This is a genomic window from Cuneatibacter caecimuris (assembly GCF_004216775.1).
Classification (GTDB): domain Bacteria; phylum Bacillota; class Clostridia; order Lachnospirales; family Lachnospiraceae; genus Cuneatibacter; species Cuneatibacter caecimuris.
In genome coordinates this window covers 57,672-173,014 of sequence record NZ_SGXF01000002.1, presented here as the reverse complement: position 1 = coordinate 173,014, position 115,343 = coordinate 57,672, and the positions used below count along the sequence as shown (strand labels likewise).

Sequence of the window (115,343 nt, the reverse complement as noted above, 5' to 3'; positions counted from 1 at the left end):
GGGAAAAGAGCCGGGTAAGCTTCCCGGGTATCCCGGGCATGAAGTTGCGGAAATGGCCCTGGTCAAGCTGTATGCCATGACAGGAGAGAAGAAATATCTTCGGCTGGCATCTTATTTTATTGACCAGCGGGGACAGCAGCCTCTTTTCTTTGAACAGGAGGACAGGGAACAGGGCAGAACCTGTTATTGGAGGGATGATCTGGGATACCGCTACTATCAGGCGGCGGAACCGGTGCGCGGACAGCAGGAGGCGGAAGGGCACGCGGTGCGGGCAGTCTATCTCTACAGCGGCATGGCGGATGTGGCGCGGGAGACAGAAGATGAAGAGCTGTTTGCGGCCTGCAAACGGATCTGGAAGAATATTGTGGAAAAGAAGCTGTACCTCACAGGTGCTGTGGGCGCCAGCGCTCACGGTGAATCCTTCAGCTATAATTATAACCTGCCCAATGATCTGATCTACGGAGAAACCTGCGCCGCCGTGGGCCTGGTGTTTCTGGCAAAGCGGATGTTTGAAATGACCGGAGACAGCTCCTATCTGGATGTGATGGAGCGGGCGCTGTACAATGGCGTGATCAGCGGCATGTCCCTGGACGGAAAATCTTTCTTTTATGTGAACCCTCTGGAAGTGACGCCGCAGGCCTGTCATGAGGATCATAATTTCGCCCACGTCAAGCCGGTGCGCCAGAAATGGTTCGGCTGCGCCTGCTGTCCTCCCAATCTGGCAAGGCTGCTGTCCTCTGTAGCGAATTACGCGTTTACCACGGATAAAGATGGGATTTATCTCAACCTTTTTATGGGAGGCAGGGTCTCCTTTGAAACAGAGAACTGCCGCGGAGAACTGGAAGTTTCTACGGATTATCCCTGGGACGGCCGGATTTCTGTGCGGGTGGTGAGAGTGGAAGGAGCCCCTTTCACGATGAGAATGCGCGTGCCCGGCTGGTGCAGGGATTTTGCAGTATTCAGAAACGGCGGCAGGACGGAACCGGTAAGGTCCGAAGGATTCGCTGCGCTGCAGGAGATGAGGCAGGGAGAAGAGGCTGTGCTGGAGCTTTCTATGCCGGTGGAACTGATAGCCGCTCATCCCAATGTGCGGGCTGATATGGGAAAGGCTGCGGTGATGCGGGGGCCATTGGTATACTGCCTGGAGGAGGCGGACAATGGAAGCGGCCTTCACAGGCTTTCTCTGCCCGCCGGCGCTGTTTTTGCAGCAGAATACAGAGATATGCTGGGCGGAGTGACCGCGCTGACCTGCAGCGGCCTGAGAAAGACCGATGAAGGCTGGGAGGAGGGTGATTTGTATCAGGTCTGGCGCAGCCCTGCCGAGGAGCCTGTCACCCTCACCTGGATTCCTTACTATGCCTGGGCGAACCGGGGAGAAGGTGAAATGAGCGTTTGGATCAGGATAAAAGAATAATTAAAAACAGGAAAGTCCGGATGAATCCTCAGGCAGCTGCCTGGTTTCATCCGGGCTTAAAAATTTATGTGGGAAATGAAAAAAACACTCTCATTTTTACCTGGAATATGCTATAGTGATAGGTAGGAAAATTTGGGCTTAACGCCGAAAATAAAAGGAGGGTTTTATGCTGTACAAGCATAATCAGACAGAAAATTTAGAAGACAGTTTATTTCAGAATCCCTCATCAGAATACCGGGGAGCCCCGTTCTGGGCCTGGAACTGCGTGCTGGATGAGGAACAGCTGATGCGCCAGATCGGATACCTTCAGGAAATGGGGTTTGGAGGCTTCAACATGCACTGCCGGACCGGGATGGCTACGGAATACCTGAGCCAGGAATTTTTCCAGCTGGTGCGGGATTGCACCAGAGAGGCGCAGAAGCGCGGGATGCTGGCCTGGACCTACGACGAGGACCGCTGGCCTTCCGGCGCGGCGGGAGGCCTGGTGACAAAAGAGAAGAAGTTCCGGGCAAGACATCTGCTGTTCACCCCTTTTCTGAAAGAGACCAATGAAAACAGGAAGCTGCTGGGAGCGTATAACGTTGTATTGGACGGGGAAGGATATCTGGCCCGCTATGCCCGGGTGGCCGGAGAGGACGCCGCGGCTGTAAAGCCGCGTAAAGTGGTGTTTGCAGCAGAAAATGTTACAGCGGGTTATGAGACAAAAGAGAGATGGTACGCTTATCTGGAGCTGTCGGAGGAGACGCCCTGGCACAACAACCAGACTTATGTGGATACGCTGAATAAGAAAGCCATTGAACAATTCTGCCGGATCACCCATGAGCAGTATTATGAAGCCGTGGGAGATCATTTTGGCAGAACAGTGCCCGCTATTTTTACGGACGAACCACAGTTTACCAGTAAGAAAACGCTGGCTTATGCCAAAGAAAAGGCGGACGTATCCCTGCCCTGGACGGATGATCTGGAAGAGACTTTCCGGGAAGCATATGGAGAGGATCTGATGGGCGGCGTGCCGGAGCTGTTCTGGGACAGGGCGGACGGAAAGCCTTCTGTGCTGCGCTACCATTACCATGCTCATATTTCCGACAGATTTGCGGAAAGTTTTGCCCATACCCTGGGGCAATGGTGCGAAGGGCACGGCCTGATGCTGACAGGACATATGATGGAAGAGCCCACGCTGAAGAGCCAGACGGCAGCGCTGGGAGAAGTAATGCGTTCCCTCAGCTATTTCCAGCTGCCGGGCATCGACATGCTCTGTGACAGACGGGAATATACCACTGCCAAACAGGCGCAGTCGGTTTCCCACCAGTACGGCAGAGAAGGGGTTCTCAGCGAATTATACGGCGTGACCGGCTGGGATTTTGACTTCCGCGGCCACAAGCTGCAGGGTGACTGGCAGGCCGCCCTGGGAGTGACCGTGAGGACGCCCCATCTGTCCTGGGTATCCATGAACGGAGAGGCAAAACGGGATTATCCTGCTTCCATCAATTATCAGGCTCCCTGGTACAAGAGATACAGCCTGATTGAAGACCATTTTGCCAGGGTGAACACAGCCATGACCAGAGGAAAATGCCGTACCAGGATCGCCGTGCTGCATCCTGTGGAAAGCTACTGGCTGCATTGGGGCGTGGCCCAGCAGACTGCGGGAGTGCGCAGGCAGCTGGATGAAAATTTTGAGAAAATCACCAGGTGGCTGCTGTTCGGACAGCTGGATTTTGATTACCTTTCAGAAGGACTGCTGAAGGAACAGTGTGGCAACCCTTCGGCCCCCCTGGAAGTGGGCCCCATGCAATATGAAGCGGTAGTGGTGCCGGGCTGTGAAACCATCCGGGAGAGTACATATGAAGTCCTGAAAGCATTTGGTGAGGCCGGAGGACGGCTGATCTTCATGGGAGAATATCCAAAGTATATTGAGGCAAGAAAAGACAGCAGGCTGGATATATTCCGCAGGTATCCTCTGGCGGCATTCAGCCAGCCGGAGATTCTGGAGCTTCTGGAGGAAGAACGGGACCTGTCCATATTTGACGGAATGGGAGAACCGGCTGACGGGCTGCTGTATCAGCTGAGGGAGGACGGAGAGAACAGGTACCTGTTCATCGCTCATGGCAGAGCCCCCAGAGCCAGCGAGGACGACGGGGTGAACAGCGCCAGGGATATGGTTCCCCGGGAGAAAATCAGGATCTATATAAAAGGGGAGTGGCGTCCAACTGTGATGGACACCATGACAGGCGGGCAGAAGCCCATCGCCCGTTCTTATGAAAACGGCAGCACAGTGGTGGAATACAGCTGGTACGGGCATGACAGCCTGCTTCTGAAACTGGAGCCGGGCCGGGCGGAAAGCGAAGGGGCAGTGCTGGCGGAACCCTTTGAGCCGCTGCGCATCGGCCGGAAAGCGGCATTCCGGGAAGATTTTCCGGGAACCTTTTATGAAGAGGCAGAGTACCGTCTGGAAGAGCCGAATGTCTGCGTGCTGGATATGCCTGAATACGCTTTGGACGGCGGGGATTGGGAAGGCAGGGAAGAAGTGCTGAGGGTGGATAACCTGATCAGAAAGCGTCTGGGACTGCCGCCGAGGCAGGACGCAGTGGCGCAGCCCTGGGTGACCGGCACGGAGAAGCCCGCTCATACAGTACGCCTGCGCTATAGGGTGCGCAGCAGCGTCAGCCGGAAAGATGTCTGGCTGGCCCTGGAAGAGCTGGAGCATACCAGGATTACCTGGAACGGAAAAGCAGTGGGCGGGAACAGCTGCGGTTACTATGTAGATGAGTGTATTCAGAAGGTTTGCCTGGGCGGACTGCAGGAGGGAGAGAACACCCTGGAGCTGGAAATCGCATTTGGCAAACAGACCAATCTGGAGAACTGTTTCCTGCTGGGATATTTCGGCGTGAAAGTACAGGGGGCCAGAGTATTTCTGGAAGATCTTCCGGAAAAGCTGACTTTTGGCAGCCTGGTTACTCAGGGGCTGCCTTTTTATGGCGGGAATATTATCTATGAGCTGAAAGCGCGCACCAGCCGGGGGAAGAAGCTGAAGGTCCATGTGCCCATGTACCGGGGCGCTCTGATTGATGTGGAGGTGGACGGAGGGCCGGCAGGCTCTGTAGTATTTGCACCCTATACAGTTACCGTGGATAAACTGCCCTCAGGCCCTCACAGGGTGAGCCTGAAACTGTATGGAAGCAGGGTGAACACCTTCGGCGCTCTGCATAACTGCAATGAACACTGGTGGTGGCACGGCCCCGATGACTGGAGAACTTATGGGGATGAATGGAGCTATGAATATCAGCTGAAGGATACCGGCATTTTGAAAAGTCCGGATATATATGAGGAGGATTAAATAATGGAATTAAAAAGATATTTCGAGGACCCGGCGGCTCTGCATATCGGCACAGAGGAAAACAGGTGCTATTATGTGCCGGAAGACACCCGGGGATACAAGCGCCGGAAGATGCTGTCCGGCGATGATTGGAAGTTCAGATATTATGGCAGCTGGCAGCTGGTTCCCGAAGAATTTTGGGAGCAGGAAGCAGGGATGGAGCGGATTTCAGTGCCTTCCTGCTGGCAGATGATGGGGGTTGACGGACACCAGTACACCAATGTAAAATATCCTTTTCCCTATGATCCGCCTTATGTGCCGGACCAAAATCCGGCGGGGGCATATGTAAAACGGTTTTCCCTTACTGCGGAGGATCTGCTTTTTCGCCAGTACCTGAATTTTGAGGGCGTAGACTCCTGCTTTTATGTGTGGGTGAACGGAAAAACCGTTGGGTACAGCCAGGTTTCCCATTCCACCAGTGAATTTGAAATCACAGAATACCTGCGTGAAGGAGAAAATGCACTGGCGGTTCTGGTGCTGAAATGGTGCGACGGCAGTTATCTGGAAGACCAGGATAAGCTGAGAATGTCCGGGATTTTCCGGGATGTGTACCTGCTGGCGCGGCCTCAGAGTTTTGTAAGGGATTATATGGTGACTGCGGTTCCGGAAGAAGGGAAAGGCCGAATCAGCTTGCAGGCAGAATGGGAAGGAGAACCGGTTCCCGTTACCTGCCGGCTGCTGGATGAAGCGGACCGCTGCCTTGCGGAAGCGGCTTTGCCCGCAGATGGAACGGTCTCCTTCACCGTAGAGAACCCCGTGCTGTGGAATGCAGAGAATCCCTATCTGTACCGTCTGGAGATCGAGAGTGAAGAGGAACGGATTATCCAGACCGTGGGAATCCGTGAAATCCATACCGCAGACGGCGTGATGTATATCAATGACAGGCCTGTTAAATTAAAAGGCGTAAACCGCCATGATTCCAGCCCTTATACCGGATATGTGATTTCCAGGGAGGATGCGCTGAAGGATCTGCAGCTGATGAAGGAGCATAATGTGAATGCAATCCGCACCAGCCATTATCCCAACGCCCCCTGGTTTATGGAACTCTGTGACGAATACGGATTTTATGTAATAGGAGAGGCGGACATAGAGATTCACGGGACCACCACCACCTACCAGGGCTCTCAGGCCACAACTTTTGGCTGGCTGGCTCAGGATCCCAGATTTGAAGAGGCGATTCTGGACAGGGTGCAGCGGGATGTGATCCGGGATAAGAACAGGGCCTGCGTGCTGATCTGGTCTCTTGGCAATGAATCCGGCTACGGCAGGAATTTTGAGGAGGCCGGGCGTTGGGTGAAAAAATATGATCCCTCCAGGCTGCTGCATTATGAAGGCAGCGTATGGGTGACTGATAACTACCCCAATGATGCTTCCATGCTGGATTTAATGAGCACCATGTACGCCACCCCCAAATGGATTGACGAATATTTTACCGGAGGCGGAGAAATCAGCCCCTACCATGAACAGCTGATCGAGGCCCTGACTGACCCGAAAGATAAGCTTCCTTATGTGAATTTCCTGAAGGACCACTTGAATTCCGAGAAGAAACCATACATCCAGTGTGAATTCTGCCACGCAATGGGCAACGGCCCGGGGGATCTGGAAGAATATTATGAGCAGATCTACCGCTATGACGGCTTTGCAGGCGGTTTTGTATGGGAATGGTGCGATCATGCGGTATACCAGGGGAAAGCAGAGGACGGCAGGAAGAGGTTTGGCTATGGAGGCGATTTTGGAGAATACCCTCATGACGGGAATTTCTGCATGGACGGGCTGGTCTATCCTGACACGCGCCCTCACACAGGATTGTTTGAGCTGAAGCAGGTGGCCCGTCCAGTGCGCGCCTATGCCAAAGACCTGAAGAAAGGATTGCTCACACTGGAAAACCGCTTTGATTTTACAGACCTGGCAGATCTGGTGGGAATCCGCTATGAAGTGAAGCAGAACGGGGAAACGCTGGCATCCGGGGAATTGGAGGTTCCCTCCGTCAGGCCCGGGGAACAGGCGGAAATACAGCTGGATTACACAGTGCCCAGGTCAGGAAACTGCTATCTGCGGCTGATTTACCTTCAGAAAAAGGATCTGATGCTGACCCGGGAAGGCCATGAACTGGGATTTGACCAGTTTGTGCTGCAGGAGGATTTTGGAATGCCGCTTTCTGTGGGCAGCGGAAAACATGTGCATTTTGAAGAGAATGAACGGGAATATGTGCTGACAGGAGAAGGCTTCACCTATGTGTTCAGCAGGATAACAGGCACGTTTTCTTCTCTGAAAAAAGAAGGACGCCCTGAAATAAGGGAAATGGCCTACAATGTATTCCGGGCTCCGGTGGACAATGACCGGAACATTATGGAAGAGTGGGAAAAGGCAGGCTATCCTCACAGCAGGACCAAGGTTTATGAAACCGGGCTGGAGGCAGAGAGAGGACAAGTGACGATTCGAACTGTATTGAGCATTGCCGCGCCCGGCATACAGCCGTATCTGAGACTTACCGCCAGCTGGACGGTAGACGGGGAGGGAAAAATCCTTCTGAACCTGGAAGGAGCCAAAGAAATGAATTTCCCCTTCCTTCCCAGATTCGGCCTTCGCATGAAGATGGAGAAAGACTGGGATGCAGTGAAGTATTTTGGCTTCGGTCCCTATGAGAGCTATTGCGATAAGCACGAAGCCAGCTGGATGGATGTGTTTGAGACCAGCGTGGACGCGCTCCATGAAGACTATGTAAAACCTCAGGAAAACGGCAGCCATTTCCACTGCCGCTATCTGGAGCTGGCCGGTGAGAATGGCTGGTATGTGACGGGCAGAGATCCCTTCAGCTTTAATGTATCAAAATATACCATTGAAGAGCTGGCGTCAAAAAAGCATAACTATGAGCTGGAAGAAGCGGATCATATCGCAGTGTGCCTGGACTGCGGACAGAGCGGTATGGGCTCCAACGCCTGCGGGCCTAAGCTGGCGGAGCGCTGGCAGTTTAACGAGCAGCGTTTTTCCTGGGAGATGCTGCTTCAGTAAAAAGGGCTTCGAGATAGCTTTGAAGAAGAGCAGAGTCGGTTTTTTCGATTCCTTCCCAAAGAGAGAAGGCAGTTTTAGAGCGGTGTTCCTGCCGGAAAACAGGGGAGAACACCGGCTCTTTGCCGGGCTGGGGAAGAAAGATACCGGCTCTGCGCGTATAGCAGGTGGAAGCGGAGGCTTTTTTCCGCCGGCTTTTATCCACAAATTCTGCTACGGACTGATGTACCGCCATGTCTTCTTCCGGCAGATAATAATATTCTTTATAGTTGGGATAAAATAATTTCAGCTCTCCTTCATACAGAGGGACAGAGCAGTGGAGGCTGCTGCCTTCCAGAGCGAGAACTGCTTCCGGGAATCCCTGGGGGGCTCCCGGGAAATCAACAGTGCGCCGGATGGGGACAGGCAGGCAGGCGCTCAGTTCTGCAGAAATCAGAAGAGTCCGGCTTCCGGTGTCCCCGGAAGCCGTAAGGAGCTTTGGAGGGCTGCAGAGACAGTCGGCATAATGGAGCATGGACATCAGAGGGAACATGCCTTTGATATCCTCTTCATTGTGAAGCAGAAGGGCGCGCAGCAGGCGGAAATCCCGGCTCTGCAGGTATTCCTCATATACCGCGATGAGCTGGCCGCCGTTGAAAGGGTCCTTCCGGCGCAGGCCCAGAAATGCTTCGCAGGCCTTCAGACGGATGCTGGAGAGCCCCAGAAGCTGCCTGCAGGGGCGGACGAGTTTGTACAGATCCACGCTTTCCAGCGCGGAGAGCCCCCAGTCCATCTGGTACTGTCGGCAGCAATTCTGAAGGTAGGGCAGGTCGAAGCCGTCGCCGTTAAAGTGTACCAGGCAGCGAAAACGGGAAGCAAAGCGGAAAAAAGCCCGGAGGATTTCGCATTCATCCGAGAGGCTTTCCGCGAACCACTGGGTGAGCTTCCACGTACCCTGTTCCATAAACGCGCATCCAATGAGATACAGAGAAGAGGAGGAAGGCGTAAAGCCTGTGGTTTCAATATCAAAAAATAAAAGCTGTTCCGCCGGGCCCAGTTTTTCCAGATTATAAGAAAGCTCCGGAGAAAAGTTTATGGTATTCGTAATCATAACAGCACCTTCTTTCGTGTAAATACAGTATAACATATTTTGGAGTACGAGAAATGAAAAAATATCAGAAAACCATGATTTTCACTTCATTTATGATGATCATGATCGGATTGGGGGCCAGCGATGCGCTGCGGGGTGTTTTTGCGCCGATTTTTCAGTCTCATTTCAGGCTGAACACTGTGCAGCTGTCGATGATTATCACCATCAGCTATGTAGGCAACCTGCTGTTTCTGTCACTGGGCGGCATGGTGGTGGACCGGTACAAAAGAAAAAATGTAGCAATAGGCGTTATGGTTTTATGGATGGGAGCGCTGGTCCTCTATCTGGCAACGGATCATTATATCTGCCTGCTGGTCGGCATGCTGTTTGCCATGGGGGCGTCCACTTTGATGAATACGATTATCAACCTGACCACGCCTCTGGTATTTCTGGCTACCCCGGGCCTGGTGGTGAATACGCTGTTTTTTATTCAGGGAATCGGCACCAGCGGCAGCCAGAGTCTGGTGGGAAACTTTGCCGATGGGATCGGAAGCTGGAAAATAGCAAATGGCATTTTGCTGGCGTTGGGCGCTGTGGGAACCGTGCTGCTGTTTTTTTCAAAAGTACCGGAGAGAGAAGATGAATATACGGATCTGGACAAGGCCAGAGAGGCGGAGAAAAACAGAAAGAAACCTGGGTTGAAGGCAGTGTTTGGCAATCCTGCGTTCTATTATATCTCAGTGAGCTTCGGGCTGTATTTTGTGGCAGAACATGGAATCCTGAACTGGCTGGTGACCTATCTGCAGAATGCCCTGGGCATGGCGGCTTCCAGCGCTTCCAATTATCTGGCCATATTCTTTGGGGGAATGACGCTGGGCCGGCTGCTGCTGGCTCCGGTAGTGCAGAAGCTGGGCGCCGCGTCCAGCATCAAAGTATTTGGCACTGCAGGAATCGCCCTTTACGTGCTGGGCGCGGCCTTTGGAAGCAGGACAGTGATGCTGTTAAGTATTTCCGGGTTTTTGCTCTCCATTATCTATCCTACCATGGTGCTGCTGATCCGCAGATATTACAAAATTGAGGTCCTGGCTACGGCCACAGGAATGATCATCAGCGCGGCAACGCTGTTCGATATCGCTTTCAACGCAGTTTTTGGGTGGATTTCCGATATTTTGGGGCTGGGCAGGAGTTTTTTGATTTTGCCTGTGTGCGGCGTGCTGTTCCTGCTGTGTTATTATGTTTTCCTGAAAAAGGTGAAGCCTTTGCCGGGAGTTAATATTTAAAAAGAGAAGGAGAAGGGTATGGATCTGACAGCAAAACGGGTGAAAATGAATCTGGAGGAGCTGGGCCGGCAGCGGAATGCGGCTCAGAAAAATCTGGAACCGGTGCGGATGCGCCGACTGGAATACGGACAGCGGGATCTGGCGCTGGAGAATGCGGCGGATTGGGAGATTTTTCCGGGAGGAGTCTGGGGAGCTCCTGACGCGCATTACTGCTTTCAGGCGGATTTTACTGTTCCGGAAGAGATGAAGGGAGCAGAATTGAGGATGCGGCTGGAAACCGGCTGCACGAATGTGTGGGATACCAATAATCCTCAATTTATTGTCTATGTGGATGGGGCCATGCGCTGCGCCTATGATTCCAAGCATCAGGAGGTGGTGCTGGCGGAACAGGCGGAGGCGGGGAAAGAGTATGATCTGCGGCTCTATGGGTATTCCAATGCAGAATATCCCAGGCTGTTCCTGCACTGGACGGTGGTTGCCAGACGGCCTGAGGTGGAGAAGCTTTATTATGATCTGAAGGTGCCCTATGAGATTGCATGCCTGCTGCGGGAGGATGACCCCAAAAGAGCTGTGATCCTGAAAGCGCTGGACGGCTGTGTCCGCCTGCTGGATCTGCGGGAACCGGGAGGGCCGGAATTTTTACATTCTATTAAAACAGCCCAGGACTTTCTGGACGCCGCCTATGAACGGGAGCTGCATGAAGAAGGGAATCCGGTGGTGCACAGTATCGGGCACACCCATATTGACGTAGCCTGGAAGTGGCCTCTCCGGCAGACGAGGGAAAAGGCGCTGCGCAGTTTTCTGACCGTGCTGGAACTGATGAAGCGGTATCCGGAATACCGTTTTATGTCCAGCCAGCCCCAGCTCTACGAGTTTGTGAAGGAAGACAGTCCGGAGACCTATGAAAGAATCAAGGAAAGGATTGCGGAGGGAAGATGGGAGGCGGAAGGAGCCATGTGGCTGGAAGCCGACTGTAACCTGACTTCCGGAGAATCCCTGGTGCGCCAGCTCCTGTATGGGAAACAGTTTTTCCGGGAAGAATTTGGCATAGAAAATCAGGAGATCCTTTGGCTGCCGGATGTATTCGGCTACAGCGCGGCCCTGCCTCAGATTCTGAAAAAATCCGGGGTCAACTATTTTATGACCACAAAAATCAGCTGGAATGAATTCAATCAGATTCCCCATGATACAATGATGTGGCAGGGGATCGACGGCACGGAAATCCTGACCCATTTTATCACTACGCAGGATTATGTGACGATGCCGGAATACCATCCGGAAGCGGGATTTGAGACGACTTACAATGGATTCCAGACGCCTTCCCAGGTGATGGGGACCTGGCAGCGGTATCAGGATAAGGAGCTGAGCCGGGATGTGCTGACCAGCTACGGCTATGGGGACGGCGGCGGAGGCCCTACGGAACAGATGCTGGAAGAAAGCAGGAGGATGTCCCGGGGGCTTCCCGGATGCCCTCAGGTCTGCCAGACTAAGGCAAAGGAGTTTTTCCATCTTCTGGAGAAAAATCTGGAAGGAAAAGAAATTCCCCGCTGGGTGGGAGAGCTGTATCTGGAATTTCACCGGGGAACATATACCTCTATGGCCAGAAATAAAAAATCCAACAGGCAGTGCGAGCTGCTGGCGATGGAGGCGGAAGGCCTGGAAGTGATGGCGGAAACTGCCGGCTGCGGAGATCCTGGGTGGCAGGGACGGATGCATCAGGCCTGGAAGGTGATTTTGCTGAACCAGTTCCACGATATTCTGCCGGGGTCCAGTATCAGGGATGTTTATGAAGATTCCAAAGTACAGTATGAAAAGGTGCTGAAAGACCTGAGAGACCAGATCAGCGAAACCTCTCTGCGGCTGGCGGATGTTTTCGCGCCGGAAGCAGGGGACGGCCTGGTTGTCTGGAACCAGCTGGGGTTCGAACGTTCAGATTTGGTGGAGCTGGAAGAGAGGCCTGAGGGATTCTGCCAGAAAACAGCGGAAGGGACCTGGCTTGTTTTTGCAGAACAGGCGCCTTCCAAGGGCATGAAATATTATGGTCCGGCAAAGGCCGCGGAAATACCTTTTTCCGCAGATGAAGAGTCCCGCCTTCTGGAAACTCCTTTCTATTGTGTGGAGTGGAACAGAAACGGGGAACTGGTTTCAGTGTTTGACAAAGAAGAGGAGAGAGAGCTGGTCCGGGAAGGAGAAGCGCTGAACCGCCTTCTGGTATTTGAAGACCGTCCCGAACAGTATGACGCATGGAATATTGACGCGGATTACGAAGCCAAGTTTTGGGAATGGTCTGAACCGGACAGGATAGAGGTTGTGGAAATGGGGCCCTACAGAATGACCCTGCGGGTAAAAAGAAGGTTCCTGCAGTCAATGCTCTGTCAGGATATCCGGTTTTACCGTCACACCAGGAGGATTGATTTTGTTACACAGGCGGACTGGCGGGAGAGCCAGCTTCTGCTGAAAGCCGCGTTCCCTCTGGATATCCGCGCGGATGAGGCTACCTATGAAATTCAGTTTGGCAATGTGAAACGCCCTACTCACCGCAATACCAGCTGGGATCAGGCGAAATTTGAGGTTTGCAGCCACAAATGGCTGGATCTTTCAGAAACCGGTTACGGCGCCGCGCTGCTCAATGACAGTAAATACGGGAGCGACGCGCTGGGCTCTACTATCCGGCTGACACTGCTGAAATCAGGGATCTATCCCAACCCTGCGGCGGACCGGGAAGAGCACGATTTCACATATTCTCTGTTCCCCCATAGAGGGGATTTCCGGGAAGGCCGCGTGGTACAGGAGGCCTATGCGCTGAACTGCCCGCTGCGCGCCCTGCAGCACAGGGCTCCGGGAATAAAAGAAAAGGTTTCCATGGCGTCTGTAGACGCAGAAAACCTGATTCTGGAAACCATCAAAACTGCAGAAAACGGCGAAGGAACAGTGCTGCGGCTGTACGAGTGCTATGGCAAGCGTACAAGAACCTTTGTTGATCTGAATGGGCTGCAGCCTGAAAAAGTCTGGCTCTGCGACTGCATGGAGCAGAAACAGTCTGAATTAAGCTTGGAAAATGGGCGGGCTGAGATCCTGGCCAAGCCTTATGAAATCCTGACTCTGCTTGTGCACAAGTGATGTTTGATATTTTCTGATGCCGTGGAAAATATACTGCAAAAAGCCGGAAAAGCTTGCATGATGCTGGTAAATATGCTAGTATACAAGTATTAGTGGAGAAATGCCCGCAAGGGAGAAAGGTGGAGTGAAAACATGTTAGAGTTAAAGAGAAGCGCCCTGAAGGATAAGGGGGCATGGGAAAAAGCCGGTGTAAAAGTGCCGGGATTTGATGTAGATGCAATGATCGCAGAGACACAGCAGAATCCTGTATGGGTGCATTTCGGGATCGGAAATATTTTCAGAGGATTTATCGCAGGCCTTCAGCAGGTGATTCTGGAAAAGGGCGAGGCAAAGAGCGGCATCATCGCTGCCGATACATTTGATTTTGATATTGTGGACCAGATCGGAAAGGCATATGATAATCTGACACTGATGGTTTCCCTGAAGCCTGACGGCAGCACGGATAAAGAAATCGTGGCCAGCCTGGCAGGCATGGTCAAAGGGGACAGCTCCAATGCTGAGGAATTCGGCAAACTGAAAGCCATAGCCGCAAATCCTTCCCTGCAGATGTTCAGCTTTACCATTACAGAAAAAGGATATTCTCTGTATAATATGCAGGGAGAGCTGACGCCGCTGGCGAAGAATGATATGGCAAACGGGCCGGAGAAGCCGGTGCACGCCATGAGCGTTGTAGCAGCGCTGCTGTACCATCGTTTCCAGAACGGCGCGATGCCTGTGGCTGTGGTGAGCATGGACAACTGTTCCCACAACGGCGAGAAAGTGCAGAGCGCAGTGATGACGATTGCAAAGGCATGGATGGAAAATGGCTTTGTACCTGCAGAATTTATCAGCTATCTGGAAGATGCCTCCAAGGTGAGCTTCCCCTGGTCCATGATTGATAAGATCACGCCCAGGCCTTCCAAGATCGTGGAGGATCAGCTGGCAGAGGCAGGCATCGCCTCTATGGCTCCCATCGTGACGGCTAAGAATACCTTTATCGCTCCTTTTGTAAACGCAGAGATCCCTCAGTATCTGGTGGTCGAGGACCAGTTCCCCAACGGGCGTCCCGCTCTGGAAAAGGCCGGCGTATATTTCTGCGACAGAGATACCGTAAACCAGGTGGAGAAGATGAAGGTGACCACCTGCCTGAACCCGCTGCATACTGCGCTGGCGGTTTACGGCTGCCTTCTGGGCTATAATAAAATTGCGGATGAGATGAATGATCCCCAGCTGAAAGCTCTGGTGGAGCTGATCGGCTACAAGGAAGGCATCCCGGTTGTTGTGGACCCCAAGATCCTTTCCCCTATGGATTTCATCAGGGAAGTGATTGAAGAGCGCCTGCCCAATCCTTTTATTCCGGATATGCCTCAGCGGATTGCCACCGATACCTCCCAGAAAATTCCGGTGCGTTTCGGTGAAACCATCAAATCCTATCTGGGCAGAAGCGATCTGGATGTGAATTCTCTGGTAGGCGTGCCGCTGGCCCTGGCCGGCTGGCTGCGCTATCTGCTGGGCGTGAACGACGATCTGGAGCCTATGGAGGTCAGCAGTGATCCCATGCTGGCGACGCTCCAGGAGCAGCTTTCCGGCGTTCAGGCAGGAGATCCCTCCAGTTATCAGGGCCAGTTAAAGGACATCCTTTCCAATCCGGTTCTGTTCGCGGTGAACCTGTATGAAGCAGGAGACCTGGCCGCTAAGGTGGAAGCTCTGTTTGTGGAACTTCTGGCAGGCAAGGGCGCTGTGAGAAATACTTTAGTGAAATATCTGGGATAATCCCATTGCATCATCTGCGAGCATAGAAGCGCCGCTTCCTGACAGGAAATCAGACGATTTTCTGAGAGGGAGCGGCGCTTCTTTACGTTTTACTGTTTAAAATCAACAAATAATCAGGAAGGCAGGACAGGTCCAAAATATTAAGGATTTTGTACTTGTCTGAGCCCCCAGGATATAGTATAGTATAAAATGCTTTGATTTTTCGAATGGTAACAAAAAACAGAAAGCAGATCAGTTGGAGGAAATTATGTTTGGAAAGTATTTTTGGGTGTTTTTAATCTCAATGGTGCCTATTATTGAATTGCGCGGGGCAATTCCTGTGGCTGTGGGCATGGGGCTGCCTCTGGTGCCGTCTTATGTTGTCAGCATTATCGGCAATATGCTGCCGGTCCCCATTATTTACCTGTTTGCGAGAAAGGTCCTGATCTGGGGCTCGGACAAAAGGTATATCGGTAAATTTTTCAGCTGGTGCCTGGAAAAGGGCGAGCACGGAGGGCAGAAGCTGCAGGCAAAAGCGGGAAAAGGCCTGTTTATCGCGCTGATGCTGTTTGTGGGCATCCCGCTGCCCGGAACCGGGGCCTGGACCGGTACGCTGGCGGCCAGCCTGCTGGATATGGATTTCAAGTCCAGCATTCTGGCTGTGATGCTGGGCGTTTTGATCGCGGGCGTGATCATGGGCGTTGCCAGCACCGGTGTGTTCGGAGCGCTGGGATCAGTTTTGGGCGGGTGATGCGCCTGAAATGAAAGGACAGGAGGTGCCGGGATGGAGAAGATCAGGAAGGCGGCGCTGGTCGGCGCCGGTTCTCTGGGAATCATGTACGGGCAAAGGCTGACAGAGGTTTTCGGAAAAGAATCGGTTTGTTTTGCTGCTGACAGGGAGAGAATCCGGAGATATGAAGGCAAGGGGCTGTATTTTAATGGAAACCGCTGTGATTTCCGGTACATAGAATCCGGATACAGCCTGGAAAAAGCAGATTTGATCATCATTGCGGTGAAATACACGGGGCTGCCGGAGGCTTTGGAGGCAGTGGCCGGACTGGTGCATCCGGAAACAATTATTATTTCTCTGATTAACGGGATTACCAGCGAAAATATGATTGCACGGGCTTTTGGCAGCGAACACGTCCTTTACTGTATCGCCCAGGAGATGGATGCCACAAAGACCGGCAATCTGGTGGAAGCCTCCAGCCTGGGCTATCTGGTGTTCAATGATAAAACAGGTGCGGAAACAGAACAGGTCCGCCTGCTGAAAGAATATCTGGACCGGGCAGGGATCCCCTACAGAACGCCGGAGGATATTATTTATGCACAGTGGGATAAACTGGTGTTTAACGTAGGATTAAATCAGTCCTCCGCGGTATTTTCAGCGAATTACGGCGAAGTGCGAAAGCCGGGAAGGCCCCGGGAAGTCATGGAAGCCGCCATGCGGGAAGCCGTACGGGCGGCCAATGCGGAGGGGATACCTCTGACAGAGGATAATATCAGCCGCTGGATGGAGCGCCTGGAACGCCTGAGCCCTTCCGGAATGCCTTCCATGATGCAGGATACCAGGGACGGGCGTAAGACAGAGGTGGAGCTGTTTTCCGGTACAATCATAGAGCTTGGCCGCAGGCATGGATTTGAAACGCCGGTGAATGACTGGCTGTATCAGCAGATTCAGGAGATAGAAAAGGCGTACGGCAGATCTCAGGAGTCCTGAACAGGCAGAGAAAAATGATACTCACACACGCATTCCTGAGTGCAAAATCCGTAAGTGAGGTACAGATGATACGCCACCGGATTCCGGTCCGCCACCTGGACGCGGAGGGAGGAAATCTGTTCCGGCAGCAGGGCGCGCACAGCGTTCAGGGCATGGACTGCCAGGCCCTGCCGGCGGAAGTCGGGATGGATGGCAAAACCCATCAGATAGGCAGTATTTTCTGAGAGCAGCAGGTGAAAAAGGCCTGCCGCTCTTTTTTTGTACCAGACCACATAGGAGGACAGAGACGGTTCCTCAGACAGCATGGAGATATAGGCCGCGGCGGATTGAGGAGGGTAATCAAAGCAGGCTTCCTGGAGAGAGGCCAGCAGATTCAGATCTTTTGAAGCAGCGGCTTCAAATCCGGCGGGGAGTTCAAATGCTGTTTTCTTTTTCAGGTCCAGAGACAGCAGGAACTCCCTGGAGGCACAGTAAGCTCCCAGATGGTCCAGGACGGGTATGGCCTGGGAACAGGAACCATTGATATAGCAGGAAAAAGGCAATTTATGTTCTGAAAAGGTGTAATGTTTCTGCGCATAGGCGGCAGCCTTTTCCAAAAGGCGTCTGAAAATACCTTTGCCCCTGTAATCCGGGTCCACTGAAGCGGAGATCAGCAGGGCGGGCGCGGCTTCTTCATAAAGGCTTACAGACAGAGCGCCGGTCAGGACCTGATTTTCCCAGGAGAAAAAAAATACAGTATCTGTGTCATCGTCCGCCCAGACCGGGCTGCACTGCGGATCGGCCGCCAGACAGCGCGATGCCAGAGACTCAATGGCCTGCTTCAGAGCGGGAGTCAGAGCGGAAGACTGTGTGAATTTCATATGATTACCTCCATATAGGATATTTTCCCCTGTCAAATGGGGGCAGCTTTATTATACGGCGGCAGGGAGCCCCAGGGCAAGTATTTTGTAGACAAATTGCTCTGGATTTTGTACAAGCGATCCTGTTGATTTTCCCCGGGATCTGTGATAAATTTACACAGGATTAAATGAAATGGAGACAAATGATGATGAAAGAGAAGCTTTTTTCAGGTGTAATGGCAGGCGCTTACATCGCTCTGGGCGCAATGACTTATCTGAGCGTCCCTAACTCCACAGTAGGAGCGCTGTTTTTTGCGGCAGGAATTTTTCTGGTATTTAACTTCAGCAATATGCTTTTTACAAGGGTATGCCCTCTGTCCGCGGCTACAGGGGAATATGGCATGAAGGATATGGCTGCAGCTTGGATCGGCAATGGCCTGGGCGCAGGGATTGTGGCGACGGCGGCGCATTTTTGCAGGTTTGAAGGGAAAATTGCCGAAAAGCTGGCGCCTGTGGCAGAAGGAAAACTGGCGGACGGGCCGCTGAGCCTGTTTGTGATGGGGGTGTTCTGCGCCGTATTTGTGAGCTATGCGGTGCTGTTGGGTAAAAAACATAAGTCTGGTTCTTTTGCTCAGATATTTTATGTGTGGCTGCTGATCACTGCTTTTGTATTTGGCGGTTATGACCATATTGTGGCTAATATGTATTATCTGGCCGCATATTCCTGGGCCTTTGGGGCAGATTGGCTGATGATCTGCAAAGTGCTGTTTTTCGTTACCGCGGGAAATGTTGCCGGCGGCCTGCTGATCGGATTTCTGGAGAAGAAGTATATGGTCACAGAAAAACTGCCGGGCATGACGAAAATGTAAAAATTATATAAAGAATCAGCGGTTGTTTTAGGGAAAAAACATAAAAAAGACACGGACAAGGTTTGACATCAGAGGTGTTTTGAAATATAATAGAGATGTTATGAGAACAGATAGAAAAAACGTCATGTTGCTCTCGTACCACAGCTGATCATGCAATTTATTTTATAGGAGGAAAAAGAACATGGCAAGAAAAATGAAGACTATGGACGGCAATACCGCAGCGGCTCATGTATCCTATGCGTATACCGACGTAGCAGCCATCTATCCCATTACTCCGTCTTCTGTTATGGCAGAACTGGCGGACAAATGGGCTACGGACGGCCTGAAGAACATATTCGGGGAGACAGTGCAGGTAACAGAGATGCAGTCTGAAGCCGGCGCAGCCGGTACAGTGCACGGTTCTCTGTCCGCCGGCGCTCTTACCACCACATTTACAGCGTCCCAGGGCCTGCTGCTGATGATCCCGAATCTGTACAAAATCGCAGGCGAGCAGCTCCCCGGCGTTTTCAATGTCAGTGCCCGTGCGCTGGCCAGCCACGCGCTGTCAATCTTCGGCGATCATTCCGATGTGTATGCCTGCCGTCAGACCGGCGCGGCTATGCTGTGCTGCAGCAGCGTTCAGGAAGTAATGGATCTGACCCCTGTTTCCCATTGCACCGCAATCAAGGGAAAAGTTCCTTTCATCAACTTCTTTGACGGGTTCCGCACATCTCATGAGATCCAGAAGATCGAGATGTGGGATTATGAAGATCTGAAGGATCTGGTGGATCAGGATGCGATCGATGAGTTCCGCGCCCGCGCGCTGAATCCGAACCATCCCTGCCAGAGAGGTTCTGCTCAGAATCCTGATATCTTCTTCCAGGCAAGAGAAGCCTGCAACCCTTACTATGATGCGATTCCGGACCTGGCCCAGTCCTATATGGATAAGATCAACGCCAAGATCGGCACAGATTACAAGCTGTTCAACTATTACGGAGCGCCTGATGCGGAACATATTATTATCGCTATGGGTTCTGTCTGCGAGACCATTGACGAGACCATCGACTACCTGCTGAAGGCGGGAGAAAAGGTGGGCGTTGTGAAGGTTCGCCTGTACCGTCCTTTCAGCGCGAAGCATCTGTTGGATGCCATTCCGGATTCTGTGAAGCAGATTTCCGTTCTGGACCGCACCAAGGAGCCGGGTTCCATCGGCGAGCCGCTGTATCTGGACGTGCTGGCTGCACTGAAGGGAACCAAGTTTAATGATACTCCGGTATTCACAGGACGCTATGGCCTGGGTTCCAAGGATACGGACGCTTCCCAGATCGCAGCTGTGTTCCACAATACAGAGAAAGAGCGGTTTACCATCGGTATCGTGGATGATGTGACCGGCCTGTCCCTGCCTGTGGCAGAAAAGATCGACACCACTCCTGCTTCCACAATCCGCTGCAAGTTCTGGGGCCTGGGCGCAGACGGTACGGTAGGCGCCAATAAGAACTCCATCAAGATCATCGGCGATCATACCGATATGTATGCGCAGGCATATTTTGATTATGATTCCAAGAAGTCCGGCGGCGTTACGATTTCTCATCTGAGATTCGGGAAAGAGCCGATCCGTTCTACATACCTGATTTCCAAAGCTGATTTTGTGGCCTGCCACAATCCTTCTTATGTGCATAAATACAACATGGTGCAGGATCTGCGGGACGGCGGAAGCTTCCTGCTGAACTGCGGCTGGACGGATGAAGAACTGGATAAGCATCTGCCCGGACAGGTGAAGAAATTCATCGCGGATCATAAGATCAAGCTGTACACCATCGACGGCATCACCATCGGCAAGGAGATCGGACTGGGCAGCCGCATCAATACCATTCTGCAGGCAGCTTTCTTTAAGCTGGCGAATGTGATTCCGGTAGACGATGCAGTGAAGTATATGAAGGACGCCGCTACCAAGACATATGGCCGCAAGGGCGAGAAGATCGTGGCAATGAACCATGCAGCCATCGACCGCGGCATTCAGGACGTGATGGAGAGAACTGTTCCCGCATCCTGGTCTGAGGCTGTGGAAGAGGATCTGAACAAGACCGTTTCCGGCGGCAGAGCAGATGCAGATGCGTTTGTAAACAATATCCAGTCCGCCATCAACAGCCAGGAAGGCAACAAGCTTCCGGTATCCGCTTTCACGGATTACGTGGACGGCTCCACCCCTTCCGGCACTTCCGCATACGAGAAGAGGGGCATTGCGGTGGATGTTCCGGTTTGGAATCCTGCCAACTGTATCCAGTGTAATTTCTGTTCTTATGTATGTCCTCATGCGGTCATCCGTCCGGTTGTCCTGACGGAGGAAGAAGCTGCAAATGCTCCGGAAGGCATGAAGATGAAGCCTATGACCGGAATGCCCGGATTCCAGTTCGCCATGACCATTTCCGCCTTTGACTGTACCGGATGCGGTTCCTGCGCGAATGTATGCCCTGGCATGAAGGGCGAGAAGGCGCTGGTAATGCAGTCCTTCGAAGAAAATGTAGGCGAGCAGAAGATGTTCGACTATGGCCAGTCCCTGCCGAAGAAGCCGGAAGTTCTGGAGAAATTCAAGGAGACTACAGTAAAGGGCAGCCAGTTTAAGCAGCCTCTGCTGGAGTTCTCCGGCGCCTGCGCAGGCTGCGGCGAGACCCCTTATGCGAAGCTGATCACACAGCTGTTCGGAGACAGAATGTATATCGCAAATGCCACAGGATGCTCCTCCATTTGGGGCAACTCTTCCCCGTCCACACCTTATACCGTGAACGAAGCAGGCAGAGGACCCGCATGGTCCAATTCCCTGTTTGAAGATAATGCGGAATTCGGCTATGGCATGCTGCTGGCGCAGAACGCGCTGCGTTCCAGCCTGAAGAGCAAGGTGGAGAGAATCCTGGAAGGAACTTCTGATGAAGACGTGAAAGCGGCGTGCCAGAAATATCTGGATACCTTTGAAGTAGGCGCGACCAACGGCACAGCGGCGGACGCTCTGGTAGCTCTTCTGGATGAGAAGAAACCTGACTGCGACCTGTGCAGAGAAATTGTTAAGAATAAAGATTTCCTGGGCAAAAAGTCTCAGTGGGTATTCGGCGGCGACGGCTGGGCTTACGATATTGGTTACGGCGGCGTTGATCACGTGCTGGCTTCCGGTAAAGATATCAATATCATGGTATTCGATACCGAGGTTTACTCCAATACGGGCGGACAGTCTTCCAAGGCTACTCCGGTAGGCGCTGTGGCACAGTTCGCAGCAGGCGGCAAGGATGTGAAGAAGAAGGATCTGGCCGCTATGGCAATGAGCTATGGTTATATCTATGTGGCTCAGATCGCCATGGGCGCGGACTATAATCAGTGTGTAAAGGCTATCGCTGAGGCTGAGGCTTATCCGGGACCTTCCCTGATCATCGCTTACGCTCCTTGTATCAACCATGGTATCCGCGCAGGCATGGGCAAGTCACAGACTGAGGAGAAGAACGCTGTGGCAGCCGGTTACTGGCATCTGTTCCGTTTTGACCCCCGCAAGAAGGCGGAGGGCAAGAATCCGTTCACCCTGGATTCTAAGGCTCCTACAGCAAGCTATAAGGACTTCCTGAAGGGAGAGGTACGTTATACTTCCCTGGCTCTGAAGGATCCCGAGAGAGCGGAGATGTTGTTTGACGAAGCAGAAGAACTGGCGGCTGAGAAATATGAGCATCTGACCAGAATGGTTGATGTTTACAGCACAGAAGAATAAATATTTGTATTTTACCGGGGCGGGATTGTAAAATCCCGTCCCGGAAGCTTTGTTTCAGTGGAAAATTATACATATTTTTTGCCGGTTTGGCACAGACTACCTCTATCAATTTGAAAAGGGGTAGTTTTTTTATGGGACAGGAACGGAAATTGGACCGGATGAAGCTGGACGACATGAAAAAGGTCAGAGTGGAATCTTCTCTGGAACAGAATATGGCATTCATGAAAAAACAGCTTTGTCTGGATAAAAATTTTGACATTGTTTACCGGGTGGTACAGCTGGGAGACCGGAAAGGCGCGCTGTATTTTATTGACGGCTTTACAAAGGATGAGATTCTGGAAAAAATCATAGAGTTTATGATGAAACAGGGAGCAGAAGGCCTGCCGCCGGAACCTCATATGTTTTCTAAGGAATTAATGCCTTATGGAGAGATCGAGCTGGTGGACCAGATGGATCAGCTGGTGACAAAACTGCTTTCCGGAGTCAGCTGCCTGATTGTAGATGGTTATGACCGTGCGATTACCATTGACTGCCGCACCTACCCTTCCAGAAGCGTCCAGGAGCCGGAAAAGGATAAAGTGCTGCGGGGTTCCAGGGATGGATTTGTAGAAACTCTGGTATTCAATACAGCGCTGATCCGCCGGCGCATTCGCGACCCATATCTGACAATGGAGGTGCTGCAGGCGGGAGAACGGTCCAGAACTGATATCGCATTGTGCTATATTGAAGACCGGGTGGATACAAAACTGCTGGATGAAGTGAAGAAGAAGATCAATCATCTGAAAGTAGACGCCCTGACCATGAATCAGCAGTCTCTGGCGGAATGCCTGTATCCCTATAAATGGTACAATCCCTTTCCCAAATTCAAGTTTTCAGAGCGGCCGGATACGGCGGCCGCATCAATGCTGGAAGGAAATATAATTATTTTGGTGGACAATTCCCCTTCTGCCATGATTTTGCCCTCCTCTGCATTTGATATTATCGAGGAAGCGGACGACTATTATTTTCCGCCGATGACAGGAACCTACCTCCGTCTGAGCCGCTTTCTGATTACACTGGTGACGCTGCTGCTGACCCCCGTATTTCTGCTTTTGGTTCAAAACCCCCAGTGGCTGCCGGAATGGCTGGAGTTTGTCCGGCTTGCGGACGAAGTGAATGTGCCGATAATTTTTCAGCTTCTGATCTTGGAACTGGCCATCGACGGCCTGCGGCTGGCTGCAGTCAACACGCCCAGCATGCTGACCACGCCCCTCAGTATTATAGCCGCCCTGGTTTTGGGAGAATTTTCCGTGAAGTCAGGATGGTTTAATTCAGAGACAATGCTCTATATGGCGTTTGTGACAGTAGCCAACTATTCTCAGGCCAGTTTTGAAATGGGCTATGCGCTGAAATTTATGCGTATCTTGATTCTGGTTTTGACAGCATTGTTTAATGTCTGGGGATTCGCAGCAGGAATTGCAATTGTGGTTTTGGCAGTAGGATTCAACAGGACTATATCCGGAAAAAGCTATATTTATCCACTGCTTCCGTTTTCCTGGAAAGAATTTAAAGCCAGATTTTTCAGACAGAGACTGCCTCATGAAATAGACTGACTGGCAGTTGAGAGCAGCAGTTCCGGGAAATCTTTATGATTTTTAGTAAAGGTTTTCCGGCTGCTTTTTTTCTGGAATTAAATTTTGCTAAATTATTTAGCTAAAAAACGGCTTTCTCATTTCCGAAAATGCAAAATATAAAATAATAGTTGACTTTTTTCGCCTGAAATGCTATACCCTAACTAGAGAATAGCGCATATAATCTGAAAACCGTAAAGTAAATTATTTAATAAATAATTAAATCACATTGGATATATTTCAGATGACAATCAAATATGCGGAAAACAAACAGGAGGGTAGCAGAGAATGCAGAAACAAGTAGAACAGTATGGCGTATTCCAGATTGAAGTTCAGGGAAAGACAGAGGGGAACCCTTATCTGGAATATGAAGTGGCGGGAACTTTTACACATGGAGAAGAAAGCAGAACTGTAAAAGGATTTTATGACGGGGAAGGCAGATACATAGTGAGGTTTATGCCGGAAGTTCCGGGAAAATATACATTCAGGATTTTTGGGAGCTGTATGGAAGATATAACAGAGGGAAGTTTTGATGTGCATCCTGCAGCAAAGGACAATCATGGTCCGGTGAAAGCAGTGGGAGAGCATCTTTTTTATACAGATGGCACACCTTATTACAGCATTGGGACAACCTGCTATGTATATCCGCAGCAGACAGAGCAGCTGCAGGAAGAAACTCTGAGGACGCTGGAAAACAGCGCCATCAATAAGATCAGGTTCTGCGTATTTCCAAAGCATTATGATTATAACTACCGCAACCCGGTTTCTTTTCCTTATGAAGGAACAGCAGTAGACAATGCAGGGATTAATAAATCTAACTTTGATGAATATACGCCGGAAACAGAAGGAAATAACTGGGACTTTGCCAGATTCAATCCTGAATATTTCCGGAATCTGGAACGCAATATCGAGGCTCTTTGCAGGCTGGGCATTGAGGCGGATATTATTCTGATGCATCCCTATGACAGGTGGGGATTCTCTAAAATGCCTGCCTGGGCGAATGATCTTTACCTCCGCTACGTGACAGCAAGATTTGCAGCTTACAGAAATGTGTGGTGGAGCCTGGCAAATGAGTATGATTTCTGCAGGTTTAAGACGGTCGCCGACTGGGAACATTATGCCCGGCTGGTGGTGGAAAATGATCCTTACGGCCATCTTCGCAGCATCCACAACGGCTATATTCTTTATGATTTCTCCAGGCCCTGGGTGACTCACTGTTCCATCCAGCGTCAGGCAGCGGATATTTCTATCTCCAATATCTCCAATTGGAGAAAACAGTACCATAAACCTGTGGTCATTGACGAGATGTGCTATGAAGGAAATATTGAGCAGGACTGGGGCAATATTTCCGCTGAAGAAATGCTCTGCCGCATGTGGACTGTGGTGATGGAAGGCGGTTATCCGGGGCATGGAGAGTGCTATGATTTGGAAAATGTCTGGTGGAGCCACGGCGGAACGCTGCATGGGGAGAGCTGGAAGCGCTTCGGATTTCTGTATGATGTCTGGACGGAATGCGGGCACCTGAAAAAAGACAGAACCTGCTGGTGCAGCAATGATACGGATACAGTACGCTTGTATTACGGAGGAGAACACCGTCCGGACTGCAAGACGCTGCATCTGGATGGGAACTGGAGCGCCGAGGTGCTGGATACCTGGAATATGACCAGGGAATATATGGGAGATTATACCGGCTTTTGCAGAATCCCTCTGCCTGGCAGGGAATATATGGCGCTGCTGCTGAAACGGAAAGACTGAGAATGCTTTCTGCACCCTGGGTCAGTATTGACTTTTCAATCCCTATAAGCTAAAATTAACCATTGGGTAATTTAAAAGATCTGAGGGAAAAATTATGAGCTTACACGAAGGGAAAGTCGGTTCCTCCTATATCGTAAAAGGGATCGAGATTGAAACTGCCGTTGCCAGGCGTCTGCAGTCCCTGGGCATGGTAGAGGGAGCCGTAGTCGATATCATCAATGGAAAATCCAATGGTACGCTGATTATTAAGGTACGGGGCACTCGTTTTGCCATCGGACGCCGGATCGCTTCCGCCATTATGGTGAAGGAGGCGGCGTGATGGGGAACAGCATAAACGGGCCGATAAAAGTAGCTTTTGTCGGGAATCCTAACTGCGGGAAGACGACATTGTTTAATGCTTATACCGGAGCAAATCTGAAGGTGGCCAACTGGCCCGGAGTGACAGTGGAGCGAAAAGAGGGCAGCGCGGTTTATCACGGCACGCAGCTGACTCTGGTGGATCTTCCGGGCATCTACAGCCTGACATCTTATACTATGGAAGAAAAGGTGTCACGCAGAGAGATCCTGGACGGGCAGGTGGATGTGATTGTCAATGTAGTGGACGCGTCTTCCCTGGAACGGAACCTCTATTTGACGCTGCAGCTGCTGGAGCTGGGAAAGCCCGTTATTCTGGCGCTGAATATGATGGACATTGTGGAGGAGCGGGGCATGGAAATTGATCTGCACCGCATGCCGGAAATGCTGGGGGACATCCCGGTGGTACCGGTGTCCGCCAGAAAGCGGACCGGGCTGGAAGTGCTGCTCCACGCCGTAGTGCACCATTATCAGGAGGTTCCCAGCGAGCACATTGTGCATTATACTGCGGATATAGAAAAAAAAATAAGGAAGCTGATCCATATCCTGGCGAAAGAATACGGAGAGGACCACAACATCCTCCGCTGGCATGCCATTAAGCTGCTGGAACGGGATCAGGCTGTGATCGAAGAGCATCCCGTGGATGTTTCAGCAGTGGTTGATAAAAATTACGAAACAGAGATCATCAATCAGAAGTTTGATTACATAGATGAGGTGCTGGCGGACTGCCTTCTTCACAAAAGTGAGAAGGCGCAGGCTACTGACAGGATAGACCGGTATCTGACTCACCGCATCTGGGGCGTGCCCATTTTTCTTGGAATCATGGCATGCGTTTTCCTGCTGACTTTTACGGTGGGAGATTTTTTAAAGGGAGGGTTTGAAGTAGGCCTGGACTGGTTTTCCGGGGCGGCCCGAAGCGGCCTGGAGGCAATTCATGCTTCCGGGTGGATGATCTCCCTGGTGGTGGATGGGATTATTGCCGGCGTGGGCGGCATCCTGACCTTCCTGCCAAATATTTTTATCCTGTTCCTGGCTCTGGCTTTTCTGGAAGACAGCGGATATATGGCCAGAGTAGCCTATGTGATGGACGGGCTCATGGGCAAACTGGGTTTATCGGGTAAGGCGTTTCTGCCTATGGTACTGGGCTTTGGCTGCACGGTGCCGGCCGTGATGGCCAGCCGCGCGCTGGAAAAAGAAAAGGATCGAAAAAAAACGATTCTTGTCACGCCGTTCATGTCCTGTTCCGCCAGACTGCCCATTTATGTGCTGTTTTCCGAGATGTTTTTTCCGGGATGTGCGTATGTAGTGGCATTTTCCATGTATGTTCTGGGAATGGTTATGGCGATCCTTGTGGCGCTGGTCAGCAGCAGGATCACACATTCCAGGGCAGACCAGTCTCTTCTGATTGAGCTGCCGGAATATAAGACGCCCAATGGAAGAACGATCTGCATCTATGTATGGGAGAAGGTCAAAGACTATCTGACAAAAGCGGGCACTACAATTTTTCTGGCCTCTATTGTGCTGTGGTTTATTCTGAATTTCAATATGACCGGAATGGTGGACAATGTTTCAGAAAGCTTCGGAGCTTCATTGGGGCATCTTCTGGTGCCGGTTCTGGAGCCTGCCGGTCTGGGAATGTGGCAGATCGCTCTGGCCCTGATTTGCGGAATCTCCGCCAAGGAAGTGGTGGTGTCCAGCTTTTCTGTGCTGTATGAGATAACAAATGTGAACTCTGCCGCAGGGATGTCAGCTTTGGCAGGTATTCTGGGCTTGAGCGGCTTTGGCAGCCTGAACGCCTTAGCCCTGATGGTGTTCTGCCTGCTGTATGTGCCCTGTATTGCAACAATCGCAACAATCAAAAGAGAAACCGGTTCCTGGAAGTGGACCCTGGGAATGGTTCTCTTTCAGCTGGGGCTGGCTTGGGTGTCTGCTGTGCTGATCTATCAGGTAGGAGGGCTGTTTGGGCTGTGACGGATGAAAAGGAAATAGAATACCACAGGCTGCTGGAATTTGCAGTGAGGGCCGGCAGGGTGATGCTCTCCTCCGGTGCGGAGACTTACCGGGTGGAGGATACTATGAACCGGATTCTGGCCACCGGCAACCTGGAAACAGCGGATACCTTTGTCATGGCAACCGGAGTGATCGCCACTATTTCAGATCCCGCCATCAGGACGCTGACCATGGTGCGCAGGGTACAGGAGCGTAACACCAATCTGAATAAAGTGACCCAGGTGAACGAGGTGTCCAGGCTGTTTTGTTCCGGCAAAATGGATCTGGAGCAGGCAAACAGGAGAATGGATCAGATAGAGGCAGAGGTGCTGTACAGCTCGGGGATGTTTTTTCTGGGCGTGATCGGCACAACGGCTTTTTTTGCGCCGATATTCGGTGGGAAGATTGAGGATCTGGTTATATCCGGCCTGGTAGGTCTGATTTTGGCGGGCGTATTGTTTCTATGCAGAAAAAACCATATCCATTCGTTTCTGGAAAATCTGATCTCCTCTGCCGTGGTAGCCCTTATGGCTGTGCTGCTGGCAAAGATTGTCCCATGGAATCTGAACCGGGATGTGATTATCGTCAGCTGTATCATGCCCATGGTACCGGGTGTGGCGATTACTAATGCGATCAGAGATACCTTCCATGGAGATTATACTTCTGGAATGGCCAGGATTCTGGAAGCTGTGATGACAGCCGTGGCCATTGCGGTGGGCGCGGGCATCGGCGTTGCTGTAGGCCAGCTGTGGTGAGGAGGCAGTTATGATGGGAGAGATGATTTTTCAGGTTATGGGTGCGTTCGTCGCTGTGATCTGGTTTTCTGTTCTGCTGGAAACACCAAAAAAATATCTGATTTATGCAGGGATAGTAGGCGGCATCGGCTGGATTGTGTATTACTTGAGCAATCATTTTACCGGTCAGGTGGTCCTGGCCAATTTCTTGGCTGCCGTAGCCATCGCGGTTGTGAGCCATATTTTTGCAAGAGTGTTTAAGGCCCCGGTGACTGTTTTTTTTATTGCGGGGATCCTGCCGCTGGTGCCGGGCGGCCTGATCTACAATGCCGCGTACCAGTTCCTTCATGGGAATCAGTCCGCGGGCGGGGACTATCTGATCCTCACCCTGGAGATTGCAGGCGTCCTGGCCATGGCAATATTTATTGTGGATACTGTCTTTCAGCATATCAGGAAAGAGAAAAGGAAATAAAAAAGAAGCCCTTTCGGCTCTGCCGGATTAGGATGTTATCCAATTTTAAGATTTGCCGCAGGATATTTCGGTATCCTGTGGCAAATCTGTTTTAGACCTACCTGTCCAAAAAAACGTTCTGTTCGGATTTGTCTTGGAACAGCTTGTCGTGTCTGCTGCTTTTGCAAAGCCGCTCAAACTGAACCAAAGCTTCCTCATTTTTTAGCCTTGTAATATCTCTTAATCTTTACATACAGCCAGAATGCCAATGCAGCCAACAGAATTATACCGAAGGCAATCAAAGGAATATCACCTTCTGTAATGCCGACCCAAAAGAGAAGGATGATTACTGCAAGCCATACAAAAGTTGCCAGACCAATCAGGATGCCTTTTCCCTTGTGATCTGCAGCATCTACCGAGATTTCTAAAATAAATTCAAGAACCATTTCAAGAATATCATCCCACATACAAGAACCTCCTACATAATTGTGTGATTCTTTTTTCTTCAAATAGGCTATAACGGTGACCCGGCGCTGAAAATAGTGTCAGACCGCCGTGAATTTAATGGTTTCCCCTATATTTATTTTACCCGATAGAAGCAATACGTTCAACACAGAAAATATGAATATTGGCTACAGGCAATTCTCATGTATAAGAATTAGTGATTCAGGTAATAATTATAAAAAAGATAGAAAAAGGCGATACCTGGTTATAAAACCAAGTATCGCCAATTTTTCTTGTTGCATAAGAAACTGCGTTCCCTATGCAACAAAGCCCTCCGGGAGATCATACTGCGGCGTAAGAAATTACATCGCTAAAGCGACACGCCGCAGGCGGGATTTTTTTAATTACACTCCTGGACGGCATCAACCCAATGTCAGTAATGTTCTCATACTGATTTATTGGAAGCCACCCTTTGCGGACTTCCTTTTATTTCGTGCCAATGGAACGAAATTTGCCACAGCAGAATCAGAACTCAACAGGAGTGCCATAGTATGTACACTTCAGCAGCTGAGACATCTGCTCAGGTGTGATGGAGCGGGGATTGGAGCCGGTGCAGGCGTCGCCTACAGCCAGTTCTGCGATCTTGTCGACCTTCTCCAGGAATTCTTCTTCATTAATGCCAAACTCTTTGAGTGTTTTGGGAATGTTCAGCTCAACATTATAAGCGTCGATCTTTTCGCACAGCGCCTTTACGCACTCATCATCAGTGCCTTCGATCCCAACACTTCTAGCGATATCGGCGTATCTCTTGTGAGCGGTCTCATCCATTGCGTTATACTGAATCACATAAGGCAGATAAATAGCGTTTGCGCAGCCGTGGGGGATATGTCCCGTGGAGAACGCCGCGCCGGTCTTGTGGGCCATGGAGTGAACAATACCCAGCAGAGCGTTGGAGAACGCCATACCGGCCAGGCACTGTCCGTAATGCATCTGCTCGCGGTCGTTCATATCGCCCTTGTAGGACCCTGCGATATGATCGAATACCATGTGGATTGCCTTCAGAGCAAGAGGATCGGTGAAGGGGCTGTTCAGTGTGGAAACATAAGCTTCAATAGCGTGAGTCAGCGCATCCATACCGGTGTGGGCCACGAGCTTGGCGGGCATGGTTTCAGCCAGCTCAGGATCTACAATCGCCACATCAGGAGTGATATTGAAGTCAGCCAGCGGATACTTTACGCCGGTCTGGTAGTTGGTAATGACAGAAAAGGCAGTCACTTCTGTGGCAGTTCCGGAAGTGGAAGGAATAGCCAGGAATTTTGCCTTTGTTCTCAGTTTCGGGAAGTTAAAAGGAATGCACAGCTCTTCAAAGGTCACGTCAGGATATTCATAGAATGTCCACATTGCCTTTGCCGCGTCAATAGGAGAACCGCCGCCCATTGCGATGATCCAGTCAGGCTGGAAATCAGTCATAGCCTTTGCGCCTGCCATAACAGTTTCCACAGACGGATCGGGCTCCACATTTTCAAACAGCTGTGTTTCAATTCCTGCTTCCTTCAGGTAAGCCAGCACTCTGTCTACAAAGCCGAAACGCTTCATAGAACCGCCGCCCAGCACAACGATAGCTTTCTTGCCATCCAGTTCTTTCAGATGCTCCAGAGCACCTTTTCCCCAATAAAGATCTCTCGGTAATGTAAATCTGTTCATCGGAAACACACTCCTTTTGTTTTTTATGCCAAATTGGCAAAGTTGGGAACTATTTCCCGGTTCCATTTTCTATTATAACATAGGTTAAAAAATTATCAATGTCGTTTTCGGTAAAAATTGTATAAAATCTGCGCCAATTCTTTGGTCGTTAAAATACTTGTTAAATTCCAGGAAAAGTAGTATGATAAAATATAGTACGCTTTGGAGGATTAATATGAGAGAATATCAGATTATTACAGATACAAATTCAGACCTGCCCCCTTCTTATATTCAGGAGCATGGGCTGATCACAGTGCCACAGTATTATACGGTGGAAGACGTGATATATGAAGGCGCGGGCGGAATGGAGCCATCCGTTTTTTATCAGAAAATGAGAGAAGGGCAGAAGCCCCAGTCCCAGGCGATCAATCCGGCTGTGGTGGAGGAAGAATTCCGCTCAGTGCTGGAATCTGGAAAAGATATTTTGTATATCAGTTTTGCCAGCACCCTGAGTGGAAGTTTTAATACTGCGGTGATGGTAGCTAGGGAGCTGAAAGAAGAATATGGGGATGCGAAGATCCTATTGGTGGATTCCTGCAATATCTCTCTGTCAGAAGGTTTGCTGGTGAATAAAGCGGTACAAATGCAAAAACAGGGAAAGTCTCTGGAAGAAAATGCGGAGTGGCTGGAAAAAAACAAGCTGCATATCTGCGTACAGTTTACCGTGGACGACCTGCACCACCTGCAGAGGGGCGGCAGAGTCAGTAAGACCACCGCAGTGGTGGGCAGTATCCTGAGTATCAAACCCATCATGCGCCTGTCAGGGGATTCCAAGCTGGAAGCTGTGGGTACGGTGAGGGGACGGAAGAAATCCCTGCTGTCCCTGGTGGATTACATGGAAGAGCGTTCCAAAGGGTTTGAACCCCAGAATGATCTGGTGGGTATTGTCCATGGAGACTGTCTGGAAGAGGCGAAATGGCTGGCGGAACAGGTGAAGAGCCGTCTGGGCGTACCGGAGGTGATGATCTGTGATGTGAACCCCAGTATCGGCGTACATTCCGGCCCAGGAGCCATGGGGCTGATGTTTTTCGGCAGCAGCCGGGACTGATTTGCATTTAAGAGATTACAGGAAAGAGAGATATTGGAGAGATGGAAAAGAATAACAGAGTCAGAACAAGATTTGCACCCAGCCCCACAGGGCGCATGCATGTGGGAAACCTGCGCACAGCGCTTTATGCGTATCTGATTGCTAAACATGCGGGAGGCGATTTCCTTCTGCGCATCGAAGATACAGACCAGGAGCGGTATGTGGAAGGCGCGGTGGATATCATCTACCGTACGCTGGGGCAGACAGGCCTGATTCATGATGAAGGTCCCGACAAGGACGGGGGCTGCGGCCCCTATGTACAGAGTGAGCGCCAGGCCAAAGGGATCTATCTGGAATATGCAAAAAAGCTGATTGACAAGGGAGAGGCCTATTACTGTTTCTGTGATAAAGAGAGACTGGAATCTCTGCGTCAGGAGGTGGCGGGCAAGGAAATCATGATTTATGATAAACACTGCCTGCATCTGACGAAAGAGGAAGTGGAAGAGAAACTGGCGGCCGGAGTGCCATATGTGATCCGCCAGAATAACCCCACTGTGGGAACCACTACATTTTCTGATGAGATCTACGGAGACATTTCAGTGGACAACGGGGAGTTGGACGATATGATCCTGATCAAGTCTGACGGTTATCCCACCTATAATTTTGCCAATGTAGTGGACGACCATACCATGGGGATCACCCATGTGGTGAGGGGAAATGAATATCTTTCTTCCTCGCCAAAGTATAACCGCCTGTACGAAGCTTTCGGGTGGGAGGTTCCGGTCTATGTGCATTGCCCGCTGATTACAGACGAAGAGCATCATAAACTCAGCAAGCGCAGCGGCCATTCTTCCTTTGAAGACTTGACCGAACAGGGCTTTTTGCCGGAGGCAGTGGTGAATTTTGTAGCGCTCCTGGGATGGAGCCCTGACAGCAACGAAGAGATTTTTTCTCTGGAAGAGCTGGTTCAGGAGTTTGATTATCACCATATCAGTAAATCTCCGGCGGTATTTGATTTTACAAAGCTGAAGTGGATGAACGGGGAATATATTAAAAAGCTGCCAGAGGAAAGATATCTGGAGCTGGCGTTGCCGGCTTTGAATCAGGCGGTGACCAGGGACTGCGACAAGGAGAAAATTGCTTCTCTGGTGAAATCCAGAATCGAAGTGTTCACTGATATTCCGGAAATGGTGGATTTTTTCCAGGAGCTTCCGGAGTATGATACAGCGATGTATACCCACAAAAAGATGAAGACCAATGCGCAGACCTCTTTAGAAGTGCTGACAGAGCTGCTGCCCATGCTGGAGGCCCAGGAAGACTATTCGAACAGCGCCCTGTATGAAACTCTGCAGACTTATGCAGCGCAGAAGGGATGCAAAAACGGCTATGTGATGTGGCCTGTCCGCACTGCGGTATCCGGAAAGCAGACCACGCCCGGCGGAGCTACAGAGCTTATGGAGATCCTGGGAAAAGAGGAATCCCTCCGCAGGATCCGCATCGGCATTGAGAAGCTTCAGGAAGCACAGGCTTAATAAGGACATTTCATGGAATTTCAAAAATCACAGCTGCAGGCAATTCAGCACGGAACAGGGCCGGCCATGGTGCTGGCCGGCCCCGGTTCCGGCAAAACTCTGGTGATCACACACCGTATTCAGCATTTAATTGAACAGAAGCATGTCAGGCCGGGGGAAATACTGGTAATTACATTTACCAGAGCCGCGGCCGGAGAGATGTCCGCCCGTTTTCAGAAACTTGCGGGAATGCAGAGCCAGGTGACCTTTGGTACCTTTCATTCCGTTTTTTTCTATATTCTGAAGCTGGCCTATCATTATAATGCTTCCAACATCGCAGGAGAAGAACAATGCAGGAAATTTCTCTGCGAAGCCGTAAAAATGCTGGAACTGGATGTGCCTGACGAGGGGGAATTTGTTTCAGGAATCCTGGAAGAGATCAGCAGCATTAAAAATGACAGGCTGAATTTGGAGCATTATTATTCTAAAAACTGTTCGGAAGAAATATTCATGAAGCTTTACCGGGAATATGAAAACAGGCTGCGGCGGGAAAATCTGGTGGACTTTGACGATATGCTGTCCATGACCCTGGAACTCCTGGAACAGAGGCAGGATATTCTGGCTGTATGGCAAAAAAAATTTAAGTATATCCTGATTGACGAATTTCAGGATATCAACCGGGTGCAGTATGAAGTGATCAGGCTCCTGGCCAAGCCGGAGAACAATCTGTTTATTGTGGGGGACGACGATCAGAGTATTTACCGTTTCCGCGGAGCAAGACCGGAAATCATGCTGGGGTTTGAACAAGATTATCCGGGAGCGGCCCGGTATCTGCTGGATGTGAATTTTCGCTGTTCCGGAGAGATCGTGGCGGCGGCAGGCAGGCTGATTTCTCAAAATCGGAGCAGGTTTGACAAAGATATCCGCACTCTGAACCGACAGGGGGCTCCGGTGAGCGTCCGGGAATTTAAGGATGCACAGGAAGAAGCTTCGTGGATTTTGAACAGGTCCGCGGAATATATCAGGCAGGGTATTCCTCCGGAAGAGATCGCGGTGCTGTACCGCACAAGCAATGTGCCCAGGCAGCTGGTGAGCAGGCTGATCGAAACCAACCGGCCTTTTCAGATGCGGGAAGTATTTCCCAATCTCTTTGAGCACTGGATCGCAAAGGACATCATTTCTTATATCAGAATGAGCCGGGGCGACAGGCAGCGTTCCACTTTCCTGAAAATTATGAACAGGCCCAACCGTTATTTGAGCAGAGAACTGCTGGCAAATTCGGAACTGACGGATTTTGAGCTGCTGAAGGAACTGCTGGGAGAAAAAGACTGGATGGTACAGAGGATTGAAGATCTGGAAAGACAGCTGTCCCTCATGGGCAGGATGGCGCCTTTTGCGGCGGTGAACTATATTCGCAAAGGCATCGGATACGAGGATTACATACGGGAATATGCGGCGTACCGGCGGATGAAACCGGAGGAATTAATGGAAGTGCTGGACGCGCTTCAGGAAAGCGCCAGAGAGTGCGGGACTGCGGAAGAATGGTTCAGATATATGGAGAATTATGGGGAAGAACTGCGGAAACAGGCGGCGGATAAGCAGAAACAGCGGGAGGGAATTGTTCTTTCCACAATGCACGCGGCAAAAGGTCTGGAATATGCGGTAGTATTCATTATGGATGCGGATGAAAAAATTGCCCCCCACAGCAAAGCGGTTCTGGAAGCGGATGTAGAGGAAGAACGCAGGCTGTTTTATGTGGCGGTAACAAGGGCAAAGCAGAAGCTTCATATCTGTTGGGTGAAGAAATGCTATGGGAAGGAAATGGAGCCTTCCAGATTTATTGATGAAATTATGAATTGAGTTTGATAGGGGCGCTTCCAAAGCTATATCTTAGCTTTGAAAGCGCCTTTTTAACTGAGGACTGTTAAAAATATTTAATAAACTATGGGACTCTGATTGAAATGAAATAAAACACAAATAAAATAATTTAAAATTTTATGCGATTCACACAAAAGAATCTAATGATTTTAGATATAATTACCTAAAAAAATAATATGCGAGAAAAATACTTGACAGTAAACACCAAAAGACCTACAATACAAACTACAGCGAGATCAAATGCATTTAAATATTTTTAATAAATATTCAAATGCCAAATGGATCATCAGCTGAATACATCTTTTAAGGAGAGCAAAGAGATGAAAGCAAGAAAGGCTATGGCGCTGATGATGGCGTCTGCGATGGCAGTATCCATGATGGCCTGCGGTTCTGACGGAGGAACTGCAACCAAGGCAGCTGATGAGACCACAAAAGCGGCTGAGACCTCCAAAGGATCTGACGAGAGCACGAAAGCGGCGGAGGAGTCAACCAAGGCGGCCGATGAAACAAAAGGCGGCGAAGAGGAAGATATTAAGGAAGTTGTTTTCCCTGACCAGGTAAACGACGGCAAGGACTGCACCATTCGGTTTGCTTGGTGGGGCGGACAGACTAGACATGAAAGAACTCAGCAGGTTGTTGATATGTTCATGGAGAAATACCCTAATGTAACGATTACTACGGAGCCTTCTGACTTCGACGGATATTTCCAGAAGATGGCCACGTTGGTAGGCGGCGGAGATGTATGGGATGTATTTCAGTTAGGCAATAACTGGGCGGAGTACAAAGATATTATCCTGGATCTGACTCCTTATATCGAAGACGGCACGATTAATACAGAAAATATTTCCGACGGTTTCCTGGCTACTACATATGATATGGGCAAGCAGATGGAAATTTCTCTGGGCACTAATGCTCATGTAATGATCTACAATGCTGACATGTTTGCAGAAGCGGGCCTGGATGAGCCTGCTGAGAACTGGACCTGGGAAGAATTTGAAGAATATGCTGAGAAATTAGCTGAGATTACTGGCGAATATGGCTGCGGCGGGCTGGCTGAATTTGAGGGCGTAAGTATTGTAGGCGTTCCGCAGTATGGCAATGGATTGAATTTCTTTAAAGCGGACAGCTCTGGATTAATGATAGATAAACCGGACTATATGGTGCCGTTTATTGAAATGATTCAGAGAATGACAGAAAAAGGTATTTACCCGGACCGCGGCGCCCAGAATGAGACCGGCGGATCCCCGGAGCAAAGCTTTGTGGCAACTGGTGAAGCAGCTATGACCTGGGCTTTATCCAACCAGGTGATCGCTATGGCAAAGGCTGCAGAGGAAAACGGTGTGGGAACACTGAAAATTGCGACAGTGCCCAGACGATCCTCCGACGGACCTGCCGGCTGTGCCGTAAAATCCGGACAGGGACTGAGCATTTATTCCGAAACGAAATACCCGGATGTCTGTGCCGAATTTATCAATTATTTTATTAACAGTATTGAAGCTAACCGCATTCTTGCAGGCGAGAGAGGCGTGCCGATTTCGGCCGCAGTCCGAGAGGACCTGAATACAACCATGAGCGTACTTGAAAAGAGCATTTATGAATATGTGGGCATGGTAGGGGCCTGGGAAGATTCAAAAGATGTATTCCTGAACGAGCCCTCCCAGCAGAATGCGATTAAAGACGAGGTGAAAAATCAGCTGGATAAAGTGAACGCAGGTGAAGTCACGGCTGAAGAAGCAGCAAAGAATATATTTGATTTTGCAAACGCTGCATTTACGAGAGAATAATTACCTGCATATTATTGAAGAGCGCCTTCATCAGCATATAGCTGGGGGAGGCGCTTTTGTATAGGAAACTGCGTTCCCCATGCAAAAAACTCCTGGGAGATTCTTTTTCATGTTCATTGGGACTGGTAGTAATTCTTTTCGCAAAAAATCCATACAAAAATCAACTCTTTTCAAATAATATTTAATAAATAATGGTAACGCTTTCAAATGAATTAAAGAAAACCTAAAATATTTAACAAGAAACCATGTGTTTTCTTTGAAAAACCCTTGACATATTTCACAACCGGATATATAATACAGTCACAAGAGCAGTGCTAAGTTAAATAATTTAGTTGAAGATTTAACTAAAGCGGGAGGACAGCATTGCAAAAAGATACAAAAAGGAGAGCGAAAAGATGAAAGCAAAAAAAGTAATGGCGCTGATGATGGCGTCCGCAATGGCAGTATCCATGGCAGCCTGCGGTTCTGACGGCGGAACAACGACTAAGGCAGCAGATGAAACCACGAAAGCGCCGGAAACCACAAAGGGATCAGATGAGACCACCAAGGCGGCGGATGAAACCACGAAAGCAGCCGAAGAGACAAAGGGCGGCGAAGAGGGAGATATTAAGGAAGTGGTTTTCCCGGAGAAGGTGAATAACGGCGAGGACTGCACCATCCGGTTTGCATGGTGGGGCGGCCAGACCAGACATGAGAGAACCGAAAAGGTTGTTGAAATGTTCATGGAGAAATACCCTAATGTAACGATTACTACGGAGCCTTCTGACTTCGACGGATATTTCCAGAAGATGGCCACACTGGTAGGCGGCGGAGATGTATGGGACGTATTCCAGCTGGGCAATAACTGGGCAGAGTATACGGATATTATTACAGATCTGACTCCCTATATCGAAGACGGCACCATCAACACCGATAATATTTCTGATGGTTTCCTGGCTACTACATATGATCTGGGCAAGCAGATGGAGATCTCCCTGGGCACCAATGCTCATGTGATTATCTATAATGCAGATATGTTCGCGGAAGCAGGCCTGGATGAGCCTGCTGAAAACTGGACATGGGAAGACTACGAGAAGTGTGCGGAAGCGCTGAAGGAAGTGACTGGTGAGTACGGATCTTCCTCTCTGGAAGAATTCTACGGCGCATGTACAGTAGGCGTTCCTCAGTGGGAGGACGGCCTGAATTTCTTCAAGGCTGACAACTCCGGACTGATGATCGACAAGCCGGATTATATGGTACCTTTCATCGAGATGATCCAGAGAATGACTGAGAGCGGCGCTTACCCGGACCGCGGCGCCCTGAATGAGATGGGCACAACCCCTGAACAGAACTTTGTGGCAACTGGTGAAGCTGCTATGACATGGGCGCTGTCCAACCAGGTTATCGCAATGGCGAAAGCTGCAGAAGAGAACGGCGTTGGCACACTGAAGATCGCTACGCTGCCCAGACATTCCGCTGACGGCCCTTCCGGCTATGCTGTGAAATCTTCTCAGGGTTTGGCTATTTACAATAAGACAAAATATCCTGACGTATGCGCAGAGTTCATCAACTTCTTTATCAACAGTCCTGAAGCAAATCAGGTTCTGGCAGGTGAGAGAGGCGTGCCGATCACATCCGCAGTCCGTGCGGCAATCGAGCCTTCTCTGAGCGAACTGGAAAAGAGCGTTTACGATTATGTCGGTATGGTAGGCGAATGGGAAGATTCCAAGAACGTATTTATCAACGAGCCTTCTCAGCAGAATGCCATCAAGGATGAGTTCAAGAATCAGCTGGATAAAGTAAATGCAGGCAGTATCACCGCTGAAGAAGCTGCAAAGAATGTATTTGACTTTGCAAACGACGCATTTACAAGATAACCATTACCGCTGGCCGGGCCAGCCTGAAGACTGATTAATGGAAACAGCCTGCTGTACGGCAGCAGGCTGTTTCTTAATGAAGAAGGACAGGAGGAACAGAGATGAAGAAAAAGGCAAATGCTGCGTTGGCAGCACAGCCCAAAACCTTCAAACAGCGTATGCAGTCTGACAATGCAGTCGGCTATGTATTTGCTGCGCCTTTTATCATCGGATTTATTTGTCTGACGATATTTCCGATGGGATTGTCATTGTATTATTCCCTGACCAATTATAATTTTGTACACGCGGATTTTATTGGCTTGAATAATTATGTGCGAATGTTTACCGGAGACAGCCGGTTTTGGTATTCTCTTTGGAGAACGTTCTTATATGTTATATTGGCAGTGCCTCTGAAACTGATATTTGCTTTATTGGTCGCGTTTTTCCTGACAAGGAATACGAAAATTGCCAGCCTGTACCGTGCGGTTTATTACCTGCCTTCTTTGGTGGGAGGTTCTGTGGCTGTTGCGCTGGTGTGGAAGCAGATGTTTGCCCGTAAAGGGATGATTAATGGAATTTTAGGGGCGATTGGGATTGACCGGTTAAACTGGCTGGGAGATAAAAATTTGGTTTTATTTCCGCTGGCGTTACTGACCGTATGGCAGTTCGGTTCTTCCATGATCATTTTTGCCGCCGGGTTAAAGGAAATCCCTACTTCATATTATGAGGCCGCAGAAATTGACGGAGCCAGTTCTGTACAGCGTTTCTTTAAGATCACGCTCCCTTGCCTTTCTCCTGTTATCCTGTACAACCTGGTAATGCAGACAATTACTGGTTTTATGGTATTTACACAGGCGGCTATTATTACGCAGGGCGGGCCGGCTGATGCAACGAACTTTATAGCCTATTATATCTATACGCAAGGATTTAAGTATTTCGATATGGGGTATGGCAGCGCAATATCCTGGGTAATGCTGGTAGTGATTGCCATTGTAACGTTGATTATCTTCAAGACATCTAAAAAATGGGTGTTTTATGAAGCTGGAAATGATGATTAAGGAGGTGCAGGATAATGGGAATGAGCGCTAAGAAAAAAGTCGGCAGATTCTGTTACCACTTGTTCATCGGCGGTTTCGGTCTTTTAATGATCTATCCTGTGCTCTGGATGATCATCGGCTCTTTTAAAAATAACAATGATATTATGAACCATTCAGCCAATTTCCTTCCTACTTTAGGGTGGCACATGGAGAATTGGGCGAATGGGTGGAAAGGCTATAGTGGTTACAGTTTTGGTACATTCTTTACAAATTCTTTAATTGTAGCCGGAATCGCAACTTTAGCCACTGTAATTTCCTCTTCCATGGTAGCTTATGCATTGGCGAGAATTAAGTTTAAAGGCCGCAAAATCTGGTTCTCTTGTATGCTGGCAACGCTGATGCTGCCGGGGCAGGTTATTATGATCCCCCAGTACATGATTTACAATTCCATAAACGCAGTGGGCACCTTTGTTCCCCTGGTGCTGCCGCATTTCTTTGGACAGGCGTTCTTCATCTATCAGATGATGCAGTTTTGCCAGGGTATCCCAAGAGAGCTGGATGAAGCTGCTTTTGTGGATGGCTGCAGTAAGTACAGGATTTATTCTAGAATTATCCTTCCGCTTCTAAAGCCTTCTATTGTTACAACACTGATCATTCAGTTCTACTGGAAGTGGGACGATTATATGGGACCGTTGATTTATTTAAGCAGGCCGGCTACCTGGACTGCGTCTCTGGCGCTGAAGAACTTTGCCGACTCCTCAGGACAGTCTGATTATGGCGCGATGTTTGCCATGGCAACGCTGTCTCTGATTCCGGTATTCCTGATCTTCCTGATCTTCAACCGGTATCTGGTGGAAGGAATCAGTTCCACAGGCTTGAAAGGTTAATTGAATAAAGAAGGGAAAAGCTATGGCAATCAACCGTTATGAGTTAGTGACCAGGCATGATCCCGTACTGACAGAGGCGGATGTATATTCGCCTTTGTCTGTAGGTAACGGTAATTTCGCTTTTACCGCGGATGTAACGGGAATGCAGTCTTTATATGAAACGTACCGGGCAAGCCTGCCTCTGTGCACCATGGCTCAATGGGCCTGGCATACGAAGCCGGTGAGTAAGACGAAGTACAACTATACTTTTGATGATGTGGAGCTGACAGAATATCCTTTTCAGGGCCGCACAGTTTCCTATGCGGTGGAGAAGAAGCCGGGCAATGAGGCGGTCTATGACTGGGTCAGGGAAAATCCGCACAAGCTGAATCTGGCCCGCATCGGCCTGGTGAAGGACGGAAAAGAACTGGAACCGGGGCAGATTACAGAAATTCACCAGCAGCTTCATTTGTTTGAGGGTGTTCTGGAGAGCCGCTTCCTGGTGGAGGGCATACCCTGCCATGTGCTGACAGCAGCTGACAGCGGGACAGATGCGGTATCCTTTCAGGTGGAATCGGAGGCCCTGAAAGACGGCCTGGAAGTGGAAATTCGTTTTCCCTATGGCAGCCATCTGATCGGTGCGTCTGAATGGAATGCGGAAGATGCCCATCAGACAGAGATTCTGAAACAGGATGCAGAACATGTGGTATGGAAGCGCACCCTGGACCGGGACGGGTATTTTGCCGCCGTGACACTGGAAGGCGCGGAACTGTCACAGCGAGGGAAGCACAGCTTCAGGATTGCAGGTTCCGGAAGCCCTGAAATGGCGTTTTCCGTTAGCTTTGCAAAATCCGGGCCGCCGGATAAATTGGAGAATAAAGTGGTTTTGGACCGCAGCAGGGCTTACTGGAAGAATTTCTGGGAAAAGGGAGGGGCAGTGGATCTTCATAAGAGTAAAGATCCAAGAGCTCCGGAACTGGAGCGCCGAATTGTTCTGAGCCAGTATCTGATGGCGATTCAGTCCGCGGGCAGCGTGCCTCCCCAGGAGACGGGGCTGACCTGCAACAGCTGGTACGGTAAGTTCCATCTGGAAATGTATTTGTGGCATGAGGCTTATCTGCCTTTATGGAACCATACGGATCTGCTGGAGCGCAGCCTGAACTGGTATCAGATTCATCTGCCGGAAGCCAGGCGGAACGCGGCGCGCAATGGGTACCGGGGAGCCAGATGGCCCAAAATGGTGGCGGAGGACGGGATTGACAGTCCCTCTCCCATTGCGACTCTGCTGATCTGGCAGCAGCCTCACATCATCTATATGCTGGAGCTGGCTTACCAGAACTGCCGCCGGACTGATTTTATGGAAAGGTATTATGAGCTGGTGCAGGAAACCGCGGAATTTATGGTGGATTTTGCAGTCTTTAACCAGGACCGCGGCGTCTATGAGCTTTTAGGGCCTGCAATTCCTGTGCAGGAACGGCATGCGCCAATGGTCACGAAGAATCCTGCTTTTGAAGTAGAGTACTGGTGCTTTACCCTGCGGATCGCCGTGGAGTGGGCAAAACGTCTGGGCAAAGAAGTTCCCGGAAAATGGCAGGACGTGTCGGAGCATATGGCACCTGCTGCGATTGGGGACGGACGTTATCTGGCACATGATGACTGCCCGGATACTTATGAGAACTTTGCGGAAGATCACCCTTCTATGCTCTGCGCTTACGGGCTGATAGACAGCGGGCGCATTGACCGGGAAGCGATGCGGCGCTCATTGAAAAAAGTGGAAGAATGCTGGGACTATCCTTCTTTGTGGGGCTGGGACTTTGCGGTGATGTGTATGACCGCGGTTCGTCTGGGAGATCCGGAATATGCCATAGAGCTTCTGTTGATGGATACGCCGAAAAACAGTTACGTTGCCAGTGGAAATAATTATCAGAAAACCAGAGATGACCTGCCCCTGTATCTTCCGGGCAATGGCTCGCTGCTGCTGGCCCTGCCTCTGATGACGGCAGGGTTTCCGGGGAGCGGCAGACTGCCGGGATTTCCGAAAAATGGTCAGTGGGAAGTAGAGTTTGAAAACATTGACCCTTTTCCATATTAATGAATTACAAGGCTGCGGGAATCCGGAATAGCGCTGTGCTTTTCCCGGGTTTCTGCGGCTTTAAAACAATGAGAACATATTATTTATAGTGATGAAGGGAGAAGTTGGTATGAAACCCTGGGAACATGGAGTTTTAAGAGTCAGTGATAATCAGAAATATCTCTGCAATGGGGAACAGCCGTTTTTCTGGCTGGGGGATACTGCCTGGATGCTGTTCCAGCAGCTGGATCTGGAAGAGGCATATGTCTATCTCCGCAACCGTAAGGAAAAAGGGTATACGGTGATTCAGTCTGTATTTGTGCACTCACGTCCGCAGGGAGGTGACGGAGGATGGAAGCAGATTGAAAAAGATGTATCGGATCCGGCATACTGGGATCATTGCGATAAAGTGATTAAAATAGCGGAAGATCTCGGCTTGTACATGGCGCTTCTGCCGGCATGGGGCAAGGTGGTGGCTTCGGGAACCCTCAATGAAAGCAATGTGGAGCAGTATGTGGAATATCTGGCGGGCAGATATCAGAATCGTCCGAATATCATCTGGCTGGTGGGCGGAGATGTCCGCGGCAGCGTGAGTCTGGAAACCTTCCGGGCAGAAGGCAGGACACTGAAGCGGCTGATGCCTGAAAAACTGGTGGGATATCATCCCTTCGGCCGGACCTCTTCTTCTTTATGGTTCCATGAAGAAGAGTGGCTGGACTTTAACATGTTCCAGTCAGGGCACCGCCGCTATGATCAGGCATCTCTGGGGGCCTGGGATGATAATGCAGAAAAAGAAGGCTTTTTTGGAGAGGACAACTGGAAATATGTGGACCGGGACCATAGTTATCCTGTGATGAAGCCCACGGTGGACGGCGAGCCTTCCTATGAATGGGTGCTGCAGGGCCTGCATGACTATTCCCAGCCTTACTGGAGAGAATGGGATGTGCGGCGCTATGCTTACTGGTCCGTGTTCCAGGGGGCCATGGGCCATACCTACGGGGACGCAGCAATTTTCCAGTTCTATAAAAATCCCAGAGTCATCGGCGGATGCGGAGCCAGATATGTATGGCAGGATTCCGTTCACCACGTAGGTTCCGAGCATATGAAACATCTGAAAGAGCTGATGGAGTCTGTGGACTATCAGAGCGGCCGCCCGGCGGAGGAACTTCTGCTTTCCGGGCAGAAGGAAAAATATCACCGGATTTCTGTATTTGCCGGGGATGGGTTCCTGTTTGCATATGATTATCTGGGAGAGGCGTTCACTGTCAGCCTGAAACAGTTTGCCGGCAAAAAGGTGGCGGCTTACTGGTTTGACCCTGTCAGCGGGGTATACAGTTACTTCGCAGACCTGACGGGCAAAGAGTCGGCAAAAGTGAAGCCGTCTTCCAGGTTTACGGAAGATAATGACTGGGTGCTTGTATGCAGAGCAGAATAAAAAAAGAGTGAGGATGACGGAAATGAAGCCTTGGGATAACGGAAAGCTGCAGGTCAGCAAAAATCAGAAGTATTTGCGCAACGGAAATCAGCCATTTTTCTGGCTGGGGGATACTGCCTGGCTGCTGTTTCAGCAGTGCAGTCTGGAGCAGGCCTATCTCTACCTGAAAAACAGGAGAGATTTGGGCTATAATGTGATTCAGTCTGTATTCTACCACCCCATTCAGGATCAGGAATACTGCAGGCCGGAGAGCAGGATTGACAATCCTGATTACTGGAAGCATTGTGATGAAATCATCCGGATGGCGGAAGAATTAGGCCTTTATATGGGCCTGCTGCCCTGCTGGGGAGACATTGTAAAAAATAAGACGATCAACGAAGACAATGCGGAAAAATACTGTACATTTCTGGCCGGGCGCTGTCAGGAGAGGAAAAACATCATCTGGCTGGTGGGCGGGGATGTGCGGGGAAGCGACGCGCCGGAAACTTTCCGGACAGAAGGCAGGACCTTTAAGAAACTGACTCCGGATAATCTGGTGGGATTCCACCCCTTCGGGCGCACTTCTTCCTCTCTCTGGTTTCACGAGGAGGAATGGCTGGACTTCAATATGTTCCAGTCCGGCCATCGCCGTTATGATCAGAGCTCCCTGGGAGCCTGGGACGACAATGCGGTGAAGGAAGGATATTTTGGAGAGGACAACTGGAGATATGTGGACCGGGATCACAGCTATTCTGTAATGAAGCCCACAGTGGACGGAGAGCCTTCTTATGAATGGATTCTCCAGGGGCTGCACGACACCTCTCAGCCCTACTGGAGGGAGTGGGATGTGCGCCGCTATGCCTACTGGGCCGTATTCCAGGGCGCCATGGGGCATACCTACGGAGAAAATGCAGTGATGCAGTTTTATGACGGTTCCATCCCCGGTTCTTTTGGCGTGAGAGATATGTGGTGGGATGCGCTGCACCATGTGGGGGCCGGGCATATGAAGCATCTGAAAGACCTGATGGAAGCAGTGGACTATCAGAGCGGCCGCCCTGCAGAAGAACTGCTGGTATCCGGACAGAAAGAAAAATATGAGAGGGTTTCGGTATTTGCAGGGAAGGATTACCTGTTTGCGTATGATTATCTAGGAAAAGGCTTTACCATCAGTCTGGAGAACTTTAAAGGAAGGAAGGTATCAGCTTTTTGGTTTGATCCTGCCAGCGGAATTTACAGTTATTTTGATGATATGACCGGAAAAGAACAGGCGGAAGTGAAGCCGGTGGCCAGATTTACTGAAGACAATGACTGGGTTCTGGTGCTGAAGGCAGAATGAGCGATCAATGAAACCATAGAGGAACAGGAGGCAGTAAATGGGGACAATTCGGTTTGCCACTGTGGGAACGAATATTACGGATACTTTTTTGAAAGCGGCAGCTGAAGTGCCGGAGTTCGAATTGGCTGCAGTGCATTCCAGAACAGAAGAACGGGCAAGAGAGTTTGCCGCCCGCCATCATGCGCCCAGATATTTCACGGATCTGGAAAAAATGGCAGCCTGGGACGGCTTTGATGCGGTTTATATCGGCGCGCCTATTGCATTTCATTATAAATATGCTAAAATGTTCATAGAGCACGGCAAACATGTGCTGCTGGAAAAAGCCTTTACCGCGAATGCCGCCCAGGCAAGAGCATTGACGGCCCTTGCAAAGCAGAAACAGGTACTTCTGATGGAAGCGATGATGACCACGGAATTCCCGAATTTCTTTCAGATCAGGGACAGCCTGCCAAAGCTCGGTAATCTGCGCAGGTACGTGGCCAATTTTGGAAACTACTCCATCCGTTATGATGATTATAAGGCAGGACTGTCCGTAAATACTTTCCGGAGGGATCTCTGCAACGGAGCAATGCTGGATATGGGCTGTTACTGTGTGGCTCCTATGGTGGCGCTTTTTGGAAAGCCGTTGGAAATCAAGGCCTTTGGTGTGGTTCTGGAGAGCGGGGTAGACGGGCAGAGTACGGTAATCTGCCGATATCCGGGGATGGATGCGGTGAATCTGGTGACGAAAATCGCCAATTCTTACCTGCCTTCGGAAATCGCGGGAGAGGAAGGCACCCTGTTTCTGGATCATATCCAGGGGCTGGGGAAAATGGAAATCCGTTACCGGGACGGCAGGACGGAATCTGTCCGCGTGGACCAGCCGGAACATGGGATGGTGTATGAGCTGAGAGATTTTATCCATACCCTGGAGGAAGGCCGTACAGAATCAGTACATAACACCCATCAGCTGACGCTGGATGTGATGGAAGTGATGGATGAAATCCGCAGACAGGTAGGCGTGCGCTATGATTGCGATGAATAACAGGAGGAATTATCTATGATCCAGAATCCTATATTAAGAGGATTTTGCCCTGACCCCAGCATTATCCGTGCCGGGGAAGACTTTTATATTGCCACATCCACCTTTGAATGGTGGCCCGGAGTTCGTCTGTTTCATTCCAAAGATCTGAAAAACTGGGAGCAAATCCCCTCTCCGCTGCGCCGTGTCAGCCAGCTGAATATGGTGGGGGACCCCGCTTCCGGCGGCGTATGGGCGCCCTGTCTGAGTTATGACGGCAAAAAGTTCTGGCTGGTATTTACAGATGTGAAAACCAAAAAAGGCCGTTACTATAATACCCACAATTATCTGGTATATGCGGATGATATCCGGGGGGTATGGTCTGATCCCGTATATCTGAACAGCGTTGGCTTTGACCCTTCTCTGTTTCATGATGTGGACGGGAGAAAATATCTGATCAATATGCTCAACGGTTTTAAAGGAATCACTGTCCAGGAGTACGATCCGCTGACTAACCGGCTGGTTGGCCGCGTGGAGAAAGTTTTCGGCGGGACGGAGGCAGGGTTTACAGAAGGCCCGCATATGTACCATATCGGGGACTGGTATTATCTTCTGGTGGCGGAAGGCGGCACCAGCTATGGGCATCAGGTGACGATTGCCAGGAGCAGGAGTATCTGGGGGCCTTTTGAGGTGGACCCGGAAAATCCCATGCTGACTTCTGACATTGAGGATGAAAATGCGCTGCAGAAGGCAGGGCATGCCGATTTTGTGGATACCGGGCATGGAGAATGGTATATGGTGCACCTTTGCGGGCGGTCCAGAACCACGGAGGATGGCAGAAAGGTCTGCCTCACAGGGCGCGAGACAGCCATCCAGAAAGTATGCTGGAAGGACGGCTGGCTGCGCCTGGAGTCTGGCGGGAGATTCGCGCAGACGGAGACAGAAGAGCCGGAAGGCATCCCTATCCACCCTCTGCCGGAAGTTCCTGCACGGGATGATTTTAATGAGAATATGATGGGCCTTCGGTACAGTTGTCCCAGGGCGCCGCTGGTAGACAGCATGAACCAGGTGGAAAGGCCTGGCTGGCTGCGGCTCTACGGCCAGGAGTCCTTGAATTCTCTGCACCATGTGAGCCTGATGGGCGTGCGCCAGGAAGAACTGCATGCCATGGCAGAAACAGCCATGGATTTTGTCCCGGAGAGACCGGAGCAGGCGGCCGGGCTGGCATACATGTATGACGCCATGAACTTCTATATTTTTATAAAGACCAGGGATGAGGCGGGAAAAACTGTTTTAAATCTGATCTGCAGCGATTCCGGAGTCTGCACAGACCTTATGGAGCCGGTTGAAGTGCCTGAGACGGATGTGCTATACCTGCGGGCGCAGACGGATGAAGCAGGCGCGTTTGTGCGTTTCTTTTATTCTATGGACGGGGCCGGATGGATTCAGGCAGGCGGGGAATATACCACGGAAATCCTGACGGATGAACATTGCCGGGGCTTTACCGGCGCTCATTTTGGCATGTATTGCCATGATATGAGCGGATCCCGTAAATTTGCGGATTTTGATTACTTTACATATAAGAATATATAACACCATGCTGCCGTCGGAATTGCTTTGGGGGCTGTGCCGTCCCAAAGCGGCCTGCGAAAGAGAGGAGGGTGTATGAAGCGGAAATACTGCGTATGGGTAAGCCTGCAGTGATCAGGCTTCATACACTCTTTTTAGTGGAAGGGAGATCAGAATGAGAGAAAGAGAACAGTTTCGCGCCCAGGCAGTAGAGTTGGTCGCAAGGATGACCCTGGAGGAAAAGACGGGGCAGCTGCGGTATCAGGCCCCGGCAATTCCCAGGCTGGGCGTTCCGGCCTATAACTGGTGGAATGAGGCGCTGCACGGCGTAGCCCGGGCGGGTACGGCTACGGTATTTCCCCAGGCAATCGGGATGGCGGCCTCTTTTGATGAAGAACTGCTGCGGAAGGAGGCTTCTGCCGTGGCAGAAGAGGGCCGGGCGAAATATAATGAGAGCGTCAGGCACGGGGACAGAGATATCTATAAAGGCCTGACCTTCTGGGCGCCGAATGTGAACATTTTCCGTGATCCCAGATGGGGCAGGGGGCATGAAACATACGGAGAAGATCCCTGGCTGGCGGCAAGAATGGGCGTGGCTTACGTGAAAGGCCTTCAGGGAAACGGAGAGTACCTGAAAACCGCCGCCTGTGCAAAACATTTTGCCGTTCACAGCGGCCCGGAAGGGCTTCGCCATTCCTTTGACGCAAGAGTCAGTGAAAAAGATCTGAGAGAAACCTATCTCCCGGCCTTTGAAGCCTGTGTCAAAGAAGGCGGTGCAGAGGCGGTGATGGGCGCTTATAACAGGACCAATGGAGAGCCCTGCTGCGGGAGTTTCCGCCTGTTGAAAGAGATCCTGCGGGAAGAGTGGGGATTTCAGGGCCATGTGGTTTCAGACTGCTGGGCAATCAGGGATTTTCACACCACCCATGGAGTGACAGAAACGCCGGAAGAATCTGTTTCGCTGGCATTAAAAGCGGGCTGTGACGTGAACTGCGGCAATTCCTATGAATATTTGCTGGAATCAGTGAATCAGGGGCTGGTTACAGAAGAAGAAATTACAGAGGCATGTGTCCGGCTGTTCACTACACGGTTTGCTTTAGGAATGTTTGCGGAAACCGAATATGATTCCATCCCGTATGAGAGAGTGGAATGTAAGGAATTCCTTGCACTTAATGAACGGGCAGCCAGAGAGAGTATGGTTTTGCTGAAAAATGACGGCATACTTCCTCTTTGTGCGGATTCTCTGCGCACAGTGGGTGTGATTGGGCCAAACGCGGACAGCCGCCAGGCGCTGATGGGAAATTACCACGGAACTTCCTCCGAGTATATTACTGTTCTGGAGGGAATCCGCAGGGAAGTGGATTTTCATAATCTGACCAGGCCGGAAGGCCGGGAAATCCGTCTGTTCTATGCAAAAGGATGCCACCTGTTCCGGGACAGAGAAGAAAATCTGGGGCAGCAGGATGACAGGCTGGCAGAGGCTGTGACAGTTGCGGAGCACAGTGACGTGGTGATTCTCTGCCTGGGCTTGGATGAGACGCTGGAAGGCGAACAGGGCGATACCGGGAATTCCGACGCTTCAGGGGACAAGCAGGATCTGCAGCTGCCGGCTCCCCAGAGGAGGCTTCTGCGCGCTGTTCTGGATACAGGGAAACCTGTCATTCTCTGTAATATGACGGGAAGCGCGGTGGATCTCTCCCTCGCTCAGGATAAGGCTGCCGCGGTACTGCAGCTGTGGTATCCCGGCGCGCGGGGCGGAAAAGCAGCTGCTGAAATCCTTTTCGGCAGGTATTCTCCCGCAGGTAAACTTCCGGTCACTTTTTACAGGAGTGAAGAGGGACTGCCGGAGTTTACAGATTACAGCATGAAAAACCGCACTTACCGGTACTATACAGGATCTCCCCTCTATCCCTTTGGCTATGGTCTGACCTATGGTAAAACTGTGGTGACAGAGGCGGACGTGGAGGAAGAGGCTGAGGACGGCAGCCTTTGGCTCAGGGTATCCATGTTTAACGGAGGAAGAGAAACGGACGAGGTGCTTCAGATCTACTGCAGGAACCTGGCTTCGCCCTGGGCTGAGCCGAATCCAAAACTGGCCGCTTTTCAGAGGATTCTTCTGGGAGAAGGGGAAGAAAAAACTGTGCACATCACGGTTCCGGCCCAGGCATTTACGGTAGTGGACGAAAAGGGTGTTCGCAGAGAAGAGGGCAGGCGTTTTTTGCTTTACGCAGGTTTTGGCCAGCCGGATGGCAGGACCAGAGATCTGTCGGGTCAGAGCTGCATGGAAATCAGCTTTGAGAAAAAAAATATTGTTCAATAGTTTGAAATGTGTTATAATATCGAGAACTCAAATTGAGACAATGCAAAAGAAGGGTAAAACGAGATGAAACGACAGGATATTCACAAAGTGATGATCATCGGTTCAGGGCCGATTATCATCGGCCAGGCATGCGAATTTGACTATTCCGGAACGCAGGCCTGCAAAGCGCTGAAGAACTTGGGGTATGAAATCGTGCTGGTCAATTCCAATCCGGCAACGATCATGACCGACCCGGATACGGCTGATATCACCTATATCGAACCGCTGAATGTAGAACGGCTGGAACAGATCATTGAAAAAGAACGTCCGGACGCCCTGCTGCCCAACCTCGGCGGCCAGTCCGGCCTGAATCTGTGCTCCGAGCTGCAGAAAGCCGGCGTGCTGGACAGATATGAGGTTAAAGTGATCGGCGTTCAGGTGGATGCCATTGAACGCGGCGAAGACAGGATTGAATTTAAGAAGACCATGGAATCCCTGGGCATCGAAATGGCCCGCAGCGAAGTTGCCTACAGCGTGGATGAGGCGCTGCAGATCGCGGATAAGCTGGGGTACCCTGTGGTGCTGCGCCCGGCGTATACCATGGGCGGCGCAGGCGGCGGACTGGTCTACAATGTGGAGGAGCTGAAGACAGTTTGCGCAAGAGGGCTGCAGGCCAGCCTGGTGGGTCAGGTGCTGGTGGAGGAATCTATCCTGGGCTGGGAAGAGCTGGAACTGGAAGTAGTCCGGGACTCCAAGAACAATATGATTACTGTCTGCTTTATTGAAAATATAGATCCGCTGGGCGTACATACAGGAGATTCATTCTGTTCCGCCCCTATGCTGACCATTTCAGAAGAGGTGCAGAAACGCCTTCAGGAACAGGCCTATAAGATCGTGGAAGCCATTGAGGTGATCGGCGGAACCAATGTGCAGTTCGCCCATGACCCGGTTTCCGACAGAATTATTGTGATTGAAATCAATCCCAGGACATCCCGTTCTTCCGCGCTGGCTTCAAAAGCCACCGGATTCCCCATCGCTCTGGTATCCGCCATGCTGGCCAGCGGCCTGACTCTGGATGAGATCCCTTGCGGGAAATACGGCGCTCTGGACAAGTATGTGCCGGGCGGCGACTATATTGTAATTAAATTTGCCCGCTGGGCCTTTGAAAAATTCAAAGGCGTTGAGGATAAACTGGGCACGCAGATGCGGGCGGTAGGCGAAGTGATGAGCATCGGCAAGACCTACAAGGAAGCGTTCCAGAAGGCCATCCGGAGCCTGGAAAACGGCCGGTACGGCCTGGGCGGCGCAAAAGACTTTGCCGGCCGGACCAAAAAAGAACTGCTGACCATGTTGGCTACCCCCTGCAGCGAACGGCATTTCATCATGTACGAGGCTCTGAGAAAAGGCGCTTCTGTGGATGAGATTTTTGAGCTGACAAAGGTGAAACGTTACTTTATCCAACAGATGAAAGAGCTGGTGGAGGAGGAAGAAGCACTGAAAAAAGACGCAGGAAAGCTTCCTTCTCCTGAAGTGCTGAAGCAGGCGAAGCTGGACGGTTTCTCCGACAAGTATCTGAGCCAGATTTTGGATGTCCCGGAAGAAGACATTCGTAAGAAACGTAAGGAAAATGGAATTGTGGAGGCCTGGGAGGGCGTCCATGTCAGCGGAACGGAGAATTCTGCCTATTACTATTCCAGCTACCACCTGGAAGACCGCAGCCCGGCTTCCGGCAATGGTAATAAGATTATGATCCTGGGCGGAGGGCCAAACCGGATCGGCCAGGGAATCGAATTTGATTATTGCTGTGTCCATGCGGCCAAGGCGCTGAAGAGCCTGGGGTTTGAGACAATTATTGTGAACTGCAATCCGGAAACAGTGTCCACAGACTATGACACTTCGGATAAGCTGTACTTCGAACCCCTCACCCTGGAAGATGTGCTGAGCATATATGAGAAAGAAAAACCTCTGGGTGTGATCGCCCAGTTCGGCGGCCAGACGCCTCTGAACCTGGCGGCGGACCTGAAGAAAAACGGAGTGAATATTCTGGGTACCACCCCGGAAACCATTGATCTGGCGGAAGATCGGGATCTGTTCCGCGCCATGATGGATAAACTGGAGATTCCCATGCCGGAGTCCGGCATGGCGGTGACAACAGAAGACGCGCTGGAAATCGCAGAGCGCATCGGCTATCCTGTGATGGTGCGCCCCTCTTATGTGCTGGGCGGCCGCGGGATGGAAGTGGTATATGACAGCGAGGCGCTGACGTTCTACATGCGGCAGGCAGTGGGCGTGACGCCTGACAGGCCGATTCTGATTGACCGTTTCCTGCACCACGCTACAGAGTGCGAGGCCGACGCCATCAGCGATGGGACGAATGTATTCGTGCCTTCTGTCATGGAGCATATTGAACTGGCAGGCGTGCATTCCGGAGATTCCGCCTGTGTGCTGCCCCCTAAGAGCCTGACGGAGGAGCAGATTGCCACCATCAAGGATTATACCAGAAAAATTGCGGCAGAGATGAACGTGGTGGGCCTGATGAATATGCAGTATGCCATTGAGGACGGGAAAGTTTATGTGCTGGAAGCCAACCCCAGAGCTTCCAGAACCGTGCCGCTGGTCTCCAAGGTCTGCGGGATCAATATGGTGAAGCTGGCCACAGAGATTATGACAGCTGCTTATACAGGCAAGGAATCGCCGGTGTCTTCCCTGAAAGAGAAGAAATTCGCCCATTACGGCGTAAAAGAGGCGGTGTTCCCCTTTAACATGTTCCCTGAAGTAGATCCGCTTCTGGGGCCGGAAATGCGTTCCACCGGGGAAGTTTTGGGCATTTCTCCTGACTTCGGAGACGCTTTCTATAAAGCACAGGAGGCTGCTCAGAGCAAACTGCCGGTATCCGGGACTGTGCTGATCAGCGTGAGCGACCGGGACAAGCCGGAACTGGTTGAGGTAGCCAGAGGGTTTGCAGAATGTGGATTCTCTATTCTGGCTACAGGCCGCACCTGCGATATGATTCAGGCTGCCGGCATTCCCGCCCAGAAGATCGCCAAGATCAACGAGGGCCGCCCAAATGTGCTGGATAAGATCACCAACGGAAAAGTCCAGCTGATCATCAATACGCCCATAGGCAAAAAGGGCGCTGTGGATGACAGCTACATCCGTAAAGCTGCGATTAAAAATAAAATTCCTTACATGACCACCATGGCGGCAGCCAAAGCTACTGTAGAGGCGGTAAAATCTGTACTGAGGGATAAGGCTCTGCCTGTGAAGTCGCTGCAGGAGTTTCACGCGGAAATCAGATAGGATTCAGACAATGTAAGTGTGATATAAAACCGGCCAGGCCGGCCAATGAAAACAAAGACGCGCTCCGTCTGTTTTGCTGAGACAGGGCGCGTCTTTGTTGTATACGAAACTGTATTTCCTATGCAACAAAACCCTTCGGGGATAGCACTGCGGCATTCTTTTTTATGACCTGGCAGGTAAACCTCCTGCCGTTCAGACGATGAGCCCCCCGCAGAGTATGGCGTCTCTCTGGTAGAAGACAGCAGCCTGGCCCGGAGTGATGGCGCGCTGGGGTTCCTCAAATACTGCCTCCACCTCGTCCGGACCGGTCTGAGTCAGGATGCAGGGCGCGCCCCGATGGGCATACCGGATTTTGCCTGAGGCGCGTACTGGTTCGGCCAGGCTGGACAGAGCCTGGAAATTTACCTGACGGATGACCAGCTTCTTTGTAAAGAGATCTTCGGATTCACCAATTACCACCTCGTTGGTATCCGGCCGCAGCGCCGTGACAAAAACAGGGCGGCCCATGGCCAGATTCAGGCCTTTTCGCTGCCCTATTGTGTAGTGGGTGATTCCTCTATGCGTTCCCAGAACATCGCCGCCGGCGGTGACAAAATTGCCCTGCGGGGGGAGCGGGGAGGGAGAATGTTCTTCAAGGTAACGGTTATAGTCCTGATCCGGTATAAAGCAGATTTCCTGGCTGTCTTTTTTGCCGGCAACATGCAGGCCGATGGACTGAGCGATCTCCCGGATCTGTTCTTTTTCATATTCTCCTGCAGGCATCAGCGTGCGGGAAAGCTGTTCCTGGGTAAGATTGTACAGCGCATAGGTCTGGTCCTTGGAATCCGTGGCGGAGCGGCAAACAGCGAAACGACCATTGTCAAGTTTCCTGACCCTGGCGTAATGCCCTGTGGCTACAAAATCAGCTCCCAGCCGGTCCGCGGCCTGTAACAGGCCTGTCCATTTCACCCGGCGGTTGCAGATGACACAGGGATTTGGTGTGCGCCCATTTCTGTATTCATCCATAAAATAAGTGATCACGTCGGACTCAAATTCAGATCTGAAATCCAGCACATGAAACGGAATGTTCAGCGTATCAGCCACTTGACGGGCGTCTTCAATGGCGGCCAGTCCGGCTTCTTCAGAGCTCTCGGGCCACAGGCGCATGGTGACGCCGATCACAGAATATCCCTGTTCCTTTAGTAAAAAAGCGGCGGCAGAGGAATCCACCCCGCCGGATAAACCGATGATTACAGTTTGTCTCAAAATACCACCTCTCTCTAAAATAAAATGATGCACCAATCATAGCATATTTTGGCAGGGTGGCAAAGAGAAATTAGAAAGAATTTCAGGAAATGGTTGGATTTCAGCATGGAATCTGATATAATATTTCCAAACTTCAGAAAAGAGGAGAGTTTTCCTATGAATAAAAGGCGTGTAGTAGTCGGATTGGGGCGGGTGGCTTTTGGGTCTACTTTGCCGCAGCAGAAAGAAGCGGTTCAGAGGGCGGCCCGGGCCATTGCCGATCTGGTGGAAGCCAGGTACCAGGTGGTGGTCACCCACAGCAATGGGCTGCAGATTGGTATGATTCATGCAGCTATGAACGAATTTTCTAAAAACAACCAGGAATTTACCGCAGCGCCGGTAGCTGTCTGCGGCGCGCTGAGCCAGGGATATATCGGATACGACCTGCAGAACGCTCTGCGGACCGAGCTTTTGGACCGGGGAATTTATAAACCGGTCTGCACGATCATCACGCAGGTCCGGGTAGATCCTTTTGACAAGGCGTTTAACCATCCCACCAAAGAAATCGGACGCATTCTGACGAAAGAAGAGGCGGACGCAGAAGTGGAAAAGGGCAATTATGTGACAGAAGTTGACGGCGGATACCGCCGTATTGTAGCGGCTCCCCAGCCCATTGATATTTACGAGATTGATTCGATCCGGACGCTGGCGGATGCGGACCAGGTAGTGATCGCCTGCGGGGGCGGCGGAATTCCTGTGATGCAGCAGGGTACCAGGCTAAGAGGCGCCAGTGCGATTATTGAAAAAGACCTGGGCGCAGCGCGGCTGGCCCAGATGCTGGATGCGGACGACCTTCTGTTTTTGACGGGAACGGAACAGATGACTGTGAAACCGGGGACGTCTCAGGAACAGAAGCTGGGCAAGCTGACAACAGTGAAAGCCGAAGAATTGATCGAAGAAGGGTATTTTGACGCAATTTCCACGCTGCCCAAGATGCAGGCAGCAGTGGAATTCGTCAGCTCGGGCAAGGACAGAAGGGCCATAATCACTTCTCTGGACAAGGCCCTTGCCGGGCTGAAAGAAAAGGCCGGCACCATCATATCCTGAGCGTGCCGGATAAAAATTTAATTGTATTGCAGAAAGCGCCGTTGTGATATGCTACAGCACAGCGGCGTAAGGAATCACATCGCTAAAGCGACACGCCGCAGGCGGATAATCCCGCGAGCGGGATTCTTTTTTCCACTATTCGTTTAAATTGAGGAAAACGGGTCTGCGGTCTTTATAAATAGTATAATATCTGTATCCCAGTTTCTTCAGCAGCTCCGGGAGCAGAGAAAAATCATAGGCCAGATGTTCAGGCGCATGTCCGTCCGAACCGATGGTCAGCAGCTCTCCGCCCAGCTCCCGGTAGCGGATGAGCACATCTTCATGGGGATTGGGATGTCCGAGACCGTATTTAAAGCCTGCGGTATTGCATTCCAGGGCGATATCCCTGTCAATCAGGGTGCGGAGAATTTCATCAATTATATCTCCAAATTCAGCGAATAGATTCACTTTTCTTCCGGAGGGCAGATAACGGACAATATAGTCCAGATGGCCGCAGGAATCAAAACAGTCAAATGATCTGATGTTTTCAAGCATATCCTCAAAATACCGGTGCAGGCCCTGCTGTTCCGTTTTTCCATCCCAGTAAACCGGAAAATAGGGGTCCATCTGATCCACCACATGAGTGGAACCGATCACAAATTCAAAAGGCCAGGAGGCAGTCAGCTCTTCCGGCCGTTTTCCAAGGTGAGGCTGCAGGCCCAGCTCTATCCCGATATGAAGGCAGATCTGGCCGCGGTATTCTTCCTTCAAAGCTTCCAGAGTCCGGAAATATTCCGGTATATCAAAAACAAAAGAAGGCTCTTCCCCCGGAAAATCCATGTCGTAATGGTCTGTAATATAAAAATCCTGAAGCCCCAGGCGGATTGCCTGCCGGATCTGGCTCCTGGGAGAAGAGGTGCTGTCTGTGGAAAAAGCAGTGTGGGTGTGCGTATCTGCCAGAATCATGATATGTCCTCCATGTGATTATTCACCGGCTTTTTTGTTTGGCCGCTGGCTTTTAGTATAATGGATGAAATCAAAAAATGCAATATTCTTCAGAATCCATTTGAAAAATCAGGAAGATGTGATAGAATGAATTCGAAAGGTTTTTTACAAGAAGATAATTTGGGAGGAAAATATCATCATGAACGTAACAGACCTAAAGAATTTATTCATGTTCTGTGGAGGCCTGGGGATGTTCCTGTACGGCATGCACACCATGTCGGATGGTATCCAGAAAAGTGCAGGAAATAAGATGCGCCAGCTGCTTGAAATGCTGACGAATAACCGGCTGATGGCTGTGCTGATGGGGGCTCTGATCACGGCAATCATTCAGAGCAGCGGCGCCACAACTGTGATGGTGGTAGGCTTTGTAAACGCGGGGCTGATGACGCTGACGCAGGCGGTGGGCGTGATCATGGGCGCGAACATCGGAACCTGTATTACATCCTGGATCGTTTCACTGGGGCAGCTGGGGGACAGCATGATGCTGTTTTCACCTTCTTTATATGCGCCGCTGCTTTTGGGAATCGGCGCAATTATGATTATGTTTATTAAAAAACCATCGTCTAAACTGGCGGGAGAAATCCTGGTTGGTCTGGGCTTGTTGTTTATCGGCCTGGATTTCATGAAAGACGCGGCCGGGAGCTATACAGACCTTCCGATATTTAAGAATGCCTTTGAGATGTTCGGAAGCAACCCTGTGCTGGGAATTCTGATCGGAGCTGCGGTGACCGCGATTATGCAGAGTTCTTCCGCATCTGTGGGAATCCTGCAGATGCTGGCGGCTTCAGGAGGGGTGGTGACGGCCGCCTCGGCGGTTTATATCAGTCTGGGCTCGAATATCGGTTCCTGCTGTACGGCCATGCTGTCCAGCCTGGGAGCGCCCAGGAACGCAAAACGGGCGGCAGTGATCCACCTGTCTTTTAATGTGATCGGCGCAGTGCTTTTTGGAGCGGGAATGTTTCTGTTCTTCCAGTTCCGGCCGGCTCTGGGAAGCGGTTCCATTGACAGCGTGGGGATTTCGATTTTTCACACTGTGTTTAATATCGTCTGCACAGCCCTGCTGTTTCCCTTTGCCAAGGCTCTGGTGGCTCTTTCGGGGAAAGTTGTGCCTGCGGGCAAAAAGGATAAGGAATTGGCTCAGGAAAACGCAGTGGAAGAAGTGGTGCGCCATCTGGACAAGCGTTTCCTGGAGACCCCCGGCGTTGCGGTGGAGAATGTTCTGAATGAAGTGGTGCACATGGGAGAGATCACTTTGGAAAACGCCACTCTGGCGGTGCGGAGTGTGTTTGACGAAATGCCTGACGAATATTCCAAGGTTTATGAAAATGAAAAGACCATCAACAGCCTGGAGAAATTGCTCACAGAATATCTGGTTCAGATTAACAATCTGTCCCTGACAGAAAAACAGCACCAGATCATTAACCACTTATTTTATATTGTCAGCGACATAGAACGGGTGGGGGATCATACAGAAAATATAGCTGAAATGGCGGAGTATCTTCATAATAATAATATCGTATTTTCTGAGACCGGAATCTCGGATCTGAAAGAAATCAGCGAAAAAGTGCTGGCCTCTTTTCAGTATGCCATTGATGCCAGAAAAACAGGGAGCAAGGAGTCTGTGCGGCATGTGGTGAAGCTGGAGGATATGGTGGACGATCTGGAAGAAGAGCTGCGTGAAAAGCATATCGCAAGGCTGTCAAATAATGAGTGCAGCGCGTCCTCAGGGGTGATTTTCCTGGATATCATCAGCAATCTGGAGCGCATATCCGACCATGCCGACAATATCGCGGGCTATGTAAAAGACGAAATGTGAAAATTTTAAAAAATCGTGGAAAAAGGACTTGCCTTTTTTCTGCAAAGCGGTTAGAATAAGATAGGTTGATGAAAGTTTAACAAACCATTTTCCATAAGTCAATAGCCGCTGTCGGCGGTTATATTATAAGAACTCTAATCATTCACAATTAGGAGGAATTGAAATGGCTGTAAAAGTAGCAATCAATGGTTTTGGCCGTATCGGCCGTCTGGCTTTCAGACAGATGTTTGGCGCTGAAGGATATGATGTAGTAGCAATCAACGATCTGACAGATCCGGTAATGCTGGCAAACCTGCTGAAGTATGATACCGCTCAGGGCGGATACTGCGGTTATATGGGTGAAGGAAAGCACACCGTAGAAGCTGGCGAAGGCTGCATTATCGTTGACGGAAAGACCATTACAATTTATAAAGAGCCCGATGCAAACAATCTGCCTTGGGGTGAACTTGGCGTAGACGTTGTTCTGGAGTGCACCGGCTTCTATACAAAGAAAGACAAGGCTATGGCCCATGTGAATGCCGGCGCTAAGAAGGTTGTTATTTCCGCACCTGCAGGCAATGATCTGAAGACCATCGTGTTCAGCGTGAACGAAGATATTCTGACAGCAGATGATCAGATCATCTCCGCTGCTTCCTGCACCACCAACTGCCTGGCTCCCATGGCTAAGGCTCTGAACGACTATGCTCCCATCCAGTCCGGTATCATGAGCACCATTCATGCTTATACAGGCGACCAGATGATTCTGGACGGCCCTCACAGAAAGGGTGACCTGAGAAGAGCGCGTGCCGGCGCAGCTAACATCGTTCCCAACTCCACCGGCGCGGCGAAGGCAATCGGCCTGGTTATCCCCGAGCTGAACGGCAAGCTGATCGGTTCTGCACAGCGTGTTCCGGTTCCCACCGGTTCCACAACAATTCTGACTGCTGTTGTTAAGGGTGAGAATGTTACTGTTGACGGCATCAACGCTGCAATGAAGGCAGCAGCTTCCGAGTCCTTTGGCTACAACGAAGATCAGATCGTATCTTCCGACGTGATCGGCATGAGATTTGGTTCTCTGTTTGATTCCACTCAGACAATGGTAATCGACCTGGGCAACGGTCTGTACGAAGTACAGGTGGTTTCCTGGTATGACAACGAGAACTCCTATACCAGCCAGATGGTTCGCACCATCAAGTATTTCGCTGAGCTGGCATAATTTTCCCGGTGAAAATGAAATAGAATTGATTCAAGACTCACAACGGGTCCGGTCCTTGGACCGGGCCCGTTACATTGCTGCACAGGAAACTATGCAACAAAACCCTCCGGGGGGATGCGCACTACGCGCTAAGGAAATATGGCCGCTAAAGCGACCGCGCTTCGGCGGGCCGGACTCTAAATTTATTTTAGAAAGGAGCATATTTACATGCTGAATAAGAAAACTGTAGAAGATCTGAAAGATTTAAAAGGAAGAAAGGTTCTTGTGCGCTGCGATTTCAACGTGCCGCTGAAGGATGGAGTGATTCAGAATTACAACCGCATCGACGGAGCGGTTCCTACGATTAAGAAGCTGCTGGACCAGGGCGCAAAGGTGATCCTTTGTTCTCATCTGGGCAAGCCCAAGGGAGAACCCCTTCCTGAGCTGTCTCTGGAGCCGGTTGCTGCTGCGCTGAAAGAGCGTTTGGGCGCAGAGGTGAAATTTGTCAATGATCCCAAGGTGACAGGCCCTGAAACACAGGCAGCCGCAGCATCTCTTGAGGGCGGAGAAGTTCTGCTGCTTCAGAACACCCGTTACAGAGTGGAAGAGACAAAATACGGCAAGGATGAAAATGCCGATGCTTATGCGAAAGAACTGGCTGCGCTGTGCGATAACGATATTTTTGTAAACGACGCATTCGGAACCGCTCACAGAGCGCACTGCTCCAATGTTGGCGTAACCAAGTACACAAAGGAAAATGTTGTGGGTTACCTGATGGAAAAGGAAATTAAATTCCTGGGCGAGGCAGTGGAGAACCCGGTTCGTCCTTTTGTGGCGATTCTGGGGGGCGCGAAAGTATCTGATAAGATCAATGTGATCAACAACCTGCTGGAAAAAGTGGATACTCTGATCATCGGCGGCGGAATGGCCTATACTTTCCTGAAAGCTCAGGGCCAGGAAGTGGGAAATTCCCTTCTGGAAGCTGATAAACTGGACTATGCGCTGGAAATGGTGGAGAAAGCAAAGGCAAAGGGCGTAAACCTGCTGCTTCCTGTTGACCATGTGGTAGGCAGAGAGTTTTCCAATGATACGGAGAGAAAGGTTGTAGATACTATTGAAGCCGGCTGGTCCGGATTTGATATTGGGCCTAAGACTATTGAAAATTATAAGAAGGCTCTGGAAGGCGCGAAGACAGTAGTGTGGAACGGGCCTATGGGCGTGTTTGAATTTGAAAACTTCGCAGAGGGCACTCTGGAAGTATGCCGCGCAGTGGCAGAGCTGACAGACGCCACCACAGTGATCGGCGGCGGAGACTCCGTAAATGCTGTAAAGAGACTGGGCTTTGCTGACAAAATGACCCATATCTCCACCGGCGGCGGCGCTTCTCTGGAGTTCCTGGAAGGCAAAGAGCTTCCCGGCGTTGCGGCAGCAGATAACAAATAATAGAAGTCAGGAGAACTGAAAAATGCGTAAGAAGATTATCGCAGGCAACTGGAAGATGAATATGACCCCTTCCGAAGCAGTTGCGCTGGTAAATGAATTAAAGCCCCTGGTGGCTTGCGAGGATGCGGACGTGGTGTTCTGCGTGCCCGCTATTGATATTATTCCCGCTGTGGAGGCTGCAAAAGGCAGCAATATTGAAATCGGCGCGGAAAATATGTATTTTGAGGAGAAGGGCGCTTATACCGGCGAGATTTCCCCCAACATGCTGGTGGATGCAGGCGTAAAATATGTGATCATCGGTCATTCCGAGAGAAGAGAGTATTTTGCTGAAACAGATGAGACAGTAAATAAAAAAGTGCTGAAAGCCTTTGAGCACAACATGATTCCGATTATCTGCTGCGGAGAATCCCTGAAACAGCGGGAGCAGGGTATTACCATTGACTGGATTCGCCAGCAGATCAAAATCGCGTTCCTGAACGTGACTGCTGATCAGGCAAAAACAGCTGTGATCGCTTACGAGCCTATCTGGGCGATCGGCACAGGCAAGGTTGCTACCACAGAGCAGGCCCAGGAAGTATGCGCGGCCATCCGCTGCTGCATCGGTGAAATTTACGATGAAGCCACTGCCGAAGCGATCCGTATCCAGTACGGCGGCAGCGTGAGCGCCTCCAGCGCTCCCGAGCTGTTCTCCCAGCCGGATATCGACGGAGGCCTGGTGGGCGGCGCTTCTCTGAAGCCCGATTTCGGTAAGATTGTAAACTGGCATTGAGAGTTTCAGTAATTCGGATTGTGAGAATCTGATTGATCAGCCGCAGTTTGCCGCATGGCAGAGGTTTGCGGTTCAACAGTGAATAAAGAGAGGGGGAGCGTGCGCCGCGCGCTCCTTTTTTCAGAAATCAGGAGGAAGCATGAGTAAAAAACCTACAGTATTGATGATTTTAGACGGATACGGGCTGAATTCCAGAAAAGACGGAAACGCAGTGGCTCTGGCCAAGACGCCGGTTATGGATCAGCTGATGAGGGAATATCCTTTTGTGGAAGGAAATGCCAGCGGAATGGCTGTGGGCCTGCCGGAGGGCCAGATGGGCAATTCCGAAGTGGGCCACCTGAATATGGGCGCCGGACGCATTGTGTATCAGGAACTGACAAGAATCACGAAATCCATTCAGGACGGGGATTTTTTCACAAATGAGGAACTGCTGGCAGCGGTGGAGAATTGTAAGAAAAACGGCGCTGCGCTGCATCTGATGGGGCTGCTTTCCGACGGCGGCGTCCACAGCCATAACACGCATCTGTACGCGCTGCTGGAGCTGGCAAAAAAGAACGGTTTGGAAAAAGTGTTTGTACACTGCTTCCTGGATGGCCGCGATACGCCGCCTTCTTCCGCAAAAGAATACGCGGAGCAGCTGCAGGCTGAAATGGACAGAATCGGCACGGGCCGTATCGCTTCTGTGGCAGGCCGCTATTACGCTATGGACAGGGATAATAATTTTGACCGCACCAGGAAGGCTTATGACGCGCTGACAAAAGGCGAGGGGAATACTGCCGCCAGCGGCGTGGATGCGATCCAGGCTTCTTATGATGACGGGAAGACAGATGAATTTGTGGCGCCCACCGTTGTGATGGAAAATGGCAAGGCAATCGGCACCATTCAGGACGGCGATTCCGTGATATTCTTTAATTTCCGTCCGGATCGGGCAAGACAGATCACCAGAGCTTTCTGCGACGATGATTTTAAAGGATTCGAGAGAAACCGTCTGAACTTGACTTTTGTCTGCTTCACCGATTATGATCCAACGATCCCGAATAAAACAGTGGCCTTCAAAAAGGTTTCCATTACGAATACTTTTGGCGAGTTTCTGGCGGCAAATGGCCTGAAACAGGCCAGAATCGCTGAAACTGAAAAATATGCCCATGTTACGTTCTTCTTCAATGGCGGTGTGGAGGTTCCTAATGACGGAGAAGACCGTATCCTTGTGAAGTCTCCAAAGGTTGCGACTTATGATATGAAGCCTGAAATGAGCGCCTATGAAGTCTGCGATAAGCTGGTAGAGGCGATTAAATCTGATAAATATGATGTGATTATTATCAACTTCGCGAATCCTGATATGGTAGGCCATACCGGAGTACTGGAAGCTGCCGAGGCTGCTGTGGAGGCAGTGGACGCCTGCGTAGGCAGGACTGTAGAGGCGCTGAAAGAAGTGGATGGCCAGATGTTCCTCTGCGCAGATCACGGAAACGCGGAGCAGTTGGTGGATGCGGAAACAGGCGCGCCTTTTACCGCCCATACCACCAATCCGGTGCCTTTTATCCTGATCAATGCAGACCCTGCTTACCGTCTGCGGGAAGGCGGATGCCTGGCGGACATCGCTCCGACGCTGATCGAATTGATGGGGATGGAGCAGCCCCGGGAAATGACAGGAAAGTCCCTGCTGGTGAAATAAGCTGCCGGCTTTGCCTGTAATAGATCTTGACGAATGAATGAGGGTGAACCGACCTCCAAAAGTCAGATGAAAAATCTGACGATTGGTAGGCCGGTTCTTTCATTTCACGGGAAAGGTTCCTATGAAATAAAACTGTTTCGCGGAGGTGAATTGCGGCGGTTTTGAATTTTATTTGCAAAAGAAAGTTCTGATGGTTTGTTCAATAAATGTGAAATATTTCCATCAGGGTTGACTTCAATTAGCAATTATGGGATAATGTAAGGGTTATAAAGTGGCCGTTCATGGGATTTGGACGGGGATTACATCAGAGGCAGGAGTGGGTTATGAGACACAATAGGAGACGGAACCGCTGGAAGGCACTGACCCTTGCGCTGACGGTAGCATTGACGGGCTGCCTGACCGGGCTGTCGCTGAAAGCAGATAATTATACGCCGGATGAAGCCTACCGGCAGTCCCTGCGGGCGCAGGGGTTTCCGGAGGATTATCTGAAACCGCTGGATCAGCTGCATCAGAAGCATCCCAACTGGGTGTTTCAGTCAGTGGTGACCGGAATTGACTGGAAGACATTTATTGATAATGAAGATATGGGTACAAAGAGCCTGATCAGCAACAGTGACAAGCAGGCCGTATCCTCCTGGAAATCTTTGGCGGACGGCGCTTACAACTGGGAGACCAGCCAGTGGACCGTGTATGACGGGACCGGCTGGGTGAGAGCTTCCAGAGAGCTGGTAGAGTACTACGCAGACCCCAGGAACCAGTTTGGTGAGAAAGAAATTTTCCAGTTCCTTTCCAACGCCTATCATCCTGAGAGCCAAAATGAAGAGGGGCTGCAGCGCGCGCTGCGCAATACTTTTATGGCCAGCTCGAATAAGCTGGTTTCAGATTCCGCGGGCAATACATATACCTATGTGGAAGCAATTATGGATGCGGCTGAATATGCCGGCCTGAGTCCATATGCGATTGGAACGAAAATTCGTTTGGAGCAGGGGGTTAACGGAAATTCGGGAAGTATTTCCGGGAATTTTGTGGGAATTAAAGGCAGTTACGCCGGTCTTTATAATTATTTTAACCATGGCGCATATAATGCAAACGGTTTGGGGGCCATTGAAAACGGCCTGATCTATGCAAGAGGGGATACTATTACAAATGCGCAGCTGCGCCAGAATATGAGGATTCCCTGGACCAACCAGTATGATTCGATTCTGGGCGGCGCTTATAAATACGCTGACTATACCAGATATGGACAGGATACCAATTATTTTGAAAAATTCAACGTGGTTTATGACGGAGGGTATGGGCTGTTTTATCATCAGTACTTTACTCATATTCGCGGCGCCAATTCTCTGGGAATCGCTCAGTCAGCCTCTTATGAGGGGATGGACGATATCAAACTGGTGTTCCGGATACCTGTCTATCTGAATATGCCGTCAGCCCCCTGTCCCATGCCTACAAGGGACGGCAGTCCTAACTACAAACTGGCGGATCTGTCTGTAAACGGATATTCTCTAACGCCCACATTTAATACAGATACCTTGACGTACAGCATAATTGTGGACGAGAATGTGAGCGAGGTGACGGTCAGCGCCAGGGCTTATGACGCGGCCCACGCTTCGATCAGCGGGACGGGTACAATCAGCCTGAAGCATGGACAGAATGAAGTGCCTGTGACGGTTACTGCGGGGAATGGGACGAAGAGAACGTATACGCTGCTGATTGCCAGACGGGGAAGTGATCCTGAACCAGTGCCAAAGCCTGAATTTAAGTTGCCTGATTATGCAGTAATCAGTGGGCAGACAGGGTATTTACATGGGATTGAGCCAGGAACCATGGCGCAGAGTTTCCTGGATGGAATGACATTGAAAAATTGTAATGCGGAGATTCATAAGGCCGATGGAAGTATAAATACCGGGCGTATTGGAACAGGCAACCAAATAGTAATAATGAATAGTAGTGGTGAGTCAGTAGCTAAATATCAGGTTGTAGTGTATGGTGATGTGAATGGTGATGGTAAAATAACTGCTGCAGACTTAGGGCTTGTACAGAGACATGTATTGCATATACAGATGCAAGAAGAAGTATATTTTGTAGCAACGGATGTTAATCGTGATCAGAGAATTACTGCAGCAGATATGTACTATGTTCAGCAACATATATTGCACAATGTAGTTATTCCACAGGGAGAATAGAAATAATGAAGAAAAAAAATTTACTATTACTTAGTGCGTTTGTAATATGCTTCCTTTTTACAATTTTTCTGGGAGAAAAGGATGCATATGCGGCTGGAACAGTTAGCGTTTCTCCATCTTCAACATCAGTTACGGTAGGTCAAGAGATTGTTATAAGAGTATCATTAGCTGATTCTACCACTCTCTGGAATGGAAATTTGCAGGTTGGGAATATAGGGCTATTAGATTATAAAGAAACTTCATTGGGAGATTCTGTAAACAGTGATAGTTTAGAAGGAAATGTCGTTTATTTCGTAACAAATAAGCAGTATTGGGACATACATTTTATTGCAAAGCAAGAAGGTGAAGTGACTTTTTCCTTTGTGGGAGGCGATTTTACTTTACCAGATTATACTAATATGGAGATTGACGGAGGACCATCTTGTTCCGTAAGAATAAGTGCCACTCCTACGCAACCTCCTTTATCTTCTGATAGTTTGTTAACTGGATTGGATATTGGAGTCGGATCTTTGGCTCCAGCTTTTTCGCCAAATGTCTACTCATACAATGTTAATTTGCCAAATTTTCAGACGTCTCTATCAGTTACGCCTAAGATACCTCAGGGAGCATCTTATACTATTTCTGGAAATGCGTCAATGCATGAAGGGCAAAATACAATACAGATAGTTGTTCTTTCGGAGGACAAACAAAATAAGAGTACATATACGATTACTGTAAACAACCCTTCCCCTCCCACAGAAGCTCCCACCGAGGGAACCACAGCGGAGCCGGACTCCACGGAAGCAACTTCTCAGGAAGAATCCACCTCTGAAACTGAATCAGTAACACAGTCCGGGACATCCTCAGAAGGCGAATCCACGACAGAAGAGCCGAAAGGGCTGGTGGCTTTTGAAAAGAATGGAAAGGTCTATACAGTAGCGGAGAATTTTAACCAGCCGCTGCCGGACGGTTTCAGCGAGACTTTTTATGCGTATCACGATAAACAGGTAAAGATCGGGCAGTCATCCGGCGGCGTGATCCTGATGTTTGTGATGGATGAGAGCGGCGCCGGAGATTTTTATGTGTATAACGAGCAGACGAAGCAGTTCACTCCTTACGTTTCATTGACCACTGCCATACAGACCTTTATCTGGGATGCGAAACCGGATTCGGTAAAAGTGCCTTCCGGATTTGCTGAAACTCAGATCACAGTTGGAGGAAAACAGGTAACTGCCTGGAAAAACCAAAATGGTTCACTTTTGGTATATGTGACCACATTGGACGGGAAATCGGGGCTTTACCGTTTTGACCAGGACAGCACCAGCTTTTTCCCTTATGTGCCTGACAGTGTTTCCGGAGATGACGGCGGTGTGCCGAAAGAAGCATATGAGTCCATGGAAGCCCAGTACAATCAGGAACATTCCAAGAGCATTAAAGTTTACATTTTTTTGATTATTTTAATTGTCCTCCTGCTGGCGGCGATTATCTGTCTGGTAGTGCTGTATAACAAGCACAAAGGCGGGAACGGCCCTGACGGCGGATATGACGACGGCCCGTACGATGATTATGATGACGGCTACAGCGATGAATATTATGATGATGAATACGCTCAGGACGAGGGGATTCAGGACGATTATGCGGGAGAGGAAGAGGGCATTTTATCAGATATGGCTTCTGACGGCCAGTCTGCTGATGAAGGAACAGGATCAGGGAGACCGTCTGATATTTCCCAGGAAAAAAGATATGCGGCCCAGCCTTCCGTAAAACGGGACGCGGCTTTTGGTGATACAGAAGAAATTGATTTGGAATCATTGTCCCGGGCTTTGAGCAGCAATATTGACTTGGGAGAACAGCCTGCGCCTGAATCTGATAAAAAATCAGCTTCCGGTGATGATTTTGAATTCATGGATGTTTGAGAAAGGCGAAAGATACCATGAAAAATAAGATAGGGAAACTGATTGCCGCCGGAGCGGCGGTTCTGCTTCTGAGCCTGCTATGGAAGCCCTGGGATGGATTTGCAGAGCCGGATCTTCCTTCGCAGTCAGGCAGTGCTGTACAGGAAACAGAAACCGGCAGCAGAGAGCCGGAGACAAAACCTGCCCTCAGACTGGAAAGCCTGGTTCTGGAGCCGGTTTCAGTGGAATTTGATCCTGAAATCTACTTCTATGGAATTGTGGTTCCGGAGGATACGGAGAAAGTCCTGGTAAAGGCAACCGCCCAGGAGGGAATTACTTATACTGTCAGCGGGAATGATAACCTGCAGATGGGTGAGAACAGAATTTCCATCCGGCTGGTATCTGAAGACGGAGATGCTGCGGAATACACGGTAATGGTGGTCAGAGGGGAAGCTGTTCCGGCCGGTACGGAGACTGAGATAAATACTGCTGCTACCACAGAGATTGCGGCGAATACTTCCGCCATGGCGCCGCCGGAGAAAGAAGGAGGAGGCTGGTTGAATACATTCTGGTCGTTTGTAACAGGCAGCCGTCTGGTTGCCCTGGTGCTTGGAATTCTTGTTCTCGCCGTGATTCTGCTGATTACGGTTATTGTGCTGCTGTTTCGCGGGGGCGTTAAAAAGGCCCGGAAACAGGAAGAGGAAAAGCAGGAAGATCAGGAACGGAAAGACCGGCTTGAGGCCAGAATCGCAGCCCGAAAACAGCCGAAGCTGCCGGATGATCTGGAGTTTGAAGAAGAATTTGAGGAAGAATTTGAGGATTTAGCAGACCTGCCAAAGGAAGAGGACTATCCTTCGGCTGAACAGAAGAATTCTGAACAGGACGATGATTTTGATTTTATGGATTTGTAGAGGATAAAACACAGAATAGACAGGAGGATAAAACAGCGGCGCCCGGACAGGAAGTCAGGGGCTGCTGTTTTATTGTCATTTCATAGGAAACTGCGTTCCCTATGAAACAAAGCCCTCCGGGGGATGCGCACTGCGCGCAAAGGAAATACGGCCGCTGAAGCGGCTGCGCTCCGGCGCGCGAGTCCGGCGTGCGGACTCTTTATTTTTGCATAGGAAACTGCGTTCCCTATGAAACAAAACCCTCCGGGGAATCGCACTGCGGCGTAAGGAATTACTTCGTTAAAGCGACACGCCGCAGGCGGAGAATCCCGTGAGCGGGATTCTTTTTTAAAAAAACACTTTGGGGAGAAACTGGTTTACGGAAAATTGTGGAACAGTTATTAAAAAAAAATGAAATCAACGTATTTGTATTGAAAAACTGAGCTTCTGTGATAGAATGTGTATAACAGGGAATTACAAAAAATACAGGCGGGTGATAAGCTATGATTGTAAAAATTGATTTTAACAGTGATGAAGCGATATATTTGCAGCTGCGAAATCAGATCATTGTAGGAATTGCTACGGAGCAGATTAAGGAAGGGGATTCCCTGCCTTCTGTGCGGCAGTTGGCAGAAAATATCGGGATCAACATGCATACAGTAAATAAGGCCTATTCTGTGCTGCGGCAGGAAGGCTTTGTCCAGGTGGACAGGAGACGGGGGGCATTTATCAGCCTGAATGCTGATAAATATGAGGCCATCCGGGAGCTGCAGGAGGAGCTGCAGGTTTTAATTGCAAAATCAATCTGCAAAAATATTTCCTGTGAAGAAATTCACCAGCTCATCGACCAGCTTTATCAGAGTTTTTTGGGGTGCGGGAGCTAAAATAAAGAGTCCGGCTCGCCGGACTCTCGCGCCGAAGCGCGGTCGCTTTCGCGGCCATATTTCCTTAGCGCGCAGTGCGCATCCCACGGAGGGAGTTGCATAGGGAACGCAGTTGCCTATGCAGGAACAGGAATAGGTTGGATGGAGGATAAATCATGCTATGTGAAAGATGTGGGAAGAGAGAGGCTACGATTGTGCTGACAGAAGTGGCCGGCGGCATAAAGACAGAGCATAAGCTCTGCAGCCAGTGCGCTTCCGAGCTGGAACTGGGTCAGCTGTTTGAGTCGGAATTTCCCTTTGGAAAGCTTCTGAGCGGTATTTTGGGTTTGACAGGATCAGCTGAGGGGCAGACGGAGGAAGCCATGGAACAGGTGGTCTGTCCGACTTGCGGAACCAGCTACGGAGAATTTGTGCGTGGCAGCCAGTTTGGATGCGCGGACTGCTACAATACCTTTGGGGTGCTGATGCAGAACAATATTAAAAAATTACAGGGAAACGACGCGCATGTGGGGAAACATCCCAGATGCCAGGAGAATCCGGGCAGAGATTTTGTTACCGGAAACGAGTCGGGGGAGACGGACCCGGCGGAGCGGCTGAGGATTCTGAAATCCAAACTTCAGGAAGCTCTGAATACAGAAAACTATGAAGACGCGGCCAGATATCGGGATGAAATACGGGCGCTGAAGAAAGGAAACGGCCAGGATGCAGAAATGGTATGAGACAGAGGGAAGAAGTCAGGAAACTGTAGTGGCCAGCCGCGTGCGGCTGCTGCGTAACCTGAAGGATTATTTATTTCCGGTGAAGCTGCCGGAAGAGGAAAAGAAGAAGCTCACTGATCAGCTGCATAGCCAGCTGCAGGGGATTTCTACTGTAACAGGCCTTTCCTTTCACAACGCTTCTTTTCAGAAATTTGACCAGAACCAGAAGGAAGCTCTGCGGGAGCGCCATGTAATCAACCGTTCTGCCGCACAGAAAGACGGCGCGGTGGGGCTGATGCTTTCAGAAGATGAATCAGTAAGCCTGGTATTCAATGCAGACGATCATATCCGCCTGCAGGTATCCTCCAGCGGTTTGAATCTGGAAGGAGCCTGGAGCAGGGCTGACCGGATAGATGATTTTATTAATGAGCGGTTTGCCTATGGATTTGACCAGCGGTTTGGGTATATGACTACCTACCCCTCTAATCTGGGAACCGGGATGAGAGCATACCTGATCCTGCATCTTCCGATGCTGGCGGCTACGGGACGGATGCAGACTCTGGCAGGGGAAGTGGGAAGATTTGGCGTGGCTCTGAAAGACGCATACACAGAGGACGGAGAGAATCTGGGGGATCTTTATGTGGCCTATAATCAGAAAACCCTGGGGCAGTCAGAAGATGATATTGCTGCCGTGCTCACCAAGCTGGGAGGCCAAATCGCTTTTCAGGAAAAAAAGCTGCGCAGGCATGCCGCGCAGAATCATCATCTGGAGAGGCAGGATGCAATTTATAAAGCTTACGGCAGTTTGAAATATGCCAGAATATTGACTCTGAAAGACGCCATGCAGGCGCTGTCTGTACTGCGCCTGGGGGCCTGTGAAAAGCTGGTGCCCATGGAGGATTTTAACAGGCTGTATAAACTGATGATGGATGTGCAGCCTTACAATTTACAGATTCATTATCAAAAGCCCCTGAAGGGGATTGAGTTAGATCAGGCGCGCGCGGAATATCTGCGGGAAAATCTGCCTGAATTATAAAGGAGGAAAAAATGGACCGGTTTACCAAAAGTGCAAAACAGGCAATTGGATGTGCCGTTGAAACAGCCAAGGAACTGGGGCTGAGCTATGTAGGGACAGAACATCTGCTGCTGGGCCTCCTGGAAGAGGGAGAGGGCGTGGCGGCCAGGGAACTGGAAAACCACGGCGTGGAAGAAGAGCGGCTGATTGAGCTGATACAGAATCTGGTGGACGCCGGGCAGGAAAGCGTCAGCGTACTGGAACCGGGAGGATATACCCCCCGGGCCAAGATGGCGCTGGAGAACAGCTATCGGGAGGCGGTACGGATGAAATCCGTGCTCATTGGGACAGAGCATATCCTGATCGCCATGCTGAAGGACCCTGAGTGCGCGGCGACCAAGCTTCTGAATACCATGGGAGTGAATATCCGCCGGCTTTATGCGGATCTTTATATAGCCTCCGGCCAGGAACCGTCTTCTTACCGGGAGGAAGCCCCCGGAGGGAAAGGAAAATCTTCCGGAAGCACCACGCCTACGCTGGACCAGTTCGGAAGAGATCTGACAGAATACGCTAAAGAAGGAAGGCTGGACCCCGTGATCGGACGGACCCAGGAGATTGCCCGGGTAGTTCAGATTCTAAGCCGGAGGACCAAGAATAACCCCTGCCTGATCGGAGAACCAGGGGTGGGCAAGACTGCCATTGCGGAAGGGCTTGCCAGTCAGATCATCACAGGAAACGTGCCGGATACCATCAGGGGGAAACGGGTGGTTACGCTGGATTTGTCCGGCATGGTGGCCGGCTCCAAGTACCGGGGCGAGTTTGAGGAACGGATCAAAAATGTAATCAATGAAGTGCGTTCCGACGGAAATGTGCTGCTGTTCATTGATGAGATTCATACCATCATCGGCGCGGGCGGAGCAGAAGGGGCCATGGATGCGTCCAATATCCTGAAGCCTTCCCTGTCCAGAGGGGAGATTCAGATTATCGGGGCCACAACCATAGACGAATATAGAAAGCATATAGAAAAAGACGCAGCTCTGGAACGGAGATTCCAGCCGGTAATGGTGGAAGAGCCTTCCCAGGAGGAAACAGTGGCGATCCTGAAGGGGCTGCGCGGGGCTTATGAAGCCCATCATAAAGTGAAAATCACAGACCAGGCCCTGGAAGCCGCTGTGAAATTATCCTCCCGGTATATCAATGACAGGTTCCTGCCGGATAAGGCCATTGACCTGATTGACGAGGCTTCTTCTAAAGTGCGCCTGAAGGTGCTGGTGGCTCCGAAAGAGATTCAGGAGCTGGAAGGAGAAATCGAGCAGCTGAATGCGGAAAAGGTGGAGGCCATCAAAGCGGAAGCTTACGAAAAGGCGGGAGAGATTAAAAAGCTTCAGCAGGAAAAACGGGAGAAAATTGAAGAAATCAACACCAGATGGGAAGAAGAGAAGAATTCCTCCTGCCCGGTGGTGGGAGAAGAAGAAATCGCTGACATCGTCTCTTCCTGGACTAAAATTCCGGTGCGCACCCTGGAAGAGGGAGAGGCGGAACGCCTGAAACGTTTGGAAACCATTCTGCATCAGCGGGTGGTAGGCCAGGAAGAAGCCGTTACCGCAGTTGCTAAGGCGATCCGCCGGGGACGGGTGGGCTTAAAAGATCCCAAGCGCCCTATTGGTTCTTTCTTATTCCTGGGCCCCACAGGCGTTGGAAAGACAGAGCTGTCCAAAGCGCTGGCGGAGGCAATGTTCGGCACGGAGAACGCGATGATCCGTGTGGACATGTCCGAATATATGGAAAAACACAGCGTGAGCAAACTCATCGGTTCTCCTCCGGGATACGTGGGCTACGAAGAAGGCGGCCAGCTCAGTGAGAAGGTGCGCAGAAATCCATATTCAGTCATTTTGTTTGATGAAGTGGAAAAGGCCCATCCCGATGTGTTCAACATCCTTCTTCAGGTGCTGGACGACGGCCAGATCACAGATTCCCAGGGCCGCAGGATTGATTTCAAAAATACAGTGCTGATCATGACTTCAAACTGCGGGGCGGAGAATATCATTACGCCTAAAAAACTGGGCTTTGGGTCTCAGGAAACGGAAGACGAAAAATATAAATATATGAAAAACAGCGTGATGGAAGAAGTGAAGCGCTCTTTTAAACCTGAGTTTCTGAACAGAATAGACGAGATCATTGTGTTCCATGCTCTGGAGAAGACGCATATCCGTCAGATCGTGGAAATTATGCTGAGAGGAATTGACAGGCGCACCAGAGCTCAGATGAATATCGGGCTGGAGGTTTCGGAGGCTGTCCAGGATTATCTCATCGAAAAAGGATATGATCCAAAATATGGAGCGAGGCCCCTGCGCAGGACCATTCAGAGCTGCCTGGAGGACTCCATGGCGGAACAGGTGCTGGACGGAAAGATCAAAGAAGGGGATACCGTGAAAGCCGGCATGCGGGGAGGAAAACTTGTTTTTTCCGTGAAGCAGCAGAAAAAGACTGGTAAAATTGCTGAAAGTGTTATATAATGCTTCAAGAGGATCATGCGTTTTTGAGCAGGATTCAGGCGGTAAGGCAAAAGAAAAAGCAGGAGGATTTGACCGATGGCGGTTGTAACAGAATTGATTCGCACAGAGGAAGACGGCAGCATCAGCTTTGGAAATTACGAGCTGCCTGCCAAGGCAAAGGCAGACAACTACGAACATGAGGGGGATCTCTACAAGGTGAAAACCTGCAGGGAAATTACCAAACTGGAGCGAAACGGGATGTTTGTATACGAGTCCGTGCCGGGGACAGCTGTGACGCACTTTTCCGCGACCGGAGAGGGGATGCAGTTTGAGGTAGAAGGCGCGGAAGATGCGCAGATAACCGTGGAACTGGAAGAAGACGCGGTATACCGTGTAACGGTGGACGGCGTCAATGCCGGCAACATGGAGACGAACATGGGAGGCAAGCTGGTGGTCAGCGTGGAACTGGAACCAGGCAACGCTTCTCAGGTGGAAATTCATAAATTAGCATAACCGTAAGGCTATGCAGCGACGGGGATGCCGCGCACTGGAAGGACAGAACGGTGCGGCACCCCCTTTGTCGGTTTGTGGAGGAGAAAATATGGCAAAGGCGAAAACCACCGCATTTTTTTGTAAAGAATGCGGTTATGAATCGGCAAAATGGATGGGCCAGTGCCCGGCATGCCGGGCCTGGAACACCATGGTGGAGGAACCGGCCGCGCCGAAAGGGCAGGCACCCGGAAAGACAGCGGCCAGAAAAAAGCCTTCCGAAATACAGTATCTGAAAGAAATTTCCATGGAGCAGGAAGCCAGGATGAGCACCGGGATGACAGAGCTTGACCGGGTGCTTGGCGGAGGGCTGGTGCACGGTTCTCTGGTGCTGGTAGGCGGCGATCCTGGAATCGGAAAATCCACCCTTCTTTTGCAGACCTGCAGGAATCTGGCTGCCAACCGGAAAGTGCTCTATATATCAGGGGAGGAGTCCCTGAAACAGATCAAAATGAGGGCCGGGCGCCTGGGGGTAGAGGGCGGGGAACTCGCTCTTTTGTGCGAGACCAGCCTGGACGCGGTTCAGGAGGCCATTGAGCGGTGGAAGCCGGAGGTGGCAGTGATTGATTCTATTCAGACCATGTTCCGGGAAGATATTTCAGCCGCGCCCGGCAGCGTCAGCCAGGTCCGGGAATGCACCGGCATGCTGATGCAGATTGCAAAAGGCAGCGGTGTCACCATATTCCTGGTGGGCCATGTGACAAAAGAGGGCATGGTGGCGGGGCCCAGGGTTCTGGAACATATGGTGGATACGGTGCTGTACTTTGAAGGGGAGCGTTCCGCAATGTACCGTATCCTTCGGGCGGTGAAGAACCGTTTTGGCTCTACAAACGAAATCGGGGTTTTCGAGATGCTGGAGCAGGGGCTGGAGCAGGTGGAAAATCCTTCTGCCTATATGCTGGAAGGAAGGCCGGAGGGCGCTTCCGGCTCCGTGGTGGCCTGTGCGATGGAAGGAACAAGGCCGCTGCTGTTAGAGGTTCAGGCGCTGGTCTGCAAAACGAATTTTGGCATGCCCAGGCGCACCGCCGCCGGAACAGATTACAACAGATTTAATCTGCTTCTGGCTGTGCTGGAAAAAAGGCTGGGACTGCATCTGTCGGAATGCGACGCTTATGTGAATGTGACAGGAGGCCTGCGCCTGAATGAACCTGCTTTGGATCTGGCGATTGTGACAGCGGTGGTCTCCAGCATGCGGGAACAGCCTGTGAACGAAGGAACGATGATCTTCGGGGAGGTGGGGCTTTCCGGAGAAGTGCGTTCTGTGAGCATGGTGCAGCAGCGGGTGAATGAGGCGGCAAAGCTGGGTTTTACAAGATGTATCCTGCCCGCCTCCGGCATGGAGGGGCTGCAGATCCCGGCCGGAATCCGCTGCGAAGGGGTAAAGAATATACGGGAAGCCGCTGCGCTGATTGGGTGATTCTGCGGGAGAGCGAAAGACACGGGAGACGAGAATGGATATAAAAGAATTGACAGGACTGAAAGAAAAAATTGCTGATGCACAAAAAGTGCTGATAGGCGTCGGCGGGGAGTGGAAATGCGGCTCTGACGGGGATGTTCCGGATAAGGTGCGCAGGGCATACCAGGGGCTGTCCGTCCTGCTGGAAGGAAAAGATTATTATATCTTAACTTCCCAGCAAAATCCTGCGGCCGAATCCTGCGGAATTCCTTCCGACCATCTGGCCGCTCCTGCCCGGGACGGAGAAGGGAAAAGCTGGGAAGCTTATCAGAAGTGGCTTTCCATGACGCTGAACAGGAGCCTGATGATACTGGAGCTGGGAGAAGGCTTTCTGAATCCGGCTCTGATGCGCTGGCCTTTTGAAAAAGTGTGTTTTCTCAATCAGAAGGCCTGTCTGGTACGGGTAAATGAGAAGTTTCCTCAGACGGCGGCGGAACTGTCCGGGAGGAGCCTGGCGGTGAAAGAAAACAGCGTGGATTTTATTTTAGAGCTCTGCGGCATGGAGGAAAACAAATGACAGCAATTATTGACTATGATGCAGGCAACCTGCGCAGCGTGGAGAAAGCCCTGGAAGCGGTGGGAGAACAGGCGGAAATCACAAGGGACCCGGAAAAAATCCTGTCCGCAGACCATGTCATTCTGCCGGGGGTGGGATCGTTTGGAGACGCCATGGAAAAGATCCGGCAATATGGGCTGGAGGAGCCGATCCGCCAGGCCGTGGAATCCGGAATCCCTTTTCTGGGAATTTGCCTGGGCCAGCAGCTTTTATTTGAAGAAAGCGAGGAGAGCCCCGGCTCAGCCGGTCTTGGATTGCTGAAGGGCAAAATCCTGCGCCTGCCGGAAGGAAAAGGGCTGAAGATTCCGCATATCGGATGGAATTCCCTGGAAGTGGCTCCTAAAGCCAGACTGTTCGCAGGGCTGGAAGAGCAGCCCTATGTGTATTTCGTTCATTCCTATTATCTGAAGGCGGAAGAGGAAGGCATAGTGGCGGCTGCGACAGAATACGGGACCAGAATACACGCTTCAGTGGAGGCGGGGAACCTGTTTGCCTGCCAGTTCCACCCGGAAAAAAGCAGCAGAGTGGGGCTGCAGATATTGAAGAATTTTTTGGCTGTAACAAGGGAGGAGCGCTGAATATGCATACAAAACGAATTATTCCCTGTCTGGACGTCCACGGAGGGCGGGTGGTAAAGGGAGTGAACTTTGTAGATCTGCGGGACGCGGGAGATCCGGTGGAGATCGCCGCGGCCTATGATGAATCCGGCGCGGATGAACTGGTATTTCTGGATATCACCGCCTCCTCAGATGCTCGTTCCATTATGATCGATATGGTCCGGCGGGTGGCGGAAAAAGTATTTATTCCCTTTACGGTAGGAGGAGGAATCCGGTCTGTGGAAGATTTCCGCGCCATTCTCCGGGAAGGAGCAGATAAAATTTCTGTCAATTCTTCCGCCATTGACCGGCCGGAACTGATCAGCGAGGCTGCGGATAAATTCGGAAGCCAGTGCGTGGTGGTGGCTATTGACGCCAGGAAGCGGGCGGATGGCAGCGGCTGGAACGTGTTTAAAAACGGCGGAAGGATCGATACGGGGTTGGACGCTCTGGAATGGGCCGTTCTGGCGGAAAAAATGGGAGCAGGAGAAATTCTTTTGACCAGCATGGACGGGGACGGAACAAAGGCTGGCTATGATAATCAGCTGAACAGGACCATTGCGGAGGCGGTGAAAATCCCTCTGATCGCTTCCGGAGGGGCAGGAACAAAGGAACATTTTTATGACGCGCTGACAGAGGGCGGGGCGGACGCGGCCCTGGCAGCTTCTCTGTTCCATTATAAAGAGCTGGAAATCATGGAGCTGAAAAAATATCTGTCCGGACGGGGCATCCCGGTCCGGCTGTAATACAGGAGGACGAGATGGGAGCGATTTCCAATGACTGGCTGGAGCCTCTGGCTCCGGAATTCCATAAACCATATTACGCAAAATTATATCAGACAATTAAAAAAGAATATGAGACATACCGTGTGTACCCTGCATCTGAAGAGATTTTCTCCGCCTTTCACCTGACCCCTCTTTCGAAGGTCAAAGTGGTGATCCTGGGGCAGGACCCCTACCACGGAGAAGGGCAGGCGCATGGGCTTTGCTTTTCTGTGAAGCCGGAGGTGGAGATTCCGCCGTCCCTGGTGAACATCTATCAGGAGCTGCATGACGATCTGGGCTGCTATATTCCTGACAACGGTTATCTGGTCAAATGGGCGGAGCAGGGCGTGCTGCTGCTGAATACGGTGCTGACGGTGCGGGCCCACCAGGCCTTTTCCCATCGGGGAATCGGCTGGGAGGAATTTACAGACGCTGCAATACATATTTTAAATCAGCAGGACCGGCCCATCGTGTTCATTCTCTGGGGAAAGCCCGCCCAGAGCAAAAAGGCCATGCTGAACAATCCCAGGCATCTGATTCTGGAAGCGCCTCATCCCAGCCCGCTGTCCGCGTTCCGGGGATTTTTCGGGAGCCGTCCTTTCAGCAAAGCAAATACTTTTCTGAAAGAAAACGGGCTGGAAGAAATTGACTGGCAGATTGAAAATCTGCACAAGGAGGATCAGGCATGAATTTATTGGAATGGATCAGAATCGTACTGATCGGCATTATCGAAGGGATTACAGAATGGCTGCCTATCAGCAGCACAGGCCATATGCTGCTTTTTGACGAGCTGTTTACAACCCAGGCCCCCAAAGTATTTACAGAGCAGTTCAGCGAAATGTTCATGGTGGTGATCCAGCTGGGCGCCATCCTGGCGGTAGTAACCCTGTATTTCAACAAGCTGAACCCCTGGGCGAAGAGCAAATCCGTACAGCAGAAAAAGAATACGTACAGCCTTTGGGGAAAGGTGATTGTGGGATGCCTGCCTGCCGCAGTGTTCGGCCTGTTATTTGACGACTGGATGGAAGCGCATTTTGGAGATCATGTAACGATTGCGGTCATGCTGATCCTGTACGGTGTATTGTTCATTCTTCTGGAATACCGAAACAGGAACAGGGAATTCTCTATTCAGCGATTTTCTCAGATGACCTATAAAACCGCGCTGATCATTGGTTTAATCCAGATCCTGTCCCTGGTGCCCGGCACGTCCCGTTCCGGCGTGACGATTCTTGGCGCCATGCTGATCGGATGCTCCAGATATATTGCTGCGGAATATACGTTTTACCTGGCGATTCCGGTAATGTTCGGGGCCAGCGGGCTGAAGGTCGTCAAGTATCTGCTCAAAGGCAACAGCTTTACCGGAGAACAGGTGCTGGTCATGGCGGTGGCCATGGTGATCGCCTATGCCGTTTCTGTGCTGGCCATCAAGTTCCTGGTGGGTTATATTAAGAAGCATGACTTTACTGTATTCGGTTATTACCGTATTGCTTTGGGCATTCTGGTTTTGGTGTGCTTCGGACTTTTCTTATAAGAACAGTGAATTGAATTCAGGAGGAAAAAATGACATTTGAAGAAAAATTAGAACAATACGCCAGGCTGATCGCCCGCTGCGGCGTAAACGTGGAAGAAGGGCAGGACGTGGTGCTGCGCTGCCCGGTGGAGAGCAAGGATTTTGTCAGATTGATCGTAAAAGAGCTCTATAAGGCCGGCGCCAGAGAAGTGATCGTACATTGGAGCGATGACCAAATCGCCCGCCTTCGCTATGAATACGCGCCAATGGAGGTATTTGAAACCTTTCCGCAGTGGAGGGTGGATTCCCAGCTCATGTATGCCAGAGAGCATGCTGCGTTTATCTCCATCACCGGTACGGACCCGGAAGCTTTTAAAGGGGTGGATCAGAGTAAGATGGCGGCAGCCGGCAAAGCCTCTGAAAAGGCCAATAAAGAGTATTATGATATGATGCTGCGCAGCGAGTTCAAGTGGAATGTGGCGGCGGTGCCTTCAGAAGCCTGGGCTGCTAAGGTATTCCCCGACAGTCCGAAAGAAGAGCGGATGGAAAAACTCTGGGAGGCGATTTTTCATGCGCTGCGCATCGGAGAGGGAGACGTGGTGGCACGCTGGGAGGAGCATGGCAGGCTGCTGGGAGAAAAATGCAGGCTGCTGAATGAATATCAATTCGTTTCTCTGCACTATGAAAACAGCCTGGGTACAGATTTCACCGTGGGGCTTCCGGAAAATCACCGCTGGGAAGGCGGTGCGGATACTTCACCCAATGGCATTTCATATTTCGCTAATATGCCTACTGAGGAAGTGTTCACCATGCCTCACCGCCTGAAGGCAGAAGGCCGTCTGGTCAGCGCCCTGCCTCTGAGCTATCAGGGAAATTTGATCAGGAATTTCACGCTGGTGTTTAAAAACGGCAGGGTGGAAGAGTTTACTGCAGAAGAAGGCCAGGAGGTGCTGCAGCACATGCTGGATATGGATGAGGGCGCCAGGCATCTGGGCGAGGCGGCGCTGGTTCCTTATCCCTCCCCTGTGGCGGAACAGGGAATTCTGTTTTACAATACGCTGTTTGATGAGAACGCTTCCTGCCATTTCGCGCTGGGCGCCTGCTACCCTACCAATCTGGAGGGAGGCGCAGAGCTGGAGGAAGAAGATCTGAAAGAGCGGGGCGGAAACCTTTCCATGAACCACGTGGATTTTATGATAGGGACCAGAGATCTGTCCGTTACCGGTATAACAAAGGATGGAAAAGAGGTGCCGGTATTCCGCAATGGGAATTGGGCGCTGTAATCGCTTTAATGTGAAATAAATTTTTTTTGGCGGATAGAAAGGCCGGAATTTTGATGGATAAAATCAATTATCCTGATGAATTCCGGCCTTTTTCTATTGGGTTTTCGATAATTGAAGTTCTATGATTTTTACCTTCAAATATACTCAACTAATCCTGATAATACCGGGGATAACGCAGAAAAAAAGAGCTTGCAAAACAGAAAAAAAGGTGCTATAGTAACCATACATTTCTTGAGTTTCACACTTTTCACAGCGCTACGCGCTCGCTGCCCGATTCGGGCGCCAATCACCATTAACAGAATCTGTTTTGATTCATGACAAAGGGGGAATTATATGCAAAAAAGAAAATGGAAACGCCGCCGCGCGTCGGGCTGGCTTGCGGCAGGAGCATGTTTCCTTGGTCTGCTCTGCCAAAGCTTGGCCTATGCATCAGAAGAAGAAGTAACTTTCCCGGAAGTACATCAGGCAGAACAGCTTGCCCAGGGGCTCTATGAAAATTATCTGAGCCTTCCTGACGGGACTTCCCTGGGCACTGCCTGGTTCAGGACCGAAGACGGAAGGACTTCCCTGTGCCTGCAGGAAGGGGCGGGCGCGCCCTGTGAAGGAGGAGCCTATTCGGAACTGGGGACTGAGAGCGGCAGTATGCTGTATGATACCTTCAGCAAGGAAGCGGTGGAGGCAGTCCAGAGAATCCTGGAAAGCAGCCTTTTATTCCAGCCCTATTGGGAAAGCAAAGGAATTCCGTGGCAATGCACCAGACAGAATGCACAGATGGCTGTCTGGATGGTGATGGATGAGTTAAAGCAGCCGGGCAGCGGAGGCTGGACCACGGATCAGATCCGTACCGGAGGCCTGACGGACCGGGTAGCCGGCGTGGATGCGCTGGACCAGCTGAATCAGCTGATCCAGGCAGGCCTGGACGGCAAAGAAGCGCCATCTCCTGAAGTCCTGGTTGAATTTGCAGGAACAGAAAAATCAGGAAACGATTTTGTCATGGCCTTTCATCTGCGGGCCTTGTATCTGGAAGGGTGCAGAATCATGTTTCAGGGCCTTCCTGATGGCGCAAAGCTTCAGGTGAACGGCAACAACGCCGTGGCCGAGAATGGTGTTCTGCAGCTGGAGCAGGGAAACGGGGAGTTTCGAATCACCGTCAGATTTCCGGCGGAAGAAAACCGTTCCAGAGAGATTTCGGCGTATGCGGAAGGACAGACGGAACGCAGCAGGGCAAACTTTCATTTTTTCCGGCCGGGCAATTCCGGAAAGCAATGGGCCGGCGTCCTTTCATCGGTTTCTCAGAAAGGGCCGGTATCCTCAGCGAAAGGAAAGACCCCCAGCCTTGAAGGAGATCTGAAGCTGATGAAAACCGACGCGGATACGGGAGAACCGTTAGGCGGCGCTGTTTACGGGATATACAGTGACCGGAGTTGTACACAGCTGGCATTCCGGGCGGAAACAATGGCAGGGACCGGGTCCGCAGATTTAAAGGGGCTGACGGAGGGCAGATACTACGTTAAAGAAATTTCTCCTCCGGCAGGATATGCAGTCAACCCTGCGGTTTATGAAGTGGAGATTATGGAGGGAAAGACAACAGAACTGCATGCGCAGGATCAGAGGCAGAAGGTTTGCCTGATCCTGGAAAAATCAGATGAAGATACGAGGGCGCCTCTTTCCGGAGCGGTTTTTGGATTATATACGGATGAAGCCTGTACACAGCGGTTTTGTACGCTGAGAGATGAGGGGAAGGGAGTCTATACCACCGGAAGCATTGTTCAGGGAACGTATTATTTAAAAGAGGATAAGCCTCCTGTCAGCTACGCGCGGGATGAGAAAATATCAAAGCTGAATCTGACCGGGAATAGCACAGGAGAGGAAACTGTGGCCCGCCGTGTTTACAGGACCAATAAACAGCAGATTTTCCTTCTTCAGCTCAGAAAAAAAGATAGTGCCAGCGGAAAGCCGCTTTCGGGCGCAGAATTCCGTCTGTATTATGACGTAGAATGTAAAGCTTTTGCATACGAGATGGAAGATTATGGGGACGGTACATATTCAGCTACACTGAGTCCCGGTACATATTATCTGAGGGAGGAGAAAGCGCCGCCAGGCTATGCGCTGGATTCCGAAACAGAACGTATAGAGCTGCCTGGAGATAGCAGTGGTTCTGCTGTGTTGGAGAGGTCCCTGGAGCGGACGAACATGCCTGCGATTCGTCAGCTTACGGTAACAAAGAGAATCAGAACCGGGGATATTGTATTTGCCCACGGCAATCCGGTATTTCTCATCTGCCTGGAAGGAACAGACGTGAGCGGGAAGGAACATACCTATTACCGCGCAGTGGAATTCCTCCCGGAAGATGTAGAGCAGTCGGCAGAGTATACAGAAAAAAAGGTAATTTTCGGCAATCTTCCGGCAGGGAAGTATACGCTGACGGAGGGGGATACTTATCGGTACCAGCTGAGGGTTTTTGAGGATGTGGTGAATGGAAATGTATCTGAAAACAGCTGTACCTTTGACCTGACAGAACATGATTTCGGACATGCAGCAGTATATAATGAAAAAATATATCAGGGAAAGACAAGCCACACAGACCTGGTCATCAACCATTTTCCCGGCCGAATGCAGTGAAGAGGGTACAGACTGCGATATGGACAGCGGTTTTGGTATGCAGCGCAGCTGTCTGTCAATGGGAATGGAGATTGAATGAAAAAGAACAGGAGCAAAAAAGCGATATCCTCAGACGGATTGCCGAAGAAAGTGTTCTTGCAGAAGATTACCTGCAGGAGAAGGAAAAAACAGAAGAAGATACTCTGATTGAAGAGGAGATGAACTGTGTTCTGGAGATTCCTGCTCTGGGGATTTTCCAGGGAGTTTACAGGGGAACGCAGGAAGAAATCATGCGATGGCTGGACCTATGGAAACTTGCTGCAGCAGATCAGGATATGGAACTGGGAAAGCGGGGGATTGTGATCTACGGTCATAACTATCCCGGATATCCCGGAGGTCTTGGAGGGTTGGCGCAGATTTGCATAGGGGATCAGTTCTTTTTGACAAACAGAGAAGAGCAATGGTGTTTTCAGGTAGAATCCATATCAGTGTGGAATAGACAAGAAGCAGTTGAACGGCTGGTACGGCCGATTCTGCCTGAATCAGAGAGCTGGCTGCTCACCTGCGCGAGAAACCCGGATGGGAGCAACGCCGGAACTTATCTTGCGGTACGGGGAACGCTGCGGAAAATTGTGAAGCTGAGAGATGAATAAAACCATTGGAGGAAATAAGGATGAGAAAATTATGGGATAAAAAAGGAAAGAAAAGAGCGGCAGCAGCGGTCTGCCTCTTAGCGGCGGGACTGGCGGGAGGCACGCTGGCATATCTGACTGACTTTGATCAGAAGATCAATACATTTACGATTGGAAAAGTGGACATCAGCCTGGACGAACCGTCCTGGGAGGAGCCAGATGACGGCGTTTGGAAACAGCCGGGGGATACAACCGTTAAAGATCCGGTGGTGACGGCTCTGGACGGGGACAGCTACATGCGGGTTAAGGTTGAAATTCTGGACGGAACAGGGGAAAAAATCACAGATCCCGTCCGGCTGGAAAAAATTAAGTTTTTATTGCGGTATGATTCGGAAGGATCAGCGCTTCAGGAGGGAAAGGCATATTCCGGGGAGGAGATCAAAGAGCTTCCTATGGTGAATCCTGCTTTCAGAGCAGATTTGAATGCAGCAGGAGCAGACGGCGGGACATTGTATTTTAATTTCACCGGAGACGATGGAATATTCAGCAAAGGAGAAACGGCGGCAATTTTTAACCGGATCGCTGTCCCTAAAGATTTTGATAATGAGGACCTGGCGGTATTGGGAGGAGACTCCTATACGACAGACGGCCTTGGCAACATACTGGTCACAGAAAAAGGAAATGGTTTTCAGCTGAAGCTGACTGCCCAGGCTGTGCAGAGCGAGAATGTATCCGATCAGGATGCGGCCTGGTCTCTGCTGGATGCGGAACAGACAAAACGTATGGACAGGCAGAATTGATCCGGATCGGCAGGTTTAATTAGAACCGGCCCCATGAGAGGGGGAAATGTATGAACGGCAAATATAAGAGGCGTGCGGCGATAATGCTGTGCGGAGCAGCGGTGCTGGTTTCAGGGAGCGTTTTTGCTTCTCAGACAGTTAGTACTATTTCAAGGAATGTTATTGCCACAGGCAGCCTCCAGGGCAGAATAGAAGAAATTTATTCGGAAAAGGAACTGTATCCGGGGAGCGTGGTATCTAAAATTGTGAATGTGCGCAATACTGGGACTTCGGATATGCTGGTAAGGCTGAGGGCAGAAAAATACTTTGAAGATCTGTCGCTGAATCCTGAAATGATCGATGTTGTCTATAATTCCAACTGCTGGACAGAAGAAGATGGATGGCATTATTACAACCGGATTTTGAAAGCCGGAGAAAAAACGGAAGAACCTTTAATGGAGTCCTTCAGTTTATCACACCTGGCAGGAAATGAATACGCGGGAGCATCGGGTGAGGTCAGAATCTCCATGGAATGTGTTCAGGCCGAGGGAGACGGAATCAGCATCTGGGATAAAACTGCCGGAGAGCTGGGAATCGAAAAGATCGAACAGACGCGCCCTGAGAATATTGCTGCAGTGGAATTCATGGATTTTGAACAAGGGTTTTATGCTGCTTCTGAGAACAGGGATCTTTTTCGGAAATTTAAGGATTTGCTTCCCGGAGAACATCGAAGCCAGAATATACGTATTATCAACAGATCCGGAGAAAAAACCGGGATTTATTTATCCGCGCTGACAACAGAACAGGAGGAAGAAAACAGAGAACTGGTAAAAAAACTGATCCGGGAATATTGTACACTGCTGCTGACTGATGAAAACGGAGAGGTAATATATAAAGGCCCGGCAGACGGAAATCCAGAGGAACAGTCAGGAAAACCCAATACAATGCGGAATGATATTTTGCTGGGGGAGTTTGTGGCCGGAGAAGAAAAGACCATACAAGCAGCGCTTACTGTATCGCCGGAAATGGATAACAGGTATCAGGAGCTTTTGGGCAGAATTGATTGGCGATGGACCGCCATAAGAGGGGAAGAATCCATTACAGCGCCCAACCTGGGAGCTGAACCGGGAAACAAGACGCTGCTGTACTTGTCAGGCTGCTGCTGCGTCCTGTCTGCGCTCGTCCTTTTTTTACTGAACGGCGCGGCGCGAAAGGGGGTACGGAGGAATGAAAAAATGGAAGAATAAATATCTGGCCGGATTCGGCCTGGCCGCCGTTGCGGCGGGGCTGGCGGGAGGAATTACGATTTCTTATTTGTCAGATGAGGAGACAAAAATCAATACCATATCCTTTAGTGAGCTGGAGATCAGTCTGAAAGAGCCGGACTGGGACGCTCTGCCGGATGGAGACGGGGACGGAATTCCTGACAGCGGAGTTGGAATTCTGCCGGGGAGCGCAGTATTGAAAAATCCCATTGTAGCGCATGAGAAGGGGGCGGACGCCTATGTATATCTGCAGGTAAACGTTCCCCGAAGAAAGGTGCGGCTGGTTTCAGCGGACGGAAAGACTTTTACCGGGCCGGAGGATACGGATCTGTTTGGATACCAGACAGAGGATGGCTGGGAACTGATCCGGGAAAAAACCGGACCTGAGACGCATAGCTGTTTATACGCATATACAGCCGCAGTGCTGAAGGAAGGAGAGTTTTCCTCCCCGCTTTTTAAAAACATATATTATGCTGATGTTCTGGAAGGGGAACTGCCGGGAAAAGAGATTCAGGAGATCCGGGTGCAGGCTTTTGCCATACAGTCTGAATATCTGAATGGCCCGGAAGGAACGGTTAAGGAACAGATGGAAACAGCTTATCAGGAATTTTTGAATCAATCTGGTTTTGAGGAGGTGTCCGGGTGAAGAGAAGGAAGGTATGGTATCTAAAAAGGGCAGCAGCCCTCAGTTTGCTTGCGTCCGCTTTGGTATTGACAGGCAAAACCTCTGCTTATCTGATCTCCAGACAGGAAGCGGTGAACCGGTTCCTCCTTCCGGAAGATGTGATCGAAATTGAAGAGTCCTTTACGGAACCGGAGAAGCTGACGCCGGGACAGAAGATCATGAAAAGCCCTGCAGTGAAAAACAAGGGAAACATTCCGGTTTTTGTGAGGATGAGAGCGGAGTTTTCCGATAGCGCCATGGAGAGCTGCTGCGAGCCTGTTACTGTTTCTGAGGAATGGAGCCAGGGGGCAGATGGGTATTATTACTATAAAAAAATTTTACAGGCAGGAGAATATACAGAGCCGCTGTTTGATCAGATCGTGATCAGGAACGATGTCCCGGAAGATTTGCTGGATTCCTTTGACTTGATTGTATACAGTGAATCAAAAGATCTTTTCGGTTATGAAGGGGCAGTGGAAGATGTGAGTGAGGATGGTTTCCGGAAACAATGGTGAAGATCAGAAAAATTTTCTCTGTGCTGTTCTGGACGGCGGTCTGCTTTTGTCTGGCAAACTTTGTGTGCGGCTGGAGGGCATTTGCTGTGATGTCCTCCAGCATGGAACCGGCTTGTCCGGCAGGCAGCCTGGTGATCTCGAAACCTGTGCCTTTTCGTTTGCTGAAAAAAGGGGATATTGTAACCTTCTGTAAGGAAGGCGGCGTTACAGTGACCCATAGAATTGTACAGGTGGATCAGAACAAAAGATATATTGAAACCAAGGGCGACGGAAATCAAATTCAGGATACGGGAAAAACATTTGAAACAGACATCATCGGACGGATAGAGACAGTGATTCCCAGGGCAGGGTACTTATCATTGGCCATAAAAAGGGGAGGCCCTGCGCTGCTGTTCATTTTGGCTGTCTGGTCCGGATTCAGATTCCTTTTACCGGTGTTTGGATATGATAAACCATTATAACGCGCAAATCCGAACTTGTTTCCAAGTTCGGATTTGCGTGTTCCAATGGAGCTGAGGGGAATCGAACCCCTGTCCGAAAGCCCGTCCATTGAGATCTCTCCCATTACAGTGACTCTTTTGACATTCCCTCCGGTAAACGCCGGGCACAGGCTTTTACCTTCAGTAGCTTCATCAATCTCTTACAGCCGCAAAGCTTAAGCTGCAAGGTGCCTCACCTGCTTTGATGCCGGATGGCTGGACGGCGAGAGATCCAGGTCCGACAGCTGCCATTAGGCAGCGATTGCTAACTTATTATCGTTTGCGTTTATTTTAGTTTCCGGCTTTTAACGCAGTTCCGGACTGCGAATGGCTGTCTCAATTTCAAAACCCCCGTCGAAACCAGTACAACCCCTGATGTTGATGCTGGTATGCAAACGTGTATTCTACTTATAACACAAATTTAGTGGATTGTCAAGGATGGTATAGAATAATGCGCACAGGGGACTTGCATAAAATCAAAATTATTTGATAGAAATTTATCAAAAAGAGTTGAAATATGAAGATGTTTGCATTAGAATAGAAATAATCATATTGCAGAGGAGGTACATATCCATGTACAAGATTTTAAAAGCAGAGAAGCTTGCGGACAAAATCTATCTGATGGACGTGGAAGCGCCGAGGATCGCCAGATATTGCGAACCCGGACAGTTCATCATTTCTAAGATAGACGATAAAGGGGAAAGAATTCCGCTGACGATCTGCGACTACGACAGAGAAAAGGGAACCATTACCATCGTGTTCCAGATTGTCGGGGCTTCCACGGAACGTATGGCTGAGCTTCAGGCAGGAGATGTCTTTGAGGACTTTACAGGTCCTTTGGGCTGTGAATCAGAATTTGTACATGAGGATCTGGAAGAGTTAAAAAATCAGAAGATTTTATTTGTTGCCGGAGGCGTTGGCGCAGCCCCTGTTTATCCCCAGGTGAAGTGGATGCGTGAACACGGTATTGATGTGGATGTAATTGTAGGATCCAAGACGAAGGATATGCTGATTTTGGAAGAGGAGATGCGTGCAGCGGCAGGCAATCTCTATGTGACTACAGACGACGGCAGTTATGTGCGTAAAGGCATGGTAACTGATGTGATAAAGGATCTTGTACAGAACCAGGGCAAAAAATATGACCGCTGTGTGGCAATTGGCCCCATGATTATGATGAAGTTTGTATGCCTGATGACAAAAGAGCTGGGTATTCCCACAATCGTCAGCATGAACCCGATCATGGTGGACGGCACAGGGATGTGCGGAGCCTGCCGGCTTACGGTTGGTGATGAAGTGAAATTTGCATGTGTGGACGGACCTGAGTTTGACGGCCATCTGGTGAATTTCGATGAAGCCATGAAGCGTCAGCAGATGTACAGGACAGAGGAAGGCAGAGCAATCCTGAAGCTGCGTGAGGGTAAGACTCATCATGGCGGCTGCGGACATTGCGGAGGTGAAGAATAATGGATATGATGAAAAAAGTACCTGTTCGTGAACAGGACCCCAAGGTGCGCGCCACAAATTTTGACGAGGTTTGCCTGGGATATAATATGGAAGAGGCGCAGGCAGAAGCCAGCCGCTGTCTGAAGTGTAAAAATGCACAATGTGTAAAAGGCTGTCCCGTAGCAATACATATTCCCGATTTCATCAAACAGGTGCAGGAGGGCAATGTTGAAGAAGCTGCTAAGATTATTGGCCTGTCTTCCGCTCTGCCTGCAATCTGCGGCCGTGTATGCCCCCAGGAAAGCCAGTGCGAAGGAAAATGTATCCGCGGAATCAAAGGCGAGCCGGTTTCCATCGGCAAGCTGGAGCGCTTTGTGGCTGACTGGGCGCGTGAAAATCATGTGGATCCCGCGCAGGCCGGTGAACCCAATGGGAAAAAGGTAGCTGTAATTGGTTCCGGCCCTGCAGGCCTGACCTGTGCCGGAGACCTGGCAAAAATGGGTTATGATGTGACAATTTTCGAGGCCCTGCATGAACCCGGCGGCGTACTGATGTATGGTATTCCCGAGTTCCGTCTGCCCAAAGAGGACGTGGTGCTGCCTGAGATTGAGAATGTAAAGAAGCTGGGCGTTAAGCTGGAATGCAATGTTGTGATCGGCAAATCCATCACAGTTGACCAGCTGCTTTCCGATGAAGGTTTTGATGCGGTGTTCATCGGTTCCGGCGCCGGACTGCCCAAGTTTATGGGAATTCCGGGAGAAAACGCCAACGGCGTGTTCTCCGCCAACGAGTACCTGACCAGAAACAACCTGATGAAGGCTTTCCGTGATGATTATGATACGCCGATCGTGGCCGGAAAGAAAGTGGCTGTGGTAGGCGGCGGCAATGTGGCAATGGACGCAGCCAGAACAGCGCTGAGACTGGGAGCCGAGACACATATCGTTTACAGAAGAAGTGAATCCGAGCTGCCTGCCCGGGTGGAAGAAGTACATCACGCGAAAGAAGAAGGCATTATTTTCAACCTGCTGACCAATCCCAAGGAAATCCTGGTGGATGACAACGGCTGGGTAAAGGGAATGGTATGCGTGGAAATGGAACTGGGCGAGCCTGATGCTTCCGGCAGAAGGCGTCCGGTTGAAAAACCTGATTCTGAATTCACTATGGATGTGGATACAGTGATCATGTCCCTTGGAACTTCTCCCAATCCTCTGATTTCTTCTACTACAGAAGGGCTTGAAATCAATAAGTGGAAATGCATCGTGGCAGAAGAATCCAACGGACAGACCACCAAAGAAGGCGTGTATGCCGGCGGCGACGCCGTGACAGGCGCTGCGACGGTAATTCTGGCGATGGAGGCAGGAAAAGCCGGCGCAAAGGGAATCGACGATTATTTATCCAACAAGTAATATTATTGAATTTTCTTCATTGGGCAGGGGGCCAGCATATGGCCTCCTGTCTTATTCTGAGAATGGATTTGCTGACGGATAAGAGTAATTATAAAGGGCATCTGTCGGAAAGATGAGATATATTGCGGCTTGTGGAGATGCTGTGGGTTAAATGGAGATTTGATGAGAATAACAGTATTAGCAGTAGGGAAATGTAAAGAAAAATATTGGCTGGACGCCTTGAGGGAATACGAAAAACGTCTGAGCAGATACTGCAAAATGGAGATTCTGGAAGTTGCGGATGAAAAAACGCCGGACGGAGCATCTCCGGGACAGTGCAGGCAGATTATGGATAAAGAGGGCTGCCGGATGATGGAAAAAATTCAGGAAGACGCGTTCGTCATCACCCTGGAGATTGAGGGAAAGATGCTGGCCTCGGAAGAACTGGCGGAAAAACTGGGCGGCTGGGCTGTGCAGGGTAAGTCCCATTTGACTTTTGTGATCGGCGGCTCTCTGGGTCTGTCTGAGGAAGTGAAAAACCGCAGTAATTTTGCCCTCAGCTTTTCCAGGATGACATTCCCGCATCAAATGATGCGGGTAATTCTGATGGAACAGATTTACAGAGCATATCGTATTTTGAATCATGAACCATATCATAAGTAAAGAGCGGAAGCCTGTGCGGAAAAGAATTTTTCTGCGCAGGCATTTTTTAAGGACTTTTTCATAATTTATCCGTTATACTTACCCTATCAAATATGGGAAGGAAGACAACATGATGATACGAATTTTAAAAAAAGACATGAAGCGAAGAAAAAGCGTCAATGTTATTCTGTTTCTGTTTATGTTTTTGGCTTCTGTTTTTTTGGCCAGCAGTATCAACAATATTCTGGTGGTAAGCTCGGCGGTAGACTATTACATGGACTATGCGAATATTCCTGACGTGAATCTTGTAACATTTTCAATCAGTGAAAAGGGAAAAATCAGCGCCTGGCTGGACCAAGAGGCGCCTGATGTGGAGGATTACGATTATAATACGCTGATCAGCATACTGGACAAAGATATTTCCATTACAGACCCAAGCGGAAATACCATGTACCTTGGAACCACAGATGCCAGTTACTGTAAAGTATTTGATGAAAATGGAGATCCTTTTACCCTGAATCCAGGACAAATCGCTCTTCCCCGCTCTTTAACCGAGCATAACAATTTAAAGACTGGTGATTCTGTGAGAGTAAAGGCGGGTGATACAGAGCGTACCTTTTCCCTTGCCTGTATCGCAAAAGATGCGGCATTTGGGAGCGATATGGTTGGAATGAAACGTCTGATTATAAACCCGGAAGATTACAGGGAAATTTCCGGCGATGAAAAAGCAGAAATTTTTGGACTATATTATGTGAACACATCCGATGAGGAAGCCTTTACAAAAGAAATGAACAGGCAGGGTTTTCAGACGCTGGCAAGCACAGTTACCATAGACACCTATAAGATGATATATATGTTTGATATGATTCTGGCAGGACTTCTGGTCACTACCGGGATCTGTCTGATCTTAATTGCCCTTCTGGTTCTCAGGTTCACACTGGTATTTACATTGGAAGAAGATTATCGTGAAATAGGAATTATGAAGGCTATAGGAATCCGGAATTTTGGAATCCAGAAAATATATCTCTTAAAATATCTGTTTTTGGTTGTATCCGGAGCAGTTCTGGGGATGGCCGCCAGCATACCAATCGGTCAGGCCATGATTTCCAGTGTCAGTAAAAATATGATTATGGAAAAAAGCAGCGCGAATTTGTGGGTGAATATATTCAGCACAGCTTTAATTATTACTTTTGTAATGCTGTTCTGCTACTTTTGTACCAGAAGGCTCCGTAAAATATCCGCGATTGCAGCGATTCGGGGAGGAAACACAGGAAAACGATATAAAAGAAGGGCCGGGATACGTCTGTATCGGAGAAGCATGCTGCCTGTTCCATGTTTTCTTGGAATGAATGATATGTTCAGCAATGTAAAGAGGTATATCATGCTGATGATCACTTTCAGCATCAGTTTTATCTTGATCACAATCCCACTGAATACGCTGAATACCATGCGGAGCGATGAAATGGCGCTGAAGTTTTCCCTGGACCCTGAGAGCGCTGTGTTTATCAGCAGAATTGAACTGGATGGAGATGAAAGGTACAGCAACAGCGCAGATTTGACTGAGGGTATGGAAAGAGTGGAACGGGAACTTGCAGAGCAGGGATATAATGCTACATTGACCGGCGTTTCTATTTATTTCCTGTGGTTTGAAGAAGCAGAAGAAAATGAGAAACAGAATATTATGGTCACACAATTTTTGGGAGCGGATAAAAATTGTTTGACTTATCAGGAAGGTACTGCGCCGGAACTGGAAAATGAAATCGCTTTTTCAAAAAACCTTATGGAAAAAAACCACTGGGAAATCGGGGATTATGTAGATGCGAAGATCGGCGGCCAGAATAAGCGTATGATCATAACCGGAAAATTTTCAGACTATATGCAGATCGGGTCAAGCGCGAGAATGAATCCTGAAATTGATTTGCAGGGAGAAACGATGTTTGACTATTGGTGTATTCAGGTAGATATGGAGACTGATAAAACCCAGAAGGAACTGGCGGAAGAGCTGAATCAAAAGCTTCCTGAATATGAATGGGTTGAGGCACAGGAAATTGTGGACAAAAATGTGGGAGGCCTGCAGGAATCTCTGGAAGACCTTATGCTGCCAATGACAGGAATATTATGCGGCGTAATTATGCTGATTACTTTTTTGATGGAACGGCTCTTTATTGCCAGGGAAAAAGGAGAGATTGCAATGATGAAAAGCATTGGCTTCAAGCACAGCACCATACGGTTATGGCAGGTAATCCGCATACTCTGCGCTGCGCTGGCATCCATGGTTGCGGCAATCCCGCTGTCGCTTTTGAGCAATCACTTTGTTTTAAAACCTGTTTTCGCCATTATGGGTGCGGAACTGGATATTCAGGTAGTGCCATGGATGGTCTATGGCCTCTATCCTGGCATACTGATCGCCGGAATCACGGCCGCTACTGTAATGGCAGCCTGGAATATTAAAAAGATTCATATTCATGAAATGAACAACATGGAGTAGGAGGAAAAATGGGAATATTAAAAGTTTCAAACTTATGCAAAACTTATATCATCAATAAGCGCCAGAACAACGTTCTTCGAAATGTAAACCTGGAAATTAAAGAAGGTGAGATGATTGGGGTGATGGGGCCCTCTGGTTCAGGCAAGACTACGCTTTTATATACGGTCAGCGGCATGGATTCTGCCACTGCAGGAAAAGTGGATTTTTGCGGGAACGAAATTTCCTCTTTGAGCCCTGACAGAATCAGCCGGCTGCGGCTGGAAAAAATGGGTTTTGTATTTCAGCAAATGTACATGTTAAAAAATCTCTCCATTTATGATAATATTATATTGCCAGCCTATCAGACTGGTCGGGGCAGGACAAAAGCAGGCCGGCAGGCTGCCAACGACAGAGCGAGGGGATTGATGCAGAAGCTGGGCATCAGTGAAATTGCGGACAGTGATATCAATGAGGTATCGGGAGGTCAGCTGCAGCGCGCCTGCATATGCAGAAGCCTGATTAACCAGCCAGAGATCATTTTTGCAGATGAGCCAACAGGAACTGTAAAGTTAGTACACGAATAATCACAAAAAAGAAATGCCAGTAATTTGGAGGCTCATGTCAACTCTGATTTCGGATATTACAGACCTCCACAGGGTCCTTTTTTCTTCCCGGGACAGATCATCATAGATCTGTCGGAAATCTTGATCGAGCAGCTTTTCCAGGGATTCGAAGTCCGGCCGGTCAGTTGACGGCTCCGACTTTTCGACAAGCAAAGAATTAAGCCGGTCATAATCCTTCTTATATTCAGCAAGATCAATTAGCTCATTCACATACAATTCTTTCAACCGGGTAAGTTTTCGGCGGACGGCAGCACGATCCACACCGGCAGCGGCTTTCCTGCGCTTCTCCTCCTTGACTTCCCAGGCCAGGCGGTATTTTTCAATTTCCGTGCCCAGGTTCACAAAAAGCAATTTTTCCACGGCATCTTCACGGATCTGTTTTCGATGAGAACATAATCCACGCTGGAAATGCTGATTGCACCGATAATAATATATACCATTGCCCAATGTACCCACTAATTTGTGTCTGCATTCTTCGCAAACCAAAATTGACGAAAAAATATATGCGCGTCCGGACACTCGACTACCTTTTGCGTTATTCTTAAGCAACCTTTGGACGCGATCAAACTGATCAGTGGATATGACTGGATCACAGAAGTTATCATTATATCTACCATTCTTATCATATACACCGATGGCAAGTTTATCAACCAACATGCGCTTAAAAGTGGCATTGCACCAATTAACCCCGTATGTCTCACGGATATATCGGATCGTATCGCGCTGTGACACGCTGGATTCGTAATAATTATAGGCGTCCTGTAAAATAGCCGCCTTTTCAGGAATCACCTCATACCGTTTCTCGTCATTCACCCGTAGCCAGAATGGGCAGGCGCCAGAAAGCACTGTACCATGAGCTATTTTGCTATCAAAAACCACAGCTATTCTTTCTCCGTCAAGGTCAGCTTCATTTTGAGCAATCGAGAGACGGAGATTGATATATAGGCGTCCGCTGGCAGTGGTAGTATCATACCCCTCACCATCATCAATAGTTTTCCAGCCGCAGTTATGAGCGTCAAGAACCTCCATAACCTTATAATAATCGGCCACGGAACGAAACCAGCGGTCGAGACGGCAGAACAATAGGAGGTCAACCTTATTTTGCTTAACCAACTCCATCATGCGCAGGAACTCTGCACGCTTGTGCATATTTTTCCGGGCTGTTTTGGCGGCGTCAACGAATACGCCGACAATAACCCAGCCGTGTTCTCGCGCATAAGCCTCCAGGCGTTCCTGCTGGGATTCCAGGGACAGCCCCTTGATTTTCTGTTCCTCCCCGGATACCCGGATATATAGAGCAACACGCGCGGCGGTATCAGTATTCATAGTATCTTCCTCCTTTTGGCAGAAAATGGGTACAAAAAGAACAGGTGATATTGACACCTGCCCGCAAAGGATGATACAATACTTATGTCATTTGGCGTACATCCTTCGTGGGGTATGCGTTCCGGTCTCTGTTGGCGCAGGGGCCGGTTTTTTATCCTGATAAGACTACTGCAGTTCCATAGAAACTATAGATATGCTCGGAACAGTATTTTTGTTTATCAGCGTATCATATGTTTGCAAACCAGTAAAACAACCATACAGTACGACTGAATCGTCTTCTAAAAATCTTGCCCCTCTAAACTGCTCATTAATATACCAAGAAGCATAAATGTATCCATTTGGAGTAGAAATTAAATATTCTGCTGAATAGCTTCCTTCATCTATTATTTGAAATATAGTACCCGTAACCATGTATGATATGTTTTTAAAATTATCTGGATTTCTTGACACATCTTCGTAATTGATGGGCGAACAATTTTGCTGGTAAATCTGCATAACAGTATTAATATCCGCTTGACCAACTACCTTTGCGTTAAAAAGAGATGTTGTGCCAAAACTTCCATCATCATATATTCTAGTTATATATCTAACAATGTCACCATCCCTTGTATTGAGGAAAATTTCCCTGGGATCACCATTCTCTATATTGTAGAAAGCGTTAGAACTACTATCTAGAAAATATGTTTCTCCATTTTTATACCACAAATTGAACGAACAGGAGGAACCTCGGATATCCATATTTGATACAATAGCATCAACACACACCATTTGTCCATTATAAGTCCCTGCCTGTATATCTTCGTACGTCACCAATGGAAATCGCTCAAATGGGTCAGCAGATTTTGTATCATGCTCCGTTTTGCTTGCCGAAGTAGTCAACTCAACTTTTGACGACGGAACGACAGTGCTTTCTGAAATATGGGTTGTGGATGTTGCTATTTCGGAAGTAATCGCTTCAACACCTTGACCATTTCCACATCCTGCAATGGTAATAGACCCAACCAATGCGGACAGTGCTACAATGCGTTTTATTTTCATAATATGCCTCCCTAGTAGATGTTTTTATAAAAGCCATTATAAGTGATATTTTTCAATAAGTATTTGGCGTAAAACCTATTAAGTATTTCTGCATCCACCCGAGAAGTGCTAGTGCACTCCTCGGCTTTTTAAATGGAAGAAAATACCAGTGAAAACACATCAATTTTGTTTTATCATTATATTGCACCCCGGTCTGACGAAAAGAGGGGGCTTTACAATGAAAAGAAAAAGCGTAAAAATGATTCGCACCGACGTATATGCTGTGATTTATGCAGCGCAGAGCATCGTTTACATAAATACAAACTTTATCGGAACTATGCAACTCATTTTGTTTAGATAGTCGAACAAGTCAGGCCGGGTGTTCACCCAGCAGCAATTCTATGGTCCTCACCGCCGTACTTTTCCTCATCGTCCTCAATCGGAGGATACATTTTCTCAAATTCCTCCGGCGTATCTGGAATATCAGAAAAATCATGTGGCTTAACTGTTGCGAACTGAGACCTAAAATGCTCAATAACAGCTTTCCTTATATCAGGGTCCAGCGAAAAATAAGCTTTCAAAATCTGTAATTCCAGTTCGGACGCCCCACGCTCCCTGGCAAATTGGTCAAGACTGAACGTGGGAGCCTCCATATACATAGGCTCTATTCCGTCACGCAACCATGCCTCACTCAAATTGTATTTAAGGCATAATGTATTTATAAATAGATCTGTGACGGTTCTGCCGTTCTGCTCAAGGCCGCTTATACCGGTCTGAGCCATTCCCAACTCATTCGCAAGCTGCCTCTGATTAAAATGCAGAATCTCTTTTCTAAAAAATTTAATGCGTTCATTAATGGTCAATTTAATCACCTCACTTTCTTCCCATAAGAATAGAATAACGTTTAATGTTAAAAAAGTCAATAGAAATTTAAAAAAAGACTTGACTTTGAACATAGAATGCTATATATTAGACATATAAGAACACAGAATGCTAAACGGAAACCAAAAACGCTATTTATGAAACCATACAGGAGGAAAAGAACATGAAGAAAGCAACATTTCAGGAATACACAGAAGCCAAAAAAGAAATCATGGCGGGTGGAGAATGCAAAGAATACACCAGCACAGATGAATATGAAAGATTTCACAAAGTAATCTGCTGCGAAGATGGCAATAACTTCTGGGAAGTGACATGGAACGAAGTAACAGAGTTCTGGTCAACAAAATATCCAGAAAGCCGGAAATACGAAGTAGAAAGAGAACTTGCCAAAGACACAGGAACGAACATGAACCAGGAACGATATCAGAAACTTGCAAATATGTGTGATACAGAGCACATGACAGACGCGGACGCAAGACTGTATATCGGACAAGTATTAGGGTTCGATCCGCTGAAGGTAAAAATCGTCCATGAAGTATCAGATTATTACATAGAGGAAGGACGCCTGAAAAAATGGCATACATACCACAGAGACCCGCAATATAACGCAAGCGATTGGAATTATATAAGATTCGACGTTTGCGGGTGGCAATACGAATACGAAAATGGAATGATAAGATTCTACAACAGCTGAGGCGCGCGGGATGCAGCAGAACATATGCGGGGAGGGTTCGAATCCCTCCCAGCGCCATATGGGAATAGGCCCAGAAGATACGCACTGTAAGACAGTGCAGAAAGGAGAGCATATGAAAGAAATGGAAACCATCATACCGAAGGAAAATAAGCCAGAGGCGGAGGAAATGCTTGAACTGCTGAAATCCGTGAACAGCCAGAAGGAAAAAGAAATGCAAATATTCATTCACGGCATGAAGTTCCAGGAACTTATAAGTTCCACGGACACCAGAAAAGCGGGATAAGGGGGATGAACTATGAAAGACGGAGTAGAAGTACACGGAACATTTGACGTTCAGGCATTTTACACCGCGCTTGCGGCGATCCTGTCAAAACGGGAAAATGTAAGAATTTCCGTGACCGTAACCAGAAAAGATCAGCCCGAAGAATCAGAGCGGGCGGCCAGCTAAAGAAGGAGGACAAAATGGAAATAAAAATATTTTTTTATTATAAGAGTTTTGTGCACATGAAGGAAGATTTACCATTTATTTTGAAAATAAAAGAATCTAACCCCCATGCGGAAATCATCATAGAGGTTAGAGACCAATAATTATTTCTTCAAGACTTCAAGCGCTTTTAGATTGGAACAAGAAACAGTATAGCATCTGGAATCAGAGTAAAGATAAATTTCAGAATGGATTCTGAATTGATACTGCAGGATTTCGTCTCCCTGGATGCTAACTTTTCCAGATTGAGTAGGAATCACAATCTTTTTAACATCTTTGCAAATATAATTAGTTCCATCAAAATACTCAAAGAGAATATCAAACATACTTTAGGCCTCCTTTCTTTCGCACTTGGCCTGGCGGGGCCTGTACAGTGATTATAGGGCAAGAAGGCAAGAAAATCAATAACGGTTTTAGAATCTTAGGAGGAACTGACATGGAGGAAAAAGAACTGAAATACTGCCCCATGACGGCAGATAAAAAACAGGCAATACGATGCCGGAAGGCAAGGAAATGGAACCTGAAGCACCGGAGAATCACAGAAAGGAGAAAGCATGAATTTCTACATATGGCTAATGAGAAAAGGACTGCACCATACATATAGTGACTGCAGGAAAGCGTACCGAAAATTAAGCCCAGAAATACGGCTTGAACTCTGGGCAGAATATAACCTGGAACAGGGAGAGAGCTAATGATAAGAGCGGAGGAACACCTGGGACTTGCAAACATGGTAGCCCACAGGTTCAAAAATACCGGAATTGAATATGAAGAATTACAGGGCACGGCATATTTAGGACTGGTTATAGCAAGCCAGTCCTTTGATAACAGGAAGGGAATACAGTTTTCTTCCTACGCTTGCCCGGTAATCCAGAATGAAATATTAATGTACCTGCGCAGGGAAAAACGTCAGTGCAGCGTAATGAGCTATGACGCCCCGATACAAGAGCAGGACGGGGACAAGCTGCGGAAGATCGACACGCTGCCGGATTATGAATCAGGATTCGAAGCAATAGAAGATCATCTTTTTGCAGAACAGATTTTGAACACAATGAACAGGCAGGACAGGGAACTGATCCTGCAGTATTACATACACGGCACAAGACAGGAGATACTGGCGCAACAATATGGCTGCAGTCAGCCTGTTCTTTCCAGAAAAATCAAAAAAATAAAAGAAAAAATCCAGAAAGGAGTTGCGGTATGACATTCAAAGAAAAACTGGAACAGGAGCATCCTGATCGAATGGATGGAGAAGACGCGGTGGGATGTCCAGATAACTATGGGTATGAAACACCAGAAGAATCCATTGCTACCTGCTGGGAGTTAGATTGCGAAGCCTGCTGGAACCGCGAAATTCCAGAAACGAAAAGAACCGCTGAGGCGGCAACCCCAGACGGTTCAGAAACATAAAAAAATACACAATCTAATCATAACCGGATTCCCGGGAAATGTCAACACCCGGCCGCAAAGGAGTATTAAAAAGCGGCCGGGCAGATAAAGAAATTTCTGAACGTCTTTATTATACCCCAGACAAAAGAAAAGTCAATAGAATATTCTCGAAAAAGGAGAAAAAACCACATGGAAAGAATGACAAGGGAGAATCCTGGACTTGCCGAAGGGCACTACAGATGCCCGATCAACAGCGGGCAGGAAATCAGTATCAAAAATTTCCATAACAATTCCTGCATTTTTGGAACAGTGGTCGATCTTCTGGGACGCTACGAAGATACGGGCCTGACGCCGCGCGAAATCATGGAGCTGAAGCTATTGCGCGGGAAAAAGTAATTTGGACAATAAAAAAGGCCGGTATCTCAAGTACCGGCCCAACCCGGAAATAATCCAGGCTCCCACGTAATTAGTATACCATTTCCGGGTCAGAAAGTCAAGCAAAACGGCAGTTTCAGCCGTTTTTGAAAACTTGATAAAGATATTAAAGATAGGACCGGAGACATGGCATACAAGAAAAAAACCTATAAATTTCAAAATGCAATAGAAGTCGAGGAATACCATACAGGGAGATACGGCGCGCCGGGTCAGAAGAGGTTAAAGAGGGCGAAGCCCACGCCGGAACAGATAGAACGCCGGAACCAGTATAACAGAGAAAAAATGGCCAGAAGGAAGCTGCGGGCGCATTTCCGGGCAAACGATTATTTCACAGACCTCACATACAGACGGGATGCCCGGCCGCCAGACATGGAAACAGCAAAAGACCATTTCAAAAAATTCATCCGGGAAGTCCGCAAAGAGTACAAAAAACGCGGACATGAACTGAAATGGATCAGAAACATTGAGGTTGGAACAAAAAACGGCTGGCATATCCACATAGTTCTCAACCGGATACCGGATACAGACCTGATCCTGTCCCGCGCATGGGTCTGGGGGAAAGTGGTCAACGAACTCCTGTATGAGAAGGGGGAATTTTCCCGCCTGGCGGCTTACATCACGAAAACCCCCAAAACTGATCCACGATTGAGGGAAAGCAGCTATTCCGCCTCCCGAAATCTCCCGATCCCGGAACCAGAAGAAAAGGTCTATCTTTCCTGGAAACACTGGAAAAAAATACGCATCCCGGTCGGGTATTATCTGGATCAAGATTCCCTCCGAGAGGGGATCAACCCGGTAACAGGATATCAATACAGGATCTATTCTCTGCTCAGGCACAGGAGGGATTGAAAAAATGTATGAAGTACATATCTACGTCGAAACAGACAATATCTCTCCCCGCCCGACGAATAAGCAATACGGTTATGTGCTGGAATGCCGGACAGCAGCCGGAGACCTGCGGACGCGGGAAGGGTTCGGGAGATTCTGCGGGACATATAACCGTGTCATTCTCCGGGGGATCATAGAAGCCATGAACCGCCTGAACCAGCCCTGTGAAGTACATGTTCACACGGCGAATGATTTTGTGGTGGGAATGATCGAACGGAACTTAGAACATTGGGCGGCAGAAGGATTCCTTACCGCAAAGGGAACACCGGTTGCCAACCGGGAGGAATGGGAACAGCTCTGGAAGATGGCCCAGACACATCTATTATTTGCAGACGCCGGCCGCCACGCCTATTATGACTGGCTGCTGTCAGAAATGGAAAGGAGAAAATTATGTTCTTAAAAACAAATGGATTTAAAAAATTAATCAAAGAGGCCTATAAAGCATATGGCCTCAAAGTGGGAAATGACGGAACAGGAATCTACCTGGCAGGGGACTATTGGGTGATATGGATTCAAAAAGACATGATCCCCAAAAAAGAATTGGGTGCAATCATCGAGTTGACCGGGGAAATACCAGGGCCGGGCGAAGTCTTGAGCGCCACCAAAGCCGGGAATCAGTATGAGGTCCCGTGGCATGAAATCTATAATGCCATGGAAGAAGCGGAAAAATGCACAAAATCCCTCAAAGAGACCTGCGCATCTCTGCACCTGCCAGCAGAGGCGAAACTAATCAAGGACCCGGAAAACGGAAAACTCCATATGATAGACCGATATTGTATAGACATTATAGACAATTCGGTCATCGAGGAAGTGGAAACCCCGGCAGTGGGTCCACTCATGGGGGAAAACAAAGGGTTCTACTGGAAAAATAATGTAATGGCCTATTATGTCTGCGAAATGAAAAGCGAAAAAGCCCAGGAAATACTGGAATACCTGGGCGGAAAGGACATTACGAAATAAATGCTGTATCCAAAACCACAGTACAAGAAAAAGAGAAAGCAGCACAAACCAAGCATTCTGCACGAGAAAAACGGGACCTGCTACCTCTGTATAAAACTATACCAGGACTACAGGATTCACCCAGTAGTCCATGAACATCATATTTTTGGCGGAAATCCCGGCCGGCAGATTTCGGAAGCAGAGGGGCTGAAGGTATATCTCTGCCTGAATCATCATATCAACGGCCCGGAGGCAGTACATAACAACCAGGAACTCATGCGGATATTACAGGAGGACGGGCAGAGCGCCTATGAAAGCCTATATGGGCACGCGGCTTTCATGGGAAAATTCGGAAGAAATTATTTGGAGGAAGAACAATGATAGAAGGAGACGGAATTATACAGGAAATGTACAAATCAGGCATGACCGTAGAGGAAATTGCCGAAAAAGAGGGAGTGACAAAGAAAAAAGTCAGAGATATTTTGAATTTGGAGCATATAGGAAAACTCAAACCGGAGTGGATCGAATGGTTCACGGTGGAATGGACCGCAGCAGTAAGGAGGCTGCGACATGACAGTATATGAGGATATGTCCAGCAGCCCAGCCAGAATGACAGAATACCTGAAACAGCTTATCATGTGTGCATCCTGCCCGGCAGCGAAGAACTGCAACTCAGGTAAGGAATGCAAGGACAGAATAGAAGAATATTTGGAGGGAGAAGCAGAATGAGTGAGTTGACACACCTTTCCCTGTTTTCCGGGATCGGCGGCCTGGATCTGGCAGCGGAATGGGCGGGGATGAAAACTGTGGGGCAGTGCGAGTGGGCGGAATATCCCACAAAGGTGCTGGAAAAGCACTGGCCGGACGTCCCGCGCTGGAAAGACATACGAACATTGACGGGAGAGAGTTACTATGAGCGAACAGGTAGAAGGACAGTTGACGTTATTTCAGGGGGATTCCCATGCCAGCCTTTTTCCGTTGCCGGGAAGCAGAGAGGCAAGGAGGACGACCGCTACCTCTGGCCGGAAATGGTTAGGGTTATCAAAGAACTCAGGCCCACTTGGATTGTTGGAGAAAATGTTGCTGGAATCGTGCGAATGGCACTCCCCGATATATTATCTGAGCTGGAAACCTGTGGATATCGGACAAGGACATTTCTTGTTCCAGCTTGCGCTGTCGGAGCCAGACACAGAAGATACCGGGTTGCGATTGTGGGCTACGCCGAACACAATGGATCACCTTCCCCAGCGGTCGCCGGACGCATTGGAGCGTCAAGCAACCGGGAGCAGAAAGGGACGGAAGCGGCCGGCGAATCTTCGGGAGCAGGTAAACCCAGAAACAGTGAAAGCATGGGAAGGGCCGAAGATCTGGAAAACCCCAGTAGTATCAGACGCCGCCAACCGGGAAATGTATGTGAACAGCCGGGGAGAACCCAATCTGAGCGGTCAGGTCAAGATATGGCCAACACCCAAAGCGACAGATTCCAAAGGCTCCGGGAGGAGGGGGAGCAAGTCTGCGGAACACGACCGGAAGAGAGGGAATCTGAAAGGGGTAGTGTTATATGCAACGCCACAGGCCAGAGATTACCGGACCGGTCAGGCGAGCAGATGGGAGGACAAGGAACACAGGAGCCGGAACCTCAACGACCAGATAGCAATGTTTCCGACACCAACAACAGGAGCCGGAATGTGCGGAGGGACCGGGAATTATCAGCAGCTAAAAAAGCTGGAGGAACGGGGCATGATTTCGGAAGCCGAGAGAAAGAGCATGAGCCAGGGGAACGGTGGGCAGCTGAATCCGTATTGGGTGGAGTGGTTGATGGGCTTCCCGCCAGGCTGGACAGAGATTACCTGATTAACCGCTACTGGGACACAGAACCGGATATCCCCAGGACCGCAACGGGGATCAAAAACAGAGTTGACCGCTTGAAATGCCTCGGAAATGCGGTAGTACCGCAGCAATTTTACCCGGTATTTCGGGCGATTGCAGAAATAGAGAGGAAACAGGGATGAGAGACAAGAAAAGCAAGGCCTTTCGGATAACTCAACAACTGATTGCAAAAGAAGTTGAACGGAATGACATGGAAACCCATTGCAGCCAGCACGCAATGGACTGGGGCAGGAGACCGGGGTATGCCGGTACGCCGCTGGCACCGGTGGGGCATCGGGGAGAATTTGAAAAGGAGAGGGAAAATGAAGTGTATTCTGAAATACCCAGGGGCAAAAAACCGCATAGCAGATTGGATATGCGGGTACATGCCGACACATGAGGTATACCTGGAACCATATTTCGGCAGCGGGGCCGTATTTTTCAATAAATCTCCTTCCAGGATAGAAACCATCAATGATCTGGACGGAAATGTGGTCAATTACTTTCGTGTGGTCAGGGAAAAGCCAGAAGAATTGATTTCAAAATTGGAAATGACCCCATATAGCCGGGACGAATATTATCAGTCGTTCGAGGCGGGAGAAGATGAATCAGACGTTGAGCGGGCGCGGAAATTCGCGGTAAGGTGCTGGATGGGAATTGGCAGCGGTAATGTATACCGGAACGGATTCCGAAGCTGCAAGCAGAGCAACGGACCAAGCACCACAAGAGGGTGGAGAGGGCTGCCGGAAAGACTTCTTGCTGCAGGCGAGCGGCTGAAAAATGCCCAGATCGAAAATCTCCCAGCAACGGAACTGATTAAGCGGTACAACACACGGGATGTATTCATTTACGCCGATCCGCCTTACCTGCATGGAACCAGAAAAGGAAATCTGTACAGGTGCGAAATGGAAGATCGGGACCATGCGGAATTGTTAGAGGCACTCCGGGAACATCCCGGAAAAGTGCTGCTATCAGGATATGATAATGATCTATATAACGATCTCCTGCCAGGATGGAGGAAGGTGCAGAAAAGCACGCAGGCAGAGGCGGGGATCAAGAGAACGGAAACATTGTGGATGAATTACGATGCCGGCCAGATGGAAATGGTGCTGTAAGGCAGAAAGGAAAATGAAAATGAATGAAAAAATAAATGAACTGTTTGACCTGATAAAAGCAAACCCTGATCTACCCATACTGCCTATGGTAGACTATGAGATCATAGGTGAGGACTACGGGAGATGGGCCGGGAGCTGGGGAACTGCCTATGTCGGAGAATACATAATGGGCAATAGCCGGATATGGTTCCGGGATGATGACGACGACGAACGAGAAAGAGTGCTGGAAGATTGCGTGGGTGGAGTTGATTTCTGGCGGGAGCCGGGAGGCGTAGTGAAAAGAGTATATAATGAGCTGCCGTGGATTAAGGCTATCATTGTCAATATTGATCTGCCGGAGGGATGAAACATGAGCGAAATAAAACTTAAACCATGCCCGTTTTGCGGAGGGAAAGCAAAACTCATACAAATAGACAAGGGACCGTTCGCAGTAGTGATATGCAAAGTCTGTGAGACGCAATCTAATGTATTTTTAAAGGCGGAGGATGCGGAGGTAGCATGGAACAGGAGGAATGTAGATGAGCAAAATAAAGAGGTTCCGCTGCACTAAGATGTGCTGTTTCGAGGCTTATGATGATGATGGCTTTCTGATAGGGTACAGATTTGTTGATCCGGGAAGCATTTGGCGGGAGGGAGGGCACTTGATTGAAGGAGGCCCAGGCAGCGTACACCTGGACCGGGAGGATGGAAAACCTAATACAATGGAGTGGTGCGAAGTTCCAAAATGGACACTGAAAGAATGTTTCGAAGAGATAGACCGGGCAGGGAATTGATTGGGAGGTGAAGCCGATGGAAATGACCAGAGAACGCCTGGAGCAGTATCGGAGTAATCTCCAGGAGATCAGGAAAGGAGGAAAATGCAGATGGGATATAAAATACCGCGTGACAGCTGGGCAATCATAGAGCGGGTGATTAGGAGATACCCAGCCGAGAAAGCAGAATATGAAACAGCACTGGAACGATTGCTGCACAGCAAGCCTGAAAATGGAGGGCAGGGCAGCGGGAATCTCCCAGAGAAACCAGAAGAAAGAATTGCTATGGCTCTGAACACTCCGCGAATGGAGAGGATCAGGCGTGAGACGGAAGCGGTAGAGAAGGCTTATGCCCAGATCCCGGAAGAATACAGGAAAGTAATTAGAGCACGCTTCTGGTCAGACAGAAGCCGGAACATGCCTTACATATGGATGCAGGCAACCGTAAGTTATTCGGAAAGACAGATGCGCCGGATAGCCGCCCGATTTATCGAAAACGTGGGAAAAGCCTTGGGAGAGCTGTGAAAGATGGCCTCATTTTCCGTGTTGAGTATGATACGATTATATCATACAGAAGAGAAATCTTGTTACCCTCCTTTTCAAGATACGGCTGCCGGGTGTAACAGCCCGGTGGCTGATTGTCCCTGGTATCCGGGGTAAGTCGGCGGCATAATACACTCTAAGCTGCAGCCGTAGGACATACGGCACATGCGCCGCCGCTCTCCCCCAGCGGCGCAAGTAACGGGGTATCCCACCAATGGCAGGTGGACAAGGCAGCGCCCTGGGTTCCGGTTCAATTCCGGATGCCGCCGATTCCCGCAAGGGACAGGTCTTTTTCATTTTCCCCTTTCAACTCACCTGGCAGCGGTCAGGTGAGATTTTAAAAAGCGAAAAAATATGGCAAAAGAATTTGCAAAAGCATTCTATCACAGCAAGCAATGGCGGGACTGCCGGACTGCATATATCGCGCACAGAAAATCTATGGACGGAGGCATGTGTGAGAGCTGCGGCCAAGTCCCGGGATATATCGTACATCACAAAGAAGAGCTGACACCGGACAATATCAATGATCCTCATATCTCTCTTGACTTTTGGAATCTGAAATATGATTGCCATATCTGCCACAATAAAGAAGGGAAAGGCGAAGAGATTCCTGGACTGGTGGAACTGCAGTTTGACAGCGAAGGAAATCCCATACTCCCCCCTTCTGACAGCTAAAATTTTTTCCGGAATTAACCGAGGTGAACCCATCAAAGAACACACAAGAGATCATAAGGGGGGTGTGGTATAAGATGATCAATGACAAAGAATATGAGCTGGAAGCGCAGAAAAGAGAAGCTGAATTTGACAGCATTTCAAACTACATAGAGAAAAATAAAAGGATTGAAAAGGAAGTATCCAGACTAAATAGATTGTTCACAAAAATAGACGGAAATAAAAAGAAATTGGTATTGGCGACAATCAAAGACGTCGCTTTCATGACTGTGACCATGCAAGACTTGAGAGACCGGATCATCAGGAAAGGGACCACGGTTGAATATAAAAACGGTGAGAACCAGTACGGGACCAAACAAAGCCCGGATGCCCAGTTATATCTGCAGATGTCCCAAAAACAGACCCAGGCAATGAAAATTCTGGTGGACTGCCTGCCGAAAACAGAAAAGCCGGCACCGCAGGATGATGGTTTTGAAGATTTTGTGAGAGGGCGTGATGGATAGTGAACGCAGCCCGTAAAGTAGTCTATTCCGAACAGTATAACCCGATCCGGGAATACTGGGAAACGATCCGGGAAAAACCCATTTTTGCGGAAATTGAACAGCTGGAAAATGAGATCAGGGAAGCGGAACTGAAGCAGAATGTCAGCGCCGCATTTCTGAAAAAGAAAAAAGATCAGCTGGAAGAATTTCTAAAAAAGCGGGAATCCCTGAAAATAAATGGCTGCATCAATACCGGCTGGAAGGTTTTCAGGGTATACCAGGAAATCATAAGATTTCTGGAAGATCCGCTCAGCGAGTGGGAATATAGTTCCGCCAGGGCGAACCATGCAATAGAGTTTGTAGAAAATTACTGCAGGCACAGTAAGGGGAAAATGGGCGGGAAACCGTTCATCCTAGAATTATGGCAAAAGGCCCTTGTGGCAGCGGCATTTGGAATCATTCACAAGGTCACAGGACTGCGGAAATACCGCGAAGTCCTGCTGATGGTTGCCAGGAAAAACGGGAAATCCACGTTGTCCGCAGCAATCGGATTATATATGCAGCTGGCAGACGGAGAAGCCGGTGCCGAAGTATATGCCGTAGCGACAAAAAAAGACCAGGCCAAAATTATTTGGCTGGAAGCCAAACGGATGGTGAAAAAAAGCAGCGTGCTTCTGCGCCGGAACAAACCGCTTGTAGCGGAACTGACCGCAGATTTTAACGACAGCTTTTTCAAACCATTGGGACGGGACAGTGAGACCTTGGACGGCCTGAATGTGCACTGCGCCACGATGGACGAAATCCATGCCTGGACAGACGACAATCTCTATGATGTAGTTGTGGACGGAACCTCATCCCGTGAGGAACCGATGATTTTTATAACGACGACCGCCGGAATGGTTCGTGAACATATTTTTGATAGAAAATATGACGAAGCTGCAAACCTGATCAATGGCTTTGGAGATCCGACGGGATATCAGGATGAACATTTTTTACCGATCATTTACGAGCTTGATAATAGAAAAGAATGGACTGATCCGGAATGCTGGATTAAAGCAAACCCTGGACTTGGAACAATCAAGCGCTCGGACCAGCTGGAAGCGAAGGTAAAAAAAGCAAAACTCAACTCCGCCCTGGTCAAGAACCTGCTCTGTAAAGATTTCAACGTTCCGGAAACTACAGCGGAGGCATGGCTTACATTCGAAGAAGCCAACAATACAGACACATTTGATTTATCGGCCCTGCGGCCCAGGTATGGAATCGGCGGGGCGGACCTATCCAGTACAACGGACTTGACGGCGGCAAAAGTGATCTTCCAGGTTCCGGGAGACCCGCATATCTATGTCATGTCCATGTATTGGATTCCAGCGGAGCTTGTGGAAAAAAGAGTGATTGAGGACAAGATACCATACGATGTCTGGATCAAAAAAGGATATATCAGAACCTGCCCGGGAAATAAGATCCACCACAAGTATGTAACGGAGTGGTTCCGGGAGATAGAGCGGGAATATGGAATCCATATTTTCCTGACCGGGTATGATGCTTGGTCAGCGACATATTGGGTGGAAGAAATGAAAAATGAGTTCGGGGAATCAGTTATGGTTCCGGTCAGACAGGGGAAACAAACCCTTTCCGGCCCGATGAAAAACCTGAGAGCCAATCTTCAGGCGAAACTGATTAATTATAATAACAACCCGGTGGACAAGTGGTGCCTGTGCAACACAGCCGTGGATGAGGACAAGAACGGAAACATCCAGCCGCACAAGACCAGCAATCAGCGGCGGCGCATAGACGGAACGGCGGCACTATTGGACGCATGCGTGGTGCTGGAAGATAACCTGAACGATTATTTGAGCGTAATATAGGAGACAGAATGAAACCATTTTGGAAACGAGATCCTACAGAGGACCAGGAAGTGGAAAAAACGAACCAGGCAGCGGAAACCCCGTCCGAAAAAAGCGTGATGCAGATGGTGACAACCTATGGGGAGAGTTATCTTGCCTGGAACGGACGCCTGTACGAAAGCGATATTGTGCGGGCCTGCATCCGGCCGAAGGTGAAAGCAATAGGAAAACTGGTGGCGAAGCACATCCGGCATGATCCAAAAAATGGATTGAAAGTAAACCCGGATGCATCCATCCGCTTCCTGCTTTCAGAACCAAACCCATATATGACGGGGCAGCAGCTGCAGGAAAAAGTTGCAACGCAGCTCTGTCTGAATAACAATGCGTTCATTCTGGTGGTGCGGGACGACAACGGAAAACCAATACAGCTATATCCGATTCCATGCGTGCAGGTGGAAACGGTTTATTCAAAATCCGGCGAACTGTTTTTGAAATTCTGGTACAGGAACGGGAAAGGATCGGCATTTCGGTATTCCGATATTATCCACATGCGGCAGGATTTCAACGAAAGCGATATTTTCGGCGAAAGTCCGGCCCCGGCATTGGCGGAAATGATGCAAGTGATCGGGACCATTGATCAGGGCATCATTAAGGCCATTAAAAATTCAGGTATCGTGCGCTGGCTTCTGCTCTTCAAACAATCTCTGCGGGAAGAGGATGTCAAAGCAAGGGTACAGGAATTTGTGGACAATTACCTGAGCGTAGAAAGCAGTACCTTCGGGGCTGCGGGCGTGGACGTGAAAGCAGACGTCCAGAGAATCGAACCAAAAGACTTCGTGCCGAACGCAGCACAGACAGATAAGACCATTGACAGGATCTACAGTTTTTTCAACACGAACAAGAAAATCGTGCAATCCAGCTGGACGGAAAATGAGTGGACAGCCTATTATGAGGCAGAGGTGGAACCGCTGGCAATTCAGCTTGGAAATGTGTACAGCGTGCGGCTGTTCAGCCGGAAAGAACGGGGATTCGGCAATCAAATACAGTTTGAGGCCAGCAACCTGCAGTGCGCCAGCCTGCAAACAAAATTAGGGTTCCAGGCAATGGTGGACAGAGGGGCAATGACCCCAAATGAGTGGAGAGCCGTGCTGAATATGGCCCCGATCGAGGGCGGAGACGAACCGATCAGGAGGCTTGACACGCAGGTGGTCAACCTGTGCGAAAACATGCTCGGAAAAATGAATGCGGAAAATTACATGCAGCTGACAACGGTAATGATCCAGCTTTTTCAGGCAGCGAAAGGAGGCGAGATAAATGACAAAGCATAGAATTGATATCCGGGGCGTGATGATCCCCAATGATTACAAGTGGTACTATGACTGGTTCGGGGAAGATTCCACATGCCCGAAGGATATTAGGGGGATTCTGGATCAGGTGCAGACGGGGGATGAGATCGAGGTCTATATCAACAGCCCCGGCGGGGTGATCGATGTCGGGTCAGAAATCTATACCATGCTGCGCAGCCAGGAAAACACCAAAATATACATAACAGGAGAAGCCTGCAGCGCGGCGTCCATTGTGGCTATGGCGGGATACTGTGAAATGTCTCCCACGGCGCTGATGATGGTGCATTGCGTCTCGTCCGGTGCAAGTGGAAACCACAATGCAATGGAGCACATGGCAGAGGTGTTACGGACTGCGGATCAGGCCTTGTGTACGGCCTATATCCAGAAAACGGGAATGAGCCAGAAAGAAGTGCTGGAAATGATGGAGCATGAAACCTGGATGACAGCGCAGCAGGCGAAGGAAAAAGGACTGATCGACAAAATTATGTTTGAGGAAGATGCGCCGGAAGCGCCGTTAGTGGCCGGGCCGTTATTTTCCCTTCCCACAGCGGAACAGATGGAAAAAGTAAAAAGCATGATCCGACCGGCAGACAAGGAAACAACGGAACTGTTGCAGGCGGAATTAAATTTCTTAAAGCTGAAAGGAGCTACAGAATGACAAAGAAACAGTATGAAGAAAAAAGAACCCAGCTGATGAATGAAGCACAGCAGCTGATTAATTCTGGGGAGGCAGCGGCGGCCCAGGAAAAAATGAACGCAGTGAAAAAACTGGATGAAGAGTGGGACGCAATCGCACAGGCGCAGGCAAATTTCCGGGCGCTGAATGAAGAACCGACTGCAGCCACTCTCCCCTGGCTTTCCAATGCAGCCGGAGCGGCGGTGACAATGACGGGAGGCGTAGAAACGCTCGTGGAAGAATCAGAAGAACTCTACGATAGCGCAGAATACCGGAAAGCATTCATGAACTATGTGATCAACGGAACGCCGATCCCGGAAAAATTCAATGCAGCAGGCCCCACAAAGACTACAGACGTGGGTGCGGTGATTTCTCCCACAGTCATTAACCGGATTGTGGAAACAATGGAATCCTCCGGGATGATCCTTCCACTTGTGACCAGAACCGCACACGCGGCAGGCGCAACGATTCCAACCTCAAGCGTGAAGCCCGTGGCTACTTGGGTGGCAGAGGGCGGAACATCGGAAAAACAGAAAAAGACCACGGGTCACATTGACATCAAGGGGTATAAGCTGAGATGCGCCATTTCTATGACGCTGGAAACCACTGTAATGTCCCTGAAGGTATTTGAAGATGTTTTCGTCCGCAATGTTTCCGAAGCAATGACGAAAGCCATTGAAGAAGCGATTCTGAATGGTGATGGATCAGGGAAGCCGAAAGGAATTCTGAAAGAGACAGTACCAGAAGGACAGAACGTTGATATCGCGGCAGCTGAAGAACCTACTTATCAGACCTTGATCGATGCAGAGGCAGCGCTGCCCCTGGCGTATGAAAACGGCGCAGTCTGGAATATGACAAAAAAAACCTTCATGAAATTTGAGGGGATGGTGGATGCGAATGGGCAGCCGATTGCAAGAGTAACCTATGGAATCAGCGGGAAGCCGGAAAGAACTCTCTTAGGCCGCCGTGTAGTGCTGAATGATTATATGACAAGCCTTGGCGCAACCATTACAGCGGATACCGTGGTTGCATTCCTGTACAACTGGACGGACTATATGCTCAACACCAACTATGCAATGACCGTAAAAACCTATGAGGATAACGACACAGAGGACAAGATCACGAAAGCCGTGATGATCTGTGACGGAAGAGCAATCGTTACAAACTCCCTGGTGACGGTCACAAAAAAGCTGGGGGAATAAGGAGCCGCGCGGCGGCGGCTGAAAACTCCGCCGCGTACCATGATGGGATGACGGTAACGCAGCTGAAAACTGCTGCCAAAGAAACCGGAATCCAGGGGTACAGCACGATGACAAAAGCGCAGCTGATTGAGGCGCTGAACGGAGGGCATTGATGGAATTGAAAGAGCTGAAAAGCAGAGTACGTGTGAAAGCGGATACTGCGGACGAGGAAATCAAAGGCCTGGTAGCGGCGTGCGAAAGTGATATGAGGATGCGCGGGATCTATGGGACGGAAGCGGACCCATTGTATGCGCAGGCGATTGTGTTATACTGCAAGGCCAATTATGGCTATGACGATAATACAGAGAGATTCCGGGAGGCTTATGAAAGCCTCCGGGATTCTATGGCATTGTCAGGAGATTACAGTTTAGGGGTGATGGGTTATGGAGGCTGACCTGATCTGGACGGAACGCGGTACAGATACAGATGGATTTCCGAAAAACACAGAAAAAAAATATCCTGTTTTTGTGAATGAAAAATCCATTACCAGACAAGAGGCTTATGAATCCATGCGCGCAGGCGTCACCGTGAAAATGGTTCTGACTACCAGGCAAGAGGACTGGGAACAGTCCAGGCATCTTGACAGCCAGAAAAAACCGGAATACGCCACAATGGTTGACTATGACGGCGCAAGGTACGATGTGATCAGGACCTATAAGATCGGAAAATCACAGATTGAGATTGTTTTGGGGTGACAGATGGGAAAATTCGATTTTGAGTTTCCAGCAGAATTAACACGCCAGCTGGAACGGATGGAAAACTATGACAGTATCGCTCCCAGGATCTTAAATGCCACCATTACAATCCTGGAACGGAATGTTAAGAAGGAACTGGGGAAGCATACAAGGACCAAAGAGCTTTTGAATTCGATTAAAGTATCCAAACCCAAGAAGAATCAATATGGATGGTTTGTCTGCGTAAGACCGACAGGAAAATCTGAAACAATAATGATCGATGGAAAGGTATATAATCGCAAAGAACCCGAGAGCAATATGAAAATTATGACAATATTGGAGTATGGATCACCCTCGCAGAAAAGGCCACCGATCCCGATAATGACAAAGGCGACCAATGATTCCAGGCCAGAGGTGGAGAGGCGGATGCAGGAAGAATATGAAAAGGCGGTGAGCGGCGGATGAACATAAACCCAATACTCTTAGGGCTGCGGGAAGTCACAGGGCTGGAAGTGGAGCCGGATGTCTACACCGGGAGCGCACCGGAGTACATTACTTTTCACTACGCGGATGAGAGACCGGAGCTATATGCAGATGATAAGCCCATAGCAGACACGGCTGATATCCAGGTGCACCTGTTCACACCGGGAAACTACATGAACAGAAAAAAAATAATCCGGGATTACCTGGAAGAAAAAGGATTCACAGGCGTTTCAATACAATCGCTGTATGAGGCCGAAACAAAATTACATCACATTGTTTTTGAGTGTGAGTGGACGGAAGAAAGAGAGGAATAATTATGGCAATGATCGGCTTGAGGTATGTCGTCGCCGCACCACAGAAAGAAGCAGGGCAGACCGTAACATATGACAAGGGCTTTGTGGTTGGGCGGGCCATGAAAGCAGATATTAAGATCAATACATCAGACGCCAAACTCTACGGGGATGATGTTGTCGTAGAATCTGACAGATCATTTACAGACGGCACAGTGGATATTGGCGTTACCCAGATGACTGAAGATATCCAGAGCAAACTTCTGGGGCATTCTGTGTCAGAAGAGGGCGGGGAAATAATCGCAAACTCGGACGACGTGGCTCCATATGTGGGACTGGGATTTTACGCCCCAAAACTGGAAAACAATGTAAAAAAATACCGGGCAATCTGGTTCACAAAAGTGAATTTCGGTGAACCAAGCGAATCCCTGGCAACCAGAGAAGGTTCCACTGCATTTGTGACCCCTTCCATGACTGGATCTATCATGGCAGATGCAGCTGGAAACTGGAAAAAAGAACAGACCTTTCTTAACGAGGCAGAGGCAAAAGCATATCTTGACAAACTTGCCGGCCTGAATACATCGGAATAGGGCGCATAAATACAAAGGCGGCGGGGCATGTCCCCGCCGGGAAGGGGTACAAAATGAGCGATATCAGAAGGGCCGGAGCGCCCTACCAGTACAAGGGAAAAGAATATGAACTGG

At 49.6% G+C, this 115,343-nt stretch carries 106 protein-coding genes and 1 other RNA gene (2 of these 107 cut by a window edge); 97 read left to right on the top strand and 10 right to left on the bottom strand.

Annotation, left to right across the window (positions count from 1 at the left end; translation table 11 throughout):
• From EV209_RS07095 to EV209_RS07085, 3 genes are all read left to right on the top strand, one after another.
• On the top strand, nt 1-1,414 hold the 3' portion of the coding sequence (locus EV209_RS07095) for a glycoside hydrolase family 127 protein (protein WP_207220583.1). It extends 524 nt beyond the left edge of the window; only the last 1,414 of its 1,938 coding nucleotides appear in the window; the start codon falls outside the window, past its left edge; its stop codon occupies nt 1,412-1,414.
• 166 nt (nt 1,415-1,580) lie between these two features.
• Complete coding sequence (locus EV209_RS07090) at nt 1,581-4,748, top strand: type 1 glutamine amidotransferase family protein (protein WP_130434521.1); 3,168 nt, start codon at nt 1,581-1,583, stop codon at nt 4,746-4,748.
• Between the two features lie 3 nt (nt 4,749-4,751).
• Nucleotides 4,752-7,799: a glycoside hydrolase family 2 TIM barrel-domain containing protein gene (locus EV209_RS07085; RefSeq protein ID WP_130434519.1), complete on the top strand. Its 3,048-nt coding sequence runs from the start codon at nt 4,752-4,754 to the stop codon at nt 7,797-7,799.
• Here the strand turns inward: EV209_RS07085 and EV209_RS07080 are convergent.
• Complete coding sequence (locus EV209_RS07080) at nt 7,759-8,886, bottom strand: ribonuclease H-like domain-containing protein (protein WP_165388852.1); 1,128 nt, start codon at nt 8,884-8,886, stop codon at nt 7,759-7,761. The two genes, EV209_RS07085 and EV209_RS07080, sit on opposite strands and share 41 nt — an antisense overlap.
• A gap of 53 nt (nt 8,887-8,939) precedes the next feature.
• Between EV209_RS07080 and EV209_RS07075 the strand changes: the two genes are divergently transcribed.
• The 5 genes from EV209_RS07075 (at nt 8,940) to EV209_RS07055 (ending at nt 16,716) form a co-directional block, all read left to right on the top strand.
• Entirely contained in the window at nt 8,940-10,145 is a 1,206-nt protein-coding gene (locus EV209_RS07075) for an MFS transporter (RefSeq protein ID WP_130434515.1), read from the top strand.
• Nucleotides 10,146-10,163: 18 nt separating this feature from the next.
• Nucleotides 10,164-13,265 (top strand): alpha-mannosidase, encoded by a 3,102-nt coding sequence (locus tag EV209_RS07070; protein ID WP_130434513.1) that lies wholly within the window; start codon nt 10,164-10,166, stop codon nt 13,263-13,265.
• A 132-nt stretch (nt 13,266-13,397) separates the two neighbouring features.
• Complete coding sequence (locus EV209_RS07065; protein WP_130434511.1) at nt 13,398-15,017, top strand: mannitol dehydrogenase family protein; 1,620 nt, start codon at nt 13,398-13,400, stop codon at nt 15,015-15,017.
• 247 nt (nt 15,018-15,264) lie between these two features.
• Nucleotides 15,265-15,747 (top strand): COG2426 family protein, encoded by a 483-nt coding sequence (locus tag EV209_RS07060; RefSeq protein ID WP_130434509.1) that lies wholly within the window; start codon nt 15,265-15,267, stop codon nt 15,745-15,747.
• A gap of 33 nt (nt 15,748-15,780) precedes the next feature.
• The gene (locus tag EV209_RS07055) at nt 15,781-16,716 is read left to right on the top strand and encodes a ketopantoate reductase family protein (protein WP_130434507.1); all 936 of its coding nucleotides are present in this window, start codon (nt 15,781-15,783) and stop codon (nt 16,714-16,716) included.
• On the opposite strand, the gene EV209_RS07050 is transcribed toward EV209_RS07055, so the two are convergent.
• Nucleotides 16,704-17,576: a GNAT family N-acetyltransferase gene (locus EV209_RS07050; RefSeq protein ID WP_130434505.1), complete on the bottom strand. Its 873-nt coding sequence runs from the start codon at nt 17,574-17,576 to the stop codon at nt 16,704-16,706. The two genes, EV209_RS07055 and EV209_RS07050, sit on opposite strands and share 13 nt — an antisense overlap.
• Before the next feature lie 167 nt (nt 17,577-17,743).
• On the opposite strand from EV209_RS07050, the gene EV209_RS07045 reads away from it, so the two are divergent.
• The 8 genes from EV209_RS07045 to EV209_RS07010 all read left to right on the top strand — a co-directional run bounded on the left by EV209_RS07045 (nt 17,744) and on the right by EV209_RS07010 (nt 29,065).
• Nucleotides 17,744-18,424 (top strand): formate/nitrite transporter family protein, encoded by a 681-nt coding sequence (locus tag EV209_RS07045; protein ID WP_130434503.1) that lies wholly within the window; start codon nt 17,744-17,746, stop codon nt 18,422-18,424.
• A 181-nt stretch (nt 18,425-18,605) separates the two neighbouring features.
• Nucleotides 18,606-22,151, top strand: coding sequence for a pyruvate:ferredoxin (flavodoxin) oxidoreductase (gene nifJ / locus EV209_RS07040; RefSeq protein WP_130434501.1), 3,546 nt, complete (start codon nt 18,606-18,608; stop codon nt 22,149-22,151).
• A 173-nt stretch (nt 22,152-22,324) separates the two neighbouring features.
• Entirely contained in the window at nt 22,325-23,743 is a 1,419-nt protein-coding gene (locus EV209_RS07035) for a spore germination protein (RefSeq protein WP_130434974.1), read from the top strand.
• Between the two features lie 306 nt (nt 23,744-24,049).
• A complete protein-coding gene (locus EV209_RS07030; RefSeq protein WP_130434499.1) occupies nt 24,050-25,516 on the top strand; it encodes a DUF5060 domain-containing protein in 1,467 nt (488 codons plus the stop codon).
• Nucleotides 25,517-25,610: 94 nt separating this feature from the next.
• Nucleotides 25,611-25,835 carry a FeoA family protein gene (locus tag EV209_RS07025; RefSeq protein WP_130434497.1) on the top strand — a complete coding sequence of 75 codons (225 nt, stop codon included), beginning with the start codon at nt 25,611-25,613 and terminating at the stop codon, nt 25,833-25,835.
• The gene (feoB, locus tag EV209_RS07020) at nt 25,835-27,841 is read left to right on the top strand and encodes a ferrous iron transport protein B (protein WP_130434495.1); all 2,007 of its coding nucleotides are present in this window, start codon (nt 25,835-25,837) and stop codon (nt 27,839-27,841) included. The genes EV209_RS07025 and feoB overlap by 1 nt, the downstream gene beginning before the upstream one ends.
• A complete protein-coding gene (locus EV209_RS07015) occupies nt 27,838-28,614 on the top strand; it encodes a threonine/serine exporter family protein (RefSeq protein ID WP_130434493.1) in 777 nt (258 codons plus the stop codon). Before feoB ends, EV209_RS07015 begins: the two co-directional genes overlap by 4 nt.
• 10 nt (nt 28,615-28,624) lie before the next feature.
• Nucleotides 28,625-29,065, top strand: coding sequence for a threonine/serine exporter family protein (locus tag EV209_RS07010; protein ID WP_243647531.1), 441 nt, complete (start codon nt 28,625-28,627; stop codon nt 29,063-29,065).
• Nucleotides 29,066-29,259: 194 nt separating this feature from the next.
• Here EV209_RS07010 and EV209_RS07005 read toward each other — a convergent pair whose 3' ends face one another.
• Complete coding sequence (locus EV209_RS07005; RefSeq protein WP_130434491.1) at nt 29,260-29,511, bottom strand: hypothetical protein; 252 nt, start codon at nt 29,509-29,511, stop codon at nt 29,260-29,262.
• 502 nt (nt 29,512-30,013) lie between these two features.
• Nucleotides 30,014-31,192, bottom strand: a complete 1,179-nt coding sequence (locus tag EV209_RS07000) for an iron-containing alcohol dehydrogenase (protein WP_130434489.1) — start codon at nt 31,190-31,192, stop codon at nt 30,014-30,016.
• Nucleotides 31,193-31,406: 214 nt separating this feature from the next.
• Between EV209_RS07000 and EV209_RS06995 the strand changes: the two genes are divergently transcribed.
• From EV209_RS06995 to carB, 14 genes are all read left to right on the top strand, one after another.
• Complete coding sequence (locus tag EV209_RS06995; RefSeq protein ID WP_165388851.1) at nt 31,407-32,279, top strand: DegV family protein; 873 nt, start codon at nt 31,407-31,409, stop codon at nt 32,277-32,279.
• A gap of 41 nt (nt 32,280-32,320) precedes the next feature.
• On the top strand, nt 32,321-33,790 hold the full coding sequence (gene gltX, locus EV209_RS06990) for a glutamate--tRNA ligase (RefSeq protein WP_130434485.1): 1,470 nt from the start codon (nt 32,321-32,323) through the stop codon (nt 33,788-33,790).
• Nucleotides 33,791-33,802: 12 nt separating this feature from the next.
• Entirely contained in the window at nt 33,803-35,629 is a 1,827-nt protein-coding gene (locus EV209_RS06985; RefSeq protein WP_130434483.1) for an ATP-dependent helicase, read from the top strand.
• 338 nt (nt 35,630-35,967) lie between these two features.
• A complete protein-coding gene (locus EV209_RS06980) occupies nt 35,968-37,431 on the top strand; it encodes an ABC transporter substrate-binding protein (protein ID WP_165388850.1) in 1,464 nt (487 codons plus the stop codon).
• 395 nt (nt 37,432-37,826) lie between these two features.
• Nucleotides 37,827-39,287 carry an ABC transporter substrate-binding protein gene (locus EV209_RS06975; RefSeq protein ID WP_130434479.1) on the top strand — a complete coding sequence of 487 codons (1,461 nt, stop codon included), beginning with the start codon at nt 37,827-37,829 and terminating at the stop codon, nt 39,285-39,287.
• 101 nt (nt 39,288-39,388) lie between these two features.
• A complete protein-coding gene (locus tag EV209_RS06970) occupies nt 39,389-40,324 on the top strand; it encodes a carbohydrate ABC transporter permease (protein WP_130434477.1) in 936 nt (311 codons plus the stop codon).
• A gap of 20 nt (nt 40,325-40,344) precedes the next feature.
• Entirely contained in the window at nt 40,345-41,190 is an 846-nt protein-coding gene (locus tag EV209_RS06965) for a carbohydrate ABC transporter permease (RefSeq protein WP_130434970.1), read from the top strand.
• Between the two features lie 22 nt (nt 41,191-41,212).
• Entirely contained in the window at nt 41,213-43,261 is a 2,049-nt protein-coding gene (locus tag EV209_RS06960; RefSeq protein WP_130434475.1) for a glycoside hydrolase family 65 protein, read from the top strand.
• A 109-nt stretch (nt 43,262-43,370) separates the two neighbouring features.
• Nucleotides 43,371-44,675: a glycoside hydrolase family 140 protein gene (locus EV209_RS06955; RefSeq protein ID WP_165388849.1), complete on the top strand. Its 1,305-nt coding sequence runs from the start codon at nt 43,371-43,373 to the stop codon at nt 44,673-44,675.
• 22 nt (nt 44,676-44,697) lie between these two features.
• Nucleotides 44,698-45,990 carry a glycoside hydrolase family 140 protein gene (locus EV209_RS06950; RefSeq protein ID WP_165388848.1) on the top strand — a complete coding sequence of 431 codons (1,293 nt, stop codon included), beginning with the start codon at nt 44,698-44,700 and terminating at the stop codon, nt 45,988-45,990.
• Nucleotides 45,991-46,027: 37 nt separating this feature from the next.
• On the top strand, nt 46,028-47,014 hold the full coding sequence (locus EV209_RS06945; RefSeq protein ID WP_130434470.1) for a Gfo/Idh/MocA family protein: 987 nt from the start codon (nt 46,028-46,030) through the stop codon (nt 47,012-47,014).
• A 15-nt stretch (nt 47,015-47,029) separates the two neighbouring features.
• A complete protein-coding gene (locus tag EV209_RS06940) occupies nt 47,030-48,583 on the top strand; it encodes a glycoside hydrolase family 43 protein (RefSeq protein WP_130434468.1) in 1,554 nt (517 codons plus the stop codon).
• A 151-nt stretch (nt 48,584-48,734) separates the two neighbouring features.
• Nucleotides 48,735-50,879 carry a glycoside hydrolase family 3 protein gene (locus EV209_RS06935; RefSeq protein ID WP_130434466.1) on the top strand — a complete coding sequence of 715 codons (2,145 nt, stop codon included), beginning with the start codon at nt 48,735-48,737 and terminating at the stop codon, nt 50,877-50,879.
• 63 nt (nt 50,880-50,942) lie between these two features.
• Nucleotides 50,943-54,158, top strand: a complete 3,216-nt coding sequence (gene carB / locus EV209_RS06930) for a carbamoyl-phosphate synthase large subunit (RefSeq protein ID WP_130434464.1) — start codon at nt 50,943-50,945, stop codon at nt 54,156-54,158.
• Nucleotides 54,159-54,350: 192 nt separating this feature from the next.
• Here carB and mnmA read toward each other — a convergent pair whose 3' ends face one another.
• Nucleotides 54,351-55,406, bottom strand: coding sequence for a tRNA 2-thiouridine(34) synthase MnmA (mnmA, locus tag EV209_RS06925; RefSeq protein WP_130434968.1), 1,056 nt, complete (start codon nt 55,404-55,406; stop codon nt 54,351-54,353).
• A 153-nt stretch (nt 55,407-55,559) separates the two neighbouring features.
• On the opposite strand from mnmA, the gene arcC reads away from it, so the two are divergent.
• Complete coding sequence (gene arcC, locus EV209_RS06920; protein ID WP_130434462.1) at nt 55,560-56,489, top strand: carbamate kinase; 930 nt, start codon at nt 55,560-55,562, stop codon at nt 56,487-56,489.
• Nucleotides 56,490-56,624: 135 nt separating this feature from the next.
• Here the strand turns inward: arcC and EV209_RS06915 are convergent, their stop codons facing one another.
• The gene (locus EV209_RS06915; protein WP_330520885.1) at nt 56,625-57,434 is read right to left on the bottom strand and encodes a histidinol-phosphatase HisJ family protein; all 810 of its coding nucleotides are present in this window, start codon (nt 57,432-57,434) and stop codon (nt 56,625-56,627) included.
• A gap of 178 nt (nt 57,435-57,612) precedes the next feature.
• Between EV209_RS06915 and EV209_RS06910 the strand changes: the two genes are divergently transcribed.
• From EV209_RS06910 to EV209_RS06780, 27 genes are all read left to right on the top strand, one after another.
• On the top strand, nt 57,613-59,289 hold the full coding sequence (locus tag EV209_RS06910; protein ID WP_130434460.1) for a Na/Pi cotransporter family protein: 1,677 nt from the start codon (nt 57,613-57,615) through the stop codon (nt 59,287-59,289).
• 163 nt (nt 59,290-59,452) lie between these two features.
• Nucleotides 59,453-60,484 carry a type I glyceraldehyde-3-phosphate dehydrogenase gene (gene gap / locus EV209_RS06905; RefSeq protein WP_130434458.1) on the top strand — a complete coding sequence of 344 codons (1,032 nt, stop codon included), beginning with the start codon at nt 59,453-59,455 and terminating at the stop codon, nt 60,482-60,484.
• 207 nt (nt 60,485-60,691) lie between these two features.
• Nucleotides 60,692-61,906, top strand: coding sequence for a phosphoglycerate kinase (locus EV209_RS06900; protein WP_130434456.1), 1,215 nt, complete (start codon nt 60,692-60,694; stop codon nt 61,904-61,906).
• A 22-nt stretch (nt 61,907-61,928) separates the two neighbouring features.
• Nucleotides 61,929-62,675 carry a triose-phosphate isomerase gene (tpiA, locus tag EV209_RS06895; protein WP_130434454.1) on the top strand — a complete coding sequence of 249 codons (747 nt, stop codon included), beginning with the start codon at nt 61,929-61,931 and terminating at the stop codon, nt 62,673-62,675.
• 139 nt (nt 62,676-62,814) lie between these two features.
• Nucleotides 62,815-64,350, top strand: a complete 1,536-nt coding sequence (gene gpmI, locus EV209_RS06890; RefSeq protein WP_130434452.1) for a 2,3-bisphosphoglycerate-independent phosphoglycerate mutase — start codon at nt 62,815-62,817, stop codon at nt 64,348-64,350.
• A gap of 323 nt (nt 64,351-64,673) precedes the next feature.
• A complete protein-coding gene (locus EV209_RS06885) occupies nt 64,674-66,536 on the top strand; it encodes a dockerin type I domain-containing protein (protein ID WP_165388847.1) in 1,863 nt (620 codons plus the stop codon).
• 5 nt (nt 66,537-66,541) lie between these two features.
• A complete protein-coding gene (locus EV209_RS06880; protein WP_130434448.1) occupies nt 66,542-68,431 on the top strand; it encodes a cadherin-like beta sandwich domain-containing protein in 1,890 nt (629 codons plus the stop codon).
• A gap of 17 nt (nt 68,432-68,448) precedes the next feature.
• Nucleotides 68,449-69,321, top strand: coding sequence for a cadherin-like beta sandwich domain-containing protein (locus EV209_RS06875; protein WP_130434446.1), 873 nt, complete (start codon nt 68,449-68,451; stop codon nt 69,319-69,321).
• A 482-nt stretch (nt 69,322-69,803) separates the two neighbouring features.
• A complete protein-coding gene (locus tag EV209_RS06870; RefSeq protein ID WP_130434444.1) occupies nt 69,804-70,184 on the top strand; it encodes a GntR family transcriptional regulator in 381 nt (126 codons plus the stop codon).
• A 155-nt stretch (nt 70,185-70,339) separates the two neighbouring features.
• The gene (locus EV209_RS06865) at nt 70,340-70,903 is read left to right on the top strand and encodes a UvrB/UvrC motif-containing protein (RefSeq protein ID WP_130434442.1); all 564 of its coding nucleotides are present in this window, start codon (nt 70,340-70,342) and stop codon (nt 70,901-70,903) included.
• On the top strand, nt 70,887-71,918 hold the full coding sequence (locus tag EV209_RS06860) for an ATP--guanido phosphotransferase (protein ID WP_130434440.1): 1,032 nt from the start codon (nt 70,887-70,889) through the stop codon (nt 71,916-71,918). Before EV209_RS06865 ends, EV209_RS06860 begins: the two co-directional genes overlap by 17 nt.
• A gap of 11 nt (nt 71,919-71,929) precedes the next feature.
• The gene (locus EV209_RS06855; protein ID WP_130434438.1) at nt 71,930-74,413 is read left to right on the top strand and encodes an ATP-dependent Clp protease ATP-binding subunit; all 2,484 of its coding nucleotides are present in this window, start codon (nt 71,930-71,932) and stop codon (nt 74,411-74,413) included.
• Between the two features lie 75 nt (nt 74,414-74,488).
• Nucleotides 74,489-74,905: an endosialidase gene (locus EV209_RS06850; RefSeq protein ID WP_130434436.1), complete on the top strand. Its 417-nt coding sequence runs from the start codon at nt 74,489-74,491 to the stop codon at nt 74,903-74,905.
• 88 nt (nt 74,906-74,993) lie between these two features.
• The gene (gene radA / locus EV209_RS06845; RefSeq protein ID WP_130434434.1) at nt 74,994-76,358 is read left to right on the top strand and encodes a DNA repair protein RadA; all 1,365 of its coding nucleotides are present in this window, start codon (nt 74,994-74,996) and stop codon (nt 76,356-76,358) included.
• Nucleotides 76,359-76,392: 34 nt separating this feature from the next.
• Nucleotides 76,393-76,914 carry a hypothetical protein gene (locus EV209_RS06840; RefSeq protein WP_130434432.1) on the top strand — a complete coding sequence of 174 codons (522 nt, stop codon included), beginning with the start codon at nt 76,393-76,395 and terminating at the stop codon, nt 76,912-76,914.
• Nucleotides 76,911-77,531, top strand: a complete 621-nt coding sequence (gene hisH, locus EV209_RS06835; protein ID WP_130434430.1) for an imidazole glycerol phosphate synthase subunit HisH — start codon at nt 76,911-76,913, stop codon at nt 77,529-77,531. The genes EV209_RS06840 and hisH overlap by 4 nt, the downstream gene beginning before the upstream one ends.
• A 2-nt stretch (nt 77,532-77,533) precedes the next feature.
• On the top strand, nt 77,534-78,295 hold the full coding sequence (gene hisF, locus EV209_RS06830; RefSeq protein ID WP_130434428.1) for an imidazole glycerol phosphate synthase subunit HisF: 762 nt from the start codon (nt 77,534-77,536) through the stop codon (nt 78,293-78,295).
• Between the two features lie 14 nt (nt 78,296-78,309).
• A complete protein-coding gene (locus EV209_RS06825) occupies nt 78,310-79,002 on the top strand; it encodes a uracil-DNA glycosylase (protein WP_130434426.1) in 693 nt (230 codons plus the stop codon).
• Nucleotides 78,999-79,844, top strand: a complete 846-nt coding sequence (locus EV209_RS06820; protein ID WP_130434424.1) for an undecaprenyl-diphosphate phosphatase — start codon at nt 78,999-79,001, stop codon at nt 79,842-79,844. The genes EV209_RS06825 and EV209_RS06820 overlap by 4 nt, the downstream gene beginning before the upstream one ends.
• Nucleotides 79,845-79,873: 29 nt before the next feature.
• A complete protein-coding gene (locus EV209_RS06815; RefSeq protein ID WP_130434422.1) occupies nt 79,874-81,106 on the top strand; it encodes an aminopeptidase in 1,233 nt (410 codons plus the stop codon).
• A gap of 333 nt (nt 81,107-81,439) precedes the next feature.
• Nucleotides 81,440-83,728: an MSCRAMM family protein gene (locus tag EV209_RS06810; RefSeq protein ID WP_130434420.1), complete on the top strand. Its 2,289-nt coding sequence runs from the start codon at nt 81,440-81,442 to the stop codon at nt 83,726-83,728.
• On the top strand, nt 83,725-84,360 hold the full coding sequence (locus tag EV209_RS06805) for a sortase domain-containing protein (RefSeq protein WP_165388845.1): 636 nt from the start codon (nt 83,725-83,727) through the stop codon (nt 84,358-84,360). The genes EV209_RS06810 and EV209_RS06805 overlap by 4 nt, the downstream gene beginning before the upstream one ends.
• Before the next feature lie 20 nt (nt 84,361-84,380).
• Nucleotides 84,381-85,139, top strand: coding sequence for a SipW-dependent-type signal peptide-containing protein (locus EV209_RS06800; protein WP_130434416.1), 759 nt, complete (start codon nt 84,381-84,383; stop codon nt 85,137-85,139).
• Between the two features lie 50 nt (nt 85,140-85,189).
• The gene (locus EV209_RS06795; protein WP_130434414.1) at nt 85,190-86,365 is read left to right on the top strand and encodes a hypothetical protein; all 1,176 of its coding nucleotides are present in this window, start codon (nt 85,190-85,192) and stop codon (nt 86,363-86,365) included.
• The gene (locus EV209_RS06790; protein WP_130434412.1) at nt 86,346-87,029 is read left to right on the top strand and encodes a hypothetical protein; all 684 of its coding nucleotides are present in this window, start codon (nt 86,346-86,348) and stop codon (nt 87,027-87,029) included. The genes EV209_RS06795 and EV209_RS06790 overlap by 20 nt, the downstream gene beginning before the upstream one ends.
• Nucleotides 87,026-87,562: a hypothetical protein gene (locus tag EV209_RS06785; protein WP_130434410.1), complete on the top strand. Its 537-nt coding sequence runs from the start codon at nt 87,026-87,028 to the stop codon at nt 87,560-87,562. Before EV209_RS06790 ends, EV209_RS06785 begins: the two co-directional genes overlap by 4 nt.
• On the top strand, nt 87,556-88,023 hold the full coding sequence (locus EV209_RS06780) for a signal peptidase I (protein ID WP_130434408.1): 468 nt from the start codon (nt 87,556-87,558) through the stop codon (nt 88,021-88,023). Before EV209_RS06785 ends, EV209_RS06780 begins: the two co-directional genes overlap by 7 nt.
• 43 nt (nt 88,024-88,066) lie before the next feature.
• Here the strand turns inward: EV209_RS06780 and ssrA are convergent.
• Nucleotides 88,067-88,414, bottom strand: a transfer-messenger RNA (tmRNA) gene (gene ssrA / locus EV209_RS06775).
• 200 nt (nt 88,415-88,614) lie between these two features.
• Between ssrA and EV209_RS06770 the strand changes: the two genes are divergently transcribed.
• The 5 genes from EV209_RS06770 (at nt 88,615) to EV209_RS06750 (ending at nt 94,562) form a co-directional block, all read left to right on the top strand.
• Nucleotides 88,615-89,505, top strand: coding sequence for a sulfide/dihydroorotate dehydrogenase-like FAD/NAD-binding protein (locus tag EV209_RS06770; RefSeq protein WP_130434406.1), 891 nt, complete (start codon nt 88,615-88,617; stop codon nt 89,503-89,505).
• A complete protein-coding gene (gene gltA, locus EV209_RS06765) occupies nt 89,505-90,890 on the top strand; it encodes an NADPH-dependent glutamate synthase (RefSeq protein WP_130434404.1) in 1,386 nt (461 codons plus the stop codon). Before EV209_RS06770 ends, gltA begins: the two co-directional genes overlap by 1 nt.
• Before the next feature lie 162 nt (nt 90,891-91,052).
• Nucleotides 91,053-91,532: a 23S rRNA (pseudouridine(1915)-N(3))-methyltransferase RlmH gene (gene rlmH, locus EV209_RS06760; RefSeq protein WP_130434402.1), complete on the top strand. Its 480-nt coding sequence runs from the start codon at nt 91,053-91,055 to the stop codon at nt 91,530-91,532.
• Between the two features lie 136 nt (nt 91,533-91,668).
• The gene (locus tag EV209_RS06755; RefSeq protein ID WP_243647529.1) at nt 91,669-93,999 is read left to right on the top strand and encodes an ABC transporter permease; all 2,331 of its coding nucleotides are present in this window, start codon (nt 91,669-91,671) and stop codon (nt 93,997-93,999) included.
• 8 nt (nt 94,000-94,007) lie between these two features.
• Nucleotides 94,008-94,562 (top strand): ABC transporter ATP-binding protein, encoded by a 555-nt coding sequence (locus tag EV209_RS06750; RefSeq protein ID WP_330520884.1) that lies wholly within the window; start codon nt 94,008-94,010, stop codon nt 94,560-94,562.
• Here EV209_RS06750 and EV209_RS06745 read toward each other — a convergent pair whose 3' ends face one another.
• From EV209_RS06745 to EV209_RS06735, 3 genes are all read right to left on the bottom strand, one after another.
• The gene (locus EV209_RS06745) at nt 94,563-95,927 is read right to left on the bottom strand and encodes a recombinase family protein (protein ID WP_130434398.1); all 1,365 of its coding nucleotides are present in this window, start codon (nt 95,925-95,927) and stop codon (nt 94,563-94,565) included.
• Between the two features lie 165 nt (nt 95,928-96,092).
• Nucleotides 96,093-96,965 carry a hypothetical protein gene (locus EV209_RS06740; protein WP_130434396.1) on the bottom strand — a complete coding sequence of 291 codons (873 nt, stop codon included), beginning with the start codon at nt 96,963-96,965 and terminating at the stop codon, nt 96,093-96,095.
• A gap of 362 nt (nt 96,966-97,327) precedes the next feature.
• Nucleotides 97,328-97,816: a helix-turn-helix domain-containing protein gene (locus EV209_RS06735; protein ID WP_130434394.1), complete on the bottom strand. Its 489-nt coding sequence runs from the start codon at nt 97,814-97,816 to the stop codon at nt 97,328-97,330.
• A 173-nt stretch (nt 97,817-97,989) separates the two neighbouring features.
• Between EV209_RS06735 and EV209_RS06730 the strand changes: the two genes are divergently transcribed.
• The 34 genes from EV209_RS06730 to EV209_RS06585 form a co-directional block, all read left to right on the top strand.
• Nucleotides 97,990-98,520, top strand: coding sequence for a hypothetical protein (locus EV209_RS06730; RefSeq protein ID WP_130434392.1), 531 nt, complete (start codon nt 97,990-97,992; stop codon nt 98,518-98,520).
• A gap of 112 nt (nt 98,521-98,632) precedes the next feature.
• Nucleotides 98,633-98,803 (top strand): hypothetical protein, encoded by a 171-nt coding sequence (locus tag EV209_RS16290; protein ID WP_165388844.1) that lies wholly within the window; start codon nt 98,633-98,635, stop codon nt 98,801-98,803.
• A 12-nt stretch (nt 98,804-98,815) separates the two neighbouring features.
• Nucleotides 98,816-98,968, top strand: a complete 153-nt coding sequence (locus EV209_RS16285) for a hypothetical protein (RefSeq protein ID WP_165388843.1) — start codon at nt 98,816-98,818, stop codon at nt 98,966-98,968.
• Nucleotides 98,969-98,982: 14 nt separating this feature from the next.
• Nucleotides 98,983-99,108 (top strand): hypothetical protein, encoded by a 126-nt coding sequence (locus EV209_RS16790; RefSeq protein WP_279387336.1) that lies wholly within the window; start codon nt 98,983-98,985, stop codon nt 99,106-99,108.
• A 332-nt stretch (nt 99,109-99,440) separates the two neighbouring features.
• Nucleotides 99,441-99,608, top strand: coding sequence for a hypothetical protein (locus EV209_RS16280; RefSeq protein WP_165388842.1), 168 nt, complete (start codon nt 99,441-99,443; stop codon nt 99,606-99,608).
• A gap of 87 nt (nt 99,609-99,695) precedes the next feature.
• Entirely contained in the window at nt 99,696-100,205 is a 510-nt protein-coding gene (locus EV209_RS06720) for a sigma-70 family RNA polymerase sigma factor (RefSeq protein ID WP_130434388.1), read from the top strand.
• A complete protein-coding gene (locus EV209_RS06715) occupies nt 100,202-100,411 on the top strand; it encodes a hypothetical protein (RefSeq protein WP_130434386.1) in 210 nt (69 codons plus the stop codon). Before EV209_RS06720 ends, EV209_RS06715 begins: the two co-directional genes overlap by 4 nt.
• 168 nt (nt 100,412-100,579) lie before the next feature.
• Nucleotides 100,580-100,786, top strand: coding sequence for a hypothetical protein (locus EV209_RS06710; RefSeq protein WP_130434384.1), 207 nt, complete (start codon nt 100,580-100,582; stop codon nt 100,784-100,786).
• 165 nt (nt 100,787-100,951) lie between these two features.
• Entirely contained in the window at nt 100,952-101,674 is a 723-nt protein-coding gene (locus EV209_RS06705) for a rolling circle replication-associated protein (protein ID WP_130434382.1), read from the top strand.
• A 4-nt stretch (nt 101,675-101,678) separates the two neighbouring features.
• The gene (locus tag EV209_RS06700) at nt 101,679-102,113 is read left to right on the top strand and encodes an RNase H family protein (protein ID WP_130434380.1); all 435 of its coding nucleotides are present in this window, start codon (nt 101,679-101,681) and stop codon (nt 102,111-102,113) included.
• A complete protein-coding gene (locus EV209_RS06695; protein ID WP_130434378.1) occupies nt 102,104-102,673 on the top strand; it encodes a hypothetical protein in 570 nt (189 codons plus the stop codon). The genes EV209_RS06700 and EV209_RS06695 overlap by 10 nt, the downstream gene beginning before the upstream one ends.
• Nucleotides 102,674-103,033, top strand: coding sequence for a hypothetical protein (locus tag EV209_RS06690; protein WP_130434376.1), 360 nt, complete (start codon nt 102,674-102,676; stop codon nt 103,031-103,033).
• Entirely contained in the window at nt 103,030-103,236 is a 207-nt protein-coding gene (locus EV209_RS06685) for a hypothetical protein (protein WP_130434374.1), read from the top strand. The genes EV209_RS06690 and EV209_RS06685 overlap by 4 nt, the downstream gene beginning before the upstream one ends.
• Nucleotides 103,223-103,381 carry a hypothetical protein gene (locus EV209_RS16275; RefSeq protein ID WP_165388841.1) on the top strand — a complete coding sequence of 53 codons (159 nt, stop codon included), beginning with the start codon at nt 103,223-103,225 and terminating at the stop codon, nt 103,379-103,381. Before EV209_RS06685 ends, EV209_RS16275 begins: the two co-directional genes overlap by 14 nt.
• Complete coding sequence (gene dcm / locus EV209_RS16630; protein WP_243647528.1) at nt 103,378-104,664, top strand: DNA cytosine methyltransferase; 1,287 nt, start codon at nt 103,378-103,380, stop codon at nt 104,662-104,664. Before EV209_RS16275 ends, dcm begins: the two co-directional genes overlap by 4 nt.
• On the top strand, nt 104,661-104,921 hold the full coding sequence (locus EV209_RS16270; RefSeq protein ID WP_165388836.1) for a hypothetical protein: 261 nt from the start codon (nt 104,661-104,663) through the stop codon (nt 104,919-104,921). The genes dcm and EV209_RS16270 overlap by 4 nt, the downstream gene beginning before the upstream one ends.
• Nucleotides 104,908-105,636 carry a DNA adenine methylase gene (locus EV209_RS06670; RefSeq protein ID WP_243647527.1) on the top strand — a complete coding sequence of 243 codons (729 nt, stop codon included), beginning with the start codon at nt 104,908-104,910 and terminating at the stop codon, nt 105,634-105,636. The genes EV209_RS16270 and EV209_RS06670 overlap by 14 nt, the downstream gene beginning before the upstream one ends.
• A gap of 19 nt (nt 105,637-105,655) precedes the next feature.
• On the top strand, nt 105,656-105,982 hold the full coding sequence (locus tag EV209_RS06665; RefSeq protein ID WP_130434370.1) for a hypothetical protein: 327 nt from the start codon (nt 105,656-105,658) through the stop codon (nt 105,980-105,982).
• A 3-nt stretch (nt 105,983-105,985) separates the two neighbouring features.
• Nucleotides 105,986-106,186: a Lar family restriction alleviation protein gene (locus EV209_RS06660; RefSeq protein WP_130434368.1), complete on the top strand. Its 201-nt coding sequence runs from the start codon at nt 105,986-105,988 to the stop codon at nt 106,184-106,186.
• Nucleotides 106,155-106,409 carry a hypothetical protein gene (locus tag EV209_RS06655; RefSeq protein WP_130434366.1) on the top strand — a complete coding sequence of 85 codons (255 nt, stop codon included), beginning with the start codon at nt 106,155-106,157 and terminating at the stop codon, nt 106,407-106,409. Before EV209_RS06660 ends, EV209_RS06655 begins: the two co-directional genes overlap by 32 nt.
• Nucleotides 106,410-106,499: 90 nt before the next feature.
• Entirely contained in the window at nt 106,500-106,913 is a 414-nt protein-coding gene (locus EV209_RS06650) for a DUF722 domain-containing protein (RefSeq protein WP_165388840.1), read from the top strand.
• Nucleotides 106,914-107,285: 372 nt separating this feature from the next.
• The gene (locus tag EV209_RS06645) at nt 107,286-107,606 is read left to right on the top strand and encodes a hypothetical protein (RefSeq protein WP_130434362.1); all 321 of its coding nucleotides are present in this window, start codon (nt 107,286-107,288) and stop codon (nt 107,604-107,606) included.
• 74 nt (nt 107,607-107,680) lie between these two features.
• Nucleotides 107,681-108,106 carry a hypothetical protein gene (locus EV209_RS06640; RefSeq protein WP_130434360.1) on the top strand — a complete coding sequence of 142 codons (426 nt, stop codon included), beginning with the start codon at nt 107,681-107,683 and terminating at the stop codon, nt 108,104-108,106.
• Entirely contained in the window at nt 108,106-109,950 is a 1,845-nt protein-coding gene (locus EV209_RS06635; RefSeq protein WP_243647526.1) for a terminase large subunit, read from the top strand. The genes EV209_RS06640 and EV209_RS06635 overlap by 1 nt, the downstream gene beginning before the upstream one ends.
• An 8-nt stretch (nt 109,951-109,958) precedes the next feature.
• Entirely contained in the window at nt 109,959-111,257 is a 1,299-nt protein-coding gene (locus EV209_RS06630; protein ID WP_330520879.1) for a phage portal protein, read from the top strand.
• Nucleotides 111,244-111,933, top strand: a complete 690-nt coding sequence (locus tag EV209_RS06625) for a head maturation protease, ClpP-related (protein WP_130434358.1) — start codon at nt 111,244-111,246, stop codon at nt 111,931-111,933. Before EV209_RS06630 ends, EV209_RS06625 begins: the two co-directional genes overlap by 14 nt.
• Nucleotides 111,930-113,153: a phage major capsid protein gene (locus EV209_RS06620; RefSeq protein ID WP_130434356.1), complete on the top strand. Its 1,224-nt coding sequence runs from the start codon at nt 111,930-111,932 to the stop codon at nt 113,151-113,153. Before EV209_RS06625 ends, EV209_RS06620 begins: the two co-directional genes overlap by 4 nt.
• 47 nt (nt 113,154-113,200) lie before the next feature.
• Nucleotides 113,201-113,305, top strand: a complete 105-nt coding sequence (locus EV209_RS06615) for a Rho termination factor N-terminal domain-containing protein (RefSeq protein WP_130434354.1) — start codon at nt 113,201-113,203, stop codon at nt 113,303-113,305.
• Nucleotides 113,305-113,586 (top strand): phage head-tail connector protein, encoded by a 282-nt coding sequence (locus EV209_RS06610; protein WP_130434352.1) that lies wholly within the window; start codon nt 113,305-113,307, stop codon nt 113,584-113,586. Before EV209_RS06615 ends, EV209_RS06610 begins: the two co-directional genes overlap by 1 nt.
• Nucleotides 113,576-113,887 (top strand): hypothetical protein, encoded by a 312-nt coding sequence (locus EV209_RS06605; RefSeq protein ID WP_130434342.1) that lies wholly within the window; start codon nt 113,576-113,578, stop codon nt 113,885-113,887. The genes EV209_RS06610 and EV209_RS06605 overlap by 11 nt, the downstream gene beginning before the upstream one ends.
• Before the next feature lie 3 nt (nt 113,888-113,890).
• Entirely contained in the window at nt 113,891-114,331 is a 441-nt protein-coding gene (locus EV209_RS06600; RefSeq protein WP_130434340.1) for a hypothetical protein, read from the top strand.
• Nucleotides 114,328-114,663 carry a phage tail protein gene (locus EV209_RS06595; RefSeq protein WP_130434338.1) on the top strand — a complete coding sequence of 112 codons (336 nt, stop codon included), beginning with the start codon at nt 114,328-114,330 and terminating at the stop codon, nt 114,661-114,663. Before EV209_RS06600 ends, EV209_RS06595 begins: the two co-directional genes overlap by 4 nt.
• A gap of 2 nt (nt 114,664-114,665) precedes the next feature.
• Nucleotides 114,666-115,229 (top strand): major tail protein, encoded by a 564-nt coding sequence (locus EV209_RS06590; RefSeq protein ID WP_130434336.1) that lies wholly within the window; start codon nt 114,666-114,668, stop codon nt 115,227-115,229.
• Nucleotides 115,230-115,282: 53 nt separating this feature from the next.
• Nucleotides 115,283-115,343, top strand: the 5' portion of a protein-coding gene (locus EV209_RS06585; protein WP_130434334.1) for a hypothetical protein. Its footprint extends 341 nt past the window's final position; the window shows 61 of its 402 coding nt (coding positions 1-61); its start codon is at nt 115,283-115,285; its stop codon lies off the right edge, out of view.

Coding starts and splice junctions, on each gene's coding strand:
- EV209_RS07090 (WP_130434521.1), top strand. CDS start 1,581: ATGCTGTACAAGCATAATCAGACAGAAAATTTAGAAGACAGTTTATTT.
- EV209_RS07085 (WP_130434519.1), top strand. CDS start 4,752: ATGGAATTAAAAAGATATTTCGAGGACCCGGCGGCTCTGCATATCGGC.
- EV209_RS07080 (WP_165388852.1), bottom strand. CDS start 8,886: ATGATTACGAATACCATAAACTTTTCTCCGGAGCTTTCTTATAATCTG.
- EV209_RS07075 (WP_130434515.1), top strand. CDS start 8,940: ATGAAAAAATATCAGAAAACCATGATTTTCACTTCATTTATGATGATC.
- EV209_RS07070 (WP_130434513.1), top strand. CDS start 10,164: ATGGATCTGACAGCAAAACGGGTGAAAATGAATCTGGAGGAGCTGGGC.
- EV209_RS07065 (WP_130434511.1), top strand. CDS start 13,398: ATGTTAGAGTTAAAGAGAAGCGCCCTGAAGGATAAGGGGGCATGGGAA.
- EV209_RS07060 (WP_130434509.1), top strand. CDS start 15,265: ATGTTTGGAAAGTATTTTTGGGTGTTTTTAATCTCAATGGTGCCTATT.
- EV209_RS07055 (WP_130434507.1), top strand. CDS start 15,781: ATGGAGAAGATCAGGAAGGCGGCGCTGGTCGGCGCCGGTTCTCTGGGA.
- EV209_RS07050 (WP_130434505.1), bottom strand. CDS start 17,576: ATGAAATTCACACAGTCTTCCGCTCTGACTCCCGCTCTGAAGCAGGCC.
- EV209_RS07045 (WP_130434503.1), top strand. CDS start 17,744: ATGAAATGGAGACAAATGATGATGAAAGAGAAGCTTTTTTCAGGTGTA.
- nifJ (WP_130434501.1), top strand. CDS start 18,606: ATGGCAAGAAAAATGAAGACTATGGACGGCAATACCGCAGCGGCTCAT.
- EV209_RS07035 (WP_130434974.1), top strand. CDS start 22,325: ATGAAAAAGGTCAGAGTGGAATCTTCTCTGGAACAGAATATGGCATTC.
- EV209_RS07030 (WP_130434499.1), top strand. CDS start 24,050: ATGCAGAAACAAGTAGAACAGTATGGCGTATTCCAGATTGAAGTTCAG.
- EV209_RS07025 (WP_130434497.1), top strand. CDS start 25,611: ATGAGCTTACACGAAGGGAAAGTCGGTTCCTCCTATATCGTAAAAGGG.
- feoB (WP_130434495.1), top strand. CDS start 25,835: ATGGGGAACAGCATAAACGGGCCGATAAAAGTAGCTTTTGTCGGGAAT.
- EV209_RS07010 (WP_243647531.1), top strand. CDS start 28,625: ATGATGGGAGAGATGATTTTTCAGGTTATGGGTGCGTTCGTCGCTGTG.
- EV209_RS07005 (WP_130434491.1), bottom strand. CDS start 29,511: ATGTGGGATGATATTCTTGAAATGGTTCTTGAATTTATTTTAGAAATC.
- EV209_RS07000 (WP_130434489.1), bottom strand. CDS start 31,192: ATGAACAGATTTACATTACCGAGAGATCTTTATTGGGGAAAAGGTGCT.
- EV209_RS06995 (WP_165388851.1), top strand. CDS start 31,407: ATGAGAGAATATCAGATTATTACAGATACAAATTCAGACCTGCCCCCT.
- gltX (WP_130434485.1), top strand. CDS start 32,321: ATGGAAAAGAATAACAGAGTCAGAACAAGATTTGCACCCAGCCCCACA.
- EV209_RS06985 (WP_130434483.1), top strand. CDS start 33,803: ATGGAATTTCAAAAATCACAGCTGCAGGCAATTCAGCACGGAACAGGG.
- EV209_RS06980 (WP_165388850.1), top strand. CDS start 35,968: ATGAAAGCAAGAAAGGCTATGGCGCTGATGATGGCGTCTGCGATGGCA.
- EV209_RS06975 (WP_130434479.1), top strand. CDS start 37,827: ATGAAAGCAAAAAAAGTAATGGCGCTGATGATGGCGTCCGCAATGGCA.
- EV209_RS06970 (WP_130434477.1), top strand. CDS start 39,389: ATGAAGAAAAAGGCAAATGCTGCGTTGGCAGCACAGCCCAAAACCTTC.
- EV209_RS06965 (WP_130434970.1), top strand. CDS start 40,345: ATGAGCGCTAAGAAAAAAGTCGGCAGATTCTGTTACCACTTGTTCATC.
- EV209_RS06960 (WP_130434475.1), top strand. CDS start 41,213: ATGGCAATCAACCGTTATGAGTTAGTGACCAGGCATGATCCCGTACTG.
- EV209_RS06955 (WP_165388849.1), top strand. CDS start 43,371: ATGAAACCCTGGGAACATGGAGTTTTAAGAGTCAGTGATAATCAGAAA.
- EV209_RS06950 (WP_165388848.1), top strand. CDS start 44,698: ATGAAGCCTTGGGATAACGGAAAGCTGCAGGTCAGCAAAAATCAGAAG.
- EV209_RS06945 (WP_130434470.1), top strand. CDS start 46,028: ATGGGGACAATTCGGTTTGCCACTGTGGGAACGAATATTACGGATACT.
- EV209_RS06940 (WP_130434468.1), top strand. CDS start 47,030: ATGATCCAGAATCCTATATTAAGAGGATTTTGCCCTGACCCCAGCATT.
- EV209_RS06935 (WP_130434466.1), top strand. CDS start 48,735: ATGAGAGAAAGAGAACAGTTTCGCGCCCAGGCAGTAGAGTTGGTCGCA.
- carB (WP_130434464.1), top strand. CDS start 50,943: ATGAAACGACAGGATATTCACAAAGTGATGATCATCGGTTCAGGGCCG.
- arcC (WP_130434462.1), top strand. CDS start 55,560: ATGAATAAAAGGCGTGTAGTAGTCGGATTGGGGCGGGTGGCTTTTGGG.
- EV209_RS06915 (WP_330520885.1), bottom strand. CDS start 57,434: ATGATTCTGGCAGATACGCACACCCACACTGCTTTTTCCACAGACAGC.
- EV209_RS06910 (WP_130434460.1), top strand. CDS start 57,613: ATGAACGTAACAGACCTAAAGAATTTATTCATGTTCTGTGGAGGCCTG.
- gap (WP_130434458.1), top strand. CDS start 59,453: ATGGCTGTAAAAGTAGCAATCAATGGTTTTGGCCGTATCGGCCGTCTG.
- EV209_RS06900 (WP_130434456.1), top strand. CDS start 60,692: ATGCTGAATAAGAAAACTGTAGAAGATCTGAAAGATTTAAAAGGAAGA.
- tpiA (WP_130434454.1), top strand. CDS start 61,929: ATGCGTAAGAAGATTATCGCAGGCAACTGGAAGATGAATATGACCCCT.
- gpmI (WP_130434452.1), top strand. CDS start 62,815: ATGAGTAAAAAACCTACAGTATTGATGATTTTAGACGGATACGGGCTG.
- EV209_RS06885 (WP_165388847.1), top strand. CDS start 64,674: ATGAGACACAATAGGAGACGGAACCGCTGGAAGGCACTGACCCTTGCG.
- EV209_RS06880 (WP_130434448.1), top strand. CDS start 66,542: ATGAAGAAAAAAAATTTACTATTACTTAGTGCGTTTGTAATATGCTTC.
- EV209_RS06875 (WP_130434446.1), top strand. CDS start 68,449: ATGAAAAATAAGATAGGGAAACTGATTGCCGCCGGAGCGGCGGTTCTG.
- EV209_RS06870 (WP_130434444.1), top strand. CDS start 69,804: ATGATTGTAAAAATTGATTTTAACAGTGATGAAGCGATATATTTGCAG.
- EV209_RS06865 (WP_130434442.1), top strand. CDS start 70,340: ATGCTATGTGAAAGATGTGGGAAGAGAGAGGCTACGATTGTGCTGACA.
- EV209_RS06860 (WP_130434440.1), top strand. CDS start 70,887: ATGCAGAAATGGTATGAGACAGAGGGAAGAAGTCAGGAAACTGTAGTG.
- EV209_RS06855 (WP_130434438.1), top strand. CDS start 71,930: ATGGACCGGTTTACCAAAAGTGCAAAACAGGCAATTGGATGTGCCGTT.
- EV209_RS06850 (WP_130434436.1), top strand. CDS start 74,489: ATGGCGGTTGTAACAGAATTGATTCGCACAGAGGAAGACGGCAGCATC.
- radA (WP_130434434.1), top strand. CDS start 74,994: ATGGCAAAGGCGAAAACCACCGCATTTTTTTGTAAAGAATGCGGTTAT.
- EV209_RS06840 (WP_130434432.1), top strand. CDS start 76,393: ATGGATATAAAAGAATTGACAGGACTGAAAGAAAAAATTGCTGATGCA.
- hisH (WP_130434430.1), top strand. CDS start 76,911: ATGACAGCAATTATTGACTATGATGCAGGCAACCTGCGCAGCGTGGAG.
- hisF (WP_130434428.1), top strand. CDS start 77,534: ATGCATACAAAACGAATTATTCCCTGTCTGGACGTCCACGGAGGGCGG.
- EV209_RS06825 (WP_130434426.1), top strand. CDS start 78,310: ATGGGAGCGATTTCCAATGACTGGCTGGAGCCTCTGGCTCCGGAATTC.
- EV209_RS06820 (WP_130434424.1), top strand. CDS start 78,999: ATGAATTTATTGGAATGGATCAGAATCGTACTGATCGGCATTATCGAA.
- EV209_RS06815 (WP_130434422.1), top strand. CDS start 79,874: ATGACATTTGAAGAAAAATTAGAACAATACGCCAGGCTGATCGCCCGC.
- EV209_RS06810 (WP_130434420.1), top strand. CDS start 81,440: ATGCAAAAAAGAAAATGGAAACGCCGCCGCGCGTCGGGCTGGCTTGCG.
- EV209_RS06800 (WP_130434416.1), top strand. CDS start 84,381: ATGAGAAAATTATGGGATAAAAAAGGAAAGAAAAGAGCGGCAGCAGCG.
- EV209_RS06795 (WP_130434414.1), top strand. CDS start 85,190: ATGAACGGCAAATATAAGAGGCGTGCGGCGATAATGCTGTGCGGAGCA.
- EV209_RS06790 (WP_130434412.1), top strand. CDS start 86,346: ATGAAAAAATGGAAGAATAAATATCTGGCCGGATTCGGCCTGGCCGCC.
- EV209_RS06780 (WP_130434408.1), top strand. CDS start 87,556: ATGGTGAAGATCAGAAAAATTTTCTCTGTGCTGTTCTGGACGGCGGTC.
- EV209_RS06770 (WP_130434406.1), top strand. CDS start 88,615: ATGTACAAGATTTTAAAAGCAGAGAAGCTTGCGGACAAAATCTATCTG.
- gltA (WP_130434404.1), top strand. CDS start 89,505: ATGGATATGATGAAAAAAGTACCTGTTCGTGAACAGGACCCCAAGGTG.
- rlmH (WP_130434402.1), top strand. CDS start 91,053: ATGAGAATAACAGTATTAGCAGTAGGGAAATGTAAAGAAAAATATTGG.
- EV209_RS06755 (WP_243647529.1), top strand. CDS start 91,669: ATGAAGCGAAGAAAAAGCGTCAATGTTATTCTGTTTCTGTTTATGTTT.
- EV209_RS06750 (WP_330520884.1), top strand. CDS start 94,008: ATGGGAATATTAAAAGTTTCAAACTTATGCAAAACTTATATCATCAAT.
- EV209_RS06745 (WP_130434398.1), bottom strand. CDS start 95,927: ATGAATACTGATACCGCCGCGCGTGTTGCTCTATATATCCGGGTATCC.
- EV209_RS06740 (WP_130434396.1), bottom strand. CDS start 96,965: ATGAAAATAAAACGCATTGTAGCACTGTCCGCATTGGTTGGGTCTATT.
- EV209_RS06730 (WP_130434392.1), top strand. CDS start 97,990: ATGAAGAAAGCAACATTTCAGGAATACACAGAAGCCAAAAAAGAAATC.
- EV209_RS16290 (WP_165388844.1), top strand. CDS start 98,633: ATGAAAGAAATGGAAACCATCATACCGAAGGAAAATAAGCCAGAGGCG.
- EV209_RS16285 (WP_165388843.1), top strand. CDS start 98,816: ATGAAAGACGGAGTAGAAGTACACGGAACATTTGACGTTCAGGCATTT.
- EV209_RS16790 (WP_279387336.1), top strand. CDS start 98,983: ATGGAAATAAAAATATTTTTTTATTATAAGAGTTTTGTGCACATGAAG.
- EV209_RS16280 (WP_165388842.1), top strand. CDS start 99,441: ATGGAGGAAAAAGAACTGAAATACTGCCCCATGACGGCAGATAAAAAA.
- EV209_RS06720 (WP_130434388.1), top strand. CDS start 99,696: ATGATAAGAGCGGAGGAACACCTGGGACTTGCAAACATGGTAGCCCAC.
- EV209_RS06715 (WP_130434386.1), top strand. CDS start 100,202: ATGACATTCAAAGAAAAACTGGAACAGGAGCATCCTGATCGAATGGAT.
- EV209_RS06710 (WP_130434384.1), top strand. CDS start 100,580: ATGGAAAGAATGACAAGGGAGAATCCTGGACTTGCCGAAGGGCACTAC.
- EV209_RS06705 (WP_130434382.1), top strand. CDS start 100,952: ATGGCATACAAGAAAAAAACCTATAAATTTCAAAATGCAATAGAAGTC.
- EV209_RS06700 (WP_130434380.1), top strand. CDS start 101,679: ATGTATGAAGTACATATCTACGTCGAAACAGACAATATCTCTCCCCGC.
- EV209_RS06695 (WP_130434378.1), top strand. CDS start 102,104: ATGTTCTTAAAAACAAATGGATTTAAAAAATTAATCAAAGAGGCCTAT.
- EV209_RS06690 (WP_130434376.1), top strand. CDS start 102,674: ATGCTGTATCCAAAACCACAGTACAAGAAAAAGAGAAAGCAGCACAAA.
- EV209_RS06685 (WP_130434374.1), top strand. CDS start 103,030: ATGATAGAAGGAGACGGAATTATACAGGAAATGTACAAATCAGGCATG.
- EV209_RS16275 (WP_165388841.1), top strand. CDS start 103,223: ATGACAGTATATGAGGATATGTCCAGCAGCCCAGCCAGAATGACAGAA.
- dcm (WP_243647528.1), top strand. CDS start 103,378: ATGAGTGAGTTGACACACCTTTCCCTGTTTTCCGGGATCGGCGGCCTG.
- EV209_RS16270 (WP_165388836.1), top strand. CDS start 104,661: ATGAGAGACAAGAAAAGCAAGGCCTTTCGGATAACTCAACAACTGATT.
- EV209_RS06670 (WP_243647527.1), top strand. CDS start 104,908: ATGCCGACACATGAGGTATACCTGGAACCATATTTCGGCAGCGGGGCC.
- EV209_RS06665 (WP_130434370.1), top strand. CDS start 105,656: ATGAATGAAAAAATAAATGAACTGTTTGACCTGATAAAAGCAAACCCT.
- EV209_RS06660 (WP_130434368.1), top strand. CDS start 105,986: ATGAGCGAAATAAAACTTAAACCATGCCCGTTTTGCGGAGGGAAAGCA.
- EV209_RS06655 (WP_130434366.1), top strand. CDS start 106,155: ATGAGCAAAATAAAGAGGTTCCGCTGCACTAAGATGTGCTGTTTCGAG.
- EV209_RS06650 (WP_165388840.1), top strand. CDS start 106,500: ATGGGATATAAAATACCGCGTGACAGCTGGGCAATCATAGAGCGGGTG.
- EV209_RS06645 (WP_130434362.1), top strand. CDS start 107,286: ATGGCAAAAGAATTTGCAAAAGCATTCTATCACAGCAAGCAATGGCGG.
- EV209_RS06640 (WP_130434360.1), top strand. CDS start 107,681: ATGATCAATGACAAAGAATATGAGCTGGAAGCGCAGAAAAGAGAAGCT.
- EV209_RS06630 (WP_330520879.1), top strand. CDS start 109,959: ATGAAACCATTTTGGAAACGAGATCCTACAGAGGACCAGGAAGTGGAA.
- EV209_RS06625 (WP_130434358.1), top strand. CDS start 111,244: ATGACAAAGCATAGAATTGATATCCGGGGCGTGATGATCCCCAATGAT.
- EV209_RS06620 (WP_130434356.1), top strand. CDS start 111,930: ATGACAAAGAAACAGTATGAAGAAAAAAGAACCCAGCTGATGAATGAA.
- EV209_RS06615 (WP_130434354.1), top strand. CDS start 113,201: ATGACGGTAACGCAGCTGAAAACTGCTGCCAAAGAAACCGGAATCCAG.
- EV209_RS06610 (WP_130434352.1), top strand. CDS start 113,305: ATGGAATTGAAAGAGCTGAAAAGCAGAGTACGTGTGAAAGCGGATACT.
- EV209_RS06605 (WP_130434342.1), top strand. CDS start 113,576: ATGGAGGCTGACCTGATCTGGACGGAACGCGGTACAGATACAGATGGA.
- EV209_RS06600 (WP_130434340.1), top strand. CDS start 113,891: ATGGGAAAATTCGATTTTGAGTTTCCAGCAGAATTAACACGCCAGCTG.
- EV209_RS06595 (WP_130434338.1), top strand. CDS start 114,328: ATGAACATAAACCCAATACTCTTAGGGCTGCGGGAAGTCACAGGGCTG.
- EV209_RS06590 (WP_130434336.1), top strand. CDS start 114,666: ATGGCAATGATCGGCTTGAGGTATGTCGTCGCCGCACCACAGAAAGAA.